At 60.3% G+C, this 114,403-nt stretch carries 108 protein-coding genes and 3 pseudogenes (1 of these 111 cut by a window edge); 35 read left to right on the forward strand and 76 right to left on the reverse strand.

Annotation, left to right across the window (positions count from 1 at the left end):
* Positions 1-281 precede the first annotated feature (281 nt).
* Together BSK43_RS31300 and BSK43_RS31305 are read right to left on the reverse strand one after the other, a co-directional pair.
* A complete protein-coding gene (locus tag BSK43_RS31300; protein ID WP_077467389.1) occupies positions 282-602 on the reverse strand; it encodes a 2Fe-2S iron-sulfur cluster-binding protein in 321 nt (106 codons plus the stop codon).
* A 28-nt stretch (positions 603-630) separates the two neighbouring features.
* Complete coding sequence (locus BSK43_RS31305) at positions 631-1,860, reverse strand: cytochrome P450 (protein ID WP_077467390.1); 1,230 nt, start codon at positions 1,858-1,860, stop codon at positions 631-633.
* Positions 1,861-1,926: 66 nt separating this feature from the next.
* Here BSK43_RS31305 and BSK43_RS31310 point away from each other — a divergent pair, with 66 nt between their 5' ends.
* Positions 1,927-2,868, forward strand: a complete 942-nt coding sequence (locus BSK43_RS31310) for an AraC family transcriptional regulator (protein WP_077467391.1) — start codon at positions 1,927-1,929, stop codon at positions 2,866-2,868.
* Between the two features lie 130 nt (positions 2,869-2,998).
* Positions 2,999-3,925, forward strand: coding sequence for a cation transporter (locus tag BSK43_RS31315; protein WP_077467392.1), 927 nt, complete (start codon positions 2,999-3,001; stop codon positions 3,923-3,925).
* Between the two features lie 68 nt (positions 3,926-3,993).
* Here BSK43_RS31315 and phnF read toward each other — a convergent pair whose 3' ends face one another.
* Positions 3,994-4,752, reverse strand: coding sequence for a phosphonate metabolism transcriptional regulator PhnF (gene phnF / locus BSK43_RS31320; protein ID WP_077467683.1), 759 nt, complete (start codon positions 4,750-4,752; stop codon positions 3,994-3,996).
* Positions 4,753-4,975: 223 nt separating this feature from the next.
* Here phnF and BSK43_RS31325 point away from each other — a divergent pair, with 223 nt between their 5' ends.
* The 11 genes from BSK43_RS31325 (at position 4,976) to BSK43_RS31375 (ending at position 14,641) form a co-directional block, all read left to right on the forward strand.
* A complete protein-coding gene (locus BSK43_RS31325) occupies positions 4,976-6,223 on the forward strand; it encodes an extracellular solute-binding protein (protein WP_077467393.1) in 1,248 nt (415 codons plus the stop codon).
* Positions 6,224-6,233: 10 nt separating this feature from the next.
* On the forward strand, positions 6,234-7,118 hold the full coding sequence (locus BSK43_RS31330; RefSeq protein ID WP_077467394.1) for a sugar ABC transporter permease: 885 nt from the start codon (positions 6,234-6,236) through the stop codon (positions 7,116-7,118).
* Entirely contained in the window at positions 7,115-7,954 is an 840-nt protein-coding gene (locus BSK43_RS31335; protein WP_077467395.1) for a carbohydrate ABC transporter permease, read from the forward strand. Before BSK43_RS31330 ends, BSK43_RS31335 begins: the two co-directional genes overlap by 4 nt.
* A gap of 7 nt (positions 7,955-7,961) precedes the next feature.
* Positions 7,962-8,762, forward strand: coding sequence for a PfkB family carbohydrate kinase (locus BSK43_RS31340; RefSeq protein WP_169055488.1), 801 nt, complete (start codon positions 7,962-7,964; stop codon positions 8,760-8,762).
* Between the two features lie 148 nt (positions 8,763-8,910).
* Complete coding sequence (locus tag BSK43_RS31345) at positions 8,911-9,369, forward strand: phosphonate C-P lyase system protein PhnG (protein WP_077467396.1); 459 nt, start codon at positions 8,911-8,913, stop codon at positions 9,367-9,369.
* 2 nt (positions 9,370-9,371) lie between these two features.
* Entirely contained in the window at positions 9,372-9,917 is a 546-nt protein-coding gene (gene phnH / locus BSK43_RS31350) for a phosphonate C-P lyase system protein PhnH (RefSeq protein WP_077467397.1), read from the forward strand.
* The gene (locus BSK43_RS31355) at positions 9,917-11,008 is read left to right on the forward strand and encodes a carbon-phosphorus lyase complex subunit PhnI (protein ID WP_077467398.1); all 1,092 of its coding nucleotides are present in this window, start codon (positions 9,917-9,919) and stop codon (positions 11,006-11,008) included. Before phnH ends, BSK43_RS31355 begins: the two co-directional genes overlap by 1 nt.
* Positions 11,005-11,916: an alpha-D-ribose 1-methylphosphonate 5-phosphate C-P-lyase PhnJ gene (locus tag BSK43_RS31360; RefSeq protein ID WP_077467399.1), complete on the forward strand. Its 912-nt coding sequence runs from the start codon at positions 11,005-11,007 to the stop codon at positions 11,914-11,916. The genes BSK43_RS31355 and BSK43_RS31360 overlap by 4 nt, the downstream gene beginning before the upstream one ends.
* Complete coding sequence (locus tag BSK43_RS31365; RefSeq protein WP_077467400.1) at positions 11,916-12,743, forward strand: ATP-binding cassette domain-containing protein; 828 nt, start codon at positions 11,916-11,918, stop codon at positions 12,741-12,743. The genes BSK43_RS31360 and BSK43_RS31365 overlap by 1 nt, the downstream gene beginning before the upstream one ends.
* Positions 12,744-12,753: 10 nt before the next feature.
* Positions 12,754-13,500: an ATP-binding cassette domain-containing protein gene (locus tag BSK43_RS31370; RefSeq protein WP_077467401.1), complete on the forward strand. Its 747-nt coding sequence runs from the start codon at positions 12,754-12,756 to the stop codon at positions 13,498-13,500.
* The gene (locus BSK43_RS31375; RefSeq protein WP_077467402.1) at positions 13,487-14,641 is read left to right on the forward strand and encodes an alpha-D-ribose 1-methylphosphonate 5-triphosphate diphosphatase; all 1,155 of its coding nucleotides are present in this window, start codon (positions 13,487-13,489) and stop codon (positions 14,639-14,641) included. The genes BSK43_RS31370 and BSK43_RS31375 overlap by 14 nt, the downstream gene beginning before the upstream one ends.
* A 79-nt stretch (positions 14,642-14,720) precedes the next feature.
* Here the strand turns inward: BSK43_RS31375 and BSK43_RS31380 are convergent, their stop codons facing one another.
* Entirely contained in the window at positions 14,721-15,530 is an 810-nt protein-coding gene (locus tag BSK43_RS31380) for an SDR family oxidoreductase (RefSeq protein ID WP_077467403.1), read from the reverse strand.
* Between the two features lie 7 nt (positions 15,531-15,537).
* Positions 15,538-16,731: a phytanoyl-CoA dioxygenase family protein gene (locus BSK43_RS31385; protein ID WP_077467404.1), complete on the reverse strand. Its 1,194-nt coding sequence runs from the start codon at positions 16,729-16,731 to the stop codon at positions 15,538-15,540.
* Between the two features lie 107 nt (positions 16,732-16,838).
* Between BSK43_RS31385 and BSK43_RS31390 the strand changes: the two genes are divergently transcribed.
* Positions 16,839-17,858: a LacI family DNA-binding transcriptional regulator gene (locus tag BSK43_RS31390; protein WP_136687387.1), complete on the forward strand. Its 1,020-nt coding sequence runs from the start codon at positions 16,839-16,841 to the stop codon at positions 17,856-17,858.
* A gap of 25 nt (positions 17,859-17,883) precedes the next feature.
* Here BSK43_RS31390 and BSK43_RS31395 read toward each other — a convergent pair whose 3' ends face one another.
* From BSK43_RS31395 to BSK43_RS31445, 11 genes are all read right to left on the reverse strand, one after another.
* A complete protein-coding gene (locus BSK43_RS31395; protein WP_077467405.1) occupies positions 17,884-18,885 on the reverse strand; it encodes a hypothetical protein in 1,002 nt (333 codons plus the stop codon).
* Between the two features lie 121 nt (positions 18,886-19,006).
* On the reverse strand, positions 19,007-19,810 hold the full coding sequence (gene phnX, locus BSK43_RS31400) for a phosphonoacetaldehyde hydrolase (protein WP_077467406.1): 804 nt from the start codon (positions 19,808-19,810) through the stop codon (positions 19,007-19,009).
* The gene (locus BSK43_RS31405; protein WP_077467407.1) at positions 19,807-20,961 is read right to left on the reverse strand and encodes a TIGR03364 family FAD-dependent oxidoreductase; all 1,155 of its coding nucleotides are present in this window, start codon (positions 20,959-20,961) and stop codon (positions 19,807-19,809) included. Before BSK43_RS31405 ends, phnX begins: the two co-directional genes overlap by 4 nt.
* Positions 20,962-21,115: 154 nt before the next feature.
* Positions 21,116-22,018 (reverse strand): LysR family transcriptional regulator, encoded by a 903-nt coding sequence (locus BSK43_RS31410; protein ID WP_077467408.1) that lies wholly within the window; start codon positions 22,016-22,018, stop codon positions 21,116-21,118.
* A 107-nt stretch (positions 22,019-22,125) separates the two neighbouring features.
* A complete protein-coding gene (locus tag BSK43_RS31415) occupies positions 22,126-22,923 on the reverse strand; it encodes an ABC transporter permease subunit (protein WP_077467409.1) in 798 nt (265 codons plus the stop codon).
* Positions 22,907-23,776, reverse strand: coding sequence for a 2-aminoethylphosphonate ABC transporter permease subunit (locus BSK43_RS31420; protein WP_077467410.1), 870 nt, complete (start codon positions 23,774-23,776; stop codon positions 22,907-22,909). The genes BSK43_RS31415 and BSK43_RS31420 overlap by 17 nt, the downstream gene beginning before the upstream one ends.
* Positions 23,769-24,914, reverse strand: a complete 1,146-nt coding sequence (locus tag BSK43_RS31425) for an ABC transporter ATP-binding protein (RefSeq protein ID WP_136687389.1) — start codon at positions 24,912-24,914, stop codon at positions 23,769-23,771. The genes BSK43_RS31420 and BSK43_RS31425 overlap by 8 nt, the downstream gene beginning before the upstream one ends.
* Positions 24,914-25,945, reverse strand: coding sequence for a 2-aminoethylphosphonate ABC transporter substrate-binding protein (locus BSK43_RS31430; protein WP_077467412.1), 1,032 nt, complete (start codon positions 25,943-25,945; stop codon positions 24,914-24,916). The genes BSK43_RS31425 and BSK43_RS31430 overlap by 1 nt, the downstream gene beginning before the upstream one ends.
* 251 nt (positions 25,946-26,196) lie before the next feature.
* Complete coding sequence (locus BSK43_RS31435; protein ID WP_077467413.1) at positions 26,197-26,796, reverse strand: TetR/AcrR family transcriptional regulator; 600 nt, start codon at positions 26,794-26,796, stop codon at positions 26,197-26,199.
* A gap of 13 nt (positions 26,797-26,809) precedes the next feature.
* Complete coding sequence (locus BSK43_RS31440) at positions 26,810-27,160, reverse strand: hypothetical protein (protein WP_136687391.1); 351 nt, start codon at positions 27,158-27,160, stop codon at positions 26,810-26,812.
* A gap of 74 nt (positions 27,161-27,234) precedes the next feature.
* The gene (locus tag BSK43_RS31445) at positions 27,235-27,678 is read right to left on the reverse strand and encodes a hypothetical protein (RefSeq protein ID WP_077467415.1); all 444 of its coding nucleotides are present in this window, start codon (positions 27,676-27,678) and stop codon (positions 27,235-27,237) included.
* Between the two features lie 429 nt (positions 27,679-28,107).
* On the opposite strand from BSK43_RS31445, the gene BSK43_RS31450 reads away from it, so the two are divergent.
* A complete protein-coding gene (locus tag BSK43_RS31450) occupies positions 28,108-29,433 on the forward strand; it encodes an MFS transporter (protein ID WP_077467416.1) in 1,326 nt (441 codons plus the stop codon).
* 149 nt (positions 29,434-29,582) lie between these two features.
* A complete protein-coding gene (locus BSK43_RS31455; RefSeq protein WP_205910678.1) occupies positions 29,583-30,209 on the forward strand; it encodes a LysE family translocator in 627 nt (208 codons plus the stop codon).
* A gap of 6 nt (positions 30,210-30,215) precedes the next feature.
* Here the strand turns inward: BSK43_RS31455 and BSK43_RS31460 are convergent, their stop codons facing one another.
* A complete protein-coding gene (locus BSK43_RS31460) occupies positions 30,216-31,022 on the reverse strand; it encodes a helix-turn-helix transcriptional regulator (RefSeq protein ID WP_077467417.1) in 807 nt (268 codons plus the stop codon).
* A gap of 106 nt (positions 31,023-31,128) precedes the next feature.
* Between BSK43_RS31460 and BSK43_RS31465 the strand changes: the two genes are divergently transcribed.
* Positions 31,129-32,313 (forward strand): MFS transporter, encoded by a 1,185-nt coding sequence (locus tag BSK43_RS31465; protein WP_244510134.1) that lies wholly within the window; start codon positions 31,129-31,131, stop codon positions 32,311-32,313.
* Positions 32,314-32,339: 26 nt separating this feature from the next.
* On the opposite strand, the gene BSK43_RS31470 is transcribed toward BSK43_RS31465, so the two are convergent.
* The 11 genes and pseudogenes from BSK43_RS31470 to BSK43_RS31520 form a co-directional block, all read right to left on the reverse strand.
* Entirely contained in the window at positions 32,340-33,020 is a 681-nt protein-coding gene (locus BSK43_RS31470) for a GNAT family N-acetyltransferase (RefSeq protein ID WP_077467418.1), read from the reverse strand.
* Complete coding sequence (locus tag BSK43_RS31475; RefSeq protein ID WP_077467419.1) at positions 33,017-33,511, reverse strand: MarR family transcriptional regulator; 495 nt, start codon at positions 33,509-33,511, stop codon at positions 33,017-33,019. The genes BSK43_RS31470 and BSK43_RS31475 overlap by 4 nt, the downstream gene beginning before the upstream one ends.
* A 144-nt stretch (positions 33,512-33,655) precedes the next feature.
* Complete coding sequence (locus BSK43_RS31480) at positions 33,656-34,918, reverse strand: Zn-dependent hydrolase (protein WP_077467420.1); 1,263 nt, start codon at positions 34,916-34,918, stop codon at positions 33,656-33,658.
* Positions 34,915-35,756: pseudogene (locus BSK43_RS31485) on the reverse strand (BtpA/SgcQ family protein). The gene BSK43_RS31480 and the pseudogene BSK43_RS31485 overlap by 4 nt, the downstream one beginning before the upstream one ends.
* Positions 35,753-36,667: a ribokinase gene (locus BSK43_RS31490; protein WP_077467422.1), complete on the reverse strand. Its 915-nt coding sequence runs from the start codon at positions 36,665-36,667 to the stop codon at positions 35,753-35,755. Before BSK43_RS31490 ends, BSK43_RS31485 begins: the two are co-directional and overlap by 4 nt.
* A 4-nt stretch (positions 36,668-36,671) precedes the next feature.
* Positions 36,672-37,442, reverse strand: coding sequence for a glutamine amidotransferase (locus BSK43_RS31495; protein ID WP_077467423.1), 771 nt, complete (start codon positions 37,440-37,442; stop codon positions 36,672-36,674).
* A 28-nt stretch (positions 37,443-37,470) separates the two neighbouring features.
* Positions 37,471-38,562, reverse strand: coding sequence for a phosphotriesterase (locus BSK43_RS31500; RefSeq protein ID WP_205910679.1), 1,092 nt, complete (start codon positions 38,560-38,562; stop codon positions 37,471-37,473).
* Between the two features lie 3 nt (positions 38,563-38,565).
* Entirely contained in the window at positions 38,566-39,573 is a 1,008-nt protein-coding gene (locus tag BSK43_RS31505; protein ID WP_246662799.1) for an ABC transporter permease, read from the reverse strand.
* A 2-nt stretch (positions 39,574-39,575) separates the two neighbouring features.
* A complete protein-coding gene (locus BSK43_RS31510; protein WP_077467425.1) occupies positions 39,576-40,373 on the reverse strand; it encodes an ATP-binding cassette domain-containing protein in 798 nt (265 codons plus the stop codon).
* A gap of 89 nt (positions 40,374-40,462) precedes the next feature.
* Positions 40,463-41,404 (reverse strand): substrate-binding domain-containing protein, encoded by a 942-nt coding sequence (locus BSK43_RS31515; RefSeq protein ID WP_077467426.1) that lies wholly within the window; start codon positions 41,402-41,404, stop codon positions 40,463-40,465.
* Positions 41,405-41,524: 120 nt separating this feature from the next.
* Entirely contained in the window at positions 41,525-42,139 is a 615-nt protein-coding gene (locus BSK43_RS31520; protein ID WP_246662800.1) for a cupin domain-containing protein, read from the reverse strand.
* Between the two features lie 731 nt (positions 42,140-42,870).
* Here BSK43_RS31520 and BSK43_RS31525 point away from each other — a divergent pair.
* Positions 42,871-43,962 (forward strand): porin, encoded by a 1,092-nt coding sequence (locus tag BSK43_RS31525; RefSeq protein WP_077467429.1) that lies wholly within the window; start codon positions 42,871-42,873, stop codon positions 43,960-43,962.
* A 635-nt stretch (positions 43,963-44,597) separates the two neighbouring features.
* Here BSK43_RS31525 and BSK43_RS31530 read toward each other — a convergent pair.
* The 10 genes and pseudogenes from BSK43_RS31530 to paaN all read right to left on the reverse strand — a co-directional run bounded on the left by BSK43_RS31530 (position 44,598) and on the right by paaN (position 55,911).
* On the reverse strand, positions 44,598-45,098 hold the full coding sequence (locus BSK43_RS31530; protein ID WP_246662743.1) for an HPP family protein: 501 nt from the start codon (positions 45,096-45,098) through the stop codon (positions 44,598-44,600).
* A gap of 68 nt (positions 45,099-45,166) precedes the next feature.
* On the reverse strand, positions 45,167-46,369 hold the full coding sequence (locus BSK43_RS31535; RefSeq protein ID WP_077467430.1) for an NAD-dependent formate dehydrogenase: 1,203 nt from the start codon (positions 46,367-46,369) through the stop codon (positions 45,167-45,169).
* A gap of 219 nt (positions 46,370-46,588) precedes the next feature.
* The gene (locus tag BSK43_RS31540) at positions 46,589-47,536 is read right to left on the reverse strand and encodes a LysR family transcriptional regulator (RefSeq protein ID WP_077467431.1); all 948 of its coding nucleotides are present in this window, start codon (positions 47,534-47,536) and stop codon (positions 46,589-46,591) included.
* Between the two features lie 66 nt (positions 47,537-47,602).
* Positions 47,603-49,675, reverse strand: a complete 2,073-nt coding sequence (locus tag BSK43_RS31545) for a 3-hydroxyacyl-CoA dehydrogenase NAD-binding domain-containing protein (protein ID WP_136687393.1) — start codon at positions 49,673-49,675, stop codon at positions 47,603-47,605.
* Positions 49,676-49,679: 4 nt separating this feature from the next.
* Positions 49,680-50,380 (reverse strand): annotated as a pseudogene (locus tag BSK43_RS31550) (ABC transporter ATP-binding protein).
* Entirely contained in the window at positions 50,367-51,152 is a 786-nt protein-coding gene (locus tag BSK43_RS31555; RefSeq protein WP_077467433.1) for an ABC transporter ATP-binding protein, read from the reverse strand. Before BSK43_RS31555 ends, BSK43_RS31550 begins: the two are co-directional and overlap by 14 nt.
* Positions 51,149-52,104, reverse strand: a pseudogene (locus BSK43_RS31560) (branched-chain amino acid ABC transporter permease). The gene BSK43_RS31555 and the pseudogene BSK43_RS31560 overlap by 4 nt, the downstream one beginning before the upstream one ends.
* Positions 52,105-52,106: 2 nt before the next feature.
* Complete coding sequence (locus BSK43_RS31565; RefSeq protein ID WP_077467434.1) at positions 52,107-52,979, reverse strand: branched-chain amino acid ABC transporter permease; 873 nt, start codon at positions 52,977-52,979, stop codon at positions 52,107-52,109.
* A 74-nt stretch (positions 52,980-53,053) separates the two neighbouring features.
* Complete coding sequence (locus BSK43_RS31570) at positions 53,054-54,202, reverse strand: ABC transporter substrate-binding protein (protein WP_077467435.1); 1,149 nt, start codon at positions 54,200-54,202, stop codon at positions 53,054-53,056.
* 47 nt (positions 54,203-54,249) lie between these two features.
* Positions 54,250-55,911 carry a phenylacetic acid degradation protein PaaN gene (paaN, locus tag BSK43_RS31575; RefSeq protein WP_077467436.1) on the reverse strand — a complete coding sequence of 554 codons (1,662 nt, stop codon included), beginning with the start codon at positions 55,909-55,911 and terminating at the stop codon, positions 54,250-54,252.
* Positions 55,912-56,011: 100 nt separating this feature from the next.
* On the opposite strand from paaN, the gene paaG reads away from it, so the two are divergent.
* The 4 genes from paaG to BSK43_RS31595 all read left to right on the forward strand — a co-directional run bounded on the left by paaG (position 56,012) and on the right by BSK43_RS31595 (position 59,303).
* Entirely contained in the window at positions 56,012-56,800 is a 789-nt protein-coding gene (gene paaG, locus BSK43_RS31580; protein WP_077467437.1) for a 2-(1,2-epoxy-1,2-dihydrophenyl)acetyl-CoA isomerase PaaG, read from the forward strand.
* A 2-nt stretch (positions 56,801-56,802) separates the two neighbouring features.
* On the forward strand, positions 56,803-57,240 hold the full coding sequence (gene paaI / locus BSK43_RS31585) for a hydroxyphenylacetyl-CoA thioesterase PaaI (protein ID WP_077467438.1): 438 nt from the start codon (positions 56,803-56,805) through the stop codon (positions 57,238-57,240).
* Positions 57,241-57,282: 42 nt separating this feature from the next.
* The gene (gene paaK / locus BSK43_RS31590) at positions 57,283-58,593 is read left to right on the forward strand and encodes a phenylacetate--CoA ligase PaaK (protein ID WP_077467439.1); all 1,311 of its coding nucleotides are present in this window, start codon (positions 57,283-57,285) and stop codon (positions 58,591-58,593) included.
* A 113-nt stretch (positions 58,594-58,706) separates the two neighbouring features.
* Positions 58,707-59,303, forward strand: a complete 597-nt coding sequence (locus BSK43_RS31595) for a TetR/AcrR family transcriptional regulator (RefSeq protein ID WP_068399327.1) — start codon at positions 58,707-58,709, stop codon at positions 59,301-59,303.
* Between the two features lie 9 nt (positions 59,304-59,312).
* On the opposite strand, the gene BSK43_RS31600 is transcribed toward BSK43_RS31595, so the two are convergent.
* The 11 genes from BSK43_RS31600 to BSK43_RS31650 form a co-directional block, all read right to left on the reverse strand.
* Positions 59,313-59,927, reverse strand: coding sequence for a transferase hexapeptide repeat family protein (locus BSK43_RS31600; protein WP_077467440.1), 615 nt, complete (start codon positions 59,925-59,927; stop codon positions 59,313-59,315).
* Positions 59,928-60,446 carry an acyl-CoA thioesterase gene (locus BSK43_RS31605; protein WP_068399322.1) on the reverse strand — a complete coding sequence of 173 codons (519 nt, stop codon included), beginning with the start codon at positions 60,444-60,446 and terminating at the stop codon, positions 59,928-59,930.
* Positions 60,447-60,450: 4 nt separating this feature from the next.
* A complete protein-coding gene (gene paaZ, locus BSK43_RS31610; RefSeq protein WP_077467441.1) occupies positions 60,451-62,508 on the reverse strand; it encodes a phenylacetic acid degradation bifunctional protein PaaZ in 2,058 nt (685 codons plus the stop codon).
* A 15-nt stretch (positions 62,509-62,523) separates the two neighbouring features.
* Entirely contained in the window at positions 62,524-63,279 is a 756-nt protein-coding gene (locus BSK43_RS31615) for a Phenylacetic acid catabolic protein (protein WP_077467442.1), read from the reverse strand.
* Between the two features lie 29 nt (positions 63,280-63,308).
* Positions 63,309-64,385: a 1,2-phenylacetyl-CoA epoxidase subunit PaaE gene (paaE, locus tag BSK43_RS31620; RefSeq protein ID WP_077467443.1), complete on the reverse strand. Its 1,077-nt coding sequence runs from the start codon at positions 64,383-64,385 to the stop codon at positions 63,309-63,311.
* A 21-nt stretch (positions 64,386-64,406) separates the two neighbouring features.
* Positions 64,407-64,931: a 1,2-phenylacetyl-CoA epoxidase subunit PaaD gene (paaD, locus tag BSK43_RS31625; protein WP_077467444.1), complete on the reverse strand. Its 525-nt coding sequence runs from the start codon at positions 64,929-64,931 to the stop codon at positions 64,407-64,409.
* A gap of 9 nt (positions 64,932-64,940) precedes the next feature.
* Positions 64,941-65,723 (reverse strand): 1,2-phenylacetyl-CoA epoxidase subunit PaaC, encoded by a 783-nt coding sequence (gene paaC, locus BSK43_RS31630; protein WP_077467445.1) that lies wholly within the window; start codon positions 65,721-65,723, stop codon positions 64,941-64,943.
* On the reverse strand, positions 65,723-66,007 hold the full coding sequence (paaB, locus tag BSK43_RS31635) for a 1,2-phenylacetyl-CoA epoxidase subunit PaaB (protein WP_077467446.1): 285 nt from the start codon (positions 66,005-66,007) through the stop codon (positions 65,723-65,725). The genes paaC and paaB overlap by 1 nt, the downstream gene beginning before the upstream one ends.
* A 31-nt stretch (positions 66,008-66,038) precedes the next feature.
* Positions 66,039-67,043, reverse strand: a complete 1,005-nt coding sequence (gene paaA, locus BSK43_RS31640) for a 1,2-phenylacetyl-CoA epoxidase subunit PaaA (RefSeq protein WP_077467447.1) — start codon at positions 67,041-67,043, stop codon at positions 66,039-66,041.
* A gap of 297 nt (positions 67,044-67,340) precedes the next feature.
* Positions 67,341-68,231: a PaaX family transcriptional regulator C-terminal domain-containing protein gene (locus BSK43_RS31645; RefSeq protein WP_136687395.1), complete on the reverse strand. Its 891-nt coding sequence runs from the start codon at positions 68,229-68,231 to the stop codon at positions 67,341-67,343.
* A gap of 95 nt (positions 68,232-68,326) precedes the next feature.
* Complete coding sequence (locus tag BSK43_RS31650; RefSeq protein WP_034482790.1) at positions 68,327-68,806, reverse strand: Lrp/AsnC family transcriptional regulator; 480 nt, start codon at positions 68,804-68,806, stop codon at positions 68,327-68,329.
* Positions 68,807-68,925: 119 nt separating this feature from the next.
* Here BSK43_RS31650 and BSK43_RS31655 point away from each other — a divergent pair, with 119 nt between their 5' ends.
* The 3 genes from BSK43_RS31655 to BSK43_RS31665 are packed head-to-tail and all read left to right on the forward strand — an operon-like array spanning position 68,926 to position 73,402.
* Complete coding sequence (locus BSK43_RS31655; RefSeq protein ID WP_077467448.1) at positions 68,926-71,004, forward strand: transketolase C-terminal domain-containing protein; 2,079 nt, start codon at positions 68,926-68,928, stop codon at positions 71,002-71,004.
* Between the two features lie 2 nt (positions 71,005-71,006).
* The gene (locus BSK43_RS31660; RefSeq protein WP_077467449.1) at positions 71,007-72,212 is read left to right on the forward strand and encodes a 2-oxo acid dehydrogenase subunit E2; all 1,206 of its coding nucleotides are present in this window, start codon (positions 71,007-71,009) and stop codon (positions 72,210-72,212) included.
* A complete protein-coding gene (locus BSK43_RS31665; protein WP_077467450.1) occupies positions 72,209-73,402 on the forward strand; it encodes an aromatic amino acid transaminase in 1,194 nt (397 codons plus the stop codon). Before BSK43_RS31660 ends, BSK43_RS31665 begins: the two co-directional genes overlap by 4 nt.
* A gap of 18 nt (positions 73,403-73,420) precedes the next feature.
* On the opposite strand, the gene BSK43_RS31670 is transcribed toward BSK43_RS31665, so the two are convergent.
* The 7 genes from BSK43_RS31670 to BSK43_RS31700 form a co-directional block, all read right to left on the reverse strand.
* Positions 73,421-74,524: an ABC transporter substrate-binding protein gene (locus BSK43_RS31670; RefSeq protein ID WP_246662744.1), complete on the reverse strand. Its 1,104-nt coding sequence runs from the start codon at positions 74,522-74,524 to the stop codon at positions 73,421-73,423.
* Positions 74,521-75,912 (reverse strand): sensor histidine kinase, encoded by a 1,392-nt coding sequence (locus BSK43_RS31675; RefSeq protein ID WP_077467451.1) that lies wholly within the window; start codon positions 75,910-75,912, stop codon positions 74,521-74,523. Before BSK43_RS31675 ends, BSK43_RS31670 begins: the two co-directional genes overlap by 4 nt.
* Entirely contained in the window at positions 75,902-76,573 is a 672-nt protein-coding gene (locus BSK43_RS31680) for a response regulator transcription factor (protein ID WP_077467452.1), read from the reverse strand. Before BSK43_RS31680 ends, BSK43_RS31675 begins: the two co-directional genes overlap by 11 nt.
* A gap of 53 nt (positions 76,574-76,626) precedes the next feature.
* Positions 76,627-77,688 carry an ABC transporter ATP-binding protein gene (locus tag BSK43_RS31685; protein ID WP_077467453.1) on the reverse strand — a complete coding sequence of 354 codons (1,062 nt, stop codon included), beginning with the start codon at positions 77,686-77,688 and terminating at the stop codon, positions 76,627-76,629.
* Positions 77,681-79,447, reverse strand: coding sequence for an iron ABC transporter permease (locus tag BSK43_RS31690; RefSeq protein WP_077467454.1), 1,767 nt, complete (start codon positions 79,445-79,447; stop codon positions 77,681-77,683). Before BSK43_RS31690 ends, BSK43_RS31685 begins: the two co-directional genes overlap by 8 nt.
* Before the next feature lie 51 nt (positions 79,448-79,498).
* Complete coding sequence (locus tag BSK43_RS31695) at positions 79,499-80,563, reverse strand: ABC transporter substrate-binding protein (protein ID WP_077467455.1); 1,065 nt, start codon at positions 80,561-80,563, stop codon at positions 79,499-79,501.
* A 346-nt stretch (positions 80,564-80,909) separates the two neighbouring features.
* A complete protein-coding gene (locus BSK43_RS31700; RefSeq protein ID WP_077467456.1) occupies positions 80,910-81,845 on the reverse strand; it encodes a LysR substrate-binding domain-containing protein in 936 nt (311 codons plus the stop codon).
* A gap of 85 nt (positions 81,846-81,930) precedes the next feature.
* Here BSK43_RS31700 and BSK43_RS31705 point away from each other — a divergent pair, with 85 nt between their 5' ends.
* Both BSK43_RS31705 and BSK43_RS31710 read left to right on the forward strand, forming a co-directional pair.
* Positions 81,931-82,641: an SDR family oxidoreductase gene (locus BSK43_RS31705; protein WP_077467457.1), complete on the forward strand. Its 711-nt coding sequence runs from the start codon at positions 81,931-81,933 to the stop codon at positions 82,639-82,641.
* Between the two features lie 166 nt (positions 82,642-82,807).
* A complete protein-coding gene (locus BSK43_RS31710; protein ID WP_077467458.1) occupies positions 82,808-83,449 on the forward strand; it encodes a transglutaminase-like cysteine peptidase in 642 nt (213 codons plus the stop codon).
* Positions 83,450-83,486: 37 nt separating this feature from the next.
* Here BSK43_RS31710 and BSK43_RS31715 read toward each other — a convergent pair whose 3' ends face one another.
* Positions 83,487-83,831, reverse strand: a complete 345-nt coding sequence (locus BSK43_RS31715; RefSeq protein WP_077467459.1) for a type II toxin-antitoxin system RelE/ParE family toxin — start codon at positions 83,829-83,831, stop codon at positions 83,487-83,489.
* A complete protein-coding gene (locus BSK43_RS31720) occupies positions 83,818-84,093 on the reverse strand; it encodes a type II toxin-antitoxin system ParD family antitoxin (RefSeq protein ID WP_077467460.1) in 276 nt (91 codons plus the stop codon). The genes BSK43_RS31715 and BSK43_RS31720 overlap by 14 nt, the downstream gene beginning before the upstream one ends.
* Positions 84,094-84,235: 142 nt before the next feature.
* On the opposite strand from BSK43_RS31720, the gene BSK43_RS31725 reads away from it, so the two are divergent.
* From BSK43_RS31725 to BSK43_RS31735, 3 genes are all read left to right on the forward strand, one after another.
* Positions 84,236-85,699, forward strand: coding sequence for an amidase family protein (locus BSK43_RS31725; protein ID WP_246662745.1), 1,464 nt, complete (start codon positions 84,236-84,238; stop codon positions 85,697-85,699).
* A complete protein-coding gene (locus BSK43_RS31730) occupies positions 85,645-86,304 on the forward strand; it encodes a TetR/AcrR family transcriptional regulator (RefSeq protein WP_246662746.1) in 660 nt (219 codons plus the stop codon). Before BSK43_RS31725 ends, BSK43_RS31730 begins: the two co-directional genes overlap by 55 nt.
* A gap of 114 nt (positions 86,305-86,418) precedes the next feature.
* A complete protein-coding gene (locus BSK43_RS31735; RefSeq protein ID WP_077467462.1) occupies positions 86,419-86,994 on the forward strand; it encodes a TetR/AcrR family transcriptional regulator in 576 nt (191 codons plus the stop codon).
* A gap of 79 nt (positions 86,995-87,073) precedes the next feature.
* Here the strand turns inward: BSK43_RS31735 and BSK43_RS31740 are convergent, their stop codons facing one another.
* The 8 genes from BSK43_RS31740 to BSK43_RS31775 all read right to left on the reverse strand — a co-directional run bounded on the left by BSK43_RS31740 (position 87,074) and on the right by BSK43_RS31775 (position 94,862).
* On the reverse strand, positions 87,074-87,433 hold the full coding sequence (locus BSK43_RS31740) for an NIPSNAP family protein (protein WP_077467463.1): 360 nt from the start codon (positions 87,431-87,433) through the stop codon (positions 87,074-87,076).
* Positions 87,434-87,583: 150 nt separating this feature from the next.
* Positions 87,584-88,399 carry a glycerophosphodiester phosphodiesterase family protein gene (locus BSK43_RS31745; RefSeq protein ID WP_077467464.1) on the reverse strand — a complete coding sequence of 272 codons (816 nt, stop codon included), beginning with the start codon at positions 88,397-88,399 and terminating at the stop codon, positions 87,584-87,586.
* Positions 88,400-88,435: 36 nt separating this feature from the next.
* A complete protein-coding gene (locus BSK43_RS31750) occupies positions 88,436-89,323 on the reverse strand; it encodes an ABC transporter permease (RefSeq protein ID WP_077467465.1) in 888 nt (295 codons plus the stop codon).
* 24 nt (positions 89,324-89,347) lie between these two features.
* Positions 89,348-90,274: an ABC transporter permease gene (locus tag BSK43_RS31755; protein ID WP_077467466.1), complete on the reverse strand. Its 927-nt coding sequence runs from the start codon at positions 90,272-90,274 to the stop codon at positions 89,348-89,350.
* Between the two features lie 11 nt (positions 90,275-90,285).
* Positions 90,286-91,152, reverse strand: coding sequence for an ATP-binding cassette domain-containing protein (locus tag BSK43_RS31760; RefSeq protein ID WP_077467467.1), 867 nt, complete (start codon positions 91,150-91,152; stop codon positions 90,286-90,288).
* Entirely contained in the window at positions 91,145-92,113 is a 969-nt protein-coding gene (locus tag BSK43_RS31765; protein WP_077467468.1) for an ABC transporter ATP-binding protein, read from the reverse strand. The genes BSK43_RS31760 and BSK43_RS31765 overlap by 8 nt, the downstream gene beginning before the upstream one ends.
* An 11-nt stretch (positions 92,114-92,124) precedes the next feature.
* Complete coding sequence (locus BSK43_RS31770; RefSeq protein ID WP_077467469.1) at positions 92,125-93,732, reverse strand: ABC transporter substrate-binding protein; 1,608 nt, start codon at positions 93,730-93,732, stop codon at positions 92,125-92,127.
* A gap of 83 nt (positions 93,733-93,815) precedes the next feature.
* On the reverse strand, positions 93,816-94,862 hold the full coding sequence (locus BSK43_RS31775) for a LacI family DNA-binding transcriptional regulator (RefSeq protein WP_246662747.1): 1,047 nt from the start codon (positions 94,860-94,862) through the stop codon (positions 93,816-93,818).
* 733 nt (positions 94,863-95,595) lie between these two features.
* Here BSK43_RS31775 and BSK43_RS31780 point away from each other — a divergent pair.
* Both BSK43_RS31780 and BSK43_RS31785 read left to right on the forward strand, forming a co-directional pair.
* Positions 95,596-96,399 carry a WecB/TagA/CpsF family glycosyltransferase gene (locus tag BSK43_RS31780; RefSeq protein ID WP_077467691.1) on the forward strand — a complete coding sequence of 268 codons (804 nt, stop codon included), beginning with the start codon at positions 95,596-95,598 and terminating at the stop codon, positions 96,397-96,399.
* Positions 96,396-97,619, forward strand: coding sequence for an FAD-dependent monooxygenase (locus BSK43_RS31785; RefSeq protein ID WP_077467470.1), 1,224 nt, complete (start codon positions 96,396-96,398; stop codon positions 97,617-97,619). Before BSK43_RS31780 ends, BSK43_RS31785 begins: the two co-directional genes overlap by 4 nt.
* Before the next feature lie 34 nt (positions 97,620-97,653).
* On the opposite strand, the gene BSK43_RS31790 is transcribed toward BSK43_RS31785, so the two are convergent.
* The 4 genes from BSK43_RS31790 to BSK43_RS31805 all read right to left on the reverse strand — a co-directional run bounded on the left by BSK43_RS31790 (position 97,654) and on the right by BSK43_RS31805 (position 103,569).
* Complete coding sequence (locus BSK43_RS31790) at positions 97,654-98,541, reverse strand: hypothetical protein (RefSeq protein WP_246662748.1); 888 nt, start codon at positions 98,539-98,541, stop codon at positions 97,654-97,656.
* 139 nt (positions 98,542-98,680) lie between these two features.
* Complete coding sequence (locus BSK43_RS31795; protein WP_077467472.1) at positions 98,681-100,222, reverse strand: hypothetical protein; 1,542 nt, start codon at positions 100,220-100,222, stop codon at positions 98,681-98,683.
* A gap of 60 nt (positions 100,223-100,282) precedes the next feature.
* Entirely contained in the window at positions 100,283-101,383 is a 1,101-nt protein-coding gene (locus tag BSK43_RS31800; RefSeq protein ID WP_246662749.1) for a cellulase family glycosylhydrolase, read from the reverse strand.
* A 23-nt stretch (positions 101,384-101,406) separates the two neighbouring features.
* A complete protein-coding gene (locus tag BSK43_RS31805; RefSeq protein WP_077467474.1) occupies positions 101,407-103,569 on the reverse strand; it encodes a GumC family protein in 2,163 nt (720 codons plus the stop codon).
* A gap of 242 nt (positions 103,570-103,811) precedes the next feature.
* On the opposite strand from BSK43_RS31805, the gene BSK43_RS31810 reads away from it, so the two are divergent.
* Together BSK43_RS31810 and BSK43_RS31815 are read left to right on the forward strand one after the other, a co-directional pair.
* A complete protein-coding gene (locus tag BSK43_RS31810) occupies positions 103,812-105,224 on the forward strand; it encodes a lipopolysaccharide biosynthesis protein (protein ID WP_077467475.1) in 1,413 nt (470 codons plus the stop codon).
* Positions 105,221-106,363 (forward strand): glycosyltransferase family 4 protein, encoded by a 1,143-nt coding sequence (locus BSK43_RS31815; RefSeq protein ID WP_077467476.1) that lies wholly within the window; start codon positions 105,221-105,223, stop codon positions 106,361-106,363. The genes BSK43_RS31810 and BSK43_RS31815 overlap by 4 nt, the downstream gene beginning before the upstream one ends.
* Here BSK43_RS31815 and BSK43_RS31820 read toward each other — a convergent pair.
* Both BSK43_RS31820 and BSK43_RS31825 read right to left on the reverse strand, forming a co-directional pair.
* Complete coding sequence (locus tag BSK43_RS31820) at positions 106,316-107,785, reverse strand: hypothetical protein (protein WP_077467477.1); 1,470 nt, start codon at positions 107,783-107,785, stop codon at positions 106,316-106,318. The genes BSK43_RS31815 and BSK43_RS31820 overlap by 48 nt on opposite strands.
* Positions 107,786-107,951: 166 nt before the next feature.
* Positions 107,952-109,088, reverse strand: a complete 1,137-nt coding sequence (locus BSK43_RS31825; RefSeq protein ID WP_077467478.1) for an NAD(P)/FAD-dependent oxidoreductase — start codon at positions 109,086-109,088, stop codon at positions 107,952-107,954.
* An 82-nt stretch (positions 109,089-109,170) separates the two neighbouring features.
* Here BSK43_RS31825 and BSK43_RS31830 point away from each other — a divergent pair, with 82 nt between their 5' ends.
* A complete protein-coding gene (locus BSK43_RS31830; RefSeq protein WP_077467479.1) occupies positions 109,171-109,842 on the forward strand; it encodes a TetR/AcrR family transcriptional regulator in 672 nt (223 codons plus the stop codon).
* Positions 109,843-109,868: 26 nt separating this feature from the next.
* Here BSK43_RS31830 and BSK43_RS31835 read toward each other — a convergent pair whose 3' ends face one another.
* The 4 genes in view from BSK43_RS31835 to BSK43_RS31850 are tightly spaced (at most 7 nt apart) and all read right to left on the reverse strand, a layout consistent with a single transcriptional unit that may run on beyond the window.
* On the reverse strand, positions 109,869-110,759 hold the full coding sequence (locus BSK43_RS31835) for an intradiol ring-cleavage dioxygenase (RefSeq protein WP_077467480.1): 891 nt from the start codon (positions 110,757-110,759) through the stop codon (positions 109,869-109,871).
* 7 nt (positions 110,760-110,766) lie between these two features.
* Positions 110,767-112,521 carry an FAD-dependent monooxygenase gene (locus BSK43_RS31840; protein WP_077467481.1) on the reverse strand — a complete coding sequence of 585 codons (1,755 nt, stop codon included), beginning with the start codon at positions 112,519-112,521 and terminating at the stop codon, positions 110,767-110,769.
* Positions 112,514-113,629 (reverse strand): branched-chain amino acid ABC transporter permease, encoded by a 1,116-nt coding sequence (locus BSK43_RS31845; RefSeq protein WP_136687397.1) that lies wholly within the window; start codon positions 113,627-113,629, stop codon positions 112,514-112,516. Before BSK43_RS31845 ends, BSK43_RS31840 begins: the two co-directional genes overlap by 8 nt.
* 7 nt (positions 113,630-113,636) lie before the next feature.
* Positions 113,637-114,403, reverse strand: the 3' portion of a protein-coding gene (locus BSK43_RS31850) for a branched-chain amino acid ABC transporter permease (protein WP_077467483.1). 97 nt of this gene lie beyond the right edge of the window; the window shows 767 of its 864 coding nt (coding positions 98-864); its start codon lies off the right edge, out of view — the gene reads right to left on this strand; the stop codon is at positions 113,637-113,639.

The raw sequence follows: 114,403 nt of genomic DNA on the forward strand, positions 1-114,403 counted from the left end.
AAGGGTTTTGTCTGTTTAGCCATAATGCTCGGATGTGCGCTCAGTGACGGGCCGCAGTTGATTGGGGATCAGCTTGGATGAAGGGCTGAGGATTGCCTCATAATCGCAATTGCCGTAGCGCAATCGCTTATGATCTCTCCAAGACAAGACCTTATAGCGGATTGTCTTCCATTGGAAACCCCCGCTGCATTCGATCGCAATTCTGCCAAGCGAAGCCTTCGAAATAGAAAATGGCAGCGTCTTCTATTCAGCAACCCTGTCGATTGCCAAGATGCCTGGGATCAGTGCTGGCTATCTGGAACGACCACACGCATTCCGTCGGTGACGCTGCTCATGAGGATCTGACAGCTAAGGCGGCTATTGGCGGTCGGGTCCATCACGAACTCGATCATGTCAGCTTCTTCCTCCGAAGGCGGGGGCAGCAGATCGAGGTGAGGCTGATCGATGTAGCAATGACAGGTCCCGCAGGCCAAGGCGCCGCCGCATTGCGCCACGATACCGTCGATGTCGTTCCTGACAGCAACGGCCATCAGCGTCTCGCCATTTTCCGCACGCACGCGCTTTTCCTGACCAGCGGAGTCGACGAACACGATTTCACACATTGCATTCTCCATGCTTTCGACAACCCGCTCAAGCGGGAATAAGCCTGATGTTAAGCCGCTGCGGGCCACGAACCGACAGTCCGCGCTTGTAGGCGGGACGTTCGTCCAGCAATTCGATCGAGCGGGTACGCTGGAGCAGCGTCGTAAAAATGATCTCCATATCGAGACGGGCGAGGTGATTGCCGAGACAGAAATGCGCGCCGCCGCCGAATGCCAGATGGCGGTTGGGGCTTCGCTCGATATTGAATTGGTCAGGCGCGTCGAACTGCTCTGGATCACGGTTGGCCGCACCATAGAGCAGGCCGACCTTGGTGCCTCTCGGCAGGCTCTTGCCGGCGATCACCTTTTCCTCGGTGAGATAGCGATGGAAGAATGGCAGCGGCGACTCGTAGCGGAACATTTCCTGAATGGCGGTCGGCATAGCGGCCGGCGCTTCCCTGAGCTTGGCCAGAGCGTCTGAATACTGCAAGAGAGCATGCATTCCGCTACCCAGCACGTCGATCGTCGAGCCGTGTCCGGCCATCAGGATCAGCATGCAGGTGGAAACGAGTTCGTCTTCGGTGAGCTCGCCGGCGGTATAGGCCTGCGTGAGCCGACAGAGAAGATCGTCTCGCGGGTTGCGCACGCGATCGGCAATGAGCTCCTTCAGCAATTCGTAGAACTCTGTCGTCGCACGCTCGGCAATCGCCTTGCGCTCGGCACTGCGGTCGACGTCGAAATACTGCACCACCTGCTCCGACCATCGGCGCAATTGCCCCGCATATTCGTCCGGCACACCCAGCACCGAGCCGATGATATGGCCCGGGACTTCCGAGGCAAGATCCTCGACGAAATCGATCGTTCTCGCTTCGAGCAGCCGGTCGAGCAGCTTGTCGACGAAATCCTGGATCATCCCGCGCTGGCGGGCGACGAGAGCGGGAGTGAATTCGCGGAAAACCTTGCGCCGCAGACGGTCATGCGTTTCGCCATCGGAATCCAGCATGCTGAACTGCACGAAGCGCGAATGGTTCGGCATGTCATGCCAGTTCAGCCGAACCTTGTGCTCCTGGATTTCCTCGGGAGAGAGGAAAAATTCAAGCGAGCGCACCAGCGTCTTGTCACCGGCGGCGGCGGCAACATCCTGGTAGCGCGACAGCAGCCATATATCGAAATGCTCGTAATAAACCGGACCTTCGCTGGCGCGCAGTTCGCGATAGGACGCATAGGGATCCTCTGCGAATGCCTGCGAGAGCGGATCAAATGATTGGGTTGCCGTCATCGCCACCTGGATCTCCTCGATTCCGGTTAAACTGGCGCAGAATAACCTTCCCTACGACAGAAAGACATGGATGCGAACCGCGCCCATATGGATAAAACTCTCATCCTCGGATATGGTCAGGCCACCATGGTCGACGAAGCAACAGCGGCGGAAATCCGCGCCCTCGATGAGGTCTTCTTTCAAACACCGGGTCGGCTCTCGCGCGCCCTACCCTATTCGCTCCTGGCCGCTGGGCGGCGGATCTGCGGCCCCACAGAAGCGCCAATCGCCCAGCGCTTTAACCAGCATACCCTGATCCTCACCCTCAGCGGCAAAGGTGTGCTTGACGTCAACGGACAATCAAACCTGCTACAACAGGGAACAATCGCCTGGCTCGACTCCTCAATGCTCTACTCACATGGCTGTGAGCCGCATCATTCTCACTGGTCGTATCTCTGGCTCGGCTTCGTCGGCCACGGGCTCGACACCCTGTTTGACAATCTCGGCGTAGGTGGAAATCCTGTCTTCGCGACGGCGGCTCAACACGACCTGCAGCCGCTTTTCGAAGACATTCTCAGGGAGGTGGAAACAAGCGGCTTTCTGGCCGACAGCCGGTGTTTTGCCTTGCTCGCACAGCTGATATCGACGCTGGTGTCCGAGCGCGCTGATGGCGGCGATCTCAGCGGCGCGGTACAGAGATTGCAACGCGTCCTGGAAACCGTACGGACGGATCTTTCACACCCCTGGAGCGTGGCGGAACTCGCCGCGGCCGCCAATCTCAGCCAGGCACAATTGTTTCGCCGATTTCGTCAGAGAATGGGGACGACGCCTCTCGACTGGCTTCGCCACGAGCGCGTCAACGCCGCCAAACGGCTGCTCGTCGTGACGGAAGAGCAGATCGGACGGATCGCTGCCAGATGCGGTTATCCCGACCCCTTCCATTTCGCGCGTGACTTCAAAAGGCTGGCCGGCGTCACGCCAAGCAAGTTCAGGCGGCAGGGGCGGAGCGCGGCGCTCGCGAGCCGATGAAAATCGAACGCCTGTCAATGAGCTCCAATCAATTGGCCCGTTTTTTATGATACCGCGAAAACCTGCCGTATAACCGTATATAGATTGATCGATTAAAATATGCCCGAGATAGCCGCAGGAGGAGCAAAGAGTGAGCACTGAACAAGGCGTCCTGCGCGTCTCCATCATCGTGACGTTCGTTCTTGCGGCCGCGGGCATCATCTTCGGCGTCCTGTCCGGCTCCTACGCCATCGTCTTCGACGGTGTCTACGCTTTGACCGATGCGATCATGACCATCGTCGCGCTGATCGTCTCCAACCTGATCATCTCGTCGGCAACTGACACGGAGGGCAACCGCAGGTTCGCCAAGCATTTCACCATGGGTTTCTGGCATCTGGAACCCATGGTCCTCGGCCTTAACGGCATCCTGCTGACGGGTGCGGCGATCTATGCATTGATCAATGCGGTCGCCAGCATCATGGCCGGCGGTCGGCATCTCTCCTTCGACCAGGCCATCATTTATGCCGTGCTGACAATGATCATTGCCTTCGCCATGGCGGTCTACGCCCAGGGGATGAACAGGACGCTCAGATCGAGCTTCATCGCCCTGGACGCCAAGGCCTGGGTGATGACCGGCGGCCTCAGCACCGCACTGCTCATCGCCTTCATCTTCGGCTTCTTCATTCAGGGAACGAGCCTGCAATGGATGTCGCCCTACGTCGACCCTGTGGCGCTTGCTCTTGTGTGCATCATCGTTATCCCCATACCGGCCGGCACGATCAGGCAGGCATTTGCCGACATCATGCTCATGACGCCGGCTGATCTCAGGGAACATGTCGACCGTGTCGCCACTGGCGTCGTCCAGCGCTACAATTTTGAATCCTACCGCTCCTATGTCGCGCGCGTCGGGCGCGGCAAACAGATCGAGCTTTACTTCATCGTGCCCAAGGATGGACCGGCGAGAAAACTGGAGGAATGGGATCGCATCCGCGACGAGATCGGCGAGGCGATCGGCGATGAAAGCCCGGACCGCTGGCTGACCATTGCCTTCACGACCGATCCCGAATGGGCCATCTAGCCTGTAGGGAGCGCCTGTTCGCGCCCATCAGCCCGTCGCGCCACATTCGCTCTCCCGTCGAAGTCCGTTTAGCCCGCATCGCCGCGCGTCAACACGTCCAGAAGCTGGCTGGTATTGTCGATCGAGAACTGCACACGCTCACCCGGCCAAACCGACTCGGAATAGGAAATCGGCGTGCCCTTGAGATCGACGTCGACCTTTCTGAGCGCCACCACCGGCTGGGACATCGACTGAGATAGCTGCTTTGCTTCTTCGCTTGTCGGTAGCCGAACGATGATGTCGGTGCGCAGGCGGATATAGTCGGGTATGCCGTACTCGGCCAGAATCACGGTCACGCTCCGCCCGCCCCGCCGCGCTTCGTCAAAGCCGGGGAAACGGCGTACGGGATAATAGGCGTGCGAATAGTTTATCGGCTCGTCGTCGGCAAAGCCGCGGCGGACGATATGATAGACCGGCTCTCCGTGCGGAAGCCGCAAAGCTTCGGCGATGAACTCGGGAGCGGGAACCACTTCTTCGTGGATGGCCTGCCCCAGCGGCTCCCTGCCCTGATCCAGCAGATTCTGGGAGAAACGCGTACGTTCGGACAAACGGTAGTCGAGGCGGCTATCCCTGACGAAGGTTCCGCGTCCCTGCTCGACCAGAACAAGCCCGCGGCTTTCCAGACGGGAAATAGCGCGCCGTATCGTATGACGCCCAACGCCGAAACGGTCCATTAGGTCGGTTTCCGTCGGCAGTTGCGCTTTCGGCGACAGACGACCGGTCAGAATATCCTCGGCAATATCGCTCTCGACCTGCTGCCATTGTCCGTGCAGCGACTTCTTCTCCATGCCCATCCATCCGAATCCAGCCATGTCATTCGAATGTCATATATCGGCTTCAGCATTGTATTTCAATCTCTGTTCAATGATGAACGTCCCATGGATCGTTGATGAACCGAATTTTACCCGTGATCTTCTACCATTAGGCCAACGCCTCTTCATACGGATGTCATTTGCCACCATTAGATAAATATTCGGATGATATATTATTCATTCGGATAATGAGGGTATAATGGTAGAGCTTAATCGTCGGCAATTTATTGCAGGTACAACAGCAGTCATCGGCGCAAACATCGCGCTGACCGGAAAAGCTCGATCGGCCGATGCGGCCATTGAAATCTCGAGCACCTGGGGCTCCGACAAGCCGTTCCAGAAGGTTGTCGACGCATTCAACGCCAAGAATCTCGGCGTCACTGTTACGAACCGCTTCGACGGTGACTATGAAGCGGTGACCGCAAAGGCGGTTGCCAGCATCGCCGCCGGTCGTCCGCCTGCGATGATGATCACGGGCTGGAAATTCGGCTATTTCGCCAAGCGCACGCTTGGCGCCCGCGATCTGCGTGAAATCAATGCCGCGAAGGCAGAGGCCATTCTTGCCAATTTCCGTTCTTCCGTGCTGCCGCTCGTCACCATTGATGGCGCGGTCATCGGCCTTCCCTGGGCCATGTCGACGCCGATCACCTATATCAACAGCGAGATTTGGAAGGCAGCCGGGCTCGATCCGAACCTGCCGGAAACACCGGATACGACGTGGCTTTACGACAGTGCCCGCAAGCTCGATGCCGCGCTGAAGGGCAAGCATCCGACCTATCGTTCGCCGATCTCGCTCTCCAACAATGAATGGACGAGCCAGTCCTTCATCCAGAATGCGGGCGGCTTTATTATCGATCCGGCCGGCAAGCTGGCCTTGAACAGCCCCGAAGCCATCGCCGGCATGACGGAATATTGCGCACCGGCGCATGAGGGTCTTTGGCTCCCCGTCAGCGACAAGGAACAAACGGCAGCATTCCAATCCGGTGCCCTTGCCATCTGCACGACCAGCTCGACCTCAGCCGTTACCTTCCCGTTCGGCACTGCAAAGGCGATCACAACCAAGTTCCCGAGCCTTCCGGGCCATCCACGCAAGATGAACAGCGGCGGCAATTTCATCGCCGTTTACACCCGTAACAAGGAACAGGCGGAGGCCTCGCTCGCCTTCCTTGAATTCTGCGCTTCGAAGGAAGGCCAGACGCTCTGGTCGCAGACCGGCTACCTCAACACGTCGACGCATGACATTCCCCTGATCAACGACTTCATGAAGCCGGCCGCCGGCCAGCTGACGGACGGCTTGACCGCAGAAACCATCTGGCCGGGCAAGCGCGGCCTCGAAGGTCAGGCCGTGTGGCGCAAGTGGGTTTCGCGCATGTTGCTTAAGGAGACGACTGTCGCCGACGGCATCAAGGGCGCTCATGACGAGCTGACAGGCCTGATTTCGGCATAGGCACAGCATCATGCCATTTCGTCTTAGATCGCTGGCCCCCTATCTGTTCGTGGGGCCAGCCGTTCTCGCCGTTGCGATATTCCTCTATGGCCCGCTCATCGCTTCGATGGCGCTGTCTGTAATCGACTGGAATCTGCTGTCGTCAGACATCCGCTTTGTCGGCTTGGACAATTATGCGTCCGTTTTCGCTAATGCCGATTTTCGCGCCGCGGCCTGGAATACGCTGCTCTATTGCGCCGTCCTCATCCCGGCCGAGATTATCGTGCCATTGATCTTTGCGGTTATGCTTCATTCGGTGCGCAAGAACCCGATGCAGGCCTTTTATCGCGGCAGCCTGTTTCTGCCGACGATCGTCGCCTATTCCGTCGCGGGCGTCGCCTGGTCGTGGTTGTTCAACCCCATCAACGGTCTGTTCAACGAAATCCTTGGCTATTTCGGTTTCCCGCCATCGCGTTGGCATACCGATCCGAGCCTGGCGCTCTTGTGCGTGAGCCTTGTGACATTCTGGAAGACCTTCGGCCTCAACATGCTTCTCTGGCTGGCGGCGCTGGCAAACCTGCCGCATCAGCTGCGCGAGGCATCACAGCTCGATGGCGCGGGCTCGCTGCGGCATTTCTTCAACATCAGCCTGCCACTGATGACGCCGACGGCCTTCTTCATCAGCGTGACGACCTTCTTCCATGTCCTTGATGACATCGTCGGCATTATCGATGTCCTGACCCATGGCGGGCCTGCGGGCGCCAGTTCGAGCCTGCTCTATTTCCTGTGGCAGCAAGGATTGCTGTTCTTCCAGTTCGGACCCGCAAGTGCCGTTGCCGTCATCATCATCGTGCTCGTGCTTGCCGTGACATGGCTGCAGTTCCGCGTCAGTGAAAAGCGGGTCCATTACAGATGAACAATTTCGGCTCGAAGCTGCACCGGCTGCTGCTTCATATCGCGCTGCTGGCGATCTGCATTGTCACCGTATTTCCGCTGGTCTGGATGGTTTCCGCCGCCTTCACGCCGAACGATATCATCATGTCGAAGTCGGTTCGGCTATGGCCGGAGGATCCGACCCTGTCGAACTTCACCGTTGCCGCCAGCCGTCATCCCATCTGGATGTGGCTGTGGAATTCGTTGCTGACGGCAACGCTCATCACTGTCGGAAAGCTCATTCTCGCCGTCCCTGCGGGTTTTGCCTTCGGGCGGCTGGAATTTCCGGGACGGCAGACACTCTTCTGGTTCGTCATCGCTACCATGTCCTTTCCGAGCGTGCTGGCGATCATCCCGACCTATATCGCCGTCGTGAAGCTGCAGGCCTTCAATACCTATGGAGCGATGATCATTCCGTCGATCCCCTATATCGGCTTCTACGTCTTCTACATGCGGCAGGCGTTCCGGTCGCTGCCTGCCTCGATATTCGAGGCGGCGCGGATGGATGGCAGCGGCCTGGGGCGGCAATTCATCGAGATCGGCCTACCGAACGTCATCCCCGCAATCGCGGCGCTCTCCGTCATCTCCTTCATGGGTGCCTGGAACATCTATCTTTGGGGTCAGCTGGTGCTGGACGATGCTTTCAAGAAGACGCTGACGACCGGCATCGCTTCCTTTGCCGATCTTGAGGGAGCCGATCGGGCATGGGGACCGCTGATGGCGACGAGTTTGCTGTCGATCGTCCCCGTTCTTCTGATATTCCTGCTGGCACAGCGCTTCATCGTCGATGCGCTGGCCCCCGGCATTGACGACAGATAGGCAGAGCATGCCCCGTGTAATTGTTATCGGATCGGTAAACCACGACCGCATATGGCAGCTGGACGCACCATTGGTGCCGGGTCGGCGGATACAGTTCTCGTCGCGGACAACGCGGCTCGGCGGCGGCGCCTTCTATACGGGTCGGCAGCTTCTGGAACTGGGAGCCGACGTCGCCATCCTTTCGCGGCTGATGCAGGACGAACAGGGTGAAGCAGCCCTGAAATCTCTCGTCGCCGATGGCTTCGACAGCCAATACATCACGATGGCGCCGGGCGAGACCATGCCGCTGGAAATCTTCCTCGAACCGAATGGAGAGAGGACCATCCTCGCACCCACGAGGCAATTGGCGCCGTTAACGGCCAGTGAGAAACTCTCGAGCGCGGGCGTCTACATCAATTCGCTCAGTCTCGACGAGAGCCTTGTCGGTCAGATCGGTGCCCAGCCGCTCGTCATTTCGCAATTTCCGCTGCGGTCTGCAACGCCGCGTCCCGCCGACTATGTGATCTCCTCCCGCGACGACGTTGTGGATGATCTCCGTGTCGCCTGGCAGCGCGCCGGTCAAATCGCCGGTCCACGCCTGAAGATGCTCGTGCTGACAGATGGGCCTCGCCCGATCAGCCTGTTCGATGGATCGACGACCATAGAGGTGGAGCCGGCTGCAAAGGTCGATACCGCGAATACGATCGGCGCAGGGGATCGATTTGCTGGCGCCTTCCTCTTCGCCTTGCTCGCGGGGCTGGAGCCGGCAGCCGCGGCGCGGGAAGCAAGCCGCGTGACGGCGGAATGGTTGCGCCGGCGCGAAGGCTGAGCACCCCCATCCTTCGGGATCAGAAATATCGCCCTTGCGCAGCGAAACGGCATAGACAATTCATTCGGATGATTATAGAAATTATTCGAATGTTTTGGACGTAAGGCGTCCAGCCCACGCGAACTACAAACTGCCAAGGAAGAAGACCATGACCGAGGAGAAGACCGGCAGTCCGGTCGGTAAATCCTATCCCCATGCGCAGGCACTTGAAATTCTTGCCGCAGGCCGCCCGGAGGCCATAAAGGCGACTGCCGAACAGGTGCTCGACACGCTCGGCGAGGTCGCCGTTCTCGTCAACCGCACCGGCCTTGCCATGCTTCCACTGACCGATACGGTCTGCGGCACGGCCTTTCATCTGGGCGAGGTTCTGGTGTCCGAGGCGCATATCCGCGTGCCGGAGCGATCTGTCGAAGGTTATGGCGCGGTCATCGGCCGGGATCTCGAGCATGCCATGGCGATGGCGATCATCGATGCGGCGATCACCGCCGGCCATCAGGCCGACATCATCCTTGAACTTCTGGATGCCGAACGGCGTCATCAGGAAGCAGAGGATCGGCTGCTGCTGCAAAAAGTCGAAGCGACCCGCGTGCAGATGGAGACGTTCTGACCATGGCACACAATCTTCTGCCTACCCTGGACGACACCCGCACCAACGCGACCTTCGAAGAACTCATGTGGGCACTCAGCCGGCCCGGCCAGCTACGCGAGATGCCGGGAGAAGGCTTCTGGATCCTCGCAGAGAGCCTGCTTGATCGCGAATGCAGCTTCCACGCTCCGAATGATCCGTCTTTGGACACGATGTTGGCCACAACCGGGGCTCGGCGAGCACCGCTTGCCGAGGCAGACTATGTTTTCGCGGCGATCGACTCCGCCGAAAGCGTCGAGGCTCTCTCGTCGTTGCGCATCGGCACCCTCGCCTATCCGGATGATGCCGCGACCCTATTCGTGACTGCAAAGTTCGGCATCGGGCAGCGGCTGCGCCTCACCGGCCCCGGCATTAAGGACAGCATCACGATCGAGATTGACGGCATCGACCCCGGCTTCTGGCAGATGCGCCGCAAGGCGATCCGCTATCCGCTCGGCTGGGACCTCTATCTCGTCGACAGCAAGCGCCTGCTCGGCATTCCCCGCTCAACCACAATCGAGGTGCTCTGATGGCCTATGTAGCAACCCGAGGTGGCGAATATGCCATCGACCAGGCCGAGCGGCTCTTCCGCGGCGATCTCGGCGCGATCACCCGCGAGCGTGTCGAAGCGGTCAAGACCGGCCTTCCCTATCTCATCGACCGAGTGATGGGCGAGGCGTCGCTTTATGAGCCCGATCTCGCTGCCCTCGCTTTGGCGCAGGCTGGCGGCGATCTCTATGAGGCGATCCTGCTGCTGCGCGCCTACCGCACGACGCAACCGAGAATCGCCGTTGCAGAACCAGTCGGCCAGACGGATCTTTTCACCGTTCGCCGCATCTCGGCCGCCTTTAAGGATATTCCGGGCGGTCAGATCCTCGGGCCGACGCTCGATTATTCGCATCGCCTGCTGCAGGTCGATGTGCTGAAGGGCGAAGACTATGTGCCCGAGCCGGTGATCCCGGCCGCCGAACCGGCGCCTGCGAGCCAACCTTCGCTCACCAGTTGGCAGAAGGCGCAAGGTCTTATTCCGGAGCACCCGGTCGAAACGGTCGCGCCCGACGATATCCCTGACCTAACGCGCGAACCGCTGCTCTTTCCCGCAACGCGGGCACATAAACTGCAGAGCCTGGCGCGCGCCGATACCGGCGGAACCCTGGCGCTCGGATATTCAACCATGCGCGGCTATAGCTCCGTGCATCCAACCGTCAATGAATTGCGCCTGGCCGAAGCACCGGTCCGTCTGCGCCATCCCTGCGGCACGGTGTTCAGCGCCGGCCGCGTTCGCGTCAGCCAGACCGAAGTCATCTCGAAATCGAGAGAGCTGGAACTGGGCTTCTCGGCCACCTTCGGCTGGAACGAGGTAAAGGTCATCGCCGCTGCGACGCTTGATCTCGCCTCCAGCCAACCCAATCCGCATCCGGCGGCCAATGAGGAATTCGTGCTCTATCATACCGAGCCGGTCGAAAGCTCCGGCTTCTGCATCCACTTCAAGCTTCCGCACTATGTCACGTTCCAGTCCAGCCTGGATGCACTGCGCCGCGTCAAGACGGACAAGAACGCGGCCGCAAAACCTGCGGACACCGACAAGCTTCCCTCACGACAAGAGGAGGTCGCACTATGAAACTGCGGGATCTGACAAAGCCCTGGATGGCCTTCAACTATGGCTTCCTCGATGAATCCGCCAAGCGCGAAATGCGCCGCCGCATTCTGAAGGCGATTGCCGTGCCTGGCTATCAAGTGCCCTATGCCAGCCGCGAAGTGCCGATCGCTCGCGGCTGGGGAACGGGCGGCTTGCAGGTGACGCTGACGCTGCTGAAGCCGACGTCGGTCGTCAAAGTGATCGACCAGGGTTCGGATGATTCCGTCAATGCCAGCAGCATCCGCAAATTCGTCGCCCGCGTCGGCGGCGCCGTCGAGACAGAGGATACGATGGCCGCAACCATCATCCAGTCGCGCCACCGAATTCCGGAGGAAAAGCTGCACGAGGATCAGATCCTGGTGCTGCAGGTTCCGAACCCGGAGCCGTTGCGCCCGGTCCAGCCTGACATGTCGGTGGCGCGCGAGATGCATGGCGATGCCGATTACGGCCAGCTCTGGCTAATCCTCTATGAACAACTCGTCAAATCCGGCCGCATCATGCAGGGATCAAGCTATCCCAGCATGGTCAACGGTCGACACGTCATGACACCATCGCCGATCCCGCGTTGGGATGTGCCGAAGCTCAACCAGGCCGACCATCTGACGATCCTTTCGGCCGGGCGCGAGAAACGCATCTTTGCCGTGCCGCCCTATACGCGCGTCGAGCCTTTGGTCTTCGACGATGTGCCATACCGGGTCGAAGATCACCAGGACAAGACCTGTTACCGCAGCAATGTCACCGGCTTTTTCATGAACGAGATTCCCCAGGAGGATGGCTCCTCGCAATACGAGTTGTCCGACAGTCATTTCGGCGTCAAGCATATCCGCAAGACTGAGGCCGAAGCGGTCGAGATCGGCGAGACCTGGTACAACAATGGAAGGATGGACTGATGGCCAACCTTGACCTCGCAAGACCAGCGGAGCCGACCCGCCAGCCGCCGAGACTGATGCTAGCGGACCCGATTTTGACGATGCGCGACATCGCGCGGAACTATGGTGACGTGCGGGCGCTTGCCGGCGTCGACGTCACCGTCTATCCGGGCGAAGTGCTTGGCATCGTCGGCGAATCCGGTTCCGGCAAGTCGACGCTCCTCAGGATGATGAACCTTGAGGATACGCCCGATACCGGCAGCTATAATCTGGCGCTCCCAGGACATGAGGGCCGCAATCTCTTCACGCTCGATCGCTTTGAGCGGCGGATGCTGAGGGCGCATCACATCGGTATCGTCTATCAGAACCCGCATCTCGGGCTGCTGATGAACCACACCAGCAGCGGCAATGTCGCCGAACGCCTGCTGATTGCTGGCAATCGCAATTTCGCCGAGCTGCGCGAAAGGGCACGCCAATCCCTTGACGCGTCGGAATTTCCGATCGAGCGCATGGACGCCCGGCCGAACGAGCTTTCCGGCGGCATGCAACAGCGCGTCCAACTGGCCAAGGCAATCGCGCTCGAACCTGCCGTCCTGCTGCTCGACGAACCGACGACTGGCCTCGACGTCAGCGTCCAGGCGCTCGTACTCGATACGCTGAAGCGGCTGCAGCGCGACCGCTCCATCACCATGGTTCTGGTATCGCATGATCTCGGCGTCATCCGCACCATGGCGGACCGGGTTCTGGTCATGCGGCACGGCATGGTGGTCGAACAGGGCCTCGCCGACCAGATCTTCCAGGACCCACAGCACGCCTATACGCAGCAACTCGTGCACGCGAAGCTTTAAGGGAAAGACGATGAACATTCAGGTTTCCACCCGACAAGTTCCAGCTCCGGTGTTGCGCGTCGAAGGTCTCTCGAAGCAATTCGAAATGCATCATTTGAAGCGCACACTGTTTGCCTTCGAGAATATCGACTTCGAGCTCGGCGAAGGCGAATTCATTCTGCTCAAAGGCGAGAATGGCGCGGGCAAATCGACATTGCTGCGTACGCTCTATCGTTCCTACCTGCCGCGCGGCGGCCACGTCTATTATCATACGAAGGAAGGGATCATCGATCTCGCGACTGCCGCCGATGTCGATATCGCCGTGCTGCGCCGGCGTGAAATCGGCTTCGTCACCCAGTTCCTGAATGCGCGTCCGCGTGTCGCGGCGGAGGAGCTTGTTGCCGAGCCGCTGAGGCTCGCCGGCAAATCACATGCTGAATCCCTCGCCGAAGCGCGGCGCTGGCTCGACGCTTTCGGTGTGAAGAAGCAGCTCTGGTCTGCCTATCCCTCGACATTCTCAGGCGGCGAGCAGCAGAAGGTCAATCTGGCCCGTGCGCTGATCCTGCCGCAACGCCTGCTGCTGCTGGACGAGCCGACGGCCTCGCTCGATCATGCGGCACGCAAGGCACTGGTCGAAAGATTGGCGCAGCTCAAGGCATCCGGCGTTGCAATGATCGGTGTCTTTCACCATCCCGAAGATGTAAGGGCATTGATCGACCGGGAATTATATCTGGAAGCCATCAAGATCGAGGACGAGCAAGACGATGTGGCTGAGTAATTTTGAGATTGTATTACAGGACCGCGTGATCGAGCGCGGCGCCGTCAGGATCGAAGAGGGGCTGATCGCAGAGATCAGCGAAAGGCCGGTTGAGGGCGCAGATGTAGACGGCCACGGCCGGTTTCTGCTGCCCGGCTTCGTCGACATGCATGGCGATATGATCGAGAAATGCGTGGAGCCGCGGGTCAATGTCCGAATGCCGCTGGAACTCGGTGTCTACGACCTCGACAAGATGCTCGCTGCCAACGGCGTGACGACCGCCTACGCGGCTGTTGCCTTCACCCCGGCAACCTACGGCCATGTCCGCTCGGCGGAAAATACCCGAGCAATGATCGAAAAACTCGCATCGATGCGAGACGAACTCTTGATCGACCACCGCGTCCACGGCCGCTTCGAGGTGACCTTCCTGCCTGCTTTGAAAGAAGCAAGGGCGCTGATCGACGCCGGCGCGCTCCACCTGATTTCGCTCATGGACCATACGCCGGGCCAGGGGCAATACCGCGATATCGAATTGCATATCGCCAATACGGCAAAGGCAAAGAAGATCAGCGAAGCCCAGGCTGCAGATCTTGTGAAGCAGCGCATGGCGGCCCGCACCGAACACGGCGACAGCACGGACATCATCAACGGACTGGCGGATCTGGCGCGCGAGCATAGCGTTGTGCTGGCCTCCCATGACGACGACACGATCGAGAAGGTCGCACTGCTGCACAGCCTCGGTGCGGCGATCAGCGAGTTTCCGATCAATATCGCGACGGCAACGGAAGCGAGGAAACTCGGATTGGCAACCGCGATGGGCGCGCCGAATGCATTGCGAGGCCTATCCTATTCCGGCAATCTCTCCGCGCGGGAAGCCTATGAGGCCGGCGTCCTCGATATCCTTGCGAGCGACTATCACCCGTCAGCAATTCTTCCGGCTGTCATCGCGCTTGCGGAAATCGGCACCGGCGGCCTTCCCGCCTCGGCTGCCTTGGCAAGCGCCAACCCGGCAAAGGCGCTCGGCCTCAATGACCGCGGCCGGATCGCCGCAGGGCTGCGCGCCGATCTCGTGATCGCCGAGCGCGGCCGTGTGCCACGGGTGCGCAGCACGATCCGCGGCGGCAAGATGGTTTGGTCCGACGGCTCCATCAAGGGCTTCTAGACGGCAAAGCATAGCCGGCCTGGGGTCCGTGTCACAAACGACAGCGGGAGGGGATTTTCCTCCCGCCAATTTGTTTTCCTTACATCGCTTTCTGCGGGTGCGGCGTGCCTTCATAGGCACCCCAGATCGATTGATCCAGATTGATCGTGGCGCCGGTCATCAGGCCGGATTCCTCGGAAGACAGATAGGCGACGGCGCGTGCAACCTCGGCCGGATCGACCAGCCGGCCGAAGGGCTGGCTGGCGGCCGCCTTTGCCAACCAGTCATCGGCGGCACCATGATATTCCCGCTGAATGCGGTCCTCGCCATCGCTCGACATCCAGCCGATGTTGAGCGCATTGACCCTGATCCGGTTTCTGAGCAGCGAGAAGGCAGTGTTGCGGGTCAGCGTGTCGAGCGCGCCCTTGGACGAGCAATAGGCGCTGATGAAGGGCTGCCCGGCCATCGACGACATCGAGGAGATATTGACGATCGTGCCCTCGACGTCGTTGGCGATCATGTTCTTGATTGCGTCCTGCATAAGGAAGAACGGCGCGCGCACATTGATGGCGAAGATCTGATCGAACAGTTCCGGGCTGGTGTCGAGAATGGTTCCCCGATCAGTGGTCGCCGCGACGTTGACCAGGGCGTCGATCCGGCCAAACTGCCCAGCCGCAGCCTCTATGACCTTGCGGCAGTCCTCGACGCGGCCGAGATCGGCCGCAACGAAGACGACCGGCGTGCCGTATCGCTCACCAATCTCCCGCGCCTTGGCCTCACCCTTTGCGGTGCTGCGGCCGCAGATCGTGATCCCTGCCGCCCCGCGTTCGGCAAAGAGACGCGCAACCTCCGCACCCAAGCCCTGCGTGCCACCGGTCACCACGGCAAATTTTCCATCCAGTCGGTTCATAGAATCCTCACGCCTCCCTGCGTGCCGCATGTGCGGCGATCAGCTCGGCAAACTGCCCCGCATCCATCCCCGCATCAAGGGCCTCAGCCATGATTTGAGCCTGTGTTTTCGGCGCGAGGCCTCCGACCGGCGGATCGCTGTCGAGATTGGTGGGGAAGGCATAGCCTTCGGCCGTCGATGCGATCACATTCGCCGCCTCAGCGCGGCTGAGCGCACCTGCCTGAACGGCGGCGAGCAGCGCCGGATAGGCCGTCACCGACATACGGCTTCTGTTGACACTTTCCATGGCCCGCCCAAAGGCCGATGACACCTGCAGGAGGTTTGCCATGCGGTAGATATCCTTCGAGACATTGTTGCCGGCGCCATGCATGACCGCCGGGTTGAAGAAGACGGCATCGCCCTTTTCCAGTGGCAGCTGCACGTGATGCTCGGCGAAATAGGCCTGAAACTCCGGGCGTCCGAAGGCGATATAGCCTTCGAAAAAGGTTTGCGAATAGGGCAGGAAGAGCGTCGGTCCACTTTCGAGCGGCATATCGCAATGCGCGACCGCTCCCTGCAGGGTCAGAAGCGGCGAAACCGCATGAATATGGCCGGGATAGGCCTGCATCTGCCGCGGCGTCATGAAGCCGAGATGATAATCGCGATGCGGCTTCTGCGCCGTACCGCCGGGGTTCACCCGGTTCATCTGCGCGGTCATCTGGTAGCCGACGCCCAGCCAGGCTTCCGATACCATCGCGACGGCGGTGGAGGCGTAATAGTGAGCGAAATTCTCAGGGTCCGCCAGGCAATGTTTCTCCAAGGAGTTCCAGATGCGATCATTGGCGCCAGGCTTGGCAAAGTGATCGCCTGCCCCCTTGCCCTTCTCCTTTTCCTCGCGGACGATGGCTTCGAAAACGGCGGTAGCCCGATCAACGACCGCAGCATCCGGCAGGGCATTCTTGATGACGATGATGCCCGGCCCTGCGGTAAAGGCTTCGACCCACTCAGCCATCAGCTCGCGCCGCTTGTCTTCATCCTCGGCGGTACTCCGAACCAGATCGCCATCATAAATGAGGATGTTCTTCTCGATACTTGCCGCCAACGGCCAGTCCGAGGGATTTGCAGTTTTTTCGACCATGTCCCTGAAATGATCGAGATTGCCGCAATCGGCCGAAAGCCAAATTTTTTGGCTGCGCCGGCTGGTCTGTGTCTGAGCGTCCATGGTGTTCTCCTCCCGAGATGACGTTCGACTTATGTGTTGAAGGTAACCTCGCCCCGGTCTATGAAAAAGACTGAAAACACCTCAAAAACACCTCAGAAGGATGGCAGGTGAAATCACGCTTCCCACTGAAGGACATTGCGCTACAGGCCGGCTTGAGTCTGGCGACCGTGGACCGGGTGATGCATGAACGCGCCGGCGTTCGTACCGTGACACGCACCCGCGTCGCAGCGGCAATTTCCGAGCTGGAACGGCAATATGTGCAATCGGGCCTCGCCGGGCGGCGCTTCGTCATCGACATCGTGATGGATACGCCGCAACGTTTTTCCACGGCAGTGCGCGAAGCATTCGAGGCGGAATTGCCCGGTATGCGCCCGGCCTCATTCTCCGCGCGGTTTCATGTTGCCGAAACGATGAGCGAGCAGGAACTATTGTCCATCCTCAACACCATCCGCCGGCGCGGCAGCCGCGGCGTCGTCCTGAAGGCTGCCTCGACGCCGGCTATTGCCGAACTTGCCGCCCAACTGATGGCGGCAAGGATTCCTGTTGTCACCCTGGTCACCGATCTGCCGGCGGATGCCCGCATCGGCTACGTCGGCATGGACAATCGCGTTGCGGGCGCAACCGCCGCCTATCTGCTCGGCCGCATGGCCGGAGAACAACCCGGCAAGGTGCTGGTGACGCTATCGAGCAGGCTCTTTGCCGGCGAGGACGAGCGAGAGCAAGGATTCCGCAATGTTCTCGCTGATCGTTTTCCTCGACTTTCGACCGTACGGATTTCCGAGGGATTTGGCGTCGACCGAACAACCCAGCTGCTCGTCCGAGACGCCTTGGAACGGGAGCCGGATATTCGCGCGGTTTATTCGATCGGCGGTGGCAATCGCGCCATATTGAAGGCCTTCACCGAAGCCCGGCGCGAATGCGCCGTTTTTGCCGCGCACGATCTCGATCAGGACAATGTCAGGCTGCTGGCGACCGGCGCCATTACCTTCGTCATCCATCACGATCTGCGGCACGACGCCCGCAGTGCCTGTCAGTTGATGCTCGCCTATCACCGGATGCTGCCGCCCGATTTCCAGGTGGCTCCGTCGAGGGTAGCAATCGCAACGCCCTTCGAGCCGACGCACTGACTGCAACGACCTTGCATGCCACTTCCTAATCCCGGCTGTTCACCAGAAACCACTTATACTGAAGCGGATCCGGCGATCGGACCGCGTGATTGAGCGCCTTTCCCAAAAGATGCAGGCTCTCTATCGCCAGCAGGCCAGCTCCGATGTGATGAGCGAGCTCCTCTCTTGCAACAAATACTTCGACGAAGCCCATGGGCAGAGTGCAGATCCACGACCAATGCGGCAGCAGCCGCGAGGGCAGGCTTGCCCCTTTCAAATAGCCATTGGCGTCGTCAATAGCGGTCTTGATATGCCCGAAATCAATCTTTCCGGCTTGAAGCTCATCCGACCATGAGCGGACCTTTCCCCGCCAGGCCTCGATGCGCGGGTTCTCGCGAAGATTGAGAGCCTCGGAAAACGTCGCCGGCGATGGCACCTCGATCTGGTTCTCAAAATAGAGCTTCACGATCGCCAGATCGGCAGGCTCCGTATTGCCCGCCTTTGCCTCGGAACCGATGATATCAGGCAGGATCTGGCTATAGGTCGGAATGCCGCGGCGGGTGAGTTCCAGGCTGATGGACGCCATGGTGAATTCCAACTCGACCTCGTGCAGCATCCGATCGCCGGCGAACCAACGTACCCTTTCCGGAATTTCTTCCAAATTCGTGGTGATCTCATCAAAACTCGCGGAGGAGACGGTGATATTCCGTACGGCGAGATTGGAAATGATCAGGTTTTTGAGCGCGCGGAGCTCATCGACCTGATAGCGCCCCATAGGCCGGACGTTGAGATCGGGAGCGACATGGCCAATCCAGTGAAGGTGGCCATCGATCGGCCGCGGATCGATGTCGAGATCAGGTGGGAGCAAAGGCTCCTCGGCGAGAACGAACATCTCGAGCGCCTGGCGCTGATGCGCGGGGCTGATCCAGCCTTCGTCGAACCCTTCCTTGAAGCGATGGCGAATGAAAGGACTGTCGGCAGCGCCCATGCGCTGATCGAAATAGAGCGCATGAGCAAGATTCCATGCCGGAAAACGATGGAAGAGCATGCGGCATCCTCTTGTGATGACGTTAGCCTGGGTCTTCCCACATCATAGCAAAGGCCTTTCTTCGCCGCGATGCGTTTCGTTGTCGTGCTGTCGAATAATCCTTATTTGAGCCCTTGGCAGATCAAGGTCGCTCGCCAGCGGCAAGCCGACGTTCGATGTCGTCAATGACAGGCATCAGATCGGCGACCGTATCGATGACATAATGAGCCCCGTGCTTCTTCAGCACGCCGGACGCATGTTCGCGGACCCTGGCAAGCGCGTCGGGTGCCATGGTCGCGACTTCCTGCGGCGTCAAACCGGCTTCATTGCCGCTCAATGCGAGACCGACCGTCCAGCAGCCGGCGGCAACACCCTCGTCGATACCAACGCCGGTATCGTCCACCTTGACAACCGCATTGGCGGGCCAGACGTCGAGATCGAGAAAGCACTTATACATGTTCATCGGCGTCGGCCGGCCATGCGGCAGGTCGCCGGCGCAGACGAGATTGTCGACCTCGTAGCCCTGTTCCTTGGCAAGCGGCAGGACGCGCTCCATGATCGAACGGGTGTAACCCGTCGTCGAGCCGATCTTGAAGCCACGCTGACGCAACGATCCAACGACCTCCGTGGTGCCGGGCACGAGATCCGCAAATTTATGCACGACCTCCTCGTTCATCGGGACGAAGACCTCGTAGACCGCATCCACGTCTGCCGCCGTCGGCGCCTTGCCATGGCGCGCCGTCCATAGCTCGTGAATGCGCGGCTGCTTCAGCATCGCGTCTATGTGATCCCATTTCGGGCGCCCCATCGGCTCTCTCGCTTCCGGGATGGTAACCTCGATGCCGAAACGGCTGAAGGCTTCGACGAATACGCCCATCGGAGCAAAGGACCCGAAATCGATCACGGTTCCTGCCCAATCGAATACAACGGCTTTCAGCTGGCTCATTGCTCTGTCTCCCATGAACCCGATTTTGAACCATAAAGATCATCGATGACCTGCTCGCCCAATGCGAAGCCGGTTGAAGCACCGGTGCCGCCGGTTACCATCGCGAGCCGAATATTATCCGCAGGACGCTCGACCAGAACATTGCGCTCCTTCGAGGAGGCGTAAGTGCCGATCCAGCGGTTGACCACATGCCGGCCCGGAAGATCGAAGACGCGATCGAATTCGTCGAGAATGAGTTGATCGAAGCGATCGCTTGCAAACGGCTGCTGGGCATTGCCATAAACATGGCTGTCGCCGACGACGAGCGAGCCATCCGCAGACTGGACGGCGATCAGATGGATACCGGCGGCGCGGCTCTCGGCTTCTTCCCGATCCAGCCGCGTTCCGAGCGCTGCAGCCTCCGGCAAATCGGCAAAGCCCTCATAGCGCGCCAGGCTCATATCTGACATGACAGCGGCGCCAAACCGGCTTGGCTGCCCAGGCGAGACACGCAGCATCTGCAGCGTGCAGATCGTCAACGGATGGCTGCCGATGACATCGGGGAAAAGCGTCGAGAAATCGTCGCCGGGGCAAACGACGACTGCTTCGGCTTCGATGAGGCCATGGCTTGTTTCGATCCGCGTGCCGTCGATCGCCCGAACGGCGGTGTTCCATCGAAAGTCGATCTTGTGTTTGGCTTCGAGCCAGACGGCGAGTTTCGGCAAAGCCTCGGAAGATTCCACACGCAGCTCGTGCGGGCTGTAGAGGATCGACTTGACTTCGTCGAGGCGCATGCTGGGCACGAGATCCCCCGCCTCGGTTGCCGTCATCAGGCGGCATTTCTCGCCCATCGGCGTTTTGAGAAAGGCCTCGACCACGACCGCAGCCTCATCACGTCGGGCCGGCATCACCAGACCGCGATGCAGCACCGCGATATCCGCCTCAGCGACGATCTCGGCCCAGATGTCGCGGCTGCGCATGGCCCGCTCCCAATGCGCGCCAGCCTTCTGTCCGGAAATGGTGACGAAGCCGAAATTGCGAATGGAGGCGCCGACGGCCTTGGCATTGCGCTCGATGACGACGACTTTCTTGCCCTGTCGCGTCGCAGCCAGCGCCATACCGAGCCCGACGATACCAGCGCCGACTACCGCAAGATCATATCCAACTGCCATTACACTGCCCTTTCCTCAGCCAGCCCAGCTCTCTTCGATTGGCCTTATAAACGCCACCGAGCCTTTGGTCGGACTTTATAGGGTAAGGCATAGCAAAATCATATGACAGAATTATAAATTCTGTGAAATTATATTAATTGACTATATTTTTCTATCAATTGAAAGGGAGCTCGCCGTCCATCTCAAGCGCATGCTCCCTCGCGACCTCGAAGAAAGCTGCAATGGCCGCGTGATCGCGGCATTCCGGCAAGGTAACGAGATAGTGGCCGATGGCCAGTTCGGGTTCGACCAGCGGAACGACGTCTATGTGATCGTCGGACCGGACCTCCCCCTCGATGGAAATCGCTAACCCTATGCCGGCGGCAGCGGCAGCATAGGCGACATCAAGCGTCGCCACTTCGAGGACGGGCTTCAGCTTCACGCCCTGCTTGCTGGCAGCGTCTTCGAGCAGCATGCGGGTGCCGGATGATTTGTTCCACAGCACCATGTCGTGGCCATCGAGATCGGCCAAAGTCAAGCGACCTTTCTCAAGCATGGGATCTCCCTTGCGGCCATAGATCGCCACGCGGGATTCATGCAGCCGCAGCGATGAAAAGCGGCTGTCGGGCGTGACCTGGGAAATCGTCGCAACATCAAGCTCGCCACGCAGTACTGCATCGGCCAGTTCCAGAGACGGGCCGCCCCGCGTCGTCAAACGCAGAGACGGAAATTGCCGAACGAAGGCAGTCAAGACCGGCATGATGAGCCGGTGCGCGCTGAAGCCGATGGAGATCGTGCCGGTGTTCAGCGATGTGGTGTCGGTGATCGCCCGGTCGACCTCATTGAGGCATTTCAGCGTCACCCTGATCTTGGCGATCAGACTGACTGCGGATGGTGCGACGCTGATGTTATGTCCATCACGGATGAAGACGCGGGTACGGCACAATTCCTCAAACGACTGGACCTGTGTGGAAACCGACGGCTGGCTGATCCCCAGATCCTCGGCTGCACGCGAGAATTTTCCCGTGCGTGCCAATGCTTCGACGGCCTTCATTTGCGCAAGCGTAACAGACGGCATTCGCGATGGTCCCACCCTGAAATCGCACAGATATACAGTTCAATAAGTCGCCGACCCCACCGTGGCAACTCGCTTTCCACAAAGGCCGGACATGCTAGCGCGTGGCGTCAGCGCTGGACCGATCTGTTAGAGAGGCGCGACAACCCCCAAAGCACGATCAGCGTCGCCACACCCAGGATCATCGTCAGCGTTGCGGCATCGAAGATGGCGCCACGATCCGAGAGCGCGAAGATATTGACCGGCAAGGTGACCCAGCCCGGCGGATAGATCATCACGGTCGCTCCCAGCTCGCCCATCGACAGCGCGAAGCTGAGGCTGAAGGCAGCGACGAGATAGGGCATCAGCAGCGGAAGCGTGATCCGGCGCAGCCGATAGAACGGACGGGCGCCGAGGCTTTCGGCGATCTGCTCGCATTCCACAGGCAGGCGTGCAAGGCCGGCGGAGACATTGCCGTAGGTGAATGCCGAGATCAGCACGAAATGCGCGATCAGCACGATCAGCCGTGTTCCGTTCAACAACAGCGGCGGCTGGCTGAAGGCGACGAGCAGGCCAAGGCCGATGGAGACCGACGGAACGGCACTCGGAATGAAGAAGACGAGATCGAGGATGCGCTTGCGCAAAGGGTTCAGTTTCCGCAAAGCCAAAGCCGCCCATGTGCCGCTGATGAGGGCTGCAACGCTGGCGATGGCTCCTGTGGCGATGCTGGCTTTCAGGCTGTCAAAGGAATCGCTCCTGAAGGCATTGGCATAGTGAACCAGCGTTAGCTTTGTCGGAAGAATATCGTTCCATTGGCCGCTGATGCTTGCCAAGGCAATGACCGCGATCGGCAATCCATAAACGATGATAAACAGCGGGATGGCGACGCCCCAGACCAGCATCCGCCCCGATTTAGACCACACCAGCACGATTGCCCCCGAAATGGGCGATCACGGCCCGATAGAGACTGTAGAGACCAAGCGACAGCACGACGTTCACCACCGCGATAACGCAGGCGGTCGTATAATCGAATTCCTGGATCGCCTTGGCGTAAACGAGGACGGGCAACGTTATGACGCCCTTGGCGCCGATGAACAGCACGATGCCGAATTCGTTGACCGTCAGCAGCAGGCAGAGGCTGCCGCCGGCGATCAGAGCAGGCATGGCGGCCGGGAGGATCACCTGCCGCACGATACGCCACGGCTTTGCGCCGAGGCTGCTGGCAACTTCGATCTGCGCCTGGTCGATCTGCGAAAAAGTCGCCAGCAGCGGCCGCATGACGAAGGGCGTATAGACAGTTGTTTCCGCCAGGATCACGCCCCACTGCGAATAGAGAAAGTCGAGCGGCGGCAGGTCGACGTGCATCAACCGCATCAGGCTTTCGTTCACGAGACCCGCCGAGCCATAGATGAAGGTGAAGGCAAGCGTCACGAGAAAGGTCGGCAAGGCGATAAACGTATCGATCAGCCGCCCGCAGAACTTCGCACCCGGAAAAGGAACGAAGGCGATCACCAGCGAGAAGATGAAGCCGAGCACAAGACACCCCGCCGTCGAGCCGAGCGCGATGACGATCGTATGCTGAAGTCCGTCAAGAAACTCGCGGGACGACAATACCTCGGCAAATGCCGCAAGCGACACAGTGCCGGGATCCCCAAGCGATTGCCTGACGATCAGCCCCAGCGGATAGAAGAACAATACAGCGAGGACCAGAAGCGGCGGCACCGTCCAGAAGCGGTCCCAGCGCGGCTTGGGCGCAAGTGTTGCTGCGGCGACATCAGCCATTGCGGCCGTCCTCCGGCACCAATGTCACGTCGGCGGAATTGAGGTGGAGCGTCAGCATGGACCCAAGAGACGGCGGCGCGCTCATAGGCGCGGAGGACATTCTGACCTCCTGCCCTGCCACTTCGAGCGTGACGTTGTGCGTGTCGCCCTGCCATTGGACGCTGCGCACGACGCCGGTCAGCCGATTGCTCTCGCCCTCAGCGGCATCCAGCCGAAAATCATGAGGCCGTGCGCAAAGCAGGCAATCGCTTCCCATCGGCAGACGATGATGGTTGCGTGCCACCAGCACCTGATCGCCGAACCGCACCTGCGCCCGTTGATCGTCAAGCGGCTGCAGGCCCTTGACTTCGAGGAGGTTGGCGCGCCCAAGAAACTCGGCGGCAAAGCGGTTGGGCGGATAGCGGAATAGGGACTGGGCATCGCCGAACGCCTTCAGCTTTCCATCGCGCATGATGCCGATATGGTTGGCGAGCGTCAGCGCCTCGGACTGATCATGTGTCACATAAAGCACGGTGAGCGACGGCAGCTCGCGATGCAGCCTTGCGAGCTCGTCGACCATCGAGCGACGGATCTGCGCATCGAGCGCCGAAAGCGGTTCATCGAGAAGCAGCACCTGTGGCCGGATGGCAATGGCGCGGGCGATGGCGACACGCTGCTGCTGGCCGCCGGAAAGCTCACGCGGATAACGCTTCGCGTAATTGGCCATTCCGACCATCGCGAGCGCTTCGGGAACACGGGCGCGAATAATCTCCTCCGGCGCGCGGCGAGCCCGCAATCCGAAAGCGACATTTTCCTCGACCCGCATATGTGGAAACAGCGCGTAGTTCTGCACGACCATGCCGATGTCGCGGTCATAGGGCGCGAGATTGGTGACATCCCTGTCGCCGATCATGATGCGGCCGCCGGATGGGCGCACGAAGCCGGCCACGGCTCTGAGAGCCGTGGTTTTTCCCGAGCCCGACGGGCCGATCAGGGCGACGATCTCACCGGGGCTGACCGTGAGGTTCAGCGAGTCGAGAACCGTGAGGCCGCCATAGGCAACCGAGACATTCTCGAAGGTGATACGCTTGGCGGCTGCGGCCGACGACGATGTCGTCGGCCGGCCGTTTTCGGATAGCCTTGCGTTTGCTATCGACATCAGTTGCTCGCGATCGCCTTGCCGTAGGCATCGACGTCCTGCTTCAGGTCGGCAAGCACCTTGGTCCAGTCCGGCGACCAGATTTCGATACCTTCCATGATGGCGTGAAGCTTGGCGAAGTTCTCGTCGGTCGGATGAACGTCGGTGCGAACCGGCAAGCCCTGAGCGACGGCGCTGACATCCTTCTGGGCGTCTTCGCTGAGCAGGAAGTCGATCAGCTTCTTACCATTGTCCGAATGCGGCGCGCTGGAAACAAGCGCAATGTAATAGGGAAGCGGGAACGCGGTCTTCTTGCCATCCGGGCCTGCGGGGAAGAAGATCTTGATGTTCGGATTGTCAGCCTGCTGCGCCAGGTTCATCTGCAGATCGCCATTGGCGACATAGAGCTCGCCCTTGTTGACCAACGCGGTCAGCTTGCCGGTCGAGGCGGACGGGCCGAGATTGTTGACCTGAAGCTTCTTCAGGTAGTCAAGGCCGGCGTCCTTGCCGCCAAAGGCGTGGAATGCCTGGAGCATCAAGGCAGTGCCATCGCCTGCCTGGCCTGGCGTGGAATACTGGATCTTCTGCTTGAACTTCGGATCGAGCAGGTCCTGATATGTCGCCGGCGGCGTCTTCAGCACCGAGCTGTTGTAGATGAAGTTCGGGTAATTGTTGATCATCGCGACATAGAGGCCCTTCGGGTCCTTGTCGCGCGCGTCGATCTTGTCGGCGCCGGCTGGCGTATAGGCATCGAGCAGGCCTTCGCTGGCTGCCTTCTGCACGAAGGGCGGGAGGGTAACGAGAACGTCTGCCTGGGTATTCGACTTTTCCTTCGACAGTCGGTCGACGACCCCGCTCGAGCCTGCTTCAACGTACTGAACCTTGATGCCGGTCGCCTTGGTGAAGGCTTCGAATTCGTTACCGTACCAGCTCGGCGTGCCGTCATGCAGGCCATCGGCGCTGTAGATCGTCACGACATTATCCGCCGCCATTGCCGGCAGCGCGACCGACGTAAGCAAGCCCGCAATCGCAAAAATGGATTTGGTTTTCATGATATTTCCTTTGCTCAATGACCTGACCCAGCCGGCATGGAGTGGGTTAATGTGAAACGGTGCGAGCAAATTCATAGCCAATGACTATTTCATTTATATGACAATAGTCATTGGCTATAATTTTAATAAGGTAATCTTAACGCTTATTTTGTCTTGGATAGAGATATGCAGGTGAGCGTTGAAGCCGCGTCAAACGCCAAGCCATCAGCATCTTCTATGATGAAGCGCGTGTGCGCCCGCTCCATGTCAGTTTACGAACTGACGGCGCGTCGACAGAAGTCAGTGACCGTACCAGCAAGCTTTTGCCGGTCGACCGATGGTCCGTCGGCCAGACAGTCATCCACGGCACCATGCATGGCATTGAACAGCATGACGGCCGTAAGCCTGGCATCGACAAATGAGAATGCACCGGCATCACGACCTTCCAGCAGAAAGGATGTCAGGCGGGTTACGATCGGGTTGGCCCGCTTCATGCCGCGCTTGGCGGGGTGGAATTGCTGGAAAACCAGATCGTGTAGCGGGACCGCGTCAAGATAGCCGAACACGCAGGTCTCCATCCAGACATCAAACCGGTACATCCAGCTGCCGGTGGCGGCTGCTGCATTGGCCGCATCAACCTTCTGGCAAAATTGTTCGATAAACCGGATCTTCAAACCGGCAAGCACATCATCCTTGGTCTGGAAATGGAGGTAGAAAGTGCCCTTTGCGACGTCGGCGGCTTCAACGATTTCCGCAACGCTGGTGGCGGCGAAGCCCTTTTCCAGAAACAGGCGCTGGGCGGCGTCCATCAATTCCTCGCGACGGATTTCCGGCGGCTTGGTGCGCGGGCGCTGGCGGTCTGCGACGGTCACGGGGTCTCCTTGTTCACAGGCTGTCGATAGCAAGGCCGGCCGGCTTAAGAACGGACCGGCATAACCATTCTGCCGCGTGCAGGCCTTTCTCGAAGATTTCTAACGGCATATCGAGCGGAAGACGAGCAAGACTTTGCCGTGCAGCATCAGTTATTGCCTCGGGAACGACGACGGCGACCCCGAGTAGCGATCGATGAAGAGTATCTCCAGCATCCTCAACCCGTTGCGCCACCATCCGCAGCATTGCCGCATCACCAAAAAACAGGGGCTCGCAAGCCGCAATCAACAGGAGCGCAAACGGCTGCTTGCGCTGCAGCCAGTCCTCGACCCGATCAAGGCCCGATTGGATGGCTTGGGCATCCAACGGCGCTTCCGCAACCAGAATGGCAAGCGGCCAATGGGTCTCATCGCAATCCGGTGGCATCGATGGGCACGCCCTCATGACGGCGCGCGCATCGCGGTGAGGCTTCGCAGAACATTGCCCATATGCACCGGCATTCCGACGGTGGCCGAAACGGAAGCGAGCCACATCGTTGCCTCGTTCACATCGTCGAATATCTGCGCGGGAACACCGAACAGCTTTTCGGCATTCATTCGGCTCATCTCTTCTACGGCCGCCGGCGGCACGACGGTTGCCATGCCGATGACAAGCTGCTTGATTCGATCGCCATTGGATTGAAGCCAGACTTTGGCCTCCTTCGCACCGCCGTCAGGACGCTTGAGCGCTTCACTATCGGTGAAGACCCGCAGGGTGGAGAAGGTTTCGCCACGGTCGAGCCACTCCGTCCAATCGGACAGGAAGTCGAGTTGCTCCTTGAGCGACATGGAACCTTGGGCGGCGGAAAGCACGAGTGGCCAATGCGTAAGATCGTGGCGGATCATGACAAGGATTCCTCCTATGCAAAATAGGAATGACGGCTGCGGCGCGAACTGTTCATGAGGCTCCTGCCCCACGCAGACGACCGTTCTTCATACCGATATAACAACACGGCAAGTATATGACTGACCGTCGGTCATTTGTAAAGACAGGTGATCTCACTCCGTAAACCTCCCTGCCGAAAAGCCCGATTTTCTGGATAGGCCACGCAAATCTACGTGGCGAATGGTCATGAAGCCATTCCGCGAAGCTGCCTGTGAAACCAGACGGGACGGCTATTGACCTTTTCACCCATAAATATAATCTGCGTATATGCAAACTGCTCGCCATATGCGAGCCATCGTAGAAATGACCGGAGGGAGATCCGGTGAGGACGGAGGCGGCCTCGAGCGGCATTGTGCCACTTGGGGATTTCACCGTTCGGGAGGAGTGACATGACAGACGACAATCCGGCGGTGCAGAGCGCCGTGCGCAAGGCAACCATTCGCCTTTTGCCCTTTCTGGGCCTGATGCTGATCCTGAATTTCCTCGATCGCTCCAATGTCGGCTTTGCAAAAACGGCCTATCAGGCCGATACCGGTCTTTCGGATGCGGCATATGCCTTCGGCGCCGGCATTCTCTATCTCGGCTACGCGACATTCGAAGTACCGAGCAACCTGATCATGCAGCGTGTCGGTGCCCGCCTCTGGCTGAGCCGCATCATGATCACCTGGGGGATTGTCTCGGCCTGCATGGTCTTTGCCCACACCGCAACGACCTATTACATCGTGCGCTTCATGCTCGGCGTCTGCGAAGCCGGGTTCTATCCGGGCGTCCTGCTCTATCTGACCTACTGGTTCCCTGCCAAGCAAAGGGCGCGCGCCACCGGCCTGTTCTATCTCGGCATACCTCTATCGCTGGTGATCGGCGCGCCGCTTTCCGGCTGGCTGCTCACCCACCACGACGTGCTCGGTCTCACCAACTGGCAATGGATGTTCGCGGTCGAAGGGCTGGCGGCGACGGTTGTCGGTATTTTCGCGCTCTTCTTCCTGACGAGCCGTCCGAACGAAGCGAAGTGGCTGACGACGGAAGAGAAGAACGCGCTGATTGGCGTCATCGAGGCGGAAGAACGCGGCAAGCTCTCCGAGGTCAAGCATTCCGTCTTCAGCGTGCTGAAGGATTGGCGCGTTCTGGCCTTTATCGGCATCTACCTCTTCATCCAGGTCGGCGTCGGCCCCATTACCTTCTACCTGCCAGCACGGTTGGCACAGGCGATGGGTGGCGGCATCAATACCTGGGTCGGCGTCCTGCTCGGCCTTCCCTGGTTCTGCGCGCTCATCGCGACGCGTGTCTTCACCGTCTATGCCGATAAGCACGACAATCACCGCATTGTCTGCATCTCGATGCTGACGATCGGCACGCTTGCGCTTGCGACGATCGGGTTGACGATGAACCCCTGGGTCATGGTCATCGCCGCCTGCATCGCGGTTCCGGGGCTAGCCTCCTCGCAGCCTGTCTTCTGGAGCCTGCCGACCCGCTATCTGGGCGGCGTCGGCGCGGCAAGCGGCATTGCCTTCATCGTCTCGCTCGGCAATCTCGGCAGCTTTGCCTCACCGCAGATCAAGGCCTATGTCGATGCGGCCACTGGGAACGGCGATGTCGGATTCTATATCCTCGCCGGCTGCTGCTTCCTGTCGGTCGTGCTCCTGATCGCGCTCGGCTCGCATCGCCGCTGGATCGTCGATGCCGAACCGGCTCCCCGCGCCAGCCGTATGCACTGAAAGGATCGCATCGTCGAGAATGTGACGCGTCCGCCATTGACAGGTTGCATCGTCAGGTTCTTGAGTTGGGACGGCAGCCGTTGCGCATGGCAACGGAGCCGTCTCATCTTCAACTTCGTCGGAGTTGAATGCGGAAGTGTAGGAAACCGATGATCAGCTTTGGTGTTTTGACAACCTATTTTATCGTCGTGCTGGGGCTGATGCTTATTCCTGGGCCAGCCACGCTGCTGACATTGGCTCGGTCTGTCAGCGGCGGCAGGCGTGTTGGTCTGGCGACAGGCCTTGGCATCGCCTCCGGCGATCTCTTCCATACGATCATGGCGACGTTCGGCTTGTCGGCATTGTTGGCCACATCGGCGCTGGCCTTCGAAATCGTCAAATATGCCGGCGTCATCTACCTGATCTATCTCGGCTTCAAGGCCTTCATCGAGAAGGCCGAGAGCCTGGACATGCCAGCGGCACAGGCCATTACCGCCCAACGCGCTTTTCGGCAGGGGTTCTTTACCGAGATACTCAACCCGAAGACCGCCCTGTTTTTCTTGGCCTTCCTGCCGCAGTTCATTCACCCCGAAAGTGGCTCCGTCATTGGGCAATTCGCCCTGCTTGGCGCTATCTTCGTCGGGCTCAGCATATGCGTAACGTCGCTTCTGGCTGTTGGAGCCGGTTCGATCGGCGGCTGGCTGCGCCGCAACCGCAGCGTCGGCCGGTGGCAGGGGAAGGTCGTCGGCACGATTTACGTGGCGCTTGGCCTCAGGCTCGCCCTTCAGCAACAGTAGGCCTGTTCAACTGTTGTCATTCCGCAGGCTGTCTGGCTGGATCTGCTGACGGGCGATTTCACGCGGGGCATAGCCAAAGGCGCGCTTGAACATCGACGTGAAGGCGGCGGGATTCTTATAGCCGAGATCCAGCGCGATCGTGGTGACCGCCGTGCCTGCGACCAGCCGCGGAAGTGCCGCATGCAGACAGGCTTGCTGGCGCCACTCGACGAAGCTCAACCCAGTTTCCAGACGAAACATCCGGGTAAATGCGCGCCGGCTCATGCTCATCCGGTCTGCCCATGCGTCGATGGTGTCATGCGCGGTGGGATGCAGGAGGAAATCCTGGCACCTCTGGGCGAGCACCGGATTGTTCGGCAATGGCAGGGAAAGCGGCAGCGGTTTCAGCCGTGCCAATTCGTGCAGAAGAAGCGCCATCAGCGCCCCTGAGCGGTCGTTCGGATCGTATTCCACCGGAATATCGACAGCCTCGGCGATCAGCGCCCGCAACAAGGGCGATATCTCCACAACCTGACAATGATCCGGCATGTTCTCGATGGCATGAGGTTCGATATAGACGCTGCGCATGCTGACATTGCCCAGCATGCGAACGCTGTGAACGACGCCCGGAGGAATCCACATGCCTCGTTCGGGCGGCATGACCAGGGTGCCGTTCGGGGTCGTCGCCAGCACCACGCCGGAAAAGCCATAGAGCAACTGCGCGCGGCGATGCTGATGCGGGGCGACACGATGCCCATCCTTGTACTCGTTGCCAAGCGCTACCAGAGGCCGCTCGACATCGATGAAAGGATCAATTCGGCTGTTCCTGACCATTTTGGCCCAGTCTCGTAACAGTTACGCCTAATCGCGGTGGCGGGCGATTTGTTCTTTCAATATCAGCGCGACAGACGAATTGAAAGCGAGTGCCATGAGCCAGGTCATGAACGCGCCCCGCGCGGCAACCACCATATATCCGATCCTGATGGTCGCCAGCCTCGGCCATTTTATCAACGACGTCACCCAATCCTTGCTGCCGGCGAGCTATCCGGTCCTGAAGGCCGGTTTTGAGCTAAGCTTTGCTCAGCTTGGCCTGCTCACATTCGTTTACCAAATTACCGCATCGCTCCTGCAGCCATTCGTCGGATGGTACACCGACGGCAAGCCGCAGCCCTATTCCCTTCCCTTCGGAATGGCCTGCAGTTGCGCGGGTATGCTGACCTTGGGCTTCGCACCGAACTATTCCGTTCTGGTGATGGGTGCGGTGCTGCTCGGATTCGGCTCTTCGATCTTCCATCCCGAAGCATCGCGCATCGCGCGCCTGGCATCGGGCGGCAAGCATGGCTTTGCGCAATCGGTATTTCAGGTCGGGGGCAATTTCGGCACGTCGCTCGGGCCGTTGCTGGCCGCCTTCTTCATCCTGCCGCATGGGCAGCGTGGCATGGCCTTCCTCGCCGTGCTCGCCTTCCTCGGCATTCTCATTCTCGGCGGTCTTGGCCGTTGGTACCAGATGAACGGGCAAAGCCTTCGCGCTCCGGCCAAGTCGGGCAGAAAGCACAAGGCCCTCACGCTGTCGCGCACGCGTGTGGGCATTGCCATCGCCGTGCTGATCGCGCTGATCTTCTCGAAGTATTTCTACCTCGCGAGCTTCACCAGCTACTATAATTTCTACCTGATGGACCGGTTCGGGCTTTCCGAACGCTCGGCGCAGCTCTGCCAATTTGTGTTCTTTGCCGCCGTTGCTTTCGGCACCATGATCGGCGGCCCGGTGGGCGACCGTATCGGCCGCAAGAAGGTCATATGGGGTTCCATCCTCGGCATCCTGCCGTTCACGATCATCCTGCCGCATGCGAGCCTCGAGATCACCGTCATCCTCAGCGCGATCATCGGTACCGTCATCGCATCGGCATTTTCGGCAATCGTCGTCTATGCCCAGGAGTTGATGCCCGGCCGCGTCGGCATGGTCTCGGGCCTGTTCTTCGGCTTCGCCTTCGGCATGGGCGGCATCGGGGCTGCTGCACTCGGCGCACTGGCCGACCGCACAAGCATCGAATTCGTGTTCGAACTTTGCGCGTTCCTGCCGCTGATAGGGCTTTTGACCATCCTGTTGCCGAACGTCGAAGATTGAGGCCGGGCATCGCCCGGCCCAGTGCCTCAGTCGCGTCGCTTGACGATCCGCAAATTCATTTCGGAGCGCAGGCGGAAGCCGAGTGCCGTATAGAGCGCGATCGCCGAGGTGTTGCCGATATAGGCATGCAGGTAGACCGTCTCGTCTCGGGCGGAAATTTCGCCGGCGACAAACCGGAACAACAGCTTGCCGAAGCCGCGCCCCTGGAAATCCGGGTGCGTGCAGAGACCGCTGAGCTCGGCAAAGCCGGTCTGCCGCATGCGCTGGCCGCCCATAGCAATGAGGCGGCCGTCCATCTTGATACCCCAGAAAGTGCCGAGGCTCTGGGCCCGCAGCGTAAACGGACCGGGCCTAGTGAGAGTTGCCAGGGCAAGCATATCCTCCGCATCGGCCTCCGTCAGCGGCTCGATACGGCTGTCTGAAATTCGCTCATAAGGCCGCTCGGCAATCATCTGCACGAGGGTGGCTTCCGTGACGGCAGTCAATCCCTCCGGGAGCACGACGGGCGCGGCCTCGACAAGAGCCATCACTTCGCCCGCCGCAGGCAGACTTTGCAGCGCTTCAAGGCTCTCTTTGGAATTGTCCGCGCAGGCTGCAAAGGGGACGATAGAGGGCGGATAGCGCCTTGCCCACTCGCCGCCTTCAGCCAATGCTGCATGACCGCTTTGAAGGGCACTCCAGACGGGGCGATCAAGGAGGTGTTTCATTGTTTCTGTTCCTTTTGGAAATTTCCCCGGCGGGCAAGTGGAGCTTCGGCCAGACCTTCTTCGATCACGGCAAGCTGCTGCAGGATCGGCCCCGACATATCGCCGCAAAGCTCGGCCACCGCCTGCTCGATGCGTGGCCAGACCGATTGCTTCGAATAAGCGACGAGATCATGCCCCTTCGGCGTCAGCGAGATCAGCCTTCGGCGCTGATCCTCAGCCGAGGCCTGCATGTCGACATAGCCGAGTTCCAGAAGCTGGGAGATCGTGCGCGTAGCACCCGGCTGGGTGATGCCGACGGCCTGGGCGAGTTCGCCTATCGTGAGTGGGCCGTTGCCGTCGATCGCCGCGAGGAACGGATATTGGGCCGACTGAATGGAAACACCGAGTTCCTCGATGATCTGCTGGGTATCCGCCTGAAGCCGCTCGCCAATGCGGCGGAAGCGGCTGCCGAGACAGAGCAAGCCGAGCGATTTCACGATATCCTCTACCAAGGAAGCCTCCTGGCGCCAATTATATAACAAGTTATATAATTGCTTATGCAATTGCCGTCAAGCACACTTCCGATTGGCAGTGACCGCACCACCTTCCCGACGAAATCGAGATGCCGACGCGCCCTTTAGACCATCCAGCCGCGTCTACGGCCCGCGGCCTGCCCTATCGCCAGCCAAAGCAATTGTCGTCTCGAACAATATTCTGGCGCCGATTTCGATATTCTCGTCAGCGACGAATTCGGCCTCGTTGTGGCTTATGCCACCCCGGCACGGAACGAATATCATCGCCGTCGGTGCGACGCGGCTCAGGAAGAGCGCATCATGAAATGCACCCGAGACCATCCGCATGCTGGCAACGCCAAGCCCTTCACATGCATTCTCAATCGCCGCGACAACGGTCGCATCGAATTTGCCCGGCGCCATGTCAAACCGCTTTTCGATGTACACATCGCTCATGTGACGGGCGGCCGCCGCGCGGCATTCTGCCTCGACGCGCGCCTCGATGGATGCCAGCGCATCCTCTTCCGGATGACGGATATCGACGGTCAGCGTCACCTTGCTTGGGATGACATTGATGGAACTCGGCTCCACAGCCATGCGCCCGACCGTTAATCGCGCCAGAGGATCAGCCGGCATGATTGCCTCCTGCAATCGAGTGATCGCTTCTGCCGCCGCTGCCATCGGATCCCTGCGAAACTCGAGTGGCGTGGTACCCGCATGAGCAGCCTCACCGACGAAGGAAACTTCAAGCCATTTGGTTCCCTGCACGCCGGTGACGACACCGATCGGTATTTCCTCCCGTTCGAGAATTGGCCCTTGCTCGATATGGACTTCGACGAAGGCGGAGACGGGATGGCCGGCGGGGCGCACCTCCGCCTGCGGCAGTGCGCTCAGCGTCGCCGCCAGTTCATCGCCCAGTCTTGCGCCGTCCGCGCCGCGCATCTCACGCCAATTGGACAAGTCACCAGCACCGACGAAGGCCATCGAGCCCATGCAGCCCGGAAAGAAGCGACTGCCTTCTTCATTGGTCCAGGAGACCACTTCGATAGCCCGCTCCGTCACCGCGCCCGCGTCTTGCAGCGCCTCCAACACCTCGAAGGCGGATAGCGTGCCGAGTGCACCATCGAACCTGCCGCCGGTCGGCTGGCTGTCGAGATGACTTCCGATCAGCACCGGCGCAAGCGAGGGATCGCGCCCCTCGCGCCGGATGAAGAGATTGGCGACCTCATCCTGATAGACTTGAAATCCCCGCGCAAAAGCAAGCTCTGCAAGCAGACGACGCGCTGCCCTATCTTCCGGGCTCAGCGCCTGCCGATTGACGCCTCCGGCCCGGGTGGCACCGATGGCCGCAAAATCGGCGATGCGCTGCAACAATCTCCGCGCATCGATCATCGGCTTGCCATTCATCGGCGAATGCCTGCCACGAAATCCTTCACGCGCTGCGGATCGACCGCATTCCACCAGACGCCATCATGCTTCAACGAGCTTGCGACGATCACACCATCGGCCACCGACAGGATGTCGTTGACATTGTCTGGCGTAACGCCGCTGCCGACGAGCGTCGGCAGGCCCGACGCCTGCTTGATCATGTCGATATAGCCGATATCCGCCGCATGCCCCGTCCGCTGGCCGGTCGCGATGACCACATCCGCATCGAAGAAGACGATATCCTTGACCTGCTCTTCGACCGGCCGGTCGGCGACGATGGCATGAGCCCCGTGCTTCACATGCGCATCGGCGAAGATGCGGATGCCACGGGCATTCAGGTGCGCACGGTAACGCATGGCGCGCGCCGCCTCGCCCTCGATAAAGCCCTCGTTGGCGACATAGGCATTGGCCCATTGGTTCACACGCACGAAACCGGCCCCGGCAGCACTGGCGATCGCCAATGCGGGAATGGCGGCATTGGCAAGGACATTGATGCCAATCGGCGCCCGAGTTCGCGTCTGATGCGATCGGAGATGACGGACATATAGGCCGATGTCTCGTGACCGATATCGTCTGGCTTCGAAAAGGGAATATCGCCATGATTTTCGATGATCACGGCGTCGCAGCCACCGGCAAGATAACCGCGCGCATCATCGAGGCCGCGCTGGTAGACCAGCTCGATGTCCTCGCCCGAGTAGCGCGGTGCGCCCGGCAGCGGCGCCAGATGAACGACACCAATGATGGCCTTGTCGCGGCCGAAAAGATCGATGAGCGCATTGCCCGTTGTCTGGCCGATTGGCTTTGCTGTTCCAGTCATGTGTTTTCCAATTCTGATATCTTCAAGATTTCCGAAAATTCCGCCCTTGTGGGATAGGCGGCGAGTGTTCCAAGACGGCTGACGGCCAAGGCCGCAGCCTTCGTCGCTACCGCTGCGGCCTGGCCGAGATTCTTTCCCTGCGCCAGCAAGCCGGCGACCGTGCCGGCAAAACAATCGCCGGCGCCACTGGTATCGACAACCACCGTCTTTTGCGCACGCAGCCGGAGCGGGCCGGCATCTTTCGCATCGAGGATCAAGCTCCCCTCGCCTGCGAGCGTAATGATGACGCCTGCAGCCCCCATCTCCGCGAGCATGCGTGCCGCTTGCTCAGGATCGGCAAGACCAGTCAGTGTCAAAGCTTCGCCCTGATTGACAATGACGAGATCGACATAGGTGAGGTCGCTGACCTGCCTCTCCGGCAGCGGGCTCGGATTGAGCACCGTCATAAGACCCGACCGCTTGGCATGATGCAGGCAGGCAACCGTCACATCCCAAGGCAGATTGCCCTGCAGCAAAAGGATTTCACCCGCCTGCCATCTCGCCTGCAGATCCGTCTGCGACAACGGATTAAAGGCCCGTGCACACTCGACAGCGCTGACGATGGAATTCTCGCCGTCTTCGTCTAGCAGGATCGTTGATCGATCGGTCGGATAGGCAAGGCGGATCAGCTGGCCTGTATCGAGATCGGCCTGCAACATCCGGACCAACCTGTCCGCCAGTTCGTCATTCCCGATTGCGGACCACAGACAAACATCCGCGCCGCTTCGCGCTGCCGCGACCGCCTGGTTGGCGCCCTTGCCCCCAAGTCCCTCGATCGTTGTCAGCGCGTTGAGCGTTTCGCCCGGCCGCGGCAGGCGCGGCAGGCGAAAGCTCGTATCCAGGCAGACATTGCCGACGACATGGAGGCCCATGAGATCAATCTTTCGTCGTTGCCCAGGCCAGCATCTGCTCGAACAAGGTTTTGTAGCCGTTCCAGGCGATAAACTCCGGCGGCAGCCAATGCGGACCGACATCCGAGGTCCATACAAGCGACTTTCCGGCGCCATAGGTGCCGGTCACCAGCAGCGGCAGCGAGCCATATTCGCCCGACACCGTCGCCAGCACCTCGGCGCCCGGCTTGACCGTCACTTCGTTGAAGCCGAGCAGATAGGGCCAATCGCCGCCCAGGCCTTTGAGGACCGGATGTGCCGCATCGCCGGTGACAACAGGCGTAAAGCCTTCGGGAACCTCGACGCGGTCGTCCACCGCCATGCAAGCGACCGGCAGCACATCCTCGACCGGCGTCTTGCGATAACGCGCGCCGCCATTGATACCCTGGAAGCTATAATAGCCACCGAACATCAGCAGCGCACCGCCCTTGGCCACATAGTCGCGCAGGAGTTTCAGCCGGTTAGGGGTGCGCTTGGAGTGGATCCAGGTATCGGGATGCAGCAGCAGCGTGTTGGCGCCGATATCCGAGAGAACGATCGCCGAATATTCATCAAGCGCCTCCGCCGTCAGCGGAAAGTCCCGCTGGGCCTCGTGCGCCGGCATGAAGGTGACGTCAAAAGCACTGTCCTTCAGCGCCTTCAGCAGCTCATCGGCGCCCGTATGATAGGTGACCGTCGGAAACTGGTCGAAACCCTTGATGTGGGTCGCGGTGGAAATCCATGATTCGCCCGCGAGGAGAACCTTTTTCTTGCTCATGTCTGCTCCTTGTCTGCACCAGCGGCCGTCAGGCCGAGGCGGAAAATACCGATTGGGGATTGGAGATCAGCATCCGGTCGATCGCCTGCTGATCGACGCCGAGGCGTTTCAGCCGCGGCAGGAAATGCTTGAGAATGTAACCGTAGCCGAAGCCGCCGTAGCGGGTCAGCATCATCTTGAGGAAAACGTCCTGCGACAGCAGCAGCCGGTCGGCGAAGCCCATGTCGACAAGCGTGCCGATCGCCCGGGCATTTTCCTCGTCGGAAGGCGACTGCGCGTCCTGATCGGCATAATAATAATCCATGCCGATCATGTCGTATTCCAGGAAAGCGCCGCGCTCGGCAAGGCTCATCTGGTAGCGGAGATCATTGTGACTGGGGTTCATGTGGCAAAGGACGGTGTGGCGCAGATCCGCACCCTCTTCTTCCACCATGTCGAGCACCCGATGGGCCAAGCGCTCCCAACCCGGCAGGTGGATCGACAGCGGCAGCCCCGTCAGCCGTGATGCCCTCGCCGACGCCCGCAGCGACTTCTGCTCCTCGGCGGTAAAATCCTTGCTGACGCCGACTTCACCGATGATGCCGGCCATGATCTCCGGCTGCGTTTCGCCACCGCCGACATCATTGACGATGAAGGCCGTGACCTCATCGATATCCATATCCTTCAGCCATTCGGGATGGGTATGCTCAAGATAGAATCCCGTCCCCATGATGATCTTCAACCCGGACAGGCGGGCGATGCGGCGCATCTGTTCGGCATCGCGGCCTATGCCGAAATTGGTGGTTTCCACCACCGTATGGCCGCCGAGCGACTGGAAACGGCCGAGTTCGGCGAGCGCCAGATCCGCATCATCAAGAGAGACGTTGTCGCGGTTCATGTAAGGGTTCATTCGCAGATCGCCGATGATCTCGATACCGAGCGGCTGTTCGGCAATCGCTCGCTCATCTGGATGGCAAGGGCACTTCCACGTTCGGGCGCCATCGAGGAAGATATGCTCGTGCATCAAGGTCACGCCCATCTCGGACACCGGGATCGGCCCCAATACCGTCATGGCGCATCCCGTCTGCACGCCGATGGCGTGACGTGTCTTTGCGGTCTCGGGAAAGAGATGTTCCAGCATCGCTCAACGGCTCCTGACCGCGCCCTTGAACAGGCGGAAGTTGAGCCAGATCGCCACAAGGATGATCACACCGGTCACGATCGGCGTGAAGAAGGGCGACATGTGCGACAGGATGAGCCCATTGGCGATGACGGCCACGGTAAGTGCGCCAAGCACCGTGCCGACGACCGACCCGCGTCCGCCAAACAGACTGGTGCCGCCAAGCACCACGGCCGCGATGACATCGAGTTCAAAACCCTGGCCGGAATTGGACGAGCCCGATCCCAATCGCGCCGCGAGAATGACGCCGGCGATGGAAGCGGCAACACCGGAGATCACATAGACAAACAGCGTCACCCCACGCGTATTGACGCCGGCACGTCGTACCGCCTCGGCATTGGCGCCGATGCCCGTGACATAGCGGCCAAAGGGCGTCTCGTTGAAGGCGACATAGGCTGCGGCCAGGACGACGACCGCAATCAGCGCCGGCGCGGGAATGCCGAAGAACCACGCCTGGCCGATGGCCGTGAACGGGCTTTCCGGAGCGACGGGGATGGAATAGCCGCCAGTAATGAGGAGCGCCAACCCACGGATGACGGAGAGCCCGGCAAGCGTGACGATGAAGGCCGGAATACGCTCATAGGCGATGAAATAGCCCTGGATCAGACCGGTTGTCGCACCGAGAAGCAGCATCAGCAACACCGTTAGCGGCCAGGGAATGCCGGCCTGCAGGCATGCGGCCGAAAGCGTTGCGGCCAGAGCCAGCACCGAGCCTACGGAGAGGTCGATCCCGCCTGTGGTGATGACAAAGGTCATCGCCGCGGCGACGATCAGGAGCGGCGCCGACTGCCTGACGACGTTCAGCAAATTCGGTGCTGTCAGGAAGACATTGGTGAAGAGCGAAAAGAAGATGCAGACGGCAATGAAGAACAGCGCGATCGACACGATGCCGCCATTGGCCATGGCCTTGTCGTAGAGGCGCGCCTTGCGCATGCGGGTCGACTGGCCGGTTTGGGCATGAGAAGAGGTCATGGTCATGCGGAAACGCCTCGATCTGGAGATGGGCCGGCGGAGCGTGCGGCGAACTTGCGGCCGACGATCAGGTTGACGACCTCTTCGATATTGGTGCCCTCGATCCGGCGTTCGGCGACATTCTGGCCCTCATACATCACCTGAATACGGTCGCAGACCAGGAACAGGTCCTGCAGGCGATGGGTGATCAGGATGACGCTGACGCCGCGAGCGCTGACGGTGCGAATGAGTTCGAGAACGGCCTCGACCTCGGCGACGGCGAGAGCTGCCGTCGGTTCATCCATGATCAACACCGATGGGTTGAACGAGGCGGCACGGCCGATTGCGATCGACTGGCGCTGACCGCCCGACAGATTTTCCACCTTCAGCCGGGTATCGGGAATGACGATGCCGAGACCTTCAAGCATGTGGCGGGCGCGCTCATGCATCGTCTTCTTGTCGAGCATGGGAATGCCGGCAAGTTTCCATCTGGGCTCGCGTCCAAGAAAGAGATTGCCTGCGACATCGACCGAATCACATAGCGAGAGATCCTGATAGACCATCTCGACATGCGCCGCGCGTGCATCGGCCGGCGAGGCGAAGGAAACGGGCTTGCCATCGATCTCGATCGTTCCCGAATCCGGGATAACCGCGCCGGACAGCACCTTGCTCAAGGTGGACTTGCCGGCGCCATTGTCGCCGACCAGGCCTAAAACCTCACCCGGTTTCAAGGTCAACGATACATTCTCCAGCGACTGCATCGTGCCATAACGTTTGGAAATACCGGTCATTCTGACGCGGTAGGTATCAGCATTTGTCATCTCAGTGCTGCCTTGCAGAAATGGCTTAAGCCATAATGCCATAACGTCACGGCCGAGACGATCGGCCATGACATGACGAGGGGTCGGGGTTACTTGAACATGCCCCGAAACTTGTCGACATTTTCCTTGGTGACGATGGTCACCGGCACGTTGATGATCGGGTCGATCTTTTCGCCCTTCTTGACCTTCACCAGGGCTTCGACCGCAGCCTTGCCCTCGCCAGCCGGATCCTGCTGGATCACGGCGGTGACCCAACCCTGGTCGATGCCTTCGACCGCCTGCTTGGTGAGATCCCAGCCGAATACCTTGACGCTGCCGGTCTTGCCCTGGCTGGTCACGGCGGCGACGGCGCCGAGCAATGCCGGTTCGCCGGTTGCGTAGAGCGTCGTCATGTCCGGATTGGCGGTAATGAGGTTTTCAGCGGCGCTCAGCGCCACATCCTGGACATTCTGGCCATCGACCGTATCGAGGAAAGTGACCTTCTGTTCGCCGGCTTTCACGGCCGCCTTGAAACCATCGAGACGCTGGTTCTGGATGAAGGAGTTGAGCGCGCCGACGACGCCGATCTTGGCGCTGCCGCTCAGCTTGTCTTTGACGTAATCGGAGTAAAACTTGCCGATCTCCCCGCCGGCCTTGGTATTGTCGACGCCAACAAAGGCGATATTGTCGCCATTCGGAATTTGCGCATCGATGGCAATAACCGGGATGCCGGCCTTCTTGGCGGCCGTAATAGCCGGCTTCACGCCATTGACGTCGATGGCGACCAGGATGATGCCGTCGACCTTCTGGGTAATATAGTTCTCGATCGCGTCATTCTGCGCGCTCGGAACGTTGTTGGCATTGAAGATAACGAGATCGACACCGGCCTTCTTGGCCGCTTCCTTGGCACCGTCATTGATCTGGTTGAAGAACAGAGCCTGCTGGTTGATGGTCACCAATGCCAGCGTATCGGCCATGGCCGACCTTGCATTGAACCCGAGCGCTGCGGTTGCGACGACAGCGCAGCCGAAGACATAGTTTGTAAGACGCATGATAGTTCCCCTTTTTTAATTGCAGGGGCATTATTCAAGTTACTTGAATTTCTGTCAAGTGACTTGAATTTTCAATTTTACTCATTCAACACGTACTAGAAAAACTTGCGGGTCATGCACTCAGAAAGTCGCTGGTGTATTGACCCAGAAGATGCTTGCCCTTTCGCTCCCGACATTGCGATACCAGTGCGGAAGCTCGGAATTGAAGACGAAACTATCGCCGACCGCCAGCCGAAAGGTGCGTTCGCCGACCATCAGTTCGACTTCTCCGGCAAGCACATAGCCCACCTCTTCGCCGATATGCTGGATAGGCCCGGCGCTTTGACCGCCCGCCTCGATGTGGTGGATATTGCATTGGAGGAGATGGCCGGGCGAATAGGGAATGATCCGCTCCAGCGAAATACCTTCACCCCTGCGCAACGGATCGAGCCCGATCAGCGGCCGGGTGCCCGAACGAAAGACGATGCCCTCCTCGCCATCGGCTTCCTCGAACAACCAGCCTATGTTGGTGCCGAGCGCGCCGACCAGCCTGTGGAGCATCGGAAGGGACGGAGAGGCTTTGCCATTTTCGATCTTGGACAGCAGGCTTTCGGAACAATCGGCGGCCAGGGACAGAGCCTTCAGCGTCAATCCTCGCGTCTGTCGGGCGAGCTTCAGCCGACCGCCGAGGCGCGCTGGATTGGCAAGAATCTTGTCCTCGCCGTTGTCGCCGGATTTCCGTGGGGGCTCGATCATATTCATGGTTTCGATATCGCATTGTTGGAGGGTGAAGCTTAGCGCCTCCCCATCCCCGATGTCTAGGCAGCGATCAGAGCGTGCCCGGCAGCCGCTCAAGTTCGAGCGTTTGCGGCAAACAGGACCGGTCCGCAAAAGGGGGTTCGCCCCTCGTATTGGAACGCTCTTACGTCCGGTCCTGCATTTCCCGCAGGCCGCACCTGCAAGAGGCGGCGCTTTTGCTCGCCGATTGCGGCGAGAGATAGGCTGTCTATAAAGAATATTAAGTCGTCGGCGATTGCGCGGGAGAATCGGCTATCCGACGCGAATGCGAACAATTGCTGGAAACGAGGGTCTTCCACTCGGGAGGATTCCGCAGGCTCGTCTCCTTATGGTGAGCTTGATCGCGAACTCGCAGATCGGATCTCCAGCCACGAAATCGATCCGCTGCACTCCACGGCACATGTTGCATTAAATCAACAGTCAGCTTTTCCGTCCCCCAAAGGCGACCAACATGAATTTACAAACAACCTGAATGTATATACCTTTACATTCAAGATCATGGTTAGCTTGCGATCTGGTGGGGTTATTTCAGCCGCAAGCTGACGAGATCTTTTAGGGGTGGGGACGATACAGATGGTCAATTGCTGATGCATTGCCTGGCTTGCCTCATGTTCAAAAGAGGCGTGTCCGGGATCACGTATTATACCCGCTCCTTGGGATATGAGGTCAATCAAAACCAGGAGTTTATAATGAACATCAAGAGCCTTCTTCTCGGCTCCGCTGCTGCGCTGGCAGCAGTTTCCGGTGCTCACGCGGCTGACGCGATCGTTGCTGCCGAGCCGGAGCCGCTGGAATACGTTCGCATTTGCGACGCCTACGGCGCAGGCTACTTCTTCATTCCAGGCACTGAAACCTGCCTCAAGATCGGCGGCATGGTCCGTACCGAAGGCAAGTGGTACGACGCCTACAACGCAAACAGCCACAACGGCACGCTGTGGCACACCCGCGCTCAGCTGGCCCTCGACACCGCGACCGACACCGAATACGGCCCGCTGAAGACCAATACGGTTATCCGTTGGGATTGGCAGGAAGGCAACAGCACCAGCACGAAGCTACTCTGGGCCAACATCAGCCTCGGTGGCTTCCTCGTCGGTAAGGCTGACTCCCAGTACAACTACTACATGGGTTATGCTGGCGACGTCATCAACGACGACGTGATCTATGACGGCCCGTACGAGCTCAACCAGTTGACCTACAACTATGACGCCGGCAACGGCTTCACGGCTGTGATCTCGCTCGAAGACAGCAACTCCAGCGGCTCGGGCGCTGCTTACGGCGCAAGCTGGGCAACGGACGACAAGGCCAACCACTACGCTCCTGACGTTGTTGCCGGTGCTGGCTTCAAGTCCGGCGCATGGGGCTTCAAGGTCGTTGGCGGTTACGACTCGATCAAGTCGGAAGGCGCAATCAAGGCTCGTGTCGATGCCGACTTCGGCGTCTTCTCGGCCTTCTTGATGGGCGGCTGGAACACCGATGGCGACAACCTGAACAAGTATGCCGGTACCAACCTGGCACGCTCTTCTTGCCCGGCAAACGACGCATCGAAGTGCGGCTGGGGTGACTGGGCAGTTTGGGGCGGCGTTGGCGTTCCGATCAACGAAAAGCTGAAGTGGAACCTCCAGCTCGCCTACACCGACTCCAAGATCTTCGCCGCTACGACGAACGTCAAGTGGAACCCGGTTAAGAACCTGCTCATCGAGCCGGAACTGTCCTACACCAACTTCGATTCTGTGAATCAGGATCAGTGGGCCGGTATCCTGCGCTTCCAGCGCAGCTTCTAATACCAGTTATCTGGTCTACCTGGGACCGGATATGAGAAGCCCGATGTACCGATCCATCGGGCTTCTCACAACGATCGGTTGACCTCCGATCAAAGACGGAAGGATCTGGTTTCCCTCCGGATCCTTCTGAGTTCAAGACAATCAATTTCAAGAGCTGCAGCCCTCACCGCTGGCAACCGCGGAACATGCTCCCAAACCGCGATGGGATCATCGGGCAATAAGCCCCTTAGTGAAATTTTATTCATAATACTCAATAGCTTGCCGCATTTTCAAATGAGCCGCGGCGCCATATTTCCGGCCTAATCATATTAGAACATTTCGCTATGGATTTGCTCCAGCATCGGCAGTGGATCAGGCGGGACTGCGTCGGATTATCAATGATCTATAGAGGCCGTCATTGAGCGCATATGCGCGCATTCGCAATTCCCGTTGACAATTGCTAAGACGCACTTATTATTAGGGTGCTGAATTTGATTGACCTCCAATCCAGCAAAGAGCGGCCCAGTTATTTCCCTAGACTGGACCGCTTTTGCTTTTATGGAATATCGTCGATCGATGCCTGAGCCTCACCCATCCCGGCAATATCAGCTTCTCAACCCATGCCCTGATTGCTGCCCGGCTGCTCGATTGACGCCTCAACTGGGGTACGAGCGCTGCGAAATGAAACGATGGTAGCAATAGGCCGCGCCGACGATTAAAATCGTTCCGGCGAGCATTGGGGTGACCAGAAACGGCCAGGATGCGCCGGCCGCGATCACGACGATCGGATCGGCGCCGGCCGGCGGATGCAGCGTCTCGGTTGCTTGCATGGCCGCGATCGCAAGACCGACGGCAAGCGCAAACGACAGGGGATGCGCACCCAACAGCGCAAACACCGCCACGCCGATGAAGGCCGAGATGAGGTGGCCGCCGACGACATTCTTCGGCTGTGCGAGCGGGCTCTGGGGCAAGGCGAAGACCAAAACGCAGCTCGCGCCGAATGGCGCCACCAGAAGGAGTACGCCGAGCGTCGCGCTGAGCTGCGACAGAATATAGATCACCAGAAAGCCACCGAAGCCCGACACCAGCGCCATCCGCACGCGGCGACCAATGCGCATACCTAAGCTCGGTTCCGAAAGGCTGTTGATCTCTGTCATGTGTCGTCTCGATTGTTCGCAGGCGGAATGAGGGAGCGTGGCGCGAGCCGCCACGCTCCCTGCTCCTGTTAGCTACGCTTGAACTTGGCGGCCTCTTCGGAGCCACCGGTCGCGTTGCCGGCGCTATAGGAATGCGCGCCGGTTCCGGCGAGCTTGCCGCCATCGACGATCAGATATTCATCGCGGATCGGACGGCCCTCGAAGAAGCATTCGAGGATTTCCCGCGTGCCGGCGGCATAGCGGGTCTGGGCCGAGAGCGAGGTGCCGGAAATATGCGGCGTCATGCCATGATGCGGCATGGTGCGCCACGGATGATCCTTCGGTGCCGGCTGCGGGAACCAGACGTCACCGGCATAGCCGGCAAGCTGGCCGCTCTCGAGAGCGCGGGCAATCGCATCGCGGTCGCACAGCTTGCCGCGCGCCGTGTTGACGAGATAGGCACCGCGCTTGAAACGCTTCAGCGTCTCGTCGTTGATCATGTGCTCAGTCTCGGGATGAAGCGGGCAATTGAGCGTGACGACGTCGCAGACCTCGTACATCTCCTCGCGCGTGGCATGCCACGTCAGGCCCAGTTCCTTTTCGACCGCATCGGGCAGGCGATGACGGTCGGTATAATGCAGATGCATGTCGAAGGGCTTCAGCCGCTTCAGCACTGCAAGACCGATGCGGCCGGCAGCGACCGTGCCGACATGCATGCCTTCAACGTCATAGGACCGCGCGACGCAATCGGCGATGTTCCAGCCGCCCTTCACTACCCATTGATAGGACGGGATGTAGTTGCGCACCAGGCCGAGGATCATCATGACGACATGCTCGGCGACGCTGATCGAATTGCAGTAGGTGACTTCGGCAACCGTGACGCCACGGTCGATGGCCGCCTGCAGATCGACATGGTCGGAACCGATGCCGGCGGTCAATGCGAGCTTCAGGTTCTTCGCCTTGGCAATGCGCTCGGCCGTCAGATAGGCCGGCCAGAAGGGCTGCGAGATGACGACATCCGCGTCGACGATCTCCCGTTCCAGAACGGAGTCCGGGCCATCCTTGTCGGAGGTGACAACGAAAGTGTGGCCATTCTCTTCGAGGTATTTGCGCAGGCCCAACTCGCCGGAGACGCTGCCAAGCAGGGTGCCGGGCTTGAAGTCGGTGGCCTTCGGCGTCGGCAGGGTCTGGCCGCCGGGATAGTGTTCGATTTTCGGCAGATCATCGCGGGCGTAGGATTTGGGATAACCGTCGATAGGATCGTCGTATAGAACGCAAACTACTTTTGCCATGTTCGTTTCCTCAGCTGCGACAGCAGGAAACACCCCAGAAACGCGTGAGCGCACGCGCCGGTCCCAGATATCGGTTCTGTCAGAAATTGGCCGCCATCAGCTTGCGCTTTTGAGGGTCAGTCGCCGGTGTTTCCTAAAGCCGTGTTCCGTGCAATCGGAACCTCGTTTCAACAAGGCGATGTTTTCACGCCGGGGGGGTCGCAGGCAAATGAAAGGTTTTTACCGCGCGATAGACGATATCGATGGTGGCGGCGGCACGGCAGCATGCCGTTCGAAATCGGCATCGAAATCCGCCCCCTGCAAGGCTCTTGCCAATGCCTTGGTCATGGGTGCTTGTGGCGATCGGTTTGAGATGACCAATCCCAGAGCTTGCCGGTGGTGCGGTTCGATCAGTTCGATGGAAACGAGGTCGGTCTTGTCGCCCAGAATGTAAAAGAATGTATGAGGCACGATGCTGCACCACAGGCCGTTGCGGATATGCGAGCAAACGGCCAGGAAGGAATTGCTGACGACGGATGGCTTCAATGTCAGTCCCGCGGATACGGCAATGCCATTGAGGATACGCCTGTTCTGCATGTCCTCGCTCAGAAGGCACAGCGATTGCGAGACTGCCTCTGCCCAGGGAAGCGTTCGGCGCTTTGCCAACGGATGGTCGGCACGGCAAACGAAGACATATCGTTCGTGATAAAGCGGCAGCCGCTGCACATTCTCCAGCGGCTCATTCTCCAGATAGGTCAGGCCGCCATCGAGTTCGAATGTGTCGAGCCCATGCTGAATGGCGCGAGAGGTCATCGACTTGATCTCGATGGTCGCATCGGGATTCTCCAGGCTGAAGCGCTGGGACAGAAACGAGACAGCCGCCATCGCCGCAGGCACGACACCCAGTCTCAACGTGCCAGACAGGCCTTTCTTGGAGCCGGCGATATCCTTCTGCAGGCTGTCGTAGTCGGACAGAATCTGCCGTCCCCATTCCAGAACGCGCTCCCCATCAGGCGTCAGGCCGATATAGCGATTTCCACGCGCGATAAGCGTCACGCGAAGGTCGTCTTCGAGCTTGCGGATGGCCGCCGACAGGGTTGGCTGCGTGATGTGGCAGACCTCGGCGGCCCTGGCGAAATGCTGTTCCTCCGCCAGAGTCACGAAGAACGAAAGATGTCTGATCAGCACCGGTAGCTCCCATCCATGTAGCGTTATATCTCATGAAATATAACGCTACATGATCAAGCCTTTTCCTCAGCCGACCTTACATGCCGGCAAGTGCCGAAAAGCCGCCCCGCTCTGCTGCGAGGGCAGGCGGGCGCATGGCGAATCGGCAAGGCCCTGTGTAAGAAGTCGATCGAGCACGGCGACGACTTCGGCAAGGCCACGTGCTTCCGCATAATGCATCGGCCCGCCGCGCCAGCGCGGGAAACCATAGCCATGGATCTCGACGAGATCGATATCGGCTGCGCGAACGGCAACACCCTCCTCCAGAATACGTGCCGCCTCGTTGACCATTGGCAGAATGATCGCATCGGCGATCGAAGCCTCGTCCCATGCCAGCTGCACCTGGCCGTGCGCTTCTTCGGCAATGATCGCTGCCACCGCGTCAGATGGCTGCGGCGCGCGGTCACCCGACCGATAGTCGTACCAGCCGGCGCCCGACTTTTGACCGAAGCGTTCGATGGCGCAAAGCCGGTCGCCCACTGGCGCGAAAGGCACCTCACCGCGTTCGCGGGCGGCCTTGCGCTGGAAGCCGGCGATGTCTAGGCCGCCGAGATCCTGCGCCTCGAACGGCCCCATCGGCAGGCCGAAAGCACGCATGGCGGCATCGACAACGGAGGGTGTGGCGCCTGAGAGCAGCAGCCGCTCGGACTGTGCGCGCGTGACCTTCAGGATGCGATTGCCAATGAAGCCGTCACAGATACCGGCGCGAACCGGGATCTTGCCGAGCAGTCGGGCAAGCGCAAAGCCGGTCGCCAGCACCTCAGGCGCCGTCGTCTTCGTCGGCACGATCTCCAGAAGCTTCATGATATGAGCGGGACTGAAGAAATGCAGGCCGAGAAAGCGCTCGGGGTTCGACAGGCCCTGGCTGATCTGATCGGGATCGAGATAGGACGTGTTCGTGGTGAGCACCGCATCCGGACGGCAGACCTCCGATAGTTTTGCGAAGACCGCGCGCTTGATCGAGAGATCTTCAAAGACTGCCTCGACAACAAGATCAGTATCTGCAAGCGAACCGTAGTCGTCAGTGCCGATAACACCGGCTATGCGTTCGGCCGCAACCTCGGGTGTGATACGACCGCGTTTTGCAGACGCTTCGAAGATCGACCGGACATTGGCAAGCCCGCGCTCGACTGCTGCCTCATCGCGCTCGACGAGAATCACGGGCAATCCTGCATCCCTGATCGCTGCGGCAATGCCCGCACCCATGGTGCCGCCACCGATGACGGCAGCGGAACGAATATCACGCGGAGCCACGCCGGCGAGTTCCGGTGGTCGGGGTGCGGCCCGCTCAGCAAAGAAGACATGGCGCAACGCGGCGGCCTGCGGCGAGCCGCGCAATTCCAGGAACGTTTCACGCTCGAAAGCCATCGCTGTCGCAAAATCCGCTTCGCTCGCCTTGCGGATGGACGCGGCCGCGCGGACAGGGGCGATCTCGCGCTTCGCCCTGGCTGCGACAGCTTTTTCCACGTCGTCCCAGAAGCCATCCTCGACCGCCGCAACGCTGCGGGCGGAGATCAGCTGCGGTCTGGGCTTACCGACTGCTTCCTCGGCGAATGCGATGGCGGCTTTCCGCAGATCGCCGTCGACAACCAGATCCACGAGGCCGAGTGCTGCCGCCTTGCGGGCATCGATGGAATTGCCGCTTGTTATCAGATCGACTGCAGCCGGGGCACCGATCAGACGCGGCAGGCGAACCGTGCCGCCGGCGCCGGGAATGAGGCCGAGTTTTACCTCGGGCAGGCCAAGGTTGGCGGAGGGAACCGCCACACGACAGGCGCAGCCGAGCGCCACTTCGAGGCCACCGCCAAGCGCACTGCCATGGATCGCCGCGACCCAGGGCTTGCCCGCACCCTCGATGCCAGCGACGACATCGGGCAGATGCGGAGGTTCCGGCGGCTTGCCGAATTCACTGACATCTGCACCAGCAATGAAGGTGCGGCCGGCACAGAGGAGGACGACTGCCTTGACCGCTTCGTCCGCTTCGAGCGTAGCGACCGCCTCGATCAAAGCCTGACGCAGCGGCTGCGAGAGCGCGTTGACGGGGGGATTGTCGACGGTGACGACGGCGATTGCGCCTTCGCGTGCGATGGTGACGGTCATGATCTTACATTCCCAGATAGGCTGCGCGGATGCGTTCGTCCGCGATCAGTTCGGCGGCGGGACCGGAGAGCGTGATGCGCCCCGTCTCCATGACATAGCCCCGGTCGGCAACGGAAAGCGCGCCGAAGGCGTTCTGTTCGACAAGAAGCACGGTGACGCCGAGCGTCTTCATAGTCCTGACAACGTCGAAAATCTGCGCTACGAGGATCGGCGCAAGGCCCATGCTCGGCTCATCGAGAAGCAGGCACAGGGCCTGCTCATCAGAGCACGGGCAATCGCCAGCATCTGCTGTTGACCGCCGGAGAGGCCGCCGGCCGCCAGGCTCCGCTTCTCCTTCAGGATCGGGAACATCGCGAAAGCATCCTGCAAGTCGCTATCGACCTTGTCGTCGGCAAAGAGATAGGCGCCGAGCCGAAGGTTCTCCTCGACCGTCAGATTGGTGAAAATCTGCCGGCCTTCCGGAGACTGGGCAAGGCCGCGCTGTACACGCCGATGCGCCGGCACGGTGGTGAGTGCCTCTCCGCGGAAGAGCACCGAACCGGCCGACACCGGCTGGATACCGGACAGGCATTTGAGCAGGGTCGTCTTGCCCGCACCGTTCGCACCCACCACGGTAACGATCTCGCCGGACGCAACATCAAGATCGACGCCGTGCAGCACCTCGATGCGGCCGTAGCGCGAGCGTAGTCCCTCAACCGTCAGCATTTTGAGCCTCCGCCGCCTGAACCCCGAGATAGGCTTCGATGACACGCGGATTGCGCGCGACTTCTGCCGGCTTGCCTTCGGCGATCTTTTCGCCGTGGTCGAACACGACGATATGGTTGGAAATGCGCATGACCATCTTCATGTCATGCTCCACCAGCAGGATCGCGACACCCTCGGCCGCGACCTTGGCGATGAGACGATCGATCTCTTCCGTCTCGACGGCATTACAGCCGGCGGCCGGCTCGTCGAGCAACAGCACGCGCGGCTTCAGCGCAAGGGCGCGGGCGATTTCCAGACGCTTCAGCGCGCCGTAGGAAAGCGAGCCCGCCTCCTGTTCCGCGGCCCGGCCAAGACCGACCCGGTCGAGCAATATACGGGCACTCGCCTCCGATTCCCGGCTGCGGCGGCGCGATGCCGGCAACGAAAGGAGATCGGCGAACACCGAGCCGCGCTCATGCAGGTGATGGCCGGCAATTGCGTTTTCGAGCACCGTCATGGCCTGGAAGATCTGCAGGTTCTGGAAGGTACGCGACAGGCCGCGACGCGCGAGCAGATGCGGCGGCATGCGGGTGACATCCTCACCATCGAGCAGGACACGACCGTGCGCCGGCGTGTAAAGACCGGAGATCATGTTGAAGAGCGTTGTCTTGCCGGCACCGTTCGGGCCGATGACGGAGACGATCTCGCCTGCCTTCAAGGAAAAGCTGACGTCATGGACGGCGCGAAGGCCGCCAAAATCGATGCCGAGACCCTCGATCTGAAGCAGGCTCATGCTCCCCTCCCGGCAAAACGGCGCGTGATCGATGGAAGCAGGCCCTCGCGCATGAAGATCATGACGAGCATCATGACAAGACCGAGCATCAGCTGTTCGTATTCCTGGAAAACGGTGAGCACCTGCGGCAACATCGTCAGGATCGCAGCACCGAGGATGGCGCCAAGCACCGAACCGGCTCCACCGAGAACTGCCATGATGACCATCTCGATCGAGTGCATGAAGCCGGCGACATCGGGCGTAATGAACTTGTTCTGCAGCGCCAGCAGCGAACCGGAGACCGAAGCATAGACAGCTGAGATGATGAAGGCTTGCAGCTTGTAGCGCGCGACATCGACGCCGACCGTGCGTGCCGCAATCTCGGAACCGTGCAGCGCGCGAAGCGCCCGGCCGGTTGGGCTGTGATAGAGGTTCAGCGCAAGCCACGCCCCGACCACCAGCACAAGGCCGGAAAAGGCATACCAGAACTCGGTATTGGAGAGATCGATGCCAATCGTGTTGAGGCTGGCGCGAAGCCCGAGTTCCGGCACGGCGATGCCATCTGGCCCGCCGGTGAGGCGTGCCTCGTTCGACAGCACCATGGAAACGAGCACCCCGAAGCCGAGGCTGGCGACGGCGATATAATAACCCTTCAGCCGCAGGATCGGCCGGCGACGAGGAAGGCGATGACGGCCGAAACGAGCGCGCCGAGCAGGGCGGCAAGGGCCGGATGCACGCCGAGATGGACGGGGGCCAGCGCGCAGGCGTAAGCACCGATGCCGGCAAAGCCCGCATGACCCAGGCTCACCTGGCCGGCATAGCCGATGAGGATGACCAGGCCGGTTGCGGCGAGACCATTGACGAAGATCAGCGAACCGACACGGAAATAATAGGATGACGGGAAAAACATCGGTGCGACGACGATGACCGCGGCGAGGATGAGAAGGCTGGTGGTTTTACCGGGGAGCCGCATGATCACACCCGATCTGCCGACTGGCGGCCAAACAAGCCTTGCGGCATGGCGAAGAGTACGGCGATGATAACGACGAAGGCGGCAGCATCCTTGTATTGCGAGCTGATGTACCCTGCCGTCATCGCCTCCAGCACGCCGAGCAACAAACCGCCGATGAGCGCGCCCTTGGGATTGCCCATGCCGCCGAGCATCGCCGCGGCAAAGCCCTTCAATGCGAGCGCCAGGCCGACGTCGTAGCTCGTCAACGTGATCGGCGTCACCAGCACGCCTGCGAGTGCGCCGATGGCGGCGGACATGGCGAAGGACAACGTCATCACATAATTGGTGTTGATGCCGACGAGGCGAGCGGCAACGCGATTGTTTGCGGTTGCCAGAACCGCTCGGCCGAGCAGCGTGCGCGTAAAAAACAGCCAGAGACAGAAGAAGACAGCGAGCGCACCGGCGATGACCCACAGGCTCTGCGGCAGGATGGTGGCGCCGCCGATCAGGATCGGCTGATCGCCCGAAAAGGCCGGGAAGCGGTGGATCTGCTTGTCTAAGACGAGCTGCGTCACGCCGCGAATGAAGATGGAGGCGCCGATGGTGATAATGATCAGCGAAACCACGGGCGCGCCACGCGCCGGCTCGATCGCCAGCTTGTAGAGCGCCACGCCGATCGCCGCCGTCACGATGATCGCGATCAATGCCGCAAGCGGCAGCGGAAGCCCCGCAGTGTAGGTAAACACCGTGATCATGCCGCCGAGCATGACGAACTCGCCCTGGGCAAAATTTACGACATCGGAGGCGTTGTAGATGATGGTGAAGCCGAGAGCGACCAGCGCATAGACGGCGCCGACGGTGATCCCGGACAGAAAGAATTGCAGGAGTTCGGGCATGGATGCCTCCGCTTCGCACGACGGTTTCCGCCGGCCCGCCCTTTTACGGGGCAGCCGGCGGTACGGGCTCTCGATTAATCGACGATCTTCCAACCGCCCTTTTCGATCTGCAGCATGCGGAAGGCCGAGAGATCGAGGCCAAGATGATCTTTTGCCGACATCGTCACCGTGCCGGTGGTGCCGACGAGACCCGAGGTGGATTCTATCGCATCGCGGATCGCCGCCGGTTTGGTGCTGCCTGCCCGCTTGATCGCATCGACGAGGATACGCAGGGCATCATGGGCATAGCCGCCGAAGGTAGAGACCGGTTTGCCGGTCGCCTTCTCATAGGCTTCTTTGTAGGCAACGACGACCGGGCGCTGCGGGTCGCTTTCCGGCAACAGGCCGGCGACGAGCAGTGCAGTTCCCGGCAGGCGCACGCCTTCGGCTGCCTGCGGGCCTGCAAGCTCGATGAAGCCGGCGGAAGCGACACCATGCGACTGGTAGAGCGGCAGGCCGACGGCGAGCTGCGCATAGTTGCGCGTGACGATCGCCGGGCCCTGGCCGAAGCCCGGGTTCAGCACGGCCTGAATGCCCTTTTTGCCCTTGATGTTCGTCAGCTGCGGCGTCATGTCGGCGTCGTTGGGGCCATAGGTCTCGTCGGCCAGGACTTCGATCCCGTATTCACCGATGATCGCCAGGCACTGCTTGTGCATCGAGGCGCCAAAGCCGTCGGAACCGGAGATCAGGCCGATCTTGGTGATGCCGTTCTTCTTCATATCGGCGAATATCTTGGCGCAGGCCATGCGATCGGTATGCGGCGTCTTGAATGTGAAGGGTCGGACCGGGTCGACGATCTCGATGGCGCCGGCCAGCGAAATGAACGGCACCTTTGCGTCTTCGATGACCGGAATGATAGCCATCGAGGTACCGGTCGTCGTGCCGCCGATTACCGCGACCGCTTCGTCGTCCTCGACGAGGCGGGTCGCGAAGGTGCGGGCCTTGTTGGGATCGCCGCCGTCGTCATAGATGACGAGGTTGATCTTCTCGCCATTGACACCGCCGGCGGCATTGATCTGCTCGACAAGCATCTTCAGCGTCTTGGCCTCGGGATCACCAAGGAAAGAGGCAGGGCCGGTTTCGGAAATGGTCGCGCCGATCTTGATGTCGGCAAAGGCCGGAGCGGCAAAGCCCAGGGCAAATACAAGCGTTCCGGCAAGTGCGGTCGTTATGGAAAATTTCATGTCGAATCTCCTCCCACGAGATGACAAAGATTAAGTCTCAGTACCCCTCACGCCGCTTTTGGGCGGCGCCACATCACCACGCGAAACCGGTTTGCAACAAAGGCTGCATCCGTCAGGCTGGCATTGCCTGCTGGATTGGCACCGGTCACGTGGAAATCACTGAAGGCGGCGCTCTGGTTCACATAGATACCGCCGGTCAGATTGACTGAAAGATTGACGCCCGCCGCAGCGAAGCGATCGGCTGCAGCCAGAATGCGCGCCTCGTCGGTCTCGTAGAGAGCCGCCGTGATCGCGCCCTTTCGCTCGGCAAGTCTAGCCGCCCGCTCAACGCCATCAGCCGCATCATCGACCGCGACGACGAAGGCGATGGGGCCGAAGCGTTCTTCCGCATAGGCAGCCTCATCGACAGCATCGACGGAAAGGATCAGCGGGGTTGCTGTGCGTGCATCGCCCAAACCTTCGATCGGCGCGGTGTCGCGCACGACGCGGCCGAGCGGGCGGGCCTCGGCGATGCGGGCAAGCGTCGCCGGATTGGCAATCGCGCCGCAGACGCCGGCCGCCCGAGCCGGATCGGACAGCAAGCCGTCTACGGCCATAGCAATGCCGCCGGCAACCTCGTCGAAACTCTTGTGTCCCTCATCCGTCTTGATGCCGCCGCGCGGCACGAAAATATCCTGCGGCGCGGTGCACATCTGGCCGCTATAGAGCGATAGCGAGAAGGCAATGTTGCTGCACATGCCGGCGAAATTATCGGTGGCGCCGATGACGATCGAGTTGACGCCCGCCTCTTCCGTGTAGACATCGGCGTTGCCCGCATTGCTCCGGACCCATGCGCCGAAACTGTTGGAACCGGTATAGTCGACGATCGCGATCGCCGGATGCTGCACGAGGTCTTTCGTGATCTCCGAACCGGGCGCGTCTGCGGCAAGCAGCACAGTGTCGGCACTGAAGCCTTCCTCCACCAGCACCTGCCTGATGATTTCGACGGTGATGGCAAGCGGCAGGATGGCAGCCGGATGCGGCTTGACGATGATGGTGTTGCCGGTTGCGAGGCTGGCGAAGAGCCCCGGATAGCTGTTCCAGGTGGGGAACGTGTTGCAGCCGATGACAAGCGAAATGCCGCGTGGCATGATCCGCCAATGCTTTTCCATCGTGATCGGCTCGCCCTTGCCCTGCGGCTTCGTCCAGATCGCCTCCTCAGGCGTACGGCTCATCTCGGCATAGGCATAGGCGACGGCTTCCAGCCCGCGATCCTGCGCATGCGGACCGCCGGCCTGAAAGGCCATGGCGAAGGATTGGCCGGTCGTATGCATGACGGCATTTGCCATCTCGAAGCTGCGGGCATTGAGACGGGAGAGGATTTCAAGGCAGATGCCGACGCGAACGTCGACCGATGCCAAAGCCCATTGCCGCGCAGCCGCCTGCGAAGCGGAAGCCAGCGTTTCGACGGTTGCGGTCGGATAGGTGATGCCGAGGGGTGGTCCGTAAGGCGAAACTTCCGCACCGACCACGCGAGTCGCAGGATGGTTGGCGATGCGAAACGGCCTTCCAAGGAATGCCTTGTAGGCAGCAAGGCCATCGTCCTTGGCGGTCTCACCATAAAGCTTACCGCTCGGAATTTCGGGATAGGCAGACCAGTAGTCCCGCTTCGCAGCCGCATCCAGTGCAGCCTGCAGTGTCGGGCGATGGCGCTCGAAAAGTGTGGTCATCCCTGGCTCCTCCCATGCAATGTCTTTATCATTGACTGACCGGTCGGTTTATGCAAGGGTTTTTTATCGTCGCCGCTGGGAAAGGCGACAGGGAGGAAATATGTCCGATTCCGACACCATCTTGTCGGCGCTTGCCGATGGCGTTCTGAGCCTCACGCTCAACCGCCCGGACAAGCTCAACGCCTTCAATGAAGAGATGCATCTTGCGCTGCGTACCGGCTTCGAGCGCGCTCATGCGGATGTCGATGTGCGTGCGGTCCTGCTGACAGGCGCCGGCCGCGGCTTCTGCGCCGGTCAGGACCTTGGCGACCGCGATCCCAGTAAGGGCACGCCCGACCTCGGCCACACGATCGAGACCTTTTACAACCCGCTTCTGCGCCTCATCCGCAGCCTGGAAAAACCGGTGATCTGCGCGGTTAACGGCGTCGCCGCCGGTGCCGGCGCGAACATCGCCTTTGCTTGCGACATCACGCTTGCTGCCCGCTCGGCCCGCTTCATCCAGGCCTTCGCCAAGATCGGCCTCGTGCCGGATTCCGGCGGCACCTGGAGCCTGCCGCGACTGATCGGCGAAGCGCGGGCCAAGGCGCTGGCGCTGACCGCCGAGCCGCTCGGCGCCGAGACCGCCGCGGACTGGGGCCTGATATGGCGTGCCGTCGACGATGACAAGTTGATGGAGGAAGCGACCGCACTTGCCGTCAGGCTTGCTGCCGGACCCACCAAGGGTCTCGGCATGACAAAGCGCGCCATTCAGGCGGCCGCGACCAACTCGCTCGACGAACAGCTTGATCTCGAGCGCGACCTGCAGCGCGAGGCCGGCCATAGCGCCGACTATGCCGAGGGCGTCACCGCCTTCCTCGAAAAGCGCAAGCCGGAGTTCAAGGGCAAATGAGCATGACCGACACTTTTTCACCGCAGGCGCTTGCAGAAGCCTGCGCAAAAGCCATGTGGGAAGACGACAATGCCAGCCGCCACCTTGGCATGGAGCTTCTCTCCGTAGCGCCCGGCGAGGCGATAATCTCCATGGCGGTGACGGAGACGATGACGAACGGCCATGGCACCTGCCACGGCGGCTATATCTTCGCACTCGCCGACTCAGCCTTCGCCTTTGCCTGCAACAGCTACAACCAGCGCACTGTCGCCCAGCACTGTTCGGTGACCTACATCGCTCCGGCTTTCAAGGGTGACCGGCTGACGGCGACGGCACGGGAAGTCTCTCGGCGCGGGCGCGGCGGTATCTACGACATCGCGATCACCAATCAGGAAGGCGAGCAGATCGCCGAATTCCGCGGCCATTCGCGAACGGTCAAGGGCACCCTTCTGCCCGACTAGGTTTAACACAGCCAGCATTTCGCATTCTTGGAGGAGATATTCATGGAAAACCTTTCACCGCGCGCCGGCGAACTTGAAGCGATTGAGACAGCCTCTCGCGACGAGATGTCCGCGCTGCAGCTTGAGCGCATGAAATGGTCGCTCAACCATGCCTATGAGAATTCGGCTTTCTACCGCCAGCGTTTCGATGAAGTGGGTGTGCATCCCTCCGACCTGAAAACCCTGGCAGACCTCGCCAAATTCCCCTTCACGTCGAAGAAGGATCTTCGCGACACCTATCCCTTCGGCATGTTCGCCGTACCGCGCGAAAAGCTTGCCCGCATCCATGCCTCCTCCGGCACGACAGGCAAGCCGACCGTCGTCGGCTACACAGCCAAGGATATCGACACATGGTCAACCGTCGTTGCCCGCTCGATCCGTGCTGCCGGTGGCCGCGCCGGCGATATCGTGCATGTCGCCTATGGCTACGGGTTGTTCACCGGCGGACTTGGAGCGCATTACGGCGCCGAAAAGCTCGGCTGCACTGTCGTACCGATTTCAGGCGGCATGACCGAGCGCCAGGTGACGTTGATGCAGGATTTCAAGCCGCGCATTATCATGGTCACGCCTTCCTATATGCTGTCGATTCTTGACGAATTCCGTCGCCAGGGTCTTGATCCGCGAGAGAGCTCGCTTGCCGTCGGCATTTTCGGCGCGGAGCCCTGGACCAACGCCATGCGCGAGGAGATCGAGCATTCCTTCGACATGCACGCCGTCGACATCTATGGCCTGTCGGAAGTCATGGGGCCGGGCGTTGCCAGCGAATGCGTCGAGACCAAGGACGGACTGCATATCTGGGAAGACCATTTCTATCCCGAGATCATCGATCCGGTCACCGGCGAAGTCGTACCGGATGGTGAACTCGGTGAGCTGGTCTTCACCACGCTGACCAAAGAAGGCCTGCCGATCATCCGCTACCGCACGCGAGACCTGACGCGGCTTCTGCCGGGCACGGCACGCGCCATGCGCCGCATGGAGAAGGTGACCGGCCGCTCCGACGACATGATGATCCTGCGCGGGGTCAACGTCTTCCCGACGCAGATCGAAGAGCAGATCCTGAAATGTCGCGGTCTTGCCCCGCACTTCCAGATCGAGTTGACGCGCTCCGGCCGCATGGACAACATGACGGTTCACGTGGAATCCACGCTGGAGGCAGCCGACGAGATGGCGCGGACGGGTTCGGCAAAGGAACTCACCCACCACATCAAGAGTGTGGTCGGCGTGACGACCAAGATCACCGTGCACCCGCCAGGCAGCGTGGCGCGCTCTGAAGGTAAGGCGAAACGCGTCGTCGACAACCGCCCCAAGGAATGATTGGCTTTGGGCGCCGGGATAGCCTGGCAACCATTTGACGGTATATAGGAAGGGTTGGTCGCTCCCCCAGCGGCCAGACCATAGTTAGCCGGGAATAAGCAGAGCAGGATTACATGGCACGCACACGCGCAGTTGATTTCGAAGAGAAGCAGCGTGGGATTCTGACGAACGCGGCAGCGGTGTTCGCCGAAATGGGCATGGAGAAGGCCTCTATGTCGATGATCGCCTCGCACAGCAATGTCTCAAAGGCGCTGCTCTATCACTACTATCCGGGCCGTGACGCTCTGATCTTCGACATCATCCACACCCACCTGACCGAGCTAGAAAGCGCCGTCGAAGCGGCCGATCGCACCGATGTGACGCCGCAGGAGCGCTTGCGTCTTCTCGTCAAGGCCGTGCTGAAGAACTACGAAGGCGCGGACAACGAGCATCAGGTACAGCTCAATGGTACCCACGCCCTGTCGGAAGAGCAGCTTTCCGAGTTGCGGACGATCGAAAGAAGGCTCGTCAAGCGCTTCTCCAGCGTCATACAGGAGATCAATCCGGACCTTAACAAGGACAAGCCGTTGCTCACGCCCGTCACCATGTCGCTCTTCGGCATGATGAACTGGGTCTATATGTGGTTCCGGCCCAACGGACCGATCACTCGCGACGACTATGCGGATATCGCAACGACGCTCATCCTTGAAGGTGTCAAGGCCGTCCGCTGACGCAACTGCTCAATCGCCGAGTTTCAGCCTTTCGAGAATGAGGGGATCGTAATCCGGCGCGCGGATGCGCCGCCGATCGGGCTCCGGCGCGGTCAACGGCGCAACCGCCATCAGCTTGTCTTTCGCTTCGAGCGCAAGGCGCTGATAGATGGCGGTGCCCTGGCGCTTCCAGGCAATCTCCTCCGGCGTGAGTTCACGAACCACCCGCGCCGGCGCACCCACTGCGAGGCTATTGGCCGGAATCTGCGCTCCAGCCTTGACGAAGGCCATCGCCGCCACAATCGAATTCTCGCCGATAACAGCCTCGTCCATGATGACGGCATTCATGCCGACCATGGCGTTGGCTCCGATCCGGCAGCCATGCAGCACCGCGCCGTGGCCGATATGCCCCTCCTCCCCAACGACAACCTCGAGGTTCGGGAAGCTATGCACGACGCAGGTCTCCTGCACGTTCGAGCCGCGTTCCAGCACGATGCGGCCAAAATCGCCACGTAGCACCGCACCCGGCCCGACATAGCAGGCAGGGCCGATGATCACGTCGCCGATGACGATAGCGGCCGGATGCACGAAGGCATTGGGATCAATCACCGGGATGACGCCGTCATAGGCGTAGATCTGCGCCATCTAGTCGTCTCCCGACCTCTCGACGTCGCGGCCTGTCGCGGCCACAGATTCCAGTCGCTCCGCAAATTCGCGGCGGAGAGTGCGGCGAAGCCGCGCTGCCTTGTGCCGACGGATATCGACCGCGGTTACCGGCACCAGTTCGGGCACACGAACCGGACGGCCGGCATCATCGACGGCGACCATGGTGAAATAACAGGAATTGGTGTGACGCCGAGTGCCGGAACGAATATCCTCCGCCTCGACCCGGATACCCACTTCCATGGAGCTGCGTCCTGTATCGTTGATCGAAGCGCGGAAGGTGACCAGTTCACCGACGTTGATCGGCTCCTTGAAGAGAACCTGGTCGACTGACAGCGTCACCGCATATTGCTTGGAATAGCGGGACGCACAGGAGAAGGCGACGCGATCGAGCAGGTTCAGAAGAGCGCCGCCATGGACCTTGCCGCTGAAATTCGCCATGTCAGGCGTCATCAGTACGGTCATTTCCAGGCGATGCGGGTCTTGCTCGATTGTCGTCATGCGCTCACTCTCTCGTTTTCGCTACCATCGTCAGAACATCATACTGCGCGACGGCGGCCCCTAGCTGGTTGGTCACCTTGCAATCCCAGCGCACCTCGCCATGGTCTGCATTGGCGCGCGGATTGATCTCCTTGCAGGTCAACTGCACCTGGAGCGTATCACCCGGATTGACCGGTGTCAGGAAGCGCAGATTGTCGACGCCGTAATTTGCGAGAACCGGGCCGGGGGCCGGATCGACGAAGAGGCCGGCCGCGAAGGAAACGATGAGATAGCCGTGGGCGACGCGGCCATCGAAGAACGGATTGGCCTTAGCGGCCACCTCATCCATATGGGCATAGAACGTATCGCCGGTGAAATTGGCGAAGTGCTCGATGTCGTCGAGCGTGACGGTGCGGGTCGCCGTCACGAGCTGGTCGCCGATCTTCAGTTCGGCGAGCGATTTACGGAACGGATGTTCGCCGCCAGATCGGGCTTCGGCACCCTCGATCCAGCGCCCCGTAACGGCGGAGAGCAGGCTCGGTGCGCCCTGTATCGCGGTCCGCTGCATGTAGTGCTTGACGCCGCGAATGCCGCCCAGCTCTTCGCCGCCGCCGGCGCGGCCGGGACCGCCGTGGACCAGGCCCGGCAATGGTGAACCATGGCCCGTGGAGCTCTTGGCGCTGACCCGGTTGCCGATCATCACGCGGCCATGGAATGGCGCAAGACCGAGAACCACTTCCTCGGCAAACGAGGGATCATTGGTAAAGACGGACGCCACAAGGCTGCCCTTGCCGCGGCGCGCGAGATCGATAGCCTCTTCCGCCGTGTCATAAGGCATGACCGTGCTGACGGGGCCGAAGGCTTCGACATCGTGCACCGCGCGAGCGGAACCAGGCTTGTCGCAATAGAGCAAGACCGGATTGAGGAACGCGCCGGCGCTTGCATCACCGGACATGATGCTCGGATTGTCGGGATCGCCGCCGACGATCTCGGCATCGACTGAGAGTTCGCGGATGCGGGCGCGCACTTCCTCGCGCTGATCGAGGCTCGCAAGCGGCCCCATGCGGATCGCTTCGTCAGCCGGGTTGCCGATCGCCGTCTTTGCGAGGCGGCCACGCAGGCTTTCGATGAGGGCATCGCTATAGGCGCGGGGCGCGATGACGCGGCGGATGGCCGTACACTTCTGACCGGCCTTGACCGTCATCTCACGCGCGACTTCCTTGACGAAGAGATCGAATTCCTCCGTGCCCGGCGCAGCATCCAGGCCGAGAACAGCGGCGTTCAGACTGTCCGCCTCCATGGTAAAACGGACTGAATTGGCGACAATCGCCCTGTGCGTCTTCAGGCGCTGGCCGGTCGAGGCGGAACCGGTAAAGGTTACCGCGTCCTGGCCTTCGACATGATCGAGGAGGTCACCGACCGAACCGCAGATGAGCTGCAATGCGCCTTCTGGGAGCAGGTCGGTCTCGATGATGCGGCGGACCATGAGTTCGGTAAGATAAGCCGTCTGGCTGGCCGGTTTGACGATGGCGGGAACACCGGCAAGCAATGTCGGCGCCAGCTTCTCCAGCATGCCCCAGCAGGGGAAGTTGAAGGCGTTGATATGAACGGCGACGCCTTGCAGAGGGCTGAGGATATGTTGAGCGGAAAAGCTGCCGTCCTTGGAGAGCTGTTCGACATCGCCATCGAGCAGCACGCGGGCATTCGGCAATTCGCGCCGGCCCTTGGAGGCGTAGGAAAGCAGGGTGCCGATGCCGCCCTCGATATCCACCCAACCGTCGGCGCGCGTCGCGCCGGTCGCAGTCGAAAGCGCGTAGAATTCTTCCTTCCTTTCGAGCAGTGCCTGGCCGATTGCCTTCAGCATGGCGGCGCGATCATGGAAGGACATGCGCCGCAGCGCAGCGCCACCCTTGTCGCGGCCATGGGCTAGCACCTGCTTGAAATCGATGCCCGAGGAATCGATGAACGCGACGGGAACGCCGGTCGAGGCATCGAGCAGCGGCACGCCCTCCTTGGCGCCGGCGACCCAAGTGCCGCCGACATAGCTTTCGAGTCGGCGTGGGCTGTTTGCCATGATATTCATCCGTGTTTCCTTCCGTCAGTTCAATCGAAGTGCAGAGAGCTGCGCATCGACATCCGCCTGCCATTCGGCAAGCAAGGTCTCGTTGGGCGTGTGCCGCAGTCCGAAACGCGACAGCGTCTCGAAGCGAGCCGAGCCGGAATGGCCGAAGCTTGCCGCAACACGGGGATACCAGTAGGTCACCGAAGCCCGCGCTCTGGCCTTGCCTTCGTCATCGGCGACGATACGGGCGAGGCCGGCCGCGCCCAGCTCCGCATGCCGCTTCTCGCGCGGCAGAATGGCCCGGAAGACTTCGGCGAGCGGCTGATAGGAAACGCGTGACTGCTCCTTGAGCTGCACGACGCTGGCGCTGCCCATCAGTACGTTCATGACCATCGCATCCACCCAGCCCTCAAGCGGATAGTGGAAGACCGAGAGCCGCATGTCGCCGCCTTGCCTGACGGCGCCGATATCGGCTTCGCGGGAAAGCCGCTCCGCCCAGGGATGATGTACGGCATAGCGGGCGCCATCCACACCGAAAGTCTCCATGATCTTCAGCACCAGGCCGGCATGATCAGCCTTTTCAAGCACGATACGGGCGGCAGAAATGCGTTCCTGAATGCCAGGGGCGTCGTTGATCGTATCGGCAAAGCCGGCGGAGCCCGCAAGCTCGCTGTCGACGAAGCTCGCCATCATGCGAAGCAACTCGCCACGGTAGCGCGGGGGCACGTTGTCAGGTGAGGACAACACCCCACCCTCTTCCAGATATTGCTCGATCGGCATCGTATCGGACATGCTGTCCTCCCTTCGAGGCGGCGCAAGCTTTACTGGTCGTAGCTGACGACGATACGGTCGGTGAGCGGGTAGCACTGGCAGGTCAGCACATAGCCCTGCCGCACCTCGTAATCCTCAAGGGCGTGGTTGACCTCCATCTCGACCTCGCCTTCGAGAACCTTGGCGCGGCAGGTGGAACAGACACCGGCCTTGCAGGCGTATGGTACGTCCATCGCGTTCTGAAGGGCGGCATCGAGCAGGCATTGGCCGTGCTTGGGGAACTTGAAGGTGCGCGTCGCCCCATCGAGCGTGACGGTTGCCTCGCAGGTCGCGCCGTGGTCTGCATTCGCTGTTGTTTCTACCTTTCGACGGGCGCGGCCCGGCTGGGAGGAGGCAAAAAGCTCGAACTTGATCTGCTCGTCGCGAAGCCCGTGCTCGCGCAAGGCAGCGGCGATCGCCAGCATCATCGGCTCGGGTCCGCAGATGAAGGCCGTGGCGACCGAGGTCACATCGATCCACCCCTTGAAGAGGGCGGCGCATTTCTCGCCATCGACCCGCCCCGTGAAGAGATCGATATCCTGCGCCTCGCTTTCCAGAACGTGGATTACCGAGAGACGGCCGAGATAGAGGCTCTTCAGATCATCCAGTTCCTCGCGGAACATGATCGAGCTGATCTGCCTGTTGGCATAAACAAGCGTGAAATAGGAGCGTGGTTCGCGCGCAAGCACCGTCTTGATGATTGAGAGAACAGGCGTGATACCGCTGCCGCCGGCAAAGCCGAGATAGTGCTTTCCCACATCGGGTTCGATCGGCGCGAAGAACGCACCCATTGGCGGCATCGCTTCCAGCGTGTCGCCGGCCTTCAGGTTTTCGTTGACCCAGGTCGAGAAGCAGCCGCCGTCGACACGCTTGATGCCGACCTTCAGCACGCCCTCATCCTTGCCGGCGCAGATCGAATAGGAGCGGCGCAGCTCCTCGTCCTCGAACTGGCGACGGAAGGTCAGGTACTGGCCCTGGGTGAAATCGAAGACGGCGCGGTCCTCTTCGGACGGCTGCAGCGTGACGACGACCGCATCACGCGTCTCGCGGCGCACATCGGTAACGGTCAGGGGATGAAAACGTGCCATGTGTGGCCCTCTTCCTATGGGTCAGATGCACTTGAAATAGTCGAACGGTTCCAAACAGTCGGTGCAGCGGTAGCTCGCCTTGCAGGGCGTCGAGCCAAACTGGCTGATCTTTTCCGTGTTCGCCGATCCGCAGCGCGGACAGGCAATCGTCAGGTTCGAACGGCCGGAAAGCCGGTCGATGCGTTTCATGAGCACACCATCGGCAGCGGTGCCGTCGATCGGCGGTGCGATCCCGTAAGCGCGCAGCTTCTCGCGCCCCTCGACGCTGATCCAGTCCGTGGTCCAGGCAGGCGATAGCTGACGTTGCAGCCGCACCTTGCCAAGGCCCTTCTCGGCCAGCGCCCGCTCGATATCGAGGTTTATGATCGTGGTGGCAGGACAGCCCGAATAGGTCGGCGTCACCGTCACCACAAGCGTATCATCCTGCCAGCCGACATCGCGAATGATGCCGAGATCGGTCAGCGAAATCACAGGGATCTCCGGGTCGGGCACCTCCGAGAGCCAGTGCCAGACCTCGGCGACAGAGGGATGCAGCGCCGTCGTCATCACGGCCTCCTACCAGGCAGCGCCCGGATAGGCGCGCTGCAGGAACTGCATCTCGGTCAGGATGAAACCGAGATGCTCGGTGTGAACACCACGGCGACCGCCCTTGTGCATGTAACCGTCCGCGGGCTTCTTCAACGTTGCTTCGGCAAGCGTCTCGCCGACGATCTCGTCCCAGCCAGCCTTCATGCTTTGCGGCTCGGGAATGACACCGGCTTCGGCGAGCCTTGTATCCACCCCGTCGCCGACAAACATCTCGCCGGTATAGGGCCAGAGATCATCAAGCGCCTCCTGCATACGGCGATGGCTCTCGGGCGTGCCGTCGCCAAGCCGAATGACCAGATCGCGGCTGCGGTCGAGATGATAGGAGACCTCCTTGAAAGCCTTTTCGGCTATCTCGGCGATGCGTTTTTCGGTTGAGCCCTTCAATGCCTTCAGCAGCAGATAATGCCAGGCATCGTAGAGAAACTGGCGCATCAGCGTCTTGCCAAAATCACCGTTCGGCCGTTCGACCATCAGGATATTGCGAAACTCGAATCCGTCTCGCAGATAGGCAAGATCATCCGCCGAACGACCCTTGGCCTCCACCTCGCCGGCAAGCCCGAGCCATAGCTGCGTCTGGCCAATGAGATCGAGCGCTGTGTTGGCAAGCGCGATGTCCTCTTCCAGCGCCGGCGCATGGCCGCACCATTCGGAGACGCGATGACCGAGGATCAGCGCGTTATCGCCGATGCGAACCAGGAATTCGAAGAGTGCGGCCTGATCGACCGCCGGTTCAAGCGTCGCGGTCGTCATCACATGTGCCCCACTTCATCCGGAATGTCGAAGAAGGTCGGATGACGATAGACCTTGGAATTGGAGGGGTCGAAGAGCGGCCCCTTTTCCGACGGAGCGCTCGCGGTGATTTCCGAGGACTTCACTACCCAGATGCTGACACCCTCGTTGCGGCGCGTATAGACATCGCGGGCATTGTTGACCGCCATCTCGGCGTCCGGCGCATGCAGGCTACCGACATGGCGATGATTGAGGCCATGCTGACCACGGATGAAGACTTCCCAAAGCGGCCATTCATTGGACATGTTTCTCACTCCCTAAAGCGTCCTGCTTGCCTTACTCGGCAGCGATCTTTGCGGCGGCGCGGCGGTCGGCGGCCTTTTCCGCGTGGGCGGTCAAACCGTCCCGGAACCATGCGCCATCGCTCCATGCCTTCTTGCGAGCATTGAGGCGTTCGGCGTTGCAAGGGCCGTTGCCGGCGATGACATTGAAGAACTCTTCCCAGTCCGGCTCGCCGAAATCGTAGCCGCCCTTCGCCTCGTTCCATTTGAGGTCAGGGTCGGGGACGGTCAGCCCGAGATATTTGGCCTGTGGTACGGTCTGGTCGACAAACTTCTGGCGCAGCTCATCGTTGGAATTCTGCTTGATTTTCCACGCCATCGATTGAGCCGAATGCACCGACGCATCGTCCGAGGGGCCAAACATCATCAGCGACGGCCACCACCAGCGATTCAGCGCATCCTGCACCATGGCTTTCTGTGCCGGAGTGCCCTTAGCCATCCGCATCAAGGCATCGAAGCCCTGGCGCTGATGGAAGCTTTCCTCCTTGCAGATGCGGATCATGGCCCGGGAATAGGGGCCGTACGAACAGCGCTGCAGCGGCACTTGGTTCATGATCGCCGCACCGTCGACCAGCCAGCCGATGGCGCCGATATCGGCCCAAGTCAGCGTCGGATAGTTGAAGATCGAGGAATATTTGGCCTTGCCGGAATGCAGTTGCTCATACATCTCATCGCGGCTGATGCCGAGTGTCTCGGCAGCACAATAGAGATAGAGACCATGGCCGGCTTCGTCCTGCACCTTGGCGAGCAGGATCGCCTTGCGCTCCAGTGTCGGCGCGCGTGTGATCCAGTTGCCTTCGGGTAACTGGCCGACGATTTCGGAATGGGCGTGCTGGCTGATCTGACGCACCAGCGTCTTGCGATAGCCTTCCGGCATCCATTCCTTCGGCTCGATCTTCTGGCCGGCATCGACGCGCTCCTGGAAGGCGCGCTCCTCGGGTTCCATCTCGTCGAGGGAGCGGATGCGGGCGCTGTCGGTTTTCACCATCTGTGCATACATGGTCATTCCTCCGTCTTCGCGCGTCCAACGCGCTCGAGAATGAGCAAGCCTTGCGGTCGTAATGAAACGCATCAGCGGAGCTGATCGTTCACCACATCCGGATTATAGGCCTGTTTCACGCTCTCCTCCACGAAACATCGATCCGACGGCAAACAAATTAACCGACCGAACGGTCACTGTATTAGCATGCCATATGTCACAGTTCAAATGAATTTTCCGTATTTTCTGTGACATTTGAAATCACATAGAGATGCCACAAGGCGAACGCTTCGCTATGTTCCTGAGAGGATTGATCTTTTAGCGCGACTTGAGGTGATCGAGCCGGCGTTGGCTTGCCGGGGTAGCCTCTTGGAGCTTGCCCGCCTCGTCGACAAAACGACGGCCGACGTAACCATCGGCCTTCTTCGACAGTTTCAAATAGAGATCGGCGAATAATCGCCGGGCATCTTCGCCGGGCCAATTGGCCGGCAAAGCGGATCTCGGAAGATGCGGTTCCCGCAGCATGATCAGGCGATATTGGTGGACCAGAAGCAGCCGCGCGATCAGGCAATCAAACGGCGAGAGGCTTGAGGCGCTTTCGATCCGCTGCGAGAAGGCGCCGAAGCGGCTGATGAATTCGTTGTAGGCCGCCGCGAAGCGCGGCAGATCCCAGGAACCCTCTGCAAACTCCTTGAACGCCGCATTCTCGGTCGCAAGTTGAGCGTCGAAAATGATAACCCGATCAGGCAGCGGCGGTGCGGGATGCGTTCCGACAGCCATGCGCGGACTCAGCCTGGCAAAGCCGTCCCGTTCGAGACCTTGCATGATCTCGTCCGGCGCGGGACCATTGATCAGCACGAACTGCCATTTGACTGTCGGCTCGGGCCCATAGAGCAAGGCGGCGGCCTTGGCGAACTCCGTCTGTGCAGCGTCGGCCAGCCGATAATAACTGCGGCGCCCCGCTCGCTCGCCGACCAGCCGTCCGGCATTGACCAGACGCGACACTGCAGTTCGCAGCAGTGTCTCGGTAATGCCTACGCTCCGGCACGTCTCGATGAGGTTTCCGATCCAGACAGTGCCGCCGCGCGGCTCGATGACATCGCCGTAGATGGTGACGATGAACCCGGCTGCCTTGATCGGCAGGTCAACCAGCAGCGCCGCGACCGCCTCGTTCAATTCATGCCCGGACTTAACGTTATCTGCCGACAATCCAACCATACTCCCGATCTGTGATCGTTGGGGTTTATTAGCGCGAGACGCTTGCAATGTTCAAGCTGATGCCCGGCCAAGGCGAATGAGGAGCACTAGCGCGTCGCGTTCGTCGGCAATGCCGTGGTGTATTTGACGCATTTGAGTGAGAAGTGCGACGACGAGCTCAACACAGCCTCATGGGTCAGGATGCCGCGCATCAAAAGCCCCTCATATTCCCTTACATCGGCGACGACAGCACGGATGAGGTAATCCCACTCCCCGGACATGGAATAGCATTCGAGGACTTCGCGATAGCTGGCGATGAACTGCTCGAAGTCGCGGCGCGTCGCGGGATCGTGGGTCTTCATCTTGACCTGGCAAAAGACATTCAAGCCCTTTCCGATCTTGTCGGGATCGACAAGCCGAACCGTCCTGCCCAGTACGCCTTCGCTCTCCAGCGCCTTTATCCGTCGCCAGCATGAGGCGGGCGATGCGCCGACCTTCTCTGCCAGCGCCGCCTGGCTGATATCGCCCTGCTCCTGCAGCACGCGAAGTATGGCTCTGTCGACGTGATCGAGGTCGAAATTTTCCATTCAAAAACCCGCAGATTGTGAACTGAACCTTTCAAATACTAGGCTACTAGCCATGAGATTGAAAGGAATAATGCGGCCATGCTGAATTAGAATCACGCAACCAGATGCAGGAGGAGCAAATGGACCAGCTGGCTGCAAGAAAGCATGAGCGCAACGCACCCGACGACCGTATCGACTGGCGCAAGGTAGCCCGTCTCATCCACCTCTCCAGAGCCCTCGATGAGCTGGAAGAGAAGCGCCTCGTTCCGGAAAAGAAGGTTCTCTACCAGTTTTCAGCGCGTGGCCACGACATGGCGCAAGTGCTTCTCGGCACGCAACTGACCGGCCGGCACGATGCCACCTGCGGCTACTATCGCTCGCGGCCGCTTCTCCTCTCTCTCGGTGTCGATCCGGTTGACGCCCTCGGCTCGGCCATGGGCCGCGCCGGCGGCTATTCCGACGGACGGGACATCGGCGTTGTCTTCAACTATCCCAACCTGTCAGGCGCTTCGGCCCTGCCCATGTGTGGCGGCGTTGGCGCGCAATACACGCCGACGGCTGGCTGGGCACAGGCGATGAAATATTATGCCGACACTCTTGGGCGAAAAGAATACGCAACGGATATCGGCGTCGTGCTCGGCGGTGACGGTTCGGTTGCATCTAATGGCTTTTGGGCAGCGCTGACTGCTGCGACCACGCAAGAGCTGCCGATGCTGTTCTATATCGAGGACAATGGCTTTGGCATTTCCGTCCCTTCGACGTTTCAAACGCCCGGAGGCAATATTGCCGCAAACCTCGCCAGCTGGAAGAATCTCGCAATATTCGATGGTGACGGCTGCGACCCCGCCGAAGCGGCGCATCTGGTACAGGACGCGGTCTCTTTCGTCCGCGAAGAGCGCAAGCCCGCGCTTCTGAGGCTGACGGTTCCACGCCTGCAAGGGCACAGCTTCCAGGATACCCAGACCTACAAGAGCGAGGAAACCGTCCGGCGCGAATGGGAGCGCGATCCGCTGCCGCGCCTGAAGGAATTTCTCGTTCCCGCCGTCATGACGGTCGAAGAATGGGAAGCCTCTGAGAATGCCGCGCGGGAAATGACGGAAAGCGCTCGGGAAGCCGCCGAGGCGAGGCCAGCTGCCGATCCCGCGTCCGTTACCCGGCATGTGTTCTTTGACGGTGAGATGCAGACGATGGGCGGCCAGCATCCCGGCGGTTATGTCTCTCCGGCAACATCACAGGAAACCGATACATCCGGCCCGCGCATCAACATGGTCACCGCTATCCGTCGCACGCTCGACCATGAGATGGCGATCAATGAGCGAGTTGTCATGTTTGGCGAGGACATCGGCCCCAAGGGCGGCGTTCATGCCGTGACCCTCGGACTGCAGGAAAAATTCGGCGTCGAGCGCGTCTTCGATACCTCCTTGTCCGAGGAAGGGATTATCGGCCGCGCGGTGGGCATGGCGCTGGCCGGGCTGGTTCCTGTTCCAGAAATCCAGTTCCGCAAATATGCAGAGCCGGCGACCGAACAGCTCAACGACTGCGGCACCATCCGCTGGCGGACCAACAACCGGTTTGCAGCTCCGGTCGTGGTGCGCATGCCCGGCGGTTTCTTCAAATGCGGCGATCCGTGGCATAGTCAGACCAATGAAGTTGCCTTCGTGCACCAGCCGGGCTGGAAGGTTGCGGTCCCTTCGAATGCGGAGGATGCCGTCGGCCTGTTGCGCACATCGATCCGCGGCAATGACCCGGTCATCTTCTTCGAACACAGGGCCATGCTCGATCATGCATGGGCGCGCCGCGCCTATCCCGGCGATAACTTCGCCTTGCCGTTCGGTGAGGCAAAGTTGACGCGTACCGGCACCGACATCACCATCGTCACCTGGGGCGCGATGGTTCAGCGCTGCGAAGAGGCGGCCGAGGGCATCTCCGCTGACGTCATCGACCTTCGCACGCTGATGCCGTGGGATCGGGAGGCCGTTCTCGCCTCAGTCGCCAAGACCCACCGCTGTCTCATCGTCCATGAAGATCTCGAGACCGGCGGTTTCGGCGCGGAAATTGCGGCCGTGGTCGCGGACAAGGCATTCATGGATCTCGACGCACCAGTCTCGCGCCTGACCATGCCGGATATTCCAAGCCCGCATAATCCCATCCTTCTCGATTGGGCCGTGCCGTCGACGGAACGGATCGCCAGGCGGATCACCGAACTGCTGGAGTTTTAAGCATGACGAGTATGGTTGAGATTACGGCACCTCTTGAACAGGAAGGCACGAAGGCGGTCGTCCGTAACTGGCTGAAGCAGATCGGCGATCGCGTTAGAGAAGGCGATGCGCTCGTCGAGCTGGAAACTGACAAGGTGACCCAGGAGATACCCGCGCCCTGCGACGGCATCCTGAGCGAAATTGCCATGTCGGATGGCGATGACGCCGCGCCCGGGGACATCCTCGGGCGAATGAGCGTGGAAGCGAAGGGCGTTGCACCCGATGCGCCGGCCGCTCCCTTACAGAAGCAATCGGCTTCGTCAGCCGCAGTTGCCACCCACTACTCACCAGCAGTTCGCCAGGCCGCTGTTGAATACGGGATCGATCCGGCCACGCTCAAAGGCAGCGGCAGGGATGGCCGGGTGACGCGCGCCGATATGGATCATGCGCTGGACGCCGGCAAGGCCCACTCATCCGCCCCCGCATCGCCGCCGGCGACGATGGGGCAGCCCGCCTCGTCCATCCAGGTTGATGGAAAATCCCGAACCGTTCCGCATTCGGCCATGCGGCTTGCGATCGCAAGGCATATGGCGCACTCGCTGGCATCAGCTCCTCAGGTCACGGCTGTCTTCGAGGCGGATTTCACGGCGATCATGCGTCATCGCGACAGCCATAAGGATCGAATGAAGGCTGAAGGCGTGAACCTGTCCTACACCGCCTATTTCGTGGCGGCGTCCGTGGCGGCGATGAAACTCGTGCCGGAGGTAAACAGCCAGTGGCACGATGACAGCCTCGAGATATTCGAGGACATTAATATCGGCGTCGGAATAGCCCTGGGTGACAAGGGTCTGCTTGTTCCGGTGATCCGGCAGGCGCAGGAGCTTTCACTTCAGGACATTGCCGCCCGGCTCCAGGACCTGACAAGCCGGGCACGATCCAACACCCTGAAGAACGACGAGTTGAAGGGCGGGACTTTCACGATTTCCAACCATGGGGTCTCCGGTTCATTGGTGGCGTCGCCCATCATTATCAACCAGCCGCAATCGGCAATTCTCGGCGTCGGCAAGCTGGAGAAGCGTGTTGTCGTGCGAGAGGTCGATGGTGTCGATACGATCCAGATCCGCCCGATGGCCTATGTGTCGCTGACGATCGACCATCGTTCCCTTGATGGGCATCAGACGAATGCGTGGCTGACCGAGTTCGTTCGGATTCTGGAGACCTGGCGATGACAGACGCAACCGCATTTCTCGACGGCCTTGCCGAGCAGAAGCCGGATCCTCTGCTCGAGCTGATCGCAAAATTCGCCGACGATCCGCGATCCGGAAAAGTCGATCTTGGCGTTGGCGTCTATCGCGATGAAACGGGCCGTACGCCTGTGATGAAAGCCGTCAAATTGGCGGAACATCACCTTTGGGAAACGCAGAATTCCAAATCCTATATCGGCCCCGAGGGTGATCCGGTCTTTCTGCAGGCATTAGCGATGGAAGTGTTTGGAGAGGGCCATGGCGGCAAGCAGGTGGCCGGCGTTCAGACACCGGGCGGCACCGGCGCTTTGCGGCTAGCTGCCGAATTGCTCGCGCAGCAGCGCAAAAGAAAGATCTGGATCGGCACGCCGACATGGGTCAACCATCACGCCATATTTTCCGCTGTTGGCCTTCAGATCGGAAACTATCGTTTTTTCGATATCGGCAAACAGGCAGTCCTGATCGATGAGATGCTGGGAACTTTGCAACAAGCCGCGCCGGGCGACGCTGTTCTCTTCCAGGCGAGCTGTCATAACCCAACCGGCGCCGCGCTCTCGCAACAGAACTGGCGAGATATCGCCGACATCGTTGCGAGGAATGGATTGCTGCCGCTGTTCGACAGCGCTTATCAAGGCCTCGGACGCGGCTTGCAACAGGACATGGCCGGGATGATGACAGTTCTCGAAGCCGCGGATGAGGCCATGGTCGCCGTCTCCTGCTCTAAATCGTTTTCGCTCTATAGAGAGCGCACTGGCGCGGCCTATCTCATTGGCGGATCGCGGACATCCTTGAACAAGGGTGTGGGCAATCTGGCAAGCTATGCGCGCACGAGTTATTCGATGCCGCCGGCGCATGGCGCGGCAATCGTGGCAACGATCCTGCAAAACCCGTCCTTGCGGAAAGCCTGGGCTGACGAGTTGGATGCCATGCGAATGCGCATGACGGAGATTCGTCAGGCTGTTGCCGCAGCATTTGGCAGGTTCCGGCCGGACCTTGCTCATATCCGCGATCAGGAAGGCATGTTCTCCCTCCTGCCGATTTCACCCGACAATGTCCGGCGGCTTCGCGCAGATCATGCGATCTACATGCCGGATTCCGGCAGAATCAATGTCGCCGGCCTTCGGATCGAAGACGTTGGAGCCGTTGTGGAGCGAATTGGCCCCTACGTGATTTGAGATTTCAGCGGGGCCGTTCTACGGCGATGGCCCGCCTTTGCCCAGCATCGAATGGCTCCAGTCGTCGATGAACCTCCGCCGTTGCGCCTCATCCTGCGCGGCAAGCAGCGCCGGCCCGATGCGGATCGGTTGGATGAAACTCAATTCGCCCAAATTCTCCGGACCGTCGACGCCCTCGGGAATAGCTCCCTTTTCCGCGAAGAAGAATGCCTGCCTTCGTGCCACTTCCTGCCCCCGCTCGGATAGCAGATAATCGAGGAAACGGCGGGCGAGATCCGGCCGCGGCGAGGTCTTCGGGATCAGCACCCCGCGGCTCAGGATCAAAGCATAATCGCGCGGGATGACGACTTTCAGATCCGGATTGGCCTTGGCCGCGGCATAAGCATAAGAGCCGATCATATTATAGGCGAGGTAGATCCGGCCGCTGGCGATCTCCTGCAGGATCGATCCGGTACAGCAACTGACCTTCACATCCGCCCGGCTCATGCTTTCGAGAACGCGGCCATAAGTGGCCGTCGCCTGACGCGCGTCGCTGAAGGCCAGCAGATATCCAACGCCTGATGTCCTGATGTCGAAGGTACCGACATGCCCGTCATAATAATCGAGCCGTCGCCTCAAAAGGTCGGCCAGCTCGGCGCGCGTGCGCGGCACATCGTCCGGTGTTACATAGCGCGCATTGTAGACGAAGACCGCCGGCTCGAAGGTAAAGCCGAAGACCTCGTCCCGCCAATTGGCCCATTTAGGCACCCGAGCCGTTTGCGGAGAATTGTACGCCGATGCGCAACCATTATTCACGAGGCTGACGAGCTGGTCGAGCGACGAAGACAACAGCAGGTCGCCGAGCGGCGCGTTTTCAGCGCAAGCATCGCTCGCCTTTTGGTGCAGCTCGTTCGTTACATAATCAGCATACTCGACGGCAATGTCCGGCGCGGTTTTCTGAAAATCGCGGATCAGCGGCTCCATGGCATGAAGATCGGCTGCGCCATGGATTGAGAGACGTGCTGCCTCTGCATTTTCCGCTGGGAAAAACTGCGTGCTTCCTTCCAGGGCAGGAGCTGGCGAGAATGAAAGTACTGAGACCACGAGAGCCGGCACCAATGTGCGGATCAGCCAAGACATCATTTGCCCTCCATGTGGATGCGCGGGAGAGCCAGAATGACCGTGAAGCCGCGAGTATCCTCCCCCTTCTCGCGAAACTGCAGTGCTCCATCATGTGCGGCGGCGACTTCGGAGGCGATGGCAAACCCGAGCCCCGCACTGCCCTCGCCGGCCTTCGAAGTCTGGAAGCGTTGGGTGACGCGCGGCCACTCGCTGGCGGGGATGCCGGGGCCGTCATCCTCGACCTCGACAAGCGCAAACGAGCCAGCCGCACGCGTACGAACCTCAAGCCGGGATAGCGTCCCGTGCCGAAGCGCGTTGTCGATCACATTGACAATTGCCTCGCGCAGGCTGACCGGATCGCCAAGCACGATGAGCCTAGCATCAGCCTCCTCGAAGGACACCACGATGTCGGGATCGATGGTGATCGGCACCGCCACGCGAAACGCTCGCCTGGCGATTTCAGTGAGATCGACAGGCTCAAGCTGCACGGATTCGGCCCGGTGGATCACCATGGCATGGCTCAACAGCTGGTTGGTCAGCCGCGCCAGCTCGTCGGCGCGCTGTTGCACGCGCTGGAGATGCTGCCTGCCCGCCTCATCCAGCTTGTCGCTGCCGAGCAGATCGAGCTGGGCGGTCAACGCCGTCAGCGGTGTGCGGATCTGGTGCGCCGCGTCGGCGATGAAGCGCTGGAGCAAGACTACGCGCTCGTTGAGGCGGCTCATGAAATGATTGATCGAGCCGACGAACGGCCGAAGCTCGCGCGGGACGGATACGGAAACGGGCGTGAGATCCTGCGGATCGCGGCGGCGAAGGGCGCTTCCCAACTGGTTGACCGGACGCAATGCCTGCCGAATGGAGAGGATCATCACTACCAGCGCCAGAAGGCACATGATGACGATCGTGATCGCGGCGCCGAGGGTCAGCTCATGCGTCAATCCACGGCGCGCCTCGACGGTTTGGGCGAGGATCACATGGGCCCAGCCGGACGCGGCCGGATCCGAGAGCGCACGCCCGACGACCGCGATGCGCACCGCCTCGCTCTTATAAACGCCGGAGCTCAGGACCGGCTCCCGGCGAACCGCCGGGACGTCTATGGCCGTCTCCAGATCGCGATGGCCGGTCAGCGTCTTTCCCGTGGGATCGACGATGCGGTAGAAGATGCGATCGCGATCGGCGAGGCCCAGCATTTCGAAGGCGGACGCCCGGAGATCGACGATGAGAGCCCCTTCCTGAACGGCAAGGCCATCGGCGATCTGCAAGGCGGCACCGACCAGCAGACGATCATAGGCATCATCGGCCGCGGTACGCGCCGAGTACCAGCTTGCGGTGACGAGGATTGCCGCTCCTGCCGTCAACAGGACCGATATGACCATAGCCAGGCGCGCAAAGAGCGAATATTCACGCGTCATCGGAGACCAACTGATAGCCAATGCCGTGAAGCGTCACGATGCGCGCCTTTGCTCCTTCCAGCTTCTTGCGCAACCGCCCGACATAAAGCTCGATCGCGTTGGCGCTGACAGCCTCGTCGAAACCATAGAGCTGGTCGAGAAGTTCGTGCTTGCTGAAGACCCGTCCCGGTCGCGACGCGAAGATTTCGAGCAGCGTCATCTCCCGGCGCTTCAGCTGCACCTCGCGTTTGCCGACCTTCACCGAGCGGCTGGCGCGGTCGAGGACGATATCGCCACAGGTGACGAAGTTGGTCGCATCGCCGCTGCGTCTGCGCACCAATACCCGCGCCCGCGCCTCCAGCTCGCGAAAGTCGAAGGGCTTGACGAGATAATCGTCGGCGCCGAGATCGAGGGCGCCGACGCGGTCATCGACTTCGGAGCGGGCCGTCAACATAATGACGGGCGTGCTCACGCGGGCACGTCTTAGTCCTTTCAGGATTTCGAAGCCGTCAAGTCCGGGAAGCATGACATCGAGGATGACGAGATCATAGTCGGTGAAGGCCAGGATCTCGGCTGCGGCACGACCGTCCGTCTGCCAATCGACCACATGGCCGATAGCCTGAAAGCGCCGACATATGGCTTCGCCAACGTCTTGCGTATCTTCAACGAGCAGAATGCGCATATCAGCCTTAATGCCTAGCCGTCATGACCTCCGGACGCAACGGTTCACCGTGCTTAGGCCGCTTCCGGATAGAGCCACACGCTTTCGCGCGGAATCTCGGCCCAGACCGTGCCGGCAGCTACGAACCGCGGGCCGAATGCCTTGGCCTTGAACTCGCCATAGGACAGACGGTACTCCCAGCGGTCACCGAGGAAGAGACAAGCCTCAAGCTGCATTTCGATCCGGCCGGATGCCGGCTGATCATGAACGATGATCTGCTCGACACGGATAACGGCCTTGCCGTCGCTCTGCGCTCCCTCGCCCATCATCACCCCATCGAGCTGCCAGTTGGAGCCGCGAATGCTGGCTACGGCTCCATCCCGCGTGATGCGTCCCGAGGCGACATTGTTTGCACCTAGGAAGTCGGCGACATAGAAGCTTGTCGGCTTCGAATAGATATCCTGCGGAGGGCCCTCCTGCTCGACCTTTCCGTTGCGCAGAAGGAGGATATTGTCGGAGGCCGCGAGCGCTTCGGCCTGATCATGCGTGACGAGAACGCCGCAGATGCCGAGATCGAGGACGAGTTTGCGGATCCAGTAGCGCGCCTCCTCACGAAGTTTCGCATCCAGATTGGACAGCGGCTCGTCCATGAGCAGGATCTTCGGCTCATAGACGAGAGCGCGGCAGATGGCGACGCGCTGTTGCTGGCCGCCCGAGAGCTGATCGGGATAGCGCTCTGCGAGGTGGCCGAGGCCGATCTTGCCGAGCGTCTCCAAAACGCGCTTTTCAGCGTCAGCCTTGTTCACTCCCCGCAGTTTCAGGCCATAAGCCACATTCTCTGCCACGGTGCGGTGCGGCCACAATGCGTAGGACTGGAACACCAGTCCGATATTGCGGTTTTCGGGCGCGACGGTGACGCGCTTCTCGCCATCGAAGACGACTGCGCCGGCGATCTTGACTTGCCCGATCTCGGGCTGCTCAAGCCCGGCGATGCAGCGCAGCAGCGTCGTCTTGCCGCTACCGGAAGCACCGAGCAGCGAGACGATGGAGCCGCGATTGGCGGTGAAGGAGGCGCCCTGGAGGATGTGCAGGCCGCCCAGATATTTATGCACGTTTTGAACGATGAGATCAGTCATGGATCTTGGCTCCCAGACGAAGGGCGAGGGCAAGGCCGCCGCCGGTAAGAAGGATGCTGACAAAGGCGAGTGCTGCGATGGTGTCCATCGCTCCGGACTGGAGTTGCGCCATCATCAGTGATCCGATGACCTCCGCGCCGGCACTCATGAGATAGATGCCCGTTGCGTAATCGCGCAGGAACACGATCATGATCAGCGCCCAGGCTCCCACCAGGCCTGGCCTGATGATGGGGATGACAATATCGCGCCAGCTTCGGCCGATGGTGGCGCCCGTCGTGCGCGCGGCTTCCTCGAGCTCGGGGCTCACCTGGATCAGCGTGCCCTGTAGCAGGCGCAGGCCATAGGAAAGCCCGACGATGACATAGGCTGCAAACAAGCTGATCAGCGTCGTCCTGAGCGGAATGAGGAACGGGATGAACAGGAACAGCCAGAAGAAGGCAAGGCCGATGATGAGGCTCGGCATGGCGCGCGGCAGGAGTACCATATAGTCGAGCACGGTGTTGGACAGGCCCTTGTGGCGATGTCCAGCAAGCCCGATCACGAGATAGATAGCAACCGCGGCCGCTCCACCGACGACGGCAAGGATGACCGTGTTGACGATACCGCGAAACAGGCTTGGCACTTCAACAAGCGTGGCAAAATGCGCGACGGTCAGATGCGCGAGCGGATTGACCCCCTGCCCCCAGGCATCGACGAAGGCGCGCAGCACGATGCCGCCGATCGGCAACAGCACCGATACGAAAAGCCAGAAGCCGATGAAGGAAAGCGCAATGATCTGGCCGGTGGCTCCAAGCCGCATCACCGTCGTGCGCGCGCCTTTGCCGCCAAGTGCCGCATAGCGACGGCTATGGCGCAACAGGCGGCGCTGATACCAGACGAGCGGCAGCGTCAGAAGCACGAGCAGCACGACGACGACAGCCATCAACTGGTAGGTCGGCACGCCAAACAACGTGGTGAGCTTGTAGACATAGGTGGTGAGCACGACGATGCCGCTCGGATCGCCCAGCACATAGGGAACACCGAACATCTCGAAGCCGATCAGGAGGTTCAGCGCGGTGGCAAAGACGAGCGCCGGCAAGACCATGGGAAGCGTCACGTCCAGGCAGACACGCCAGATCGGCGAACCCATCGACCTTGCGGCCTCCTCCAGATCGGACGGCAGGTTGCGCATGGCAGCAGCGACATAGAGATAGACATGCGGCACATGCGCAAGCCCCGTCACGATGACGATGCCGGTCAATGAATAAAGATTCCAGGGCGCGGCACCGAAGATGTCGCGGGACAGCATGGTGAGGAACCCGGAAGGGCCGACGGCTACGGTGTAGCCGAAGGCAAGCACGATGGCCGAGATGAACATCGGCACGAGGACGACGACTTCGAGCGCCTTGCGGAACTTGACGTCAGTCCTTGTCAGAAGGAAGGAGAGCGCGGCGCCGAGCGGCACCGCGATCGCCACCATGCCCACCGCCATGATGACCGTGTTCCAGAGCGCATCGTAGAACATTTCGTCGGTCAGGATATAGCGATAGGCCTCGATCGAGAGCTTGCTGCTGCGCGCAAAGAACGGTCCATCGAGCAGGCTCTGGTAGATGATCAGTGCGATCGGAGCGAGAACGATGACGGCGAGCAGGCCGATGACGATACGCCGGAAGCCCAGGGCGTTGCCAGGCTGCGGGATTGGCGCAAAATTCTGGCTCGCATGGGCGGCAGGCCGTCCGGCGTGAGACAGAGTTGATACTGGCGTCGACGGTGCCGACATCGGCTCGCCTCCTTATCGATGGTTGTGGTTCTTGGCTGGCTTGGGCGCGTGTCAGCTCTTGACCGAGCCGCGCCACTTCTTGAGGAATTCGAGCCGCTTCATCGGATCCATGAACTCCAGACGCGAGTCATCGAGCGCGATGGGCTTCAGGTTGCCGCCGACCAGTTCATTGATGGTGTTGAGGTTGTATCCCTGGTCGACATCGGTGCGCAGCGACGGCATGCCCTTCGAGGCGATGGCGTTCTGGCCTTCCTGCGACAACATGAAATCCAAAAACAGCTGGGCCGAGTTAGGATGCGGGGCGTTCTTCATGATGGCGGCGACGCGCGAAAAGGCCGGCGTGTAGTCCTGACCGAAGGCGACGCCGAGGTTGGAGGCGCTCTTGACCCAATCGAGCGCGTAGGAACCGATCAGGTTGAAGGCGATGACGTTCTCACCGGAGACCACGGTTTCGCGCATTGAGCCGGTCGAGGAATAGGTCTTGCCCTTCGCGGTGCCGAATGCTCCGACCAGATCCCAATAGTCGCTGCGCTGCTTGGAATCATTGGTCTGGATCATGAAGCCGACGCCGGATTTTTCCGGATCGAAAGTTGCGACTTTACCCGCGACATCCTTCTTGCCGAGATACTCGATCAGGGCTGCGCGCGTACGCGGCACTTCGGCCTCCGGCAGAGCGAGCTTGTTATAGATCATGCCGATCGGCTCGAGCGTGGTGGCATAGACGGTCTTGTCATAGACGGCCCAGCTTGGAAGTGCGCCGATTTCGGACGAGGAATAGGAGACGAGATAGCCGTCGACGGCGAGCTTGACGGTCTGGTCCATCGCCGACGTCCAGACGAGGTCGCCGCCGACCTGGCCGGCCGCGGCTTCGGAGATCACGCGATTATAGACGCCGTTGGTGCCGATATCGTTGTAATCAACCCGAATACCCGGATATTTTTTGGTGAAAGCATCGAGTAGGGCTTGTGCCTGTGTCAGGTCGGTTGCGGCGTAGATCGAGATCACGCCTTCCTTCTTGGCAGCGGCGATCAGATCGTCGCTGGCGGCAAGCGCTGCACCGTTGATGCCGACCGTTATGGCGGCCGCGAGACTGAGTTTTCTGAAAAGCAGTGACATCTAATATCCTCCCAATTGACTGCTGGATGTGATTTGTTGCCATCGCAAACCGCTATCGCTTCCGCCCACGCCATCCTGAAGACGAGCGGGATGGACAGGCCTTCAACAGAAGGCCGCCAGCGGCTGAGTGATTTGGCGGATGGCCGTAAGGCGACGAACGATTGCCGCTAGACGCGGCCGAGCATGATGTTCATGGATTCCCTCCCAATGGCCGATCGGTTTGGAACCGATCGTCTCTGTCCTCTACAGATCGGGACAAGCTGGCATCGATTCCTGTCAGAGAACTGTCACGACGGAAGAAGTTTTAAATTGCAAGGGAGAGACCTTTATCGGATAGGTCCTGCGTCTAAACTGCGGCGAGATGTTCGATCGCCCCACTGGTCAGTTCGAGCGCGGTAGCTTCGACGATTGCATCTATCGCCACGCGCAGGCGCGGCAACATAATGGGTGCGGCCGGCCAGACGGCGTGAACAGGTAGATGACCAGAAATGCGATCTTCAAAAACAGAGATCAACTGACCGCCGGAAATCTCGTCTCGCACCAGCCATTGAGGCACCAGACCAAGCCCTTGCCCCGATCTGATCGCCGAGAGCGTGAGAAGGCTGCCCTCCAGCAGCAGTCGCGTCCTCGGATGCCATATCGATAGCTCGCCGCTCGGTAACCGGAACTGCCACGGTGCCGGACGACCGTTCCTTGGGGCGCCGATCAGATCGTGATCGGCGAGATCCTCGATCGTCTCCGGCCGCCTGCGGTTGTCGAAATAACCTCGGGAGCCGCAGAGAACGAGGCGCTGCACACCTAACCGCCGGGCGATCAGCCCGCCAGTGTCTGGCAGTTCACCGATGCGAACGGCCAGATCGATGCCACTGTCGGCTAGATTGATATGCTCGATTGAGGTGCTGATATCGAGACTGAGCCGGGGCCATTTACGCGAAAGGGCGTAAAGCGCCGGCGCGACGATTTGCGAGCCGAAAAGCGGCGGCAGGCTGACATTGAGAGTGCCCGCGGGCTCGTCGGAAAGGCCGGAGATTATCGTCTCGACCCGATGAATATCCCGCCAGGCGGTCTCGCAGACATCGCGGTAGGCGATGCCTTCCACCGTCAACGATAGGCTGCGGGTCGTGCGCTTGAACAGCCTGATGTTCAGGCGCTTCTCGATGCGCCCGATCGCCTTGGCAACCGCCGAGGCGGAAAGCCGTAGCCGGGTCGATGCCGCAACGAAACTTCCCGCTTCGCAGACCGCCAGAAACACTCCGATATCGTCGCCCGGCTGATGCTGCATGGGGCCACCATTCAAGAATTTAATTCGGTAATATAACGATTATTTGTCGCTTTAACAGCGTTTCAGGCGCGGATAACTTCAATTCATGACCAATATTCGCACCTACGCCATCATCGGAGGCACGTCAGGCATCGGTCTGGCGCTTGCTCAGACACTTGCAAAACGGGGAGACCGGCTGCTGATCGGCGGCCGGTCTCCGGACAATCTCGCCAAAGCTCTGGCCGCGCTCGGCCCTGCGGCATCCGGCCGAACCGTGGAGATAACGGACCGCACCTCGCTCGATCGCTTCTTTGCCGAGACGCCGATGCTATCGGGCCTTTTCACACCCGCCGCCTCCTATCAGACCGGCACCTTCCGCGACGGCGGCATCGAGACCAGCGAAGCCCTATTCGAAGCCAAGTTCTGGGGACAATATCGCGCCGTCCATGCCGCGCTGCCGCATCTTCGTGCCGATTCATCTGTCGTGTTGATGTCCGGTGCCGCCTCGGCCCGGCCAGTCGGCGCCCCGGCCTATGCCGCCTGCAATGCTGCACTTGAGGGGTTGGCGCGCGGCCTTGCACTGGAACTCAATCCGATCCGGGTGAATTGCCTCTCGCCCGGCACGACGGATAGCGAATTGTGGCGCAACCGACCGGACCATGTGCGGGAGCCGGCCTACGAGTACTGGCGCAAGATCTGCCTCGTCCAAAGGCCGGCCACAGTCGAAGAGCAAGCCCACGCTGCCCTCTTCCTGCTCGACAACACCAACATGACCGGCAGCACGCTCTTCTGCGACGGCGGCTACACCATGCGCTGATCCGAAAGGTGACGGCGCCCAGGCCTGTCGCGTGACGTCCTGCTCCAAAGATCTACGTTAACCATCTATTAAGATTTGCGGCCGCTCGGCGATGACCCAAATTGACTTCGCGGGCCGCAAAACTTAACAATTCGTTAACACTGTTCCTTTGGGCAAAGGCGTTTGTATGTTTTGCGTCGTCCGGCCAGCCAGCCTGTTCTCTGCTGGCAAAACTATTGTCTCTGCCTTCACTTTTGCGGTCGCACTGCTTGCCTGCAATACAGGTGCCTCGGCAGCGTCGGACCCGATCATGCCCACAGGCTCGATAACATCGCAGCCGATCGGGCATTACGAATTCTGCCAGCGACGCCCTGAAGAATGCTCGATCCATCCGACTGACTTGCGTCCCCTCCAGATCACGCAAAAGGTCTGGGACGAGATTGTCGAGGTCAATACCTCGGTGAACACATGGGTCAAGCCGATCAGCGATCTCGATCACTACGGCGTCGTGCAATACTGGAACTATCCTGACGACGGCATGGGCAATTGCGAGCATTATGCCCTGGAGAAGCGCCGCGAACTGATGAAGAAAGGCATTTCGCTTGCCGATCTGCTGATCACGGTCGTGCGTCTTCCGGATGGAGAAGGTCACGCCGTCGTCACCGTGCGCACCGACCGCGGCGATTTCATTCTCGACAATCTGACCGATCAGGTCAAAGACTGGACGCACACGCCCTATCACTATCTGAAGCGGCAGGCGATCAACGACACCGGGCGCTGGGTTGATATCATCCAGAAGCCGACCGTCGTCGCGAGTGTGATGAACTAAGCCATTCCCCAAAGGCAGGCTTGAAGCGTCGTGCCCTCTATTTTTCCAGCATGCGTGCCAGCATGTGCCTGATATGATCCTGGCCGCCGAAGAAGATCGCAACGACGGTAATCATCAGCCGTTCTTCGTCCGATCGAAACCAGACAACGGCCTTGTCGCGCCGCAGAAAGCGAATACCCGGATGAATATCCGGCCGCAACGTTCCGATGTAAGGCGTCTCCACCAAACGATCGATATCCGTGCGAAGCTGGCGAATCCGGTCGGCCGCACGCGCCCAGGCTTCGTCGGAAGTGTCTCCCAGATCACCGTAGGCCTCGGACAGATGATCGAAGATCAGCTCGAAATCGAGGACAGCATCCCGCGAATATTCAAGATTCCACACTGAGCGCTCGCCGCTTGCGCTCGATCATATCCTCGATGCGATCTCCCATATCGGTGGCCGAGATCTTCGAGCCTTCCAGCCGCCGCTGGATCACGGTGCGCAGTGCTTCCGTCTCGGCGGCGTCAGCCTCCGTCTTTTGACGAAGAAGCTCCAAGCCCTGCTGCAAGACCGAGCTCAAACTTGAATAGCGCCCAGCGTCAACAAGCGAACGCGCGAATGCGTCCTGCTGATCCGTAAGGGAGATCGATGATTTGATGCTCATTGGTTGGGCTCCTTTTCACGTAAAGTGCTACTCAGTCGCATATATGTCAAGACATCCGTCTTTCGGGTGATCGAGCGCTAAACCAGCCTTGACTTCAAATAGTAAATAATAAATTCTCTATTCGTTTTTAGGAGTTGCAATCGTGAACGACACTGCTGCCATCACGCCGGGCCAAGTATCGGATGAATTTGCCATGTTGGATGCGACTGCCCAAGCCGATCTTGTTCGGCGCGGAGAGGTCACGCCGCTCGAACTTGTCGACGCGGCCATCGCCCGAATAGAGCGCATCAACCCCGACATCAACGCGTTGGCTTCGGTGGATTTCGATCTCGCCCGCAAGCGCGCCGCAGAGATAGAGACGAACGGTCCCTTCGCCGGCGTGCCGACGCTGATCAAGGACCTCATGCCCTATCCCGGTCACGCAGCGGCATTCGGAACACGCCTGTTTGCCGGCCAGAAGACTCCTGCGGGCTCCCCCTATACCGACGCCCTGGATGCCGCCGGGCTGATCACTCTCGGCAAAAGCGCAACTTCCGAATTCGGGCTGCTCGGCACGACTGAAACACTCAGCAATGGCGCAACGCGCAATCCCTGGGGTGTCTCCCGATCGCCCGGTGGTTCATCGGGCGGCGCGGTCGCCGCGGTTGCCTCTGGCATGGTGCCGATGGCCCATGCGTCTGACGGCGGCGGCTCAATTCGCGGGCCATCTTCATTCACAGGCCTCTTCGGCTTCAAGCCCAGCCGGGGGCGCACCGTGTCCAATGGCATGCCAGCCGAAATGCCGACGGCGCGGCTGATCGCAGACCATTGCGTCAGCCGGTCGGTCCGCGACAGCTACCATTGGCTATCCGTCACCGAGCGAGCGGACCGGGTGACCATGCTTCCGTCACTCGAGGCTTTGAGGAAATCGCCGCGACAGCGATTGCGCATCGGCGCCTATCGCCTGGATTGCTTTGGCTCGCAGCCATCTTCGGAAGCGCAAACCGCGCTCGAAACGGGTATTCGGCTCTGCCGTCTCCTGGGCCATGACGTCATCGACGTTCAAGGCCCAACGATCGATACTCGCGCCACAAGTGAGGCATTCCTCACGCTGACGGGTTACAGTATCGGTCAGTTGCTGAATCAGGTGCGGCAGATGCTGGGAAGCAGTTTCAATCCAGATCTGTTCGAGCCATATACGCTTGATCTCGCCCGCAGGGCAGAGGGCACGCCGCCCGAAACCCTGGCAAGGCTGGTGGCAGCGCTCCATCTCGCAGAACGGGATGCCGATACGTCGCTCGCGGACATAGACATTCTCCTTTCGCCCACTGTCCCGATGCCAGCCTTTCCGCTCGGCACGCATGGACCAGAGCAGGCGCCTGCCGAAGCGGATGCATTCATAGCGAGACTTGCGGGATATACGGTCGTCGCATCGCTTGCCGGCTGGCCGGCAATGTCGGTTCCCCTTCATCGTACCGCGAACGGCCTGCCGATCGGCTGCCATTTCGCTGCCGCCAGAGAGCGGGATGACCTCTTGTTCTCACTGGCACTCCAGCTCGAGGAAGCCGCGCCATGGATGAGCGATCTGGCCACTTTGCCCGAGGTGACCGCATGCCGCAAAAGCTGAAGGATGAGGTGCGTGATCGCATCGTCGAGGCGGCAGGCACAGTGTTTGCCGAACAGGGCTTTACGGCAGCCAGGCTTGCCGATGTTGCAGAGCGGGCCGGTATCAGTACCGGCAACATCTACAAATATTTCGAAGACAAGGAGGCGCTGTTCAATGCCATTGTCACCGCGCCCATTGCGGCGCGACTGCTACGGCTTTTGCGCGCTCGCCTGAGAGAATTCGAAAGGCTGGATCGTTGGGAAGGCGCCACCGCAAGCGGCTCGGAGGCTGCGCGCGCACTTCTGTCGTTCTGGATCGACCATCGTCTTGCCGTACTCATCCTCCTGCGCGGCGGCCGCGGCACGCGCTTTGAACGGGTGAGGACTATGATGATCAACGAAATGGAGCGCCTCGCCTCTGCATACGCGGAGAAAAGAGAAGGCGGCGATGCGCTGTCGCCGCCTGCAAGATTCGTATTGCACAAGGTCTTTGCCCGCACGGTCGACATGATCGCAGACATTCTCGAAGCGCACCAAGATCCGCAGGCCATCCAACAGGCAGTCGCCGTCTTCTGGCGCTATCAGCTTGCCGGATTGCAGGCTTTGTTAAACCCTGGCCCGCGCTGAAAAATGGAGCCATCACGGTCATCAACCTGACGATGCCATTATCCCGCCCATGCGGCGACCGACCAGTTCAATTGAAAATTGACTGCCTCGGTTGGCCCATGCTAGGCCTCGAACATGCCCAGACCGACCAGAGCCGAAATTGACGCTGAGATCCTCGATCACGCCGCAGGATTGTTCGCGAAGCACGGTTTCGCCAACACCTCGCTCCAACAGATCGCGGATGCCGTCAACTATTCGAAAGCCGGGTTGCTGCACCACTATCCCAGCAAGCAGGCGCTCTACGATGCGGCGATGGAAACGAGCCGCGATCACATGGAGACATTGCGCGCCAGTGTGGAAACTCTTGCTCCGGGCATCGAGCGCGATCGAGCCGTCGTGGAAGCTTCCGTCACCTTCGCATATGATTGGCCGGGAATTTCAGCATTTCAATACCGTTTGGCGGAGAATGGGCAGAATGCCGATCCCGAGATGATAGAGCTCGGGATGATCATGTATGCGGCACTTGGCATTGATATGCAGTCCGTCGAGCAGGAACGGATCGTCCGCGTCACGAGCGCATTCACCGGTCTCGGGATCACGGCATCGGTTGCCGTGCGCGCGGATCTCAAGCGGGAGTGGCGCGGCTTTATCGTGGCGGCTGCGATGGACGCACTCGGTCATGCTGGCAGCAGCTCAAGGAAGGCGAGCTGATTGCTGGATAGTTTCCAGCAGGGCCTCTATCCCAGCCGACTGATCAGCAATCTTCGTCTTGCTCCCATGCTTAATCCCGTCACGGAATCGGCTGCAGAAACATGCGCTCATAGCTAAAGAACGGCGGCTGCTTTCCAAACCGTGCGTTGGCTTCGATACCGTCAGGATCGTTGGCGACCTTTTCGCGGTAGGTGAGATACGCCTCATCATCTGGAAAGGTGAACAGGGCTATGGCAATATCGTCAGCCCCATCCTCTCCCACGCCGGGAAAGCTTATGCCAATGCCGGCTGGTCTCTCACGGGGAAGGAAGTAGCCATGATGCGTTCCACCGTGGCGCTCGATAAGTTTGATCCATATTTTCGCATAGGCTTTGAAGTCCTCGATCCTGTCCGGATCGAGGCGATAGCGAACCTCGCATGTTACTGGCGCATTCGACATCGAGCATTGCCTCACTCACAAAACACTACTGCTGGCATGGCTGCAAAGCTGAGTCCATGGAGAACAATGGAGAGGGTTGCGGCAGAGCTGCTCGCTCGACATCAGATGAACTTCACGCTGCCGCTCGCAGGAAGAAGCGGCAGCGGTCAATCATGTTTTCTCCCGTGCGGAGTTGTCTTTGGATAGCATGAAGAGAAAATCGACATCATCACCGATGATGGCGTCGATCAGCCCATCGGCAATGCACTGCCGGATCATCGGAAGATAATCCCGCCCGCTCTGCCAGAACAGAGCCAGCTTTTCAGGCAATGGCAGGCTGAGACGTACGGCAATGCCCGCCTCCCGGAGCGATTCGGCGTCGGCTCGATGAAAGCGGTTCAGTTCCAGAGAGACACCGTCGATCCCGCCTGCGCGCATCGAGGCCACGATATCGACCGGGCGGTGATGCAGGATGGCTTCCGTCTGCAGGCGGGGCTCTATTTCCTTCACGCGCCGAAGATCGATGTGGTCGAAAGAGGATATGGCGACATGCTGGAAGGCATCGAGATCCCGCAACGTGCCGACCATGATGTCGATCAGGCGGTCGCCACGTTCGGGCTCCTTCATCTCGATTGCCAGGCGCGTATCACTCTGCTTGGCCCAAAGGACGACATCGGCGAGCGTCGGCACAGGCGTACCGGCAAAGCGCCCGTCGAATTTCGCGCCGGCATCGAGCGTCAGAATATGCTCGAGATCATGATCGGCGACAAAGCCGAAGCCATTGGTGGTCCGCTCCAGCGTACGGTCATGGATGACGACGATCTGGTCGTCGCGTGTCAGCATCAGATCGATCTCGCTTTCGTTCGCACCGGCCGCGACGCCCTGCTCGAATGCGAGGATTGTGTTTTCCGGAAAGCGGCGGCTGAAACCACGATGGGCGGCGATGCGCAGCAGGCCATGACGAGCCGCGTTGAGAGGCAAAGGCACTGGAATTCTCCTTGAGGGTCGAAACGATATTTGGGGCTAGTGAAGCGTTGGATCGAAGGCGTCGCGCAGGTAGTCACCGATGAGGCTGATCGACAGTGACAGCAGAAAGATTACGATCCCGGGCAGCATCGAGATCCACCATTCGGTCATGATGTAATCGCGCCCCGCGCCCACCATGCTGCCGAGGCTGACCAATGGCGGCTGGATACCAAGCCCGAGGAAGCTCAGCGCCGATTCCTGCAGCAGGATCTCCGGCAGGATCACGGTGAGATTGACGAGAACGACCGAGAGGATATTCGGCAGGACATGCAGAAAGGCGATGCGCGGCATGCCGGCGCCATTGCGCTTCAAGGCCGCGACGTAGCCGCGCTCCAGCTCTAGGCCGGCCATGGTGCGCACCAGCCGGGCATAGCGCTCCCAGCCGTAGAGGCCGAGCAGCCCCATGAAGAGCCAGAGATTGTCGCCGAAGAAGGCGAGCACGGCGAGCGCGATGATCAGGAATGGCATCGAGGCCTGGAAATCTACCGCCACCCGGATCAGCATGTCGGCAAAGCCGCGGCGAAATGCGGCAAGCAGCCCGAGCGTCGTGCCGAGCGCCAGGCTGATCGCCGAAGCGCCGAGCGCGATGAGCAGGCTGGTGCGCAACCCGTAGAAGATGCGGCTCAGAATATCACGGCCGAGTTCATCGGTACCCAGCATGTGCTTGAATGTGCCGCCAAACAGGATCGGCGGAACCTTGCGAGCGTGAAGATCGATCTGCGCAAAGCGGTAGGGTGCAAAAACATTGGCAAAGATCGCCACAAGAACGAAGCTGACAAGCACGATCGCGCAGAGCGCCGTCGTGACATCGAGACGCAGACGGCGCGGGGTTTTCCCAGGCTTGATCTTCGAGAGCACGTCGGCGTCGGTCGCTGTGTTCGTCATGGCTATAATCTTTCCATTGGCCGATCAGGCCGAAGCTCGATGCCGCAGGCGCGGATCGGCGAGAATGTAGAGGCAATCGATGAGAAGGTTGGCGCTGACCATCGTTGCGGTGATCAGCAGCACGATCGTCTGCACAATATTGAGGTCGCGCTGCGCTACCGATGACACGAGGAAGCGGCCGACGCCCGGCCAGGCGTAGACGGTCTCGACCACGGCCGCGCCGCCGATCATGCCGCCGACGAGGAAGCCAAGCATGGTCAGAAGCGGCAATGCCGCATTCGGCATGACATGCTGCCATAGAACGGCGCGTTCGCCGATCCGCTTGGCACGGGCGGCAAGGATATAGCGCTGCCCCAGCACCTCAAGCACGCTCGAACGGACGAAACGAGCAATGATGCCGGCATTGTAAAGACCGATCACCAGAACCGGCATGACCAGATGCGCCACCGTCGACCCGCCACCGCTCGGCAGCAGCCGCAACGACACGGCAAACAGCTGGATAAGCAGAATAGCGATGAGAAAATTCGGGAGCGAATGCATCAGCACCGCCAGCATCATCACGAAACGGTCGATCAGACCGCCCCGGTTGCGTGCGGCCAGAATGCCGAGAGGCACACCGGCGCCGAAAGCCAGAACAAGAGCTGCACCCATCAATTCCAGCGTCGCCGGCACCTTGGATAGTACCAGCGTCAGGGCGTCCTGTCCGTTCAGCAGCGAGGTACCGAAATCGCCACGCAACAGATGGCCGAGATAGGAAAAATACTGGATGTAGAGCGGCTGATCGAGGCCCCATTGCTGCCGCATCAGCGCCACCACTTCCGGCGGCGTCTCGACGGGCAGCAGCGAATGGAGGGGATCGCCGCTGACACGCAGAATGATGAAGGTGAAGGTGATCGCCAGGAAGAGCGTGACGAGAGCCCTGAGCAGCGCGCGCGCGATAGACTGAAGCATGGCCTGTTCCTTCAGAGCGTTTCGAGAACGGCTGTTGCCTGCCGCATCTTGTGGCGCCGTCCGCGTGGCACGGCGGAGAGAAGCTTTGCAGTGTAGGGATGCGCTGGATTTGCAAAGACGTCTTCGGTCTGGCCGGTTTCGACGATCTGTCCCGCCTCCATGATTGCGACGCGATGCGAGACGTGGCGGACGACGCGCACGTCGTGGCTGATGAAGAGCAGCGACAGGCCGCGGGCACGCTGAAGATCTAGCAGGAGGTTGAGAACCTGCGCCTGTACCGAGACATCGAGAGCCGAGACCGGCTCATCGCAGAGTAGGATCTTCGGCTCGACGACCAAAGCACGGGCGATGGCGACGCGCTGCCGCTGCCCACCGGAAAGCTGATGCGGGAATTTCTCCAGCGCGGAGACCGGCAGGCTAACGGCCTTGAAGGTCTCGGCGGCGCGGTCAAGCCGGCTCGACGGGTGACCGATACCGTGGATCGCCAGTGTCTCCAGCATCTGGTGGCCGACGCTGCGGCGCGGATCAAGCGCGCCCAGCGCATCCTGCGAGATCACCTGCAAATGCTTCGCCAGCCCACGCCGGTTGGGTTTCATCAGGCTCTTGAAAGACGTGCCAAATAGCGCGATCTCGCCTGAGGTCGGCTCACGATCGCCGCATAGGAGCGAGGCAAGCGTGGACTTGCCGCAACCGGATTCCCCAACCAGACCAAGCGTTTCACCGGGTTTCAATTCCAGGCTTATATCCTTGATCGCGTGAAATCCCTGAACTCGTCCGGGCCATAGGGAGAAGCCCGGCGAATAGGAAAAGTGCAGATTGCGGGCGACGAGCGCGATCTCTGCCCCTTCCCCACGCGATGGCGTCGTCTTTTCAAGCATCGTGGGAACTCCAGGGATTGAAACAGGCAAGCGAAGCCCTGCCGGCAATCAGCGGCGGCACCGTCGTCGCACAATTGGTCTCGACCCGCGGGCAGCGCGGTGCGAAGGCGCAGGCCTGCGGCACTGTGCCGTGCAGCTTCAGTTCGCCGGGAATATCGGCGAGCTTTTCAAGCGGCCTGCCGCGCCCGGGCATCGCCTCCAGCAGCAGCCGTGTATAGGGATGGCGCGGATTGTCGTAGAGATCATCCGTCCGGTTGATCTCGACCAGCGAGCCCGCATACATCACGGCGATGCGGTCGCAAACCTCGGAGACCAGATCGAGATCGTGGCTGATGAAGATCATCGGGATGCCGCGCTCGCGTACTGCCTTGACTAGCAGCGCCACGACCTGCGCCTGAACGGTGACGTCGAGCGCAGTGGTCGGCTCATCGGCAATGATCAGCCGAGGCTGCATGGCAAGCGCCATGGCGATCATCACACGCTGGCACATGCCGCCGGAAAATTGCGCGGGATAGGCATTGTAACGCGTTTCCGGCTGTGGAATGGCCACCTCGGCGAGCAGCCGCAGCGCCTCGGCCTTGGCTTCGCTCGGCATCATGCCGGCACTCACGGCCGCCTCGGAAATCTGAGAGCCGATGGTCCGCACCGGATTGAGACAGGAGACCGGCTCCTGAAAGATCAGGCCGATGGGCGGCAACTTTGCACGCGCCATCGAGCCAAGCTCGCCCGCGTCGTACATGGAGTCCTGAAAGGAGATATATCCCGTCGCCCGAGCCGTCGGACCAAGCAAGCCGGCAAGGGCAAGAGAGGTGACGCTCTTGCCCGATCCGCTCTCCCCGACGATGCCGAGGATTTCGCCTGCGGCAAGGTCGAAGGAGACATTGTTGACCGGATGGAATCGACCCGACTTCGTTTGAAACGTGACACTCAAATCGTCAACGGAAAGGACGGGAGGAAGCATCTCAGGAAAGCTCAGCTCTTCTGCTCTTCGAAGGCAAGGCTACCCGCGCCAAGATCCATCTGGAATGCCGGCAGCGGCTGCCACTTGATGCCCTTGCGGATACCGAAGAAGACGGCGTTCTGATGCAGAACCGTCACGCCCGGATCCTGCCATTCGATCAGATTGAGCATGTCGCGGAAGATCTTGGCGCGATCGGCCGGATCGACGGCCTGCTCCATCTTCGCGCCGAGAGCATCGAAATCCGCATTCTGCCAGATCTTGAAGGAATTCAGGTTCCCGGCTGAGCTGAACTGGGTGAAGAAGGAAATGTAGGGGTCCGGGATCTGGCCGGTGCTTGACCAATTGCCGGTGGCGCGGGTCGAGGAATTTTCGAACAGCTTGCCGCTTTCGACGAACTTCATCTTGGCATTGACGCCAACGGCCTGCCACATGGCGACGACCGCCTGCGTGACGGGGTTTTCCGCCGTGTAATAATTGTTCTGCGAGCGGATTTCGATTTCTTCGCCGTTATAACCTGCATCCTTCAGGAGCTGCATCGCCTGATCCGGATCATATTTGTAGGCCGGATAATCCTTGAGATAGACGGGACCATAGAGTTCGAACTGCAGGCCGTTCGGCACCCTGGTGCGGCCATTCCAGATCGTATCGACGATCGCCTGACGGTCGATGGCAAGAATGAGCGCCTGGCGAACGCGCGGGTCTTTGAAAGCTGGATTGTTCTTGTCGAAAAACAGGATGCGATGGTTGGGAACCGGGCCACCGACGATCTCGTGACCTGTGCTGGCGGTAACCACTGCTAGCTGATCCGGCGGCAGGTCCGTCGCAATATCATAGTCGCCGGCCAGCAGACCGGCGATGCGCGAGGAAACTTCCGGCACGATGCGCAACGTCACGCGCTTGGCAGCCGGCTTGCCGCGAGAGGCCTGATCGTGAGCAGCCAGAACCACATTTTCATTGGTCGCATAGCTCTCGACCTTGTAGGGGCCGGCGCCGACGGGCTTCTGGCGCCAGGTCGTCCAATTGCCGCCGTTCTTCTGCCAGGCGTCCTTGCTTATGACGACCGCGGCATAGGATGCGAGGCGTTGCAGGAAGATCGGATCCTGGAATTTGGTGACGAAGCGAACGGTCAGCGGATCCACAACTTCGACATGATCGAGGCTGGTGAAATTGGTGCGATAGGTGGGGTAGCCCGGCGCATCCTTGTTCAGAAGCCGCTCAGGGCCGAACGAGAAGGCGACATCCTCGGCGGTCATTTCGCGACCATCATGGAAGATCACGCCCGGACGCAGCTTCATTTCCAGAACCGTCGGCGAGACCCAGGTCCAGGACGTGCCGAGATTGGGCTTCACCGAAAAATCGCCACGCATGTCAAGCGCGAGAACCGTCTCGTGGATCGAATAATTGTTGCGGAAAGCGACGTTGCTGGCTGCATCGACCGGCTCTTGCGATATCGGATTCTGCTGAACGGCAATGCGAAGCTCAGGCCTGTTGTCCTCACCATTATCGGCCCAGGCAGAGAGCGCCGGCACGAAACTGGAGAGGCCGGCCGCCGCTCCCAAGAGCAGCGTGGTGCGGCGGGTAACAGCCATATTCAGGCCGCTGAGCAAGGTATCGGACATCGGCACAGTCTCCAACCAAATGAATTGCACAAACGTTTGCGCAGATGAAAAACGGCCACTTGCACTCAAAACTGCCGTTTCAACTACGCAAGGGAGAATGGCCGCAAACTAGGGGAGCTGGATGACGCACGTATGACAAGTTCAGGCGGCACGAAGCGTATCGGACGCTTTGCAACGCGCGCTTCCAATGGCAAATTCGACAACTCAACCAGAAGATCAAGCGACGCCTCGCAGAGCTGATCCGTCGGTTGAGCCACTGTCGTCAAGGGTGGTGCCCAATAAGCGGTGTCGGGCACATTGTCGTAACCGACAACAGAGATATCGTCAGGAATCCGAATTCCGCTGTCACGCAGGAATGCAACGACCTCGATGGCAAGCCCATCGCTGCCACAGATGAGAGCCGTCGGCCGCTCCGGCGAGGCCAGGATGCCGAGGAACGTCTTGCGATCGCTCTCACCTCTCTCGAAGGATATGACATCGCCAGCAATAGAACCCTGACTGGCGGCAATCGTCTCTTCAAAGATCGCCAGGCGATCGCGCAGCGCATTGCGGCTGATGCGATAGACGAAAGAGATGCGGCGATGCCCAAGTCCATTCAGGTGATCGAACAGCAAGTTCATCCCATATCGATCATCGGTGAGCACTGCCGGCAGCGGCCCCGTCAACCCCGCGCCAAGCGTCACATGCGCCTTACCCATACGATCGAGATGATCGCAGAGGGCCTGTTGACCGGGGAGATCACTGACCATGATCACGCCGTCGAAAAAGTCTTCCTGGAACAGCCGCAGCTGGCCCGCGACCTCGCCTGCCTCGGCCTTTGCCTGGGCGACCAGCAGTTCCACACCTCGGCGCTGGGCCGCCGCCTGTAGCCGGCTGGTCAGATGCGGTTGATAATGACCCGAAAGACTGTTGACGATCGCCCCGAACACGCCGGTCCGGTGCGTTCTGAGCGAAGTCGCCAGCCGGTTGACGACATAGCCGACGCTGTTCGCCGTTGCTCTGACGCGCTCCTGTGTTTCCACGCTGATGCGACTATCGACCTGGCCGTTGAGGACACGCGAAACCGTTGTGGCGGATACCCCAGCCAGCCGTGCGACCTCGATAATTCCGATTCTTTTCGGTGTCTTCATATCTTCTGCCGGGACCGTTCCGCCGCGGCACGACAATGCCGAAAGCTAGGCGCAACGACAAATGCGGCCGTTGAACCGCCTGCGTCAAGGCGCAAATCCGCCGCAGCGGCATCGCAGAAATTAAACGAATTGCTTAATCAACCAGGACGAGGCATTGACCGCCTCGAGCCGTCGACCATCGCACGGCGGCCATTCTGGTTGTATCAGACGAGCGGCAGACGGAATGGCGGATAATGATTTCTCATCCTGCCGCCACTCATGGGCACGGTCATATCTCATACTGTTTAAATTTAGTACGGTCTGCGCAGTAGCCTCGGTAGGCAGTTTGGTCGACACAGATTCTGCAGCCAACCGACAATGAGTCGGCTCGGCATTTTTATTGGTCTGAAACTCAAAGCTCCACAGCATTCAAGCATATGTTTTTATTTACATTTATCTTGCGGGCTCGTTCTAATGCGACGCGAGCCAAAGCCACCATATCGGTATATCATTTTGTTAGAACTTTATACATTAACTAAATACTAATAAACGACTTAACTTATACGCTCATATTAGCTAACCATTACTCAAGCAAGGGGTAATGATTGTGCGCGATATTGATACAGGCTTTCAAAATAATCCAATGACTGCCTCCGCAATCACCGATGGCGGTGGGGTGCCCTACCTTGCCGGTCGCGAAGCATCCGCAAACAGTTCTATGCCTGCCGGGGGCGCCTCCCATGCGGAAAGCCAAATGCAATTCATTGATGCACCGGAACATGGTTCAGCCATTCCGCTGGAAGCTGCTCCCCTTCCAAGCGTGCTGATAGGTGGCCTGCCCATCACCGTGGTCGATCGGCGCAATGCGGCGTCTCTCATGATCGAGGTTGCGCGAAAGCGTCGTCGCGATAGCCGTCCCTACTACTTCACCTCGGCCAATGGCGAGGTTGTCGCGCGCGTTCATGCCGACGCCAGGATTGCCAAGCTTTTTCACGAAGCCGATCAGATTCTGGCCGACGGCCAGCCGCTTGTCATGGCTTCGCGGTGGCTATGCAGGGTGAAGCTCCCCGAGCGTGTGGCGACAACGGATCTCTATGAAGACGTGGCCGGGCTTGCCGAGAAAGAAGGCATTTCTTTTTACCTCCTTGGCTCGACCGAGACGGAAAACCAAAAGGCCGTGGCGGTGACGCAGGCGAACCATCCGAACCTGCGTATCGTCGGCCACTGCCATGGCTATCTTTCAGGAGAAGCACTGGAAAAGAAGCTGGATGAGATCAATGCGCTTGCGCCAGATATCCTTTGGCTCGGCCTCGGTGTTCCCCGTGAACAGATCTTCGTGCACGACTTTGCCGCACGGCTCGGAAATGTCGGCATCATCAAGACATCGGGTGGACTTTTCGACCACCTGGCCAAGAAGACCAAGCGAGCGCCGCTCTGGGTGCAGAAGGCCGGTTTCGAATGGCTCTGGCGCACAATGATGGAGCCGCGCAGACTTTTCTGGCGGTATCTCACAACCAATCCCTACGCCATCTACGCGATCCTGAGGTATTCGAAATGATGACCAAACGATCCCCTGTCGAAACGGACACAGACATAGCCATTGTCGGTGGAGGACTGTCCGGAACCATCGCCGCCTGCATACTCGGCCGGGCCGGCTATCGCGTTACGCTGATCGATCTCCATCGCATCGTCCCGCAGGAATTCCGCGTCGAACGAATAAGCGGAGACCAGATCGAACAGCTCCACCGGCTTCGCCTCCTCGGCCCCCTCTCCGCTTCAGCCACAGCCTTCGACGAAGTGGTCAACATGCACAAGGGGCGGATGCTGGATCGGACCTATGGCTGGCACTATGGATTTTTCTACAACAAGCTCGTCTCGGCGATGCGGGCCGCATTGCCGGAAACCGTGAATTTCGTCGTCGGCCAGGCCAGTCGCGTACAGACCAGCGCAAGCAGCCAACGCATCGCGATCCTCGGCCAGGACGAGATTACGGCGCGGCTTCTCGTTCTTGCCACCGGGATGGGTGACATTCTGCACCGAGACCTTGGTATCTCGCACCGGTCTGTTAGTGAAAAGCGGTCGCTGGCATTCGGCTTCAATCTTCGCCCTGTCGGCGCAAAAAGCTTTCGTCACGCCGCCCTTACCTATCATGCCGCTTCGGATGGCATCGATCATCTCGATCTCTTTCCCGTTCCAGGCACGACTAGGGCTAACCTCTTCGCCTTCCGCAGTTCGCGAGACCCGTGGGTGAAGTCGTTGCAGGAGCATCCGAAGGACGCACTTGCCGCCGTCTTCCCGTCTCTCATCGAGACCTTCGGTGATTTCGAGATTGTCGGCCGCATCGACAGCTGGCTTACCGACATGACCATCGCGGAGAACTGCCGGCAGGATGGCGTCGTCCTGATTGGAGATGCCTATCAGACCTCCTGCCCGGCGAGCGGAGCCGGCGTCAGTCGGCTGCTGACGGATGTGGAACGTCTGTGCACGGTCTACATTCCACAATGGATGAGCGAAGCCTCTATCGATCGAGCGAAGATCACGGCCTACTACGATGATCCTGAAAAGCTCGGAATTGATACTCTTGCGCTGGAACTGGCCGACCATCGTCGCAACCTTGCGACCAACACCAATTTCAGCTGGCAAATGCGCCGTCAATTCCATTTCGCTCGACGCCGCCTGGTGCATGCAATCGAAAGCCTGAGCCCTGCCCTTGCGGCAAAGCTGCATCACCTTGTGGGAAGCCACCCCAAACTCACCACGCGATCACCTGCGCTGTAGAGGCAAGATTGCCTGGATTAGTTTCGCTGTACCGTCAGGAGCCGAATATGACGAGCTCTGTAAATGTCAGGTCTCCGAGCGGCGGCGGTTTCGGGCCCCTGAAGTATTTCGCTCCACTGCCCGCAAAATATCGGCCCGTCAGACCGGGCACCGGTCCGTTGGCGTCTACGATTGCGAGCAACATGCCTTTGCGCAGCAGGTAGCGACCGAGCACACCGGCGCACTGGCTCAACTCGTCTAGCGAACGGCAGTAGATGACCTGGGAGCAGGGAACCATGCCATGGAAGATCCGGCGCGTCTTGAACACGAAGGGGAATGCCTTGCCCTCGCCGACACAGATCAGTGAGCGGCATTCAAGGGCCGCATGTTTTAAAAGAATGTCCCTGTCGCCTTCGGAAAGCATCGACATTTCCGGAAGATCGGAACGGGCCTCCAGCACGCGATACGGATGCTTCACCAAACTTAGAATGGGCAGGAACGCAAGCTGGCCTTCCGAGTATCGACGGAAACCGAGCGCCTCGTTGACCTTCTCGGTCCCGGGTGCCGGCGAAACATTGAAATAGATGACGTTCTTTTTTCTCAGTACCGCGATCACCATCTTGCCGGCGAAGGCGCGGTATTCCGGATCGACGGACCAGCTTGAGAGATTGCAGCGAATTTCTTCCTCGCCTTCCTGTCCCTCATGGCGGAAATAAAGCGCCAGCAAGACGCCAACGATCCGCCCCGACATATCCAGCACGAAGCCGTATTTCGGGAGATCCGGCACGATGGGCCTTTTCTCCATGCGGACGATGGCCCGCTCCCAATAGCTTCTGGAGCGCGTCGGAAAATTCCTGCCAAGGCAATCGATGATGCCGTCCCAATCGCTGTCTTCAATCGGCCGGCAAGTAAGTCCGGGAGGGTATGCACCTAAAACAGCCACGATTAACTCCGGAATATTACCGATTTGGTGGTCAATGTTTCATTCTTTCAAAGACATTACTACATCATCATTAACAAATATTTGTTGCGAATACTTACAAAAGAACCCTCTAAACTTACTGTCGTTTACGTGTAAGTGACTATATCTCGGCAGCCTTTCGTTGCAACGACAGGCCTCTCGCCATTGCGACTGCGCGCCATCGCGTACCGAACGAGACACCGACCAGCAGAAGGCAGAAGCCGAGGGCAAGAGGCGAGAAGAATGCCTCCTCCTGCAATACGGCATTGGAGGTGATCGTGACGATGGTGACGAAGGCAAAGAGGAAATCGGGATCGCCTGTCGCGATGAGCTGCTTGCGCGCCGCCACGGCAAGCGCAATCAGAAAGCCGAAGAAAACGAAACTGCCCACTCCCATCTGGTAGAGCATCACGCCGACGGCGCTTTCGACCGGAACCGAAGCCACGCCCTCCCCCTGCGCCCGGTCCCAATCAAGATTGAGACTGGTACTGGACAGATTGCCGCCAATGCCCAATCCCTGCCCGAGGGGATTGTGCAGAAATTCGCGAACGCCGGCGATCAGGCCGAGAACATGGTAGTCGCCATGCGTCGCACCAAAGGCGATTGCCGCGACCGTCCACACCCCGGACAATACGACCACCGCCAGGAGCGTCAGCTCTGCCCTGGATGGGCGAAACATCACCCGCGCGCCGAGCGCGACGATCAACATGAATGTGGCGCCCTTGGAACCGATCACCAGAAGCAGCGGGATCGCAGCGATTGGCAACAGCCAACGCCCCCTGAATAGGAGCCAGGTGGCCATGATACTCAAACCATAGGCATAGCTGATCGGGTGAAAGTTCGGACCGCCGTTGCGGAAGATCGGTGGAAACAGATCGCTCAGGAGCTTGATGTTGAAGAAGGTCGTCATCATCGTATCTTCGAGACCGCGGAGCACGAAGCCCGTTTCCCGGAGCCGCTTCTCCCAAACACCCGCTTCGATCTGCGCTTTGAGGCCACGCTGGATATAGAGATCGCCATGGAACAGGCTGAGGAAATCCATCCTGAAAATCTGTTCCAGATAGCCATAGGCGATCGCGCCGACGCAGAGCCAGAAGATCGCCTTGCGCAAGTCGACAGGATAAAGGCTCGCGGCCAGGATTGCGATGTGAAAGCAGGCAATCGGCGTGATCGTATTGCGGAAATAGATGACCGCGTCCTTGGGGCCTCCGTGAACCGCTCCAAGCGCGAAGTAGAAGCAAACCGTTCCGCACAGCACGAAGCTGAACAGCAGCCATGGACGCAATTCGGTCAAGGCACGCACGCGATACTGGAATGAAGCGATGAAGAACATGCCGAAGGCAGCCATCAGAATGACGAAGTTGGCCCCACGCAGGGCATCGAACGTATTGTGATCTGGAACGAAAGGCGTGAACCACGCGACCACAAGGTTCTGATAGAGGAACGAGCAGGCGATAACGGCGGGGATGCATCCAGGTAGCGCGATTGACAGGATCAATGTCAGAAGAAACGTCGCCGCAACCCCGAACGGTGTCCAGACTGCAAAGGCGGAAACGGACGCGATGACCGAAAGAATTGCGATAAACAGATGAAATACGGCATCCGAGCGCAGTGAGTTCTGCGCTGCCGGATTGAAGCCGGCATGGCCGCCCGTGACGCTCATCGCAGGCCTCCATCAATCCACGCCGGCTGCGGTCCGGCAAGGTCGGATCCCTTTCGCATCTCAGCCACCGCCATCGCCTCCGAACATTGCGGCGAGCATCAAGGAATCGAAACCCTGCGTGCTGCTCCGGCTCTTGATGAAGCCAAAGCCCTGATCGAGCTCCCAATAGATCCAACCGACCTGATTTGCTTCCGCCGCCCGGCGCACGGAACGGACCCAGGACGTTCGGCTTTCCGCATCGACGCAGAAATTCAGCACGCCAAATTCGTTCATGATCACCGGGCAGTCATAGGTTTCCGACCAATGCTTGAGCCGTGCGAATTCAGCTGCGATTGCCGCATCCGTCCACGGCGTCGACAATTGCTCCTCGATCAGGGCTGCCGCCTGTTCATCTCCAGCTGAACGCAACGCATTGATACGCTCGACTACGCTCGGCGTTTCTTTCGTTGCCGGAAAGGGCAGATTCGAAATCCGCGCAAGCGGCGATGAATCCCAAGTTTCGCACTGATGCGTGAAAGCCGTCGGCGCGTAAAAGTGAACGGCGGCAATCTGGTTGTCGTCGGCAAGCGGCGGCGTCTCGCCGATCTCCCAAATGCCCTGCGAAGGCGACGGTCCCCAGATCAGCGTATGAAGCGGACAGCCGGATCGGACAATTTCGGCCAGCCGGTCGCGCAATCCAAGCCACGCCTCGCTTTCCATTGGCGGCTCGTTCAACAGCTCCGGATAGACCGAGGCAGGCGGCAGGTCGGCGACGACGCTGCGAAGCGCCGTCCATGCCTGCGCCACCCTCGCTGCTCCCGCGTCGAAATCGAGACGCAAGGCGGCGTGAAGACTTTCCGAAGGGTGCATATCGACGATGACAGCGAAACCGTGCTGCACGAGCGCCGTCACGCCATCGCGGATACGGCGAAGTGCTGCCGCATCACCCGTCGAGATCAGATCGCCGTTGATGGGTAGCCGGATCGTCTCGAAGCCGAGACGGCGAAGCTCTTCAAGCACCGCATCACTCGGAGCGATACCATCGCTGCTATCGAGCCAGCCCGGCAGATTGAACCCGCGTGACGGCACCGGACGTTTGTTCGCAGCTCGCGCGGGACCGGAAAGAGCCGCCACGATGGAGCCGCCTGCCAGCGTGAGAGCGCCCCGGCGTGACATCATCATCGATGATAACCTAGTCGTTACGCTCATCGTCTCGCAGCAATCCTGCCGCTCCGATTTCCGTCGTCGGTTGGCCGAATGGGATGCACCACCGATCCTTCGGCGGCGTCCACCGGCGTTGGCGCGATCACCAGCGTCGCACTGCGGCCGATCTGATCGGTATCGAGGCGCTGCCGAAGCATATTGGCAGCCTCGGACATCTCCTCCGATGGGCTGAGCGCGAAAAGCATGAGGTCTGCCTCGGCAAAAAGCGTTGGCTGCCAGTCGCTATCGACGAGTGACGGAGCCATCAGAAGGACGAAATCGAAAGAACCCGCGTCAGCCAATATGTCATCGATGGTAAGGCGAGTTTCCGCCATCTGCTCTCTCTGGGCAGCCTTGTTGTAAACGATTGTTCGAAGGCCGCTCGCGCCGCTGACGAAGACACTATTGGCGCTTCGCCTCGGTGCTTCCAGTCCAGGTTGGCTGCCAAATTCAACCACAAGCACGCTCTGCTCGGCCTGTTGAAGGCCAATGCCAACCATGGCGCCGGCAAGTCTTGCGGCAAGAGGCGTGTGCAGCGAGGATACCAGCAGCACATAGGGTTTCGGGTGCTCTTTCAGGTGAAGAATGATGCGCCGCATGAGTTGCAGAACATCACGCGAAAAGGCTTCGTTCCCGGCTTGAAAAAAGCGTCTCCGCATCGCCCGGATGCTCGAATATGCCCCCGAGCCCGCAACGCCCGGCAAACGATATTCTCCAAGATTGACGGGGACGGGCTCCGACCGCACCACGTCAAGCACACTATCCTTGTGGGGCTCCACCCCCTCCAGACTGTTGCGTATGGGTGTTGTCGGGTCATTTTCCCGTTGACCGACGGGGCCGCGCAACATGGCAAGGCCGCATCCCAGGATCAGGCCCAGCAGGGCGCTCACCGGCAGTAGCAGCAATGGTTTCGGCCACGTCGGCTGTACGGGCGGCGACGCAGAGCTTATCACCCGGGCCTCTTGCAGCTGGAGGCCCTGCATCTGCGAGGTCTCCTCCGCGCGCTTCAGAAAATCATCGAGCACTGTTCGGGCCGCCTGAGCCCTCGCTTCGAAACGCCGCAACTGCACCTGCGCGACATCCGAGTTTTCAAGCTGCTGACGCAGGGCATCGAGCTTGGCCTCAAGGGTGACGACGTTCTGTGCCGCCAGATCGGATTTCGCCTTCAACTCCTGCGTGATCCGCTGGGCTTCCACGGCCATGAGGCCCTGCATTCCATCAAGCTCCGATCGAAGCCTTCTGATGATAGGATGACGCGATTGGTAGGTGGCTTCGTAATTGGCAAGATCCGCCGCGCGCTGATTGTAGTTTTCGCGCAGTTTCACCGTGGCTTCGGAGGAGAGGATTTCCGAAAGCTTGGCAAGGCCGGCGGGCGACGTGCCGGCGGCAACCGCCTGGGCATATTTATCCTTGGCCTGATCGGCGTCGCTTCGCGCCCCGCTCAACTGCTCGGTGAGCCGATCGATCTGCGATTGCAGGGTGCCGCCAGCGGACGCATCGAGTATCTTATGGGTGACCTTGAAATCCCCAACCTCGCGTTCCGCGTCGCTGACATTTTTCTGAAGGCCGCTGATCTTGTCGGCAAGCAGCGAATTCACATCGCTATTGGCGGTTTCCCGCTCTCCCGAAAGGCCGGTCCTGTATCGATTGACGATCGCGTTGGCGATCCGCGCCGCCTTGTCAGGATAGCGGGATACAAAGCTGACATCGATGACATAGGTAAGTCCCGCGCGTTCAACGGTCACGCCGCGCTGGAACCGCTTGAAGATCTCATCCGTCGTCGGGCGTTTACCCAGACCGACAAGCGAGAGCAAACCGCCGCTCGAGAATTCGGGATCGTTCTCGATGCCTTCGCTTTCGAAGACCTTTATCAGCAGGTCGCGCGATTCAATGACGTAGACCTGGCTCGCAATAGCAGCGCTGTCGCTGCCGATATTGGGGAGCACGCTGTTCAAATTCGTGGCATGTGAATCACGCGGATCGATCATGATCGAGGCCGTCGCCGTGTAGCTCGGCTTGGCGACAGCAAGATAGGCGACTGTCAGCAACAGCACGACGATGACGCTTGCCAACACCGTCAAACGGCGCTGCCAAAGGATCGTCCATACGGCACCGACGTCGAGCAGCGGCGGCAGCGTGCGTTCGTCAATGCTAAACGGCTTCATTCTGTGTTGCTCCGCTGCCGCGGGTCCTCGGCTCGCCCCGGATGGTTAAATTCAGTATTAGTGAATAATGTTAATCATCCGTTGAATTTATACCGGTGCGTGTGATCGAGATGAGACATCGCAAGTAACCATGTTGCCAGTTCGCGCTGGCGCCACCATGAGAACTTAAGATATTAGAGATACATCTTATTTTAAGACTTATCGGCCGTAGAGCCCGAGTTAATCAGTGCAGGATTACGACGTTGAGTGACAAAGTAAGTAGTCACAATACTATATCGGCCGAAATATCCCCTCCCGCGAACAATCTGCGCCAATCTATAGGCGCACTTGCGAGAAGCGGAGCTGTGGCAAGCGTGATTAAGCTTGCCAGTGCAGGCCTCTCTTTCCTGATGTTCGTAACGGTGGCCATGACCACCGATGAGCGACAGTTCGGCCTTTACAGCGCTGCCTATGCCGGAGCCAGCCTGACCTCGTTCTTCTCCATCGTCGGTCAGCAAAGTGCGGTCCTGCGCTTTTGGCCGCAATATGCGGGAAATAACGACCTCAATTCGGCCAACGGCATGATGGCGCGCTCCATCCTCGTCGCGCTCGCCGGGCTCGCTAGCTTCAGCCTGCTCATTGCTGTTATCGGATTTCTACCACTTGCGGGTGCGCAGACACCCGAGTGGCTATCGATCTGCATCGCGACGACAGTGCTTGCTTTCGCGCTCGGCTGGTCCGAATTCGTCGCTTGTGCGCTCCGTGCCAAAAACGCGCTCATATTCGCCCTGCTTCCGCGCGACGTGGTCTGGCGGGCGATAGCGATCCCGATCTTCATCCTCGCCCACTTCCTGCAGATCAAAATGAGTGCGGTGACAGCGACCTATCTGACCGCAGGCCTGCTGCTTCTCTGCATCGCCCCGCAAACACTGGTATTGTTTCGCGACACGATCCGCGCAAAGCGCGGCCCGCTTACCCGGGAGCAGAAGCGGGAATTCAAGACTGTCACCCTTGGCCTCTGGGGCGTCACCGCGCTGCCGCCTGCCTTGAGCCAGGCAAGTACCTTGCTTGTCGCGGCGATCCTCGGCCCGGAGGCCGCCGGTGCGATCTTTGTGGCGGACCGGACCATGCGGCTCGTGGTCCTGGCCCTCAACGGCATCAACCAGGCGCTGGCTCCGCAAATCTCCGGCGCGTTTCATAGTGGCGACAGGCCGCATGTGCAGCGCATCACCAGCCTTGCCGCCTTCGCCGGCTTTGTCATCGCATTGTCGGTGCTGATGGTATTTGTATTCTTCGGAGACCTAATACTCTCGGTCTTCAATCCCGCCTATGCCACGCCGACGATGCAGATAACGCTGATCATCTTCGGTATCGGCGCCACCGTTGGAACCGCCTGCGGCCCGACTGAAATCCTGATGCAACTGACGGGCCTGCAGCATGCGCTTTTCAAGCTGCTCGTTATCGTCAATGTCCTCGGGCTCTGCGCGACGGCGGTTCTGACCTACTTGCTCGGCCCTATCGGCGCCGCATTGAGCATCTCCGGCACCATCATTGTCTGGTGTGTAACGGCCGTCTTCATCGCGCGGCGCAGCATAGGCATCAATCCCTCGATCCTCGGCTTTTTCGGCGGTGAAGACGCACTTGCCGCCCGTTCCTTCCTGAAAGGCCGCTCATGAAAATCGTCCAGGTGCAGACACAGGCGGAAGCAGGCGGCGCTCAGCGCATATCGGACATGGTGGGTGAAGGGCTGCGCGCTCGCGGCCACGAGATACGCACCGTGTTCATGTACAGGAAAACCGATGTCTATGACCGCGACCCCCATGCGGATTTCATCCTCGCCGAGCCACCACGAGGCCTCTTTGGACAAATCAAGGCGGCCATCGGACTTGCGCGCTATCTGCGCGCCGCACGGCCAGACGCGGTCATCACCTTCCAGCACTATGGCAATATCTTCGGCACCATAGGCGCACGTCTGGCCAGCGCAAAGCTGATCATCGCGAACCAGAGCGGGGCGCCGCAGACACGAGGCGTGAGAGGCATTCTCACACAGATCGACAAGCTGATGGGTGCCCTCGGCGCCTACCATGCAAACGTCGTCAACTCCGGTTGGACGCGGGCACAATTCGACACCTTCCCGCAAGCCTACCAGCGCCGTACGCTACGGATTGACCACGGCGTTTCCGCGCCATCGCAGGCAATCGATAAGGCAGCGGCGCGGGCCGCTTTCGGCCTGCCCCCGGAAGCATGGCTTGCCGTCTCGTCCGGCCGAATGGCACCGTCGAAAAACCAGATCGCCCTCGTCGGAGCGCTCGTTCATCTGCCCGAAATTCACATGGCGATTGCCGGCACCGGACCCGAATGGGAAACGATTGTCGCCTTTGCCAAAAGCCACGGCGTGAAGGACAGGCTACATCTGATCGGCGAGGTTCCGCCGACGCGCATTTTCGAGTTCCTCGCTGCAGGCGATGCATATGCCTTCGCCTCGACAACCGAGACCTTTGGCCTGGCCGCAGTCGAAGCTGCCATCTCCGGCCTGCCTGTCGTGACAAGCAACTTGCCCGTCATGAAGGAAGTGCTGACGACGGAGGATGGCGACGCGGCGGCACTCTTCATCAACGCCAACGCAGCGGGCATCGCAAAGGGGCTCGCTGAGCTTATAGCCGAGCCAGAGCTTGCAGCCCGCCTCGCGGCGGCCGGACAGCGGCTCAGGGAACAATATTCGCCGGCAAGAATGTGCGCGGGTTACGAGGCGCTCCTCTCGCCGCAATCATTTCCGCACGGCTGCGATCCCGTCGATAACTTCCAGTCGGCCTGAGCGATTGAGGGTATGGATCTTCGGATAGGGCCAGTCGCCATCGGCCGCGATTGGTCGTGGCTCCGACAGCCGGACCGTCTGATCGTTCAATTCCAGCAGCTCGGAGAGACCGAGCCCGCCGCCGTAGCCAAGCGTTCCATCCTGCACCGGCAGGAAGATGCGATCGTTCTCGCAACGGATGAAGGCGCCACCCGGCCGCGCCATGCGACGATCGATGAGGATGGGATTGAGCGGATGCGGCGTCCAGGGGCCGGCAAGGCTCGACGCATGGAAAACCACCAGAGTATCCGAGGTACTGCCATAGCCATCGCGGTTGGTGGCAAACAACCAGAGCCGCCCGCCATGGTCGAGCAATGTCGCATCGGAGATTTCTCCCTCGATGAGCACGGCCTCGGCGACCCAGCGATCCGGAAATTCGACCGAGCGGTATAATGTAAGCTTCCCGCTCGCGCTTGCCTCTGGAAGCATCCAGATCGAGCCGTCGCGCTCGAATACCTGCGGGTAGGAGAGATGATGCGGCTCCTCCAAGACGCATCGCGGTGCCTGAGGCCTCCCATCCACATCGAATGGCACGACTGATATGACGGCCTTTCCGGTTGCGTGCGGATAGTCTTCGACAAACAGGAAGTTCTGCCCATGCCATTGGAAGGCGAAGGGGTCTGCATAGAAATGGTCGCCGTCATCCGGCAGGACGGACCAACCGTCGCCAAGGGTGCATGTCGCAGCGACACCCGGCGCATCCGTAAAGCGATAACCGACGCGCCAGTGCGCATGGCGGAAACGCGTTCGTCGTATTGCCTCGCGGCCAAGCCGGGGTAGTGATCCCGCCAAATAGGCAGACGCAAATCCAACTGCCGTGAGGCTGTCCTTGCTGGGCGCCTCTGAGAACGGCTCGCCGAAGGCCAACCGGCTCTCGGTAAAGGCTCGAACTGTCGAAACAATGAGAGTGATCGCTCGGGCAAGCACGTCCTCGATGCCGAGCGCTACCGACTCCCGCCTGTCGATCATCGGCCAGGCCCGACCGACGACTGTTTTGCCATCAAGCACCGCCTCGATGACAGGCAATCTGCCTGCCGCTACCACCTGTGTAATCGAGACATCGAAAGGGGAGTTGTCGAATCTCAGCGCGATCGTGGGAATATCCGAAGGTGGGGCATTGCCGACAAGATCCAGCCTCAACGCCGCCGAGCCCCTGCGGGGACTCGCTGGTATCGCCGACACGGGAGTTGCGAGACCAGGGATGGTGCGGCGAAAGACGCGCCGCTCAAGTGCGAGGATGGCATTGACCATGGCCGGGCAGCCCGCCGATCCCGTCGCATGCAAAACCGCGACATCATATCCGTCAGCCCGCAGCCGCCTGATGACGACGTCCTGCCAGAGGCGAGGAGCGGATTGTGGGACGATGATGTCGATGGATGGCATGGCGCTTCCCGTCCGTGGCTGCCTCACGCGGGCCTCCACGGGCCAGATGAGCCTTAGCTTGGTGGAGAAAGCTTACTTTCGGGTTACTCCAGGGTTGCATTGCATGGAAGCCACTTCAATCCTCATGCCCACGATCGTGAAATGACAGCTGGCCTTAGAGATCGTGTCATTCATGATCTCCCTTTAAGCCGCTGTTGAAGAACTCGACAAGCCCGAAGGGTGCGCGTTCTCCGAGGCAAAGATCGAGGATCAGATGCGCATCCACCGCTTCCGCCTCGCTGCGCGGGAACATGTCAGCCTCGTAGGCAGCAAGTGCCGCCTCGATATCGTCGGGATGCGAAACGATCGCCTTTCCGAGTTCGGCGCCGTCGAGCATTGCCAGGTTTGCGCCCTCGCCGGATGGCGGCATCAGGTGCGCGGCATCCCCGAGAAGCGTCACGCCGGGTACGCGATCCCATCGATGCGCGTCCGGAAGCGTATAGATCATGCGCGGAACCAGCGGCGTGTCGCCATCGGTGATCAGCGCAGTCAACTCCGGCGCCCAGCCCTCGAATTCAGCCGCAATTCGAGCAGCGGCGGCACTATCGGTAAGGTCGATGTCGGCAACCCATTCGACAGGGCGGCTGAGCTGGACATAGGTGTGAAGAACTCCCCCCGCCTCACGATGCGCGAAGATCCCCTTTCCCGGCGAGGCAACAAACAGCGCCCCACTGCCAACCGCTTCAGCGGCCGCAGGATGCCGCTCGTCGGCGTCGTAGAGATAGGTTTCGAAGAATGTCGCGCCGGCATAGACCGGTTTGGCGTCCGATAGCAGCGGCCGCACCTTCGACCATGCGCCGTCCGCACCGACGAGGAACTCGGTCTTAACTGTTGAGCCATCCGCGAATGCCAGCTCACGCTGCCCTCCGCCTAAGGTCGCCACGCTTGCAAGTTTCTTGCCCCATTGGATGGTTTCCGCAGGCAGGGATTCAAGGAGAATCCTTCGCAGATCGCCGCGAAGCACTTCGGGACGTCCACCCGTGCCGTCATCGGCCTCCTCGAACAGCAGCTTCCCGTGCTGGTCGAGCACCCGCGTCGCCTGGGCGCCCTCGTGAATGATCGCGCGGAACTCCTGGGTGAGGCCGGCCGCGTCGAGCGCAAGCTGCCCGTTGTGCTCGTGGATATCGAGTTGGCCTCCCTGCGTGCGAGCCTCGGCCGAAGGCTCCGCCTCGTAGATCGTTACGGGAATGCCATGAATATGCAGGACGCGTGCGAGAACGAGGCCACCCAGGCCCGCGCCGACAATTGTCACTGATATCGTCATTGGATTGTCTTTCTGATCTTTTGGAACAACGTTCCATAGATATGGATTGGAACATTGTTCCAATTATGTCAGGATCAGACTCATGCGGACAAAAAACCAAAGGACAGACCGGCGTACCGACGCGCTCTCGAAGGAGCGGATCGTCGAGGCTGCGATCGAAATCCTCGATAAGGATGGTGAGAACGCCCTGACCTTCCGCGCACTTGCTGCTCGCCTGGCGACAGGGAGCGGAGCGATCTATTGGCACGTTGCCGACAAGAATGAGCTGCTGACGGCAGCAGCCAACCATATTGTCGCCCGGACTTTAGGTGCGAGCCTCAATGATGCCGACGCGCGGGAGGGGATCCGCGCCATCGCCCTTGGCGTGTTCAATGTCATCGACATCCACCCCTGGGTCGGCACCCAGCTCTCCCGAGAGCCGTGGCAGACGGCGATGCTGCAGATCTTCGAAGGCATTGGCGGCCGGCTCCGGGCGCTCGGTGTTCCCGAACAGGCGCAGTTCGACGCCGCCTCTGTGCTTCTGAACTACATCCTCGGCGTCGCCGGCCAGAATGCCGCGAACGCCCGCCTTCTTCCGCGCGAGGTGGATCGCTCGGCATTTCTGGCAAGCATCGCCGCGCGATGGACACAGCACGATCCCGCAGAATATCCATTCGTGCATCAGGTGGCGGCGCAGATACCCGAGCATGACGATCAAGAGCAGTTTCTTGCCGGCATCAACCTCATCCTGGCCGGCATCGAAAGTACACGATAGCCCGACCTGGATGGAGACCCCTTTGGCTAGCTTCGCTTGTGATCGGGCGCCAGAACGAAATCGTGCTCGACTTGCCAGAACGTTCCCGAGAATTCGAGCTCCTTCGCGCGTGCCGGATCATCGGTCAGCCTGAACTCGGCAAGCAGACTTTCCTTGACGCCGAACACCGCATCGGAGTGGATGTAGGGGTCATCGGGATCGAAGATATGGGTGGTCAGCGTCTCGAAGCCATCAGCCTTGATGATGTAGTGCAGGTGGGCGGGGCGGTAGGGATGGCGGCCGAGTGCTTCGAGCAACTTCCCCACCGGACCGTCATCCGGGATCGGATAGTATTTCGGCTTTACCGCCCGGAACCTGTAGCGTCCGTCCTTGCCGGTGCGGAAGACACCGCGCAGGTTGAAATCGGGCTGGATGCCCTTCTGCTGTACGTCGTAGAATCCTTCGTCATTGGCCTGCCAGACATCGAGCACCGCATTTTCGATCGGCTTGCCATCCGTATCGAGGATGCGGCCGCTGATCACCATATCCTCGCCCTTCTGGTCGAGGCAGATATTGGCGCCCATGGGCAATTCCGGCGCATCGGCCACATGGAAGGGGCCAAGGACTGTGCTTTCGGATGCGCCTGACGGCTTGCGATTGTTGATCGCATCGACCAGCATCGACACGCCAAGCACATCCGATAGCAGGATGAATTCCTGCCGCCAGTCCGTGCAGGTATGGCCGGTGCGGGTGAGGAAGAAGATCGCTTCCATCCATTCGTCCTGGGTCGGCTCCAGCTCCTTCACCGCCTCGTGCAGCTTGCGAGTGACGACTTCCATCACCTGCTTCAGCCGCGCATCCCGCGCATTCGCGTTGCGGCCGGTAACAACCTCGACGGAATTTTCCTCGGTGAAATAGCCTTTTTCTTGCACGCTCATTGTCGCCTCACAAATCCAGAATTGTCTTCAGAACGCGATGCAGCTCGCGTTCCGGGTCGTCAACCGCCGCGTCGGAGCGCCAGGCGACATGATGGTCGGGACGTACGAGCAGCACGCCGGAATCGCTGATCTCGCGGGCGCGCGCCCAGTCTCCGGTCAGGTCTTGCCACTCTTGCCGCGGACCTATTCTGTGGACCGCGATCGGCAGCTTCAGCTCCTTTGACAATGCCTTTGCCGCCGCGACCCAGCCGTCGCCGCCGATGCCGGTCAGCACCGTGAAGGTGCCGTGGCCGGTGAGATCGAGGCTCGATACCTTCGCGCCGCTGTCGTTGAACAGCCACGCATGCGGCAACCGCGCACCAGGCCAGCTCGTTGGCTGAAAATGCAATTCCGGGTCCTTCTCGAAGGCGGGTTCCGGCTGACCGTCCTTGACCACGGCATTCGAGGCATAGCGGTGGTTCATCTCCACGCCATGCGCATCGAACTCATAGACCTTGTGCGCGATCGCCTCGCGGATGGCCTTACGCTGGCGCTCGGCATCGGCGGTGTCGTCGCAGCGCGCATCCATATTCTGCTGCATCTTCACTGGATCGACGGAATCGAGCAGGCCCAGTGACTTGAAGATCGGCCCGAATTCCTCGATCGATTTGTTGGCACGGGTGACGATCTGCTTGGCGACCGGCGCACGCTCGGCCTGGTAGCTGTCGAGCAGGCCAATGCCGGCCTGACCCTTGAGCACCAGTGCGAGCTTCCAGGCGAGATTGAAGCCGTCCTGGATCGAGGTGTTGGAGCCGAGGCCATTCGAAGGCGGATGGCGATGAACGGCATCGCCCATGCAGAACACCCGGCCGTTCGACATTGTGGTCGCGTACATGTTGTTGACGGTCCAGGTCGAGACGGATTTGATCTTCGGCTTGAGGTCGGCAACGCCGACCAGTTCGCGCACGACCTTCGTGGCGAAGGCATCGTCGACCTCGGGCGGCGGCTGGTTGATATCATAGCCCCAGACGATCAGCCATTCGTTCCATGGCCTGACCATGCGCACCAGACCCATGCCGATGCCGCCGACATCGGCGCCGGGCTGCAGCACCCAGTAAAGGACCGACGGCCGATGGGCGACATAGCGCGAGAGATCGGCCTCGAACAGGATATTCATCGAGCCGGCAACGCCCATCTTGCCTTCGAAGGTCAGGCCGGCATGCTCGGCCACTTTCGAGTTGCCGCCATCGGCCCCGATCAGGAACTTCGAACGGATGGTCAGTTCCTTGCCGGTCAGGCGGTCGAGACAGGTCGTCGTGACACCTTCGGCATCCTGGACGTGGCGCAGATATTCTGTCGACATGCGAGCCTGCGCGCCGCGCGAGCAAGCGGTCTTGAACAAGAGCGGCTCCATATAGGTCTGCGGCAGATCGTTCATATGGGCAGGCGAAGACAGCAGATGCTCGGCGCGCGACAAGGGATGGTTGCCCCAGCTCTGCATGCGGCCGATCTCTTCGCCGGCAACCGCCGTGCAGAAGACGTTCTGCCCCATCAGGTCCTGCTCGACCGCAAAGAGATAGGCCTCCTCCTCCACGTCGCGGCCGAGATCGCGCAGAACCTCCATCGTGCGCTGGTTGGTGATGTGCGCACGCGGCGTGATCGCCAGCCAGCGATAGCGGTTGATCACCATCGGCTCGAGACCGTAGGTCGCAAGCAGCGCTGATGTCGCCGAGCCGGCGGGTCCCGTGCCAATGATCAGAACGTCGGTGGTAATATCAGCCATGTGGCCCTCCCTTTTCATCATTCAGAATAGGTCCGCCCTTCAGCAGGCGGCGAACCGGAAAAAGTTCCCAGCCGGTGCGGCTGGAGATGAGCCCCCAGAGGCCCCGTGGCGCAAACAGCATCGTCACGATGGCAAGCGCGCCCAGAGCCAGCAGATACCAGGAGCCGTAGCTCGAAAAGGCATTCTGCAGCAGGAAGAAGACGAGCACGCCGACCAGCGGCCCTTCGATGGTGCCAATGCCGCCGATGACGACAATGAAGACGACATAGGCCGTCCAGTCGGTGAGCGAGAAAGCAGCGTCGGGCGATATCCGCGCCTTCTGCAGATAGATGAGCGCGCCGACCATGCCAGTCAGAAAGGCCGTCGCCAGATAGACGACGATCTTCAAACGGAGCGCATCGACACCGAGCGCGCGGGCGGCCGTCTCGTTATCGCGAACGGCGGCAAGGCCGAGGCCCTGCTTGCTGCGTAGCAGCCTGTAGATGAAGCCGATCGTCAGCGCCGTGAGCGCCAGCGCCAGCCAGTAGGCAAGCGCATCGGCCGCCGCTGCCGAGCGCATGCCGAACCAGTCCTGCAGCAGCGAGATACCCAGCATGTCCTTGGTGGCTTCGCGCGGTAGCGAGGTTCCTGTTCCACCACCCAGCATCTTCCACTGGGCAAAAAGCAGCCGCCCGACTTCGGCAATGACCCAGGTGCCGATCGCGAAATAGGGACCGTAGAGACGGAAGGAAAAGAAGGCGGCCGGCGCGGCGATCAACATCGCGAAGAGCCCGGCCAGCGGAATGGCGAGGATCGGGTCGATGCCGGCGAGAATGACGAAGCCGAACAGCGCGTAGGCGCCGCAGCCGACGAAGAGTTGTTGTCCGACCGAGATGAGACCGGCATAGCCGGCGAGCAGGTTCCAGCTCTGCGCCAGTGCCAGCATGGTGAGAATGAAAAACAGATCCTGCACGACGCCGCGCGAAGCGACGAACGGAGCCGCCGCCAGAACCACGACGGCAGCGATAGCAAGGACGGCGAAGATGCCGGAGAGTCGCGTCCGCGTCTCGACCTGCCAGCCTGGCGGCGTTTCAATCTCGGTCGACATGGTTTCGAAACCTTTAGTCATGGCCGCCTCAATCCACTGCTCGAGGGAACAGGCCGCGCGGCCGGAAGAGAAGCACGCAGAGGAAGGCAATGTGTCCGGCAAGGATCTGCCATTCGGGATTGATCGTCGCTCCCATGGTCTGCGCGACCCCCAGGATGATGCCGCCGGCAAGCGTGCCCCAGAGCGAGCCGAGGCCGCCGATGATGACGACTTCAAAGGCATAGATCAGCCGCGCCGGCCCTGCCGTCGGATCGAAATTCGCCCGCATGCCGAGATAGAGCGCCGCTACCGTCACGATCATCATCGCAAGCCCGGTGGCGATGGCGAAGATGGAGTTCGGCCGGATGCCCATCAGGCTCGCCGTAACCACATCATCCGAAGTCGCGCGGAAGGCCCGGCCGAGTTCGGTGCGGTAAATGAGCTGATTAAGAGCGATGATGACAAGAACGGCCGAGGCAAAGGTGATGAGTGGCATCACGCCGGCATTGATGCCGCCGAATTGCACAGAAGCGGTTTCCAGAGCGCCAGCCGAGATCCGCCGGCTGTCGGCCGTAAAGCCCTCGAGAAGTCCGTTCTGGATGACGATCGACAGACCGAAGGTGACGAGCAAGGGCGGCAGAATGTCCTTGCCGAGCGTGCGGTTCAGCAGATGATATTGCAGCAGCCAGCCGACTGCGAACATCAGGGGCGCGGCGATCAGCGCCGCCAGGAAGGGATTGAGCCCAAGCAGGGAGACAAGCGTCAGGATCAGGAAGGCGGCCAGCACGATGAGATCGCCATGGGCAAGATTGACGA

The sequence above is a fragment of the Rhizobium sp. P44RR-XXIV genome (assembly GCF_001999485.2).
Classification (GTDB): Bacteria; Pseudomonadota; Alphaproteobacteria; order Rhizobiales; family Rhizobiaceae; genus Rhizobium.

Bases quoted from the DNA above. Each gene is read 5' to 3' on its own strand.
- BSK43_RS31835 (WP_077467480.1), bottom strand. From the start codon at position 110,759: ATGAGCGTGCAAGAAAAAGGCTATTTCACCGAGGAAAATTCCGTCGAG.
- BSK43_RS31800 (WP_246662749.1), bottom strand. From the start codon at position 101,383: ATGATGATGTCACGCCGGGGCGCTCTCACGCTGGCAGGCGGCTCCATC.
- BSK43_RS31425 (WP_136687389.1), bottom strand. From the start codon at position 24,914: ATGTCGATAGCAAACGCAAGGCTATCCGAAAACGGCCGGCCGACGACA.
- BSK43_RS31600 (WP_077467440.1), bottom strand. From the start codon at position 59,927: ATGGCGCAGATCTACGCCTATGACGGCGTCATCCCGGTGATTGATCCC.
- BSK43_RS31480 (WP_077467420.1), bottom strand. From the start codon at position 34,918: ATGAATGGCAAGCCGATGATCGATGCGCGGAGATTGTTGCAGCGCATC.
- BSK43_RS31695 (WP_077467455.1), bottom strand. From the start codon at position 80,563: ATGTCACTGCTTTTCAGAAAACTCAGTCTCGCGGCCGCCATAACGGTC.
- BSK43_RS31305 (WP_077467390.1), bottom strand. From the start codon at position 1,860: ATGACGGCAACCCAATCATTTGATCCGCTCTCGCAGGCATTCGCAGAG.
- BSK43_RS31605 (WP_068399322.1), bottom strand. From the start codon at position 60,446: ATGACGACAATCGAGCAAGACCCGCATCGCCTGGAAATGACCGTACTG.
- BSK43_RS31465 (WP_244510134.1), top strand. From the start codon at position 31,129: ATGAACGCGCCCCGCGCGGCAACCACCATATATCCGATCCTGATGGTC.
- BSK43_RS31830 (WP_077467479.1), top strand. From the start codon at position 109,171: ATGCGGACAAAAAACCAAAGGACAGACCGGCGTACCGACGCGCTCTCG.
- paaB (WP_077467446.1), bottom strand. From the start codon at position 66,007: ATGTCCAATGAATGGCCGCTTTGGGAAGTCTTCATCCGTGGTCAGCAT.
- BSK43_RS31470 (WP_077467418.1), bottom strand. From the start codon at position 33,020: ATGAAACACCTCCTTGATCGCCCCGTCTGGAGTGCCCTTCAAAGCGGT.
- BSK43_RS31495 (WP_077467423.1), bottom strand. From the start codon at position 37,442: ATGAGCAAGAAAAAGGTTCTCCTCGCGGGCGAATCATGGATTTCCACC.
- BSK43_RS31405 (WP_077467407.1), bottom strand. From the start codon at position 20,961: ATGGCAGTTGGATATGATCTTGCGGTAGTCGGCGCTGGTATCGTCGGG.
- BSK43_RS31370 (WP_077467401.1), top strand. From the start codon at position 12,754: ATGAACATTCAGGTTTCCACCCGACAAGTTCCAGCTCCGGTGTTGCGC.
- BSK43_RS31825 (WP_077467478.1), bottom strand. From the start codon at position 109,088: ATGACGATATCAGTGACAATTGTCGGCGCGGGCCTGGGTGGCCTCGTT.
- BSK43_RS31690 (WP_077467454.1), bottom strand. From the start codon at position 79,447: ATGTCGGCACCGTCGACGCCAGTATCAACTCTGTCTCACGCCGGACGG.
- BSK43_RS31490 (WP_077467422.1), bottom strand. From the start codon at position 36,667: ATGGGCCTCCATGTCGTCGGCAATGTCTGCCTGGATACGAGCTTTCGC.
- BSK43_RS31570 (WP_077467435.1), bottom strand. From the start codon at position 54,202: ATGAAATTTTCCATAACGACCGCACTTGCCGGAACGCTTGTATTTGCC.
- BSK43_RS31730 (WP_246662746.1), top strand. From the start codon at position 85,645: ATGGATGAGCGATCTGGCCACTTTGCCCGAGGTGACCGCATGCCGCAA.
- paaA (WP_077467447.1), bottom strand. From the start codon at position 67,043: ATGTATGCACAGATGGTGAAAACCGACAGCGCCCGCATCCGCTCCCTC.
- BSK43_RS31355 (WP_077467398.1), top strand. From the start codon at position 9,917: ATGGCCTATGTAGCAACCCGAGGTGGCGAATATGCCATCGACCAGGCC.
- BSK43_RS31655 (WP_077467448.1), top strand. From the start codon at position 68,926: ATGGACCAGCTGGCTGCAAGAAAGCATGAGCGCAACGCACCCGACGAC.
- BSK43_RS31555 (WP_077467433.1), bottom strand. From the start codon at position 51,152: ATGAGCCTGCTTCAGATCGAGGGTCTCGGCATCGATTTTGGCGGCCTT.
- BSK43_RS31330 (WP_077467394.1), top strand. From the start codon at position 6,234: ATGCCATTTCGTCTTAGATCGCTGGCCCCCTATCTGTTCGTGGGGCCA.
- BSK43_RS31380 (WP_077467403.1), bottom strand. From the start codon at position 15,530: ATGAACCGACTGGATGGAAAATTTGCCGTGGTGACCGGTGGCACGCAG.
- BSK43_RS31795 (WP_077467472.1), bottom strand. From the start codon at position 100,222: ATGAGCGTCACGGGCGGCCATGCCGGCTTCAATCCGGCAGCGCAGAAC.
- paaI (WP_077467438.1), top strand. From the start codon at position 56,803: ATGACCGACACTTTTTCACCGCAGGCGCTTGCAGAAGCCTGCGCAAAA.
- BSK43_RS31820 (WP_077467477.1), bottom strand. From the start codon at position 107,785: ATGCCATCCATCGACATCATCGTCCCACAATCCGCTCCTCGCCTCTGG.
- BSK43_RS31775 (WP_246662747.1), bottom strand. From the start codon at position 94,862: ATGAAGACACCGAAAAGAATCGGAATTATCGAGGTCGCACGGCTGGCT.
- BSK43_RS31375 (WP_077467402.1), top strand. From the start codon at position 13,487: ATGTGGCTGAGTAATTTTGAGATTGTATTACAGGACCGCGTGATCGAG.
- BSK43_RS31665 (WP_077467450.1), top strand. From the start codon at position 72,209: ATGACAGACGCAACCGCATTTCTCGACGGCCTTGCCGAGCAGAAGCCG.
- BSK43_RS31300 (WP_077467389.1), bottom strand. From the start codon at position 602: ATGTGTGAAATCGTGTTCGTCGACTCCGCTGGTCAGGAAAAGCGCGTG.
- BSK43_RS31365 (WP_077467400.1), top strand. From the start codon at position 11,916: ATGGCCAACCTTGACCTCGCAAGACCAGCGGAGCCGACCCGCCAGCCG.
- paaG (WP_077467437.1), top strand. From the start codon at position 56,012: ATGTCCGATTCCGACACCATCTTGTCGGCGCTTGCCGATGGCGTTCTG.
- BSK43_RS31660 (WP_077467449.1), top strand. From the start codon at position 71,007: ATGACGAGTATGGTTGAGATTACGGCACCTCTTGAACAGGAAGGCACG.
- paaK (WP_077467439.1), top strand. From the start codon at position 57,283: ATGGAAAACCTTTCACCGCGCGCCGGCGAACTTGAAGCGATTGAGACA.
- BSK43_RS31565 (WP_077467434.1), bottom strand. From the start codon at position 52,979: ATGCCCGAACTCCTGCAATTCTTTCTGTCCGGGATCACCGTCGGCGCC.
- BSK43_RS31705 (WP_077467457.1), top strand. From the start codon at position 81,931: ATGACCAATATTCGCACCTACGCCATCATCGGAGGCACGTCAGGCATC.
- BSK43_RS31460 (WP_077467417.1), bottom strand. From the start codon at position 31,022: ATGGTCAGGAACAGCCGAATTGATCCTTTCATCGATGTCGAGCGGCCT.
- paaN (WP_077467436.1), bottom strand. From the start codon at position 55,911: ATGACCACACTTTTCGAGCGCCATCGCCCGACACTGCAGGCTGCACTG.
- BSK43_RS31325 (WP_077467393.1), top strand. From the start codon at position 4,976: ATGGTAGAGCTTAATCGTCGGCAATTTATTGCAGGTACAACAGCAGTC.
- BSK43_RS31815 (WP_077467476.1), top strand. From the start codon at position 105,221: ATGAAAATCGTCCAGGTGCAGACACAGGCGGAAGCAGGCGGCGCTCAG.
- BSK43_RS31545 (WP_136687393.1), bottom strand. From the start codon at position 49,675: ATGACCGTCACCATCGCACGCGAAGGCGCAATCGCCGTCGTCACCGTC.
- BSK43_RS31755 (WP_077467466.1), bottom strand. From the start codon at position 90,274: ATGCTTCAGTCTATCGCGCGCGCGCTGCTCAGGGCTCTCGTCACGCTC.
- BSK43_RS31520 (WP_246662800.1), bottom strand. From the start codon at position 42,139: ATGATCGAGCCCCCACGGAAATCCGGCGACAACGGCGAGGACAAGATT.
- paaE (WP_077467443.1), bottom strand. From the start codon at position 64,385: ATGGCACGTTTTCATCCCCTGACCGTTACCGATGTGCGCCGCGAGACG.
- BSK43_RS31450 (WP_077467416.1), top strand. From the start codon at position 28,108: ATGACAGACGACAATCCGGCGGTGCAGAGCGCCGTGCGCAAGGCAACC.
- BSK43_RS31670 (WP_246662744.1), bottom strand. From the start codon at position 74,524: ATGATGTCTTGGCTGATCCGCACATTGGTGCCGGCTCTCGTGGTCTCA.
- BSK43_RS31840 (WP_077467481.1), bottom strand. From the start codon at position 112,521: ATGGCTGATATTACCACCGACGTTCTGATCATTGGCACGGGACCCGCC.
- BSK43_RS31535 (WP_077467430.1), bottom strand. From the start codon at position 46,369: ATGGCAAAAGTAGTTTGCGTTCTATACGACGATCCTATCGACGGTTAT.
- paaC (WP_077467445.1), bottom strand. From the start codon at position 65,723: ATGACGACCGCGACGCTTGAACCGGCGGTCGATCAGGCCGCACTCTTC.
- BSK43_RS31335 (WP_077467395.1), top strand. From the start codon at position 7,115: ATGAACAATTTCGGCTCGAAGCTGCACCGGCTGCTGCTTCATATCGCG.
- BSK43_RS31680 (WP_077467452.1), bottom strand. From the start codon at position 76,573: ATGCGCATTCTGCTCGTTGAAGATACGCAAGACGTTGGCGAAGCCATA.
- paaZ (WP_077467441.1), bottom strand. From the start codon at position 62,508: ATGAATATCATGGCAAACAGCCCACGCCGACTCGAAAGCTATGTCGGC.
- BSK43_RS31765 (WP_077467468.1), bottom strand. From the start codon at position 92,113: ATGCTTCCTCCCGTCCTTTCCGTTGACGATTTGAGTGTCACGTTTCAA.
- BSK43_RS31360 (WP_077467399.1), top strand. From the start codon at position 11,005: ATGAAACTGCGGGATCTGACAAAGCCCTGGATGGCCTTCAACTATGGC.
- BSK43_RS31410 (WP_077467408.1), bottom strand. From the start codon at position 22,018: ATGCCGTCTGTTACGCTTGCGCAAATGAAGGCCGTCGAAGCATTGGCA.
- BSK43_RS31650 (WP_034482790.1), bottom strand. From the start codon at position 68,806: ATGGAAAATTTCGACCTCGATCACGTCGACAGAGCCATACTTCGCGTG.
- BSK43_RS31395 (WP_077467405.1), bottom strand. From the start codon at position 18,885: ATGCTCTTCCATCGTTTTCCGGCATGGAATCTTGCTCATGCGCTCTAT.
- BSK43_RS31525 (WP_077467429.1), top strand. From the start codon at position 42,871: ATGAACATCAAGAGCCTTCTTCTCGGCTCCGCTGCTGCGCTGGCAGCA.
- BSK43_RS31700 (WP_077467456.1), bottom strand. From the start codon at position 81,845: ATGCAGCATCAGCCGGGCGACGATATCGGAGTGTTTCTGGCGGTCTGC.
- BSK43_RS31760 (WP_077467467.1), bottom strand. From the start codon at position 91,152: ATGCTTGAAAAGACGACGCCATCGCGTGGGGAAGGGGCAGAGATCGCG.
- BSK43_RS31340 (WP_169055488.1), top strand. From the start codon at position 7,962: ATGCCCCGTGTAATTGTTATCGGATCGGTAAACCACGACCGCATATGG.
- BSK43_RS31740 (WP_077467463.1), bottom strand. From the start codon at position 87,433: ATGTCGAATGCGCCAGTAACATGCGAGGTTCGCTATCGCCTCGATCCG.
- BSK43_RS31515 (WP_077467426.1), bottom strand. From the start codon at position 41,404: ATGCGTCTTACAAACTATGTCTTCGGCTGCGCTGTCGTCGCAACCGCA.
- BSK43_RS31615 (WP_077467442.1), bottom strand. From the start codon at position 63,279: ATGTCCGATACGATGCCGATCGAGCAATATCTGGAAGAGGGTGGGGTG.
- BSK43_RS31500 (WP_205910679.1), bottom strand. From the start codon at position 38,562: ATGCTGGAACATCTCTTTCCCGAGACCGCAAAGACACGTCACGCCATC.
- paaD (WP_077467444.1), bottom strand. From the start codon at position 64,931: ATGACGACGGCGCTGCATCCCTCTGTCGCCGAGGTCTGGCACTGGCTC.
- BSK43_RS31735 (WP_077467462.1), top strand. From the start codon at position 86,419: ATGCCCAGACCGACCAGAGCCGAAATTGACGCTGAGATCCTCGATCAC.
- BSK43_RS31750 (WP_077467465.1), bottom strand. From the start codon at position 89,323: ATGACGAACACAGCGACCGACGCCGACGTGCTCTCGAAGATCAAGCCT.
- BSK43_RS31710 (WP_077467458.1), top strand. From the start codon at position 82,808: ATGTTTTGCGTCGTCCGGCCAGCCAGCCTGTTCTCTGCTGGCAAAACT.
- BSK43_RS31510 (WP_077467425.1), bottom strand. From the start codon at position 40,373: ATGACAAATGCTGATACCTACCGCGTCAGAATGACCGGTATTTCCAAA.
- BSK43_RS31445 (WP_077467415.1), bottom strand. From the start codon at position 27,678: ATGATCCGCCACGATCTTACGCATTGGCCACTCGTGCTTTCCGCCGCC.
- BSK43_RS31685 (WP_077467453.1), bottom strand. From the start codon at position 77,688: ATGACTGATCTCATCGTTCAAAACGTGCATAAATATCTGGGCGGCCTG.
- phnH (WP_077467397.1), top strand. From the start codon at position 9,372: ATGGCACACAATCTTCTGCCTACCCTGGACGACACCCGCACCAACGCG.
- BSK43_RS31310 (WP_077467391.1), top strand. From the start codon at position 1,927: ATGGATGCGAACCGCGCCCATATGGATAAAACTCTCATCCTCGGATAT.
- BSK43_RS31385 (WP_077467404.1), bottom strand. From the start codon at position 16,731: ATGGACGCTCAGACACAGACCAGCCGGCGCAGCCAAAAAATTTGGCTT.
- BSK43_RS31770 (WP_077467469.1), bottom strand. From the start codon at position 93,732: ATGTCCGATACCTTGCTCAGCGGCCTGAATATGGCTGTTACCCGCCGC.
- BSK43_RS31430 (WP_077467412.1), bottom strand. From the start codon at position 25,945: ATGAAAACCAAATCCATTTTTGCGATTGCGGGCTTGCTTACGTCGGTC.
- BSK43_RS31455 (WP_205910678.1), top strand. From the start codon at position 29,583: ATGATCAGCTTTGGTGTTTTGACAACCTATTTTATCGTCGTGCTGGGG.
- BSK43_RS31780 (WP_077467691.1), top strand. From the start codon at position 95,596: ATGCAATTCATTGATGCACCGGAACATGGTTCAGCCATTCCGCTGGAA.
- phnF (WP_077467683.1), bottom strand. From the start codon at position 4,752: ATGGAGAAGAAGTCGCTGCACGGACAATGGCAGCAGGTCGAGAGCGAT.
- BSK43_RS31420 (WP_077467410.1), bottom strand. From the start codon at position 23,776: ATGGCTGATGTCGCCGCAGCAACACTTGCGCCCAAGCCGCGCTGGGAC.
- BSK43_RS31595 (WP_068399327.1), top strand. From the start codon at position 58,707: ATGGCACGCACACGCGCAGTTGATTTCGAAGAGAAGCAGCGTGGGATT.
- BSK43_RS31720 (WP_077467460.1), bottom strand. From the start codon at position 84,093: ATGAGCATCAAATCATCGATCTCCCTTACGGATCAGCAGGACGCATTC.
- BSK43_RS31675 (WP_077467451.1), bottom strand. From the start codon at position 75,912: ATGACGCGTGAATATTCGCTCTTTGCGCGCCTGGCTATGGTCATATCG.
- BSK43_RS31845 (WP_136687397.1), bottom strand. From the start codon at position 113,629: ATGACTAAAGGTTTCGAAACCATGTCGACCGAGATTGAAACGCCGCCA.
- BSK43_RS31805 (WP_077467474.1), bottom strand. From the start codon at position 103,569: ATGAAGCCGTTTAGCATTGACGAACGCACGCTGCCGCCGCTGCTCGAC.
- BSK43_RS31785 (WP_077467470.1), top strand. From the start codon at position 96,396: ATGATGACCAAACGATCCCCTGTCGAAACGGACACAGACATAGCCATT.
- BSK43_RS31530 (WP_246662743.1), bottom strand. From the start codon at position 45,098: ATGACAGAGATCAACAGCCTTTCGGAACCGAGCTTAGGTATGCGCATT.
- phnX (WP_077467406.1), bottom strand. From the start codon at position 19,810: ATGAGCCAGCTGAAAGCCGTTGTATTCGATTGGGCAGGAACCGTGATC.
- BSK43_RS31345 (WP_077467396.1), top strand. From the start codon at position 8,911: ATGACCGAGGAGAAGACCGGCAGTCCGGTCGGTAAATCCTATCCCCAT.
- BSK43_RS31505 (WP_246662799.1), bottom strand. From the start codon at position 39,573: ATGACCTCTTCTCATGCCCAAACCGGCCAGTCGACCCGCATGCGCAAG.